Below are 115,343 nucleotides of genomic sequence, written 5' to 3'. Positions count from 1 at the left end.
CGTTCTGGCTGACAGTGAGTCGGCTACAGATGAAGACTTTTTTAATATTGAATCCGTAATCGCACACGAATATTTCCATAACTGGACCGGCAACCGAGTAACCTGTAGAGATTGGTTCCAGCTCAGTTTAAAAGAAGGGCTGACTGTTTTTCGAGACCAACAATTTAGTGCAGATATGAGCTCTAGAGTGGTTAACCGAATTAAAAATGTCAAAGTCATTAGAGAGCATCAATTCGCAGAAGACGCCAGCGCAATGTCGCATCCAATTCGTCCTGATGAAGTTATTGAAATGAATAATTTTTATACGGTAACGGTTTACGATAAAGGTGCTGAAGTCATTCGTATGTTGCACACCTTGTTAGGACAACAAGGGTTCAAAAATGGTATTGATTTGTATTTTAAGCGTCATGATGGTCAAGCGGTAACTTGCGATGATTTTGTCAGTGCAATGCAAGATGCCAATCAGGTTGATTTATCACAATTCAAACTCTGGTACAGCCAATCAGGCACGCCGGTGGTAAGCGTAAAAGAACGCTTTGACGATGCCACCGGGGAATATATATTGGAGTTCCAGCAAATTAACGCCCCAACTGCAGATCAACAACAAAAACAAAATTTACATATTCCTATTCGATTAGAGTTTATGTGTAACGGAGAAAAGCCAAGTGCTGAGTTGTTTGAACTCAAACAAGGTAGTCAAACGTTGACTAAAAGCGGGTTTACTGAAAAACCGACGGTAGCGTTATTAGCTGATTTTTCAGCACCGGTTAAACTAGAATTTGATTACACTGTAGATGCCTTGCTAAAGATTGCGCTGCAAAGTCAGGATGGCTTTTCACGCTGGGATGCGGGGCAAAAATTATTTAGTGAATATTTGCACGGTAAAACGCCTGCAGGTTCAACTTTCAAAGTTTCATTGCGTGATATCGATAATTTGATCAACGGCATTTTTAACGATAAGCAGGCGGACACTGACTGGGCATTGTTGGCAGAAATGTTAACGTTACCCAATATTGAAACTCTTGCTCAACAGGTTTCTCGCTACTATGTCGTTGAACTCAATAAAGCCCGAAAAGAATTAGAGTCGCACATTGCAAATACATTCTCAGCTAACTTCTTATTAATTTACAGTGAAAGCGCACAATCTGGATACAAATATACTGCTACTCAAGTGAACAAGCGTAAAATAAGAAATCTATGCTTACATTATTTAGCTAAAACTGACATTGGCGATAAATTGGTGAGTGAACAGTTTTCTGCTTCGAGTAATATGACTGATAGCCTTGGTGCTTTAAAAGCGGCACAGTCCGCTTTATTGCCTTGTTTTGAACGTCTAATGTCTGAATTCGAACAAAAATGGGCAGATGACCCATTGGTGCTGGATAAATGGTTTGCTTTACATGCCAGCAGTGAAATCCCTGATATACTTGCACGACTCGATTTGTTGCTTAGTCATAAACAGTTTAATCATGATAATCCAAATCGTGTGCGTTCTGTTATCGGGACGTTTGCATTTTACAATCCAACAGGATTTCATGCGATAGATGGATCTGGATATAAATATATTGCAGATTATTTATTAAAATTGGATGCAAGAAATCCGCAAGTTGCTGCTCGAATTGTTACACCACTTAGCCAATGGAAAAAAATGGATGAAGCTCGAGCTGAACTCATGAAACATCAACTAACCCGATTGTTGGCGCAACCAAATCTTAGTAAAGACTTGTATGAGAAAGTGAGTAAAAGTTTAAGTTATCAATGAGTTTATGCGGACCTATTATTTTAATTTAAATGCCTCTTATGAAATGTGTGAGAAGTTGTACACAGCCTCCACCAATTCGGTCATTCTTCATTCTGAAAGTGGAGAACGTATACAAATACCTACTTTAAATCTGCGACCTTTTGTTACTCGCGTTGGGTTAAAAGGTCGTTTTCGTCTTATAATTACCTCTGAAAATAAAGTCTTTTCGTTTGAAAAAATAACATAATTATTTGCATTAGTTGTTTGAACGTTTTTTAACCTGTTGAAAACGGTGGCATTTTACATTTTTTTAACTGGTACGATTTCTTCTTGCTATCAGGTCGAAATGATGTAATGATTTTGTGAATAATTTGCTACTAATAATCAGTCGTTTTGATTTTTAAGGCGACATGGGAGAACTAAAATATGAAGTGTGGACCTTTGAAGTTTAAAAAGTCACCGCTTGCACTTAGCATAGCTGCTGTTTCTGTTATGACTTCCGCAAACCTATTTGCTGCATCATGGGATAGTGGAGATTGGTCAGTTAATTTTGATTCCAATTTTTCGTTAGGAACCAGTATTCGCGTTGAAGAACGTGACTTTTCTTTAATTGGTAATAGTAACCATCCCAATTTTGATTGGAGTGGATACAATGCTGCTACCAATCCTATTTATACCTCAGCTGAAGTGTGGGCCAATGCCGATGGTGCATATTCAACTAACGGCGATCTTGGAAACTTAAACTTTGACAAAGGCGAAGCCTTTTCGACTGTGTTTAAAGGGACCCATGAATTAGATATTCGCTATGACAACATGGGCTTTTTCGCTCGTGGCTTCTATTTTTATGATTTTGCTTTAAAAGATGGCAGTAGAGATTGGACAAATCCAATTACCGGTCAAACACAAGATCCTTGTGCTGCCTCGCAAGCATCAGAGGAACTTTGTTCTGATGTCAGACTGTTAGATGCATTCTTTTATGCCGATTTTGATATAGGCAATGTACCAGTTACCTTGCGTATCGGTGATCAGGTCGTGAGTTGGGGTGAAAGTACGTTTATCCAACACGGTATTAATACAACAAATCCCGTTGATGTTACCAGAGCACAAGCACCTGGGGCAGAACTAAAAGAAGTTTTCATTCCTGTAGGGATGGTATTTGCGTCTTTTGGTTTAACTGAAAACCTCAGTTTGTCAGCATATTATCAATATGAATGGGAACGCAGCAGACTACCGCAAGCCGGGAGTTACTTTGCCACTAATGATTTTGCAGGTGAGGGCGGTCAAGCGCAAAATATTCAGTTAGGTTTCACAGGTAATCCCGACATTAATTTAGATTTTCTGATTGAAAGCTTAAATGGTTTGCGCTCAGCGCTGCTAGCGGGAGCTGATCCTGCACAAATTTCTGCTGCTTATTTAGCGTATCCAACTAAAGTTGCTGTAAGGGGCTATAGTGACGCTGCTCACACAGATGCTGATGATCAGGGGCAATATGGTATTAAAATGTCATATTACTCAGCAGATTTAAACGATACTGAATTTAGTTTGTATCACATTAACTATCATAGTCAGCGTCCACTAATTTCTGGTACAACATCAGATTTTACCACTGCAGGCATTGCGCAAGACATTGCATTTTTAGCTGCAAATGAAATTACACGTGACAATATCACTTCCTTGGATGCATTTACTGAAACTCAATTTATGTATCCTGAAGACATCAAATTATATGGTTTTAGTTTCAATACTAACGTTGGGGAAACGGCACTTGCAGGTGAAATTGCTTACCGAGCTGATGAACCTTTACAAATTGATGATGTCGAACTTCTTTATACCGCTATGCCTGAACAACTAGCAAATGTAGGATTACGTCCAGATTTAGCGGGTATTTCACAACTGGGTAATATTGGTCGCGATGTAGGACCAGGTGAAACAGCTGAAGGCTTCGTATTGTCTGACACCATTCAGGCACAAATGACAGCCACTCATGTTTTTGGCCCAGCGTTAGGTGCTGATAACCTTATTTTATTAGGGGAGGTTGGCTATATTAGCATTGAAGATATGCCTGATCCTAGCATTCTAAGATTAAATGGACCTGGAACATCTAGAACGGCATCATTAGAACCACTTCGCGATGAAAGTGGCAATATTATTTCTACTAGAGAAGGGTTGCACATTGGTTTATCAAATGGGCCAGAAACCAATCCATTCCCAACCGATTCTGCTTGGGGTTATCGTATCTTAGCTGTTGCTGACTTTAATAATGTATTTTCAGGCGTCAACCTGCGAACACGAGCGACATTCTCTCATGATGTAGACGGTACAACACCTGATCCTTTGTTCCTATTTACCGAAGATGTTAAATCTGCGAATTTGACTTTTGAGTTCGATTATTTAAGCAAATTTTCTGCATCTGTAGGTTATAGTAGCTTCTGGGGCGGGATAGGCACAACGAATGCCTTATCAGACCGTGACTTTGTATCAGTTAACTTTAAATACTCGATTTAAGAGAAAAACGAAATGATTAAGAATTTAGTAGTAACAACCTCTGCAATAGCATTGGCACTCACTGTTTCGTTTGCTCAAGCGAAAGTATCTCAAGAGCAAGCATCGAAACTAGGCAGCGAACTAACGCCACTTGGTGGTGAAAAAGCAGGAAATGCTGACGGTAGTATTCCTGCGTGGGACGGCGGTATTACAACGCCTCCAGCGGGATATAAAGCAGGGGACTTTCATCCAGATCCGTTCCCTGGTGACAAAGTACTTTTCACCATAACTGGTCAAAATTACAAAGAATACGCTGATTTTCTAAGTGCTGGTCAGGTCAAATTGTTCGAAACTTACCCTGACACTTATAAAATGCCGGTTTATCAAACTCGCCGTACCGCGTCGAATCCACAATTTGTTTACGACGCAACGAAAGCAAATGCTTCGCGAGCTGAACTAATTCAAGGTGGTAACGGTATTAAAAACGCAGCAATTGGCGTTCCGTTTCCTATTCCACAAAATGGTGTAGAAGCGATATGGAATCATATTTTACGATTCCGTGGTGAAGGCATTCAGCGTAACGGTGGTCAAGCAGCCCCTACATCTTCGGGTGATTATACTGTCATTGGATTTGATGAAATTTTATTTGTAAAATACTCTAGTCCGGATGCAACGCCAGAAGCGTTGTTAGAAGACAACATTTTAATGAAGTTTAAACAATCCATTACCTCTCCAGCTCGACTTGCAGGTACGGCTTTGTTAGTACATGAAACAATGGACCAAGTGCGAGAGCCGCGTCAAGCTTGGACATATAATACCGGTCAACGTCGAGTTAGACGTGCGCCTAATATTGCATATGACGCACCAGGTACTGCATCTGATGGTTTACGAACTACAGATGATTTCGATATGTTCAACGGTGCGCCGGACCGTTATACGTGGGAATTAAAAGGTAAAAAAGAAATGTACGTCGCTTACAATAACTATGCCTTGCATAGTGGTGATGTGAAGTACGACGAAATTCTAAAACCTGGCCATATTAATCCTGATTTAACACGTTATGAAAAGCACCGTGTATGGGTAGTTGAAGCGAATCTGAAAGATGGTTTCCGCCATGTTTATTCTAAACGTGTGTTTTTTATAGACGAGGATAGCTGGCAAGTTCAGGTAGCAGATATGTACGATAATCGTGGTGATTTATATAAAGTAGCGGTAGCTCATGGAATAAATTACTACGAAGTTCCTACACATTGGTCTACGCTTGATGTATATCATGATTTAAATTCTAGACGTTACCTTGCTTTAGGTCTTGATAATGAAGATAAAGTATATGACTTTTCGGTTAGACCTAACGAAAAAGAATTTACTGCTCAGGCCCTCAGGCGAGAAGGTATACGCTAACTATTAAAATCAACGGTTGGCTTTGCCAACCGTTTTTGTAAATGAAGATGAAAAGAAGAATATGAATCGAAGTAAAATTCTATCCGTTTTGTTTGTGAGTTCTTTGTGTGCATTCTCAGCGTCTTCTGAAGAATCTTATTTGGCTCCCTTAGCAAAAGAATCCTTGTTACTAGATGTAGCAAAAACAAATACACAAATTATTAGTGTTGGAGAAAGAGGCCATATTTTACTGTCTGAAGACGGCGAGAATTGGCAGCAACAAACCGTACCAACGCTATCAACGTTAACTGCTGTTACAGCAATAGACAATCAGATATGGGCAGTTGGACATGATGCAGTCATTCTGCATAAGTCTGCAGCTAGCCAACCTTGGCAATTACAAATGTTCGCCCCCGAATTACAAAAGCCACTTTTAGATGTTACCTTTTTAAATTCCCAAGAAGGGATCGCTATTGGTGCTTATGGTACTTTTTTACGCACTACTAATGGCGGTGCTGACTGGAAAAAAGAAGTACATAGAGAATTTCTACATCCAGATGATATTGATTATTTAGAAGAGATTAGAGCTGAAGATGAGGACTTTTATCAATCAGAGTTAGCGTCCATTTTGCCACACTTAAATAAAATATTAGTAGCCGGAGAGACAATTTATATCGCCGGTGAATCAGGGTTGTTAGCTAAAAGCGATGACAAAGGCTTCACTTGGCAACGTATGGACGTAAATTATTTTGGTTCATTCTTTGATATTCAACAGATAAACAATGGTGACATTGTTGCTGTTGGCTTACGCGGCAATATTTTTAAATTTTCATCAGAAAGTGCGCAATGGATACAAATACGTTCAGGCATGACTTCTTCCTTAAATACCATCATTCCATACTCTGAAAGTCAGTTTATTGCTATGGGAAATAGCGGCAATATCGTCTGTGTTAACGGCGATGATGTGCAAAAAGCGCATTTTGAAGATGGAAAGGCAATTAATGCTGCACTAAACGTGCAAAATCAAATTATCATTGCCTCTGCGATGGGAATGAAAAGTATTTTATATCGCGATGACATGACAGTATGTGAAGGAATTAATAGCGGACTATGACTAAATTGATTGATTTTTGCGTAAATGCAATTTTTCGTAATCGAATCATTGTAGTATTACTTTTTGTTTTAGCCACTGGATTCCTCGGGTATCAATCGTCGCAGCTTAAACTGGACGCCGGCTTTACCAAAAATATTCCTCTTAACCACGAATATATGGTTAATTACATGAAGCATGCCAAGGACTTTGGTGGTGCGAATAATATTTTGGTATCTGTATGTGATAAAGACAGTGATATTTATAATACGGAATTCTTTGATACCTTAAAAAATGTACATGACCAGTTATTTTTTATTAATGGTGTTGAACGTTCGTTAGTTAAATCTTTATTTTCCTCCTCTACACGCTTTACCGAAATTGTTGAAGGAGGTTTCGCTGGAGGTCCGGTAATACCTGCTGACTTCGATTCCACAAATCCAGATGCGCTTGCGTTGGTTTCGCAAAATGTAGACAAGGCCGGCGTTGTAGGTCAAATGGTATCGGATGATTTTAAATGTGCGATGGTTTCTGCACAGTTATTAAACATCGATCCAGGCACTGGGGAAAAGCTCGATACTCTTGTTCTTGCAGAACAATTAGAGACGCAACTTCGCGGAAAATTTGAGAACGAAAATACCAGCATTCATATTATTGGCTTTGCCAAAATGATTGGTGATGTAGCCGATGGCGCAAAAGATGTATTGTTATTCTTTGCCATTGCTTTAGCCATTACCGCAATAATGGTTTATTTCTTTTCGAAATCAATCATGCTTACCATTTTACCACTTTTATGTTCTGTGATAGCAGTTGTTTGGCAGCTGGGGTTGTTGACTATATTAGGATTTGGATTGGATCCTATGTCTATCTTAGTCCCTTTCTTAGTATTTGCTATTGGCGTAAGTCATGGTGTGCAAATGATAAACGCGGTTGGAAAGCGTATTGTGGAAGGTGGAACTGCGAGGTTTGCGGCGGAATCTGCATTCAGAACCCTGTTGATTCCAGGTGGAATAGCACTTCTTTCCGATACGGTTGGGTTTATGACCTTACTGGTGATCGATATTGGTATTATCAGAGAATTGGCCATTACGGCAAGTTTAGGGGTGGCGGTAATAATCCTAACCAATCTCATCTTATTGCCGGTGTTGATGTCTTATGTGAAATTTAGTGATTCATATAAGAATAAATTCAAGAACAAACAAAATCGTTCAGATGGATGGTGGAATGCGATATCTAAATGTTCTACTCCAAAATATGCATACATAATTTTAGCGATTACTGCCGTTCTTTTTGTTTTAGGATGGATGCAATCTTCTAAAATGAAAATCGGTGATCTGCATGCAGGTGCACCAGCTTTGCATGAAAGCAGTCGGTATAATCAAGATACCTTTTTGATAACCGATAAATATGCAATTAGCGTTGATTACATCTCAGTGCTGGTAGAAACAACGCCAGAAGCGTGTACATCCTTTGAGGTAATGAACGCAATTGATGAATTGCAGTGGAAAATGACCAATGTAGAGGGCGTGCAATCAGCGGTAAGCCTACCATCTGTAGCGAAACTGGTTAACGCGGGATATAACGAAGGAAATCCGAAATGGCGTGTATTACCGCGTAATCAACAAACGTTAGTTCAAGCAATATCACGTATACCTACATCTTCTGGATTACTCAATACAAACTGTTCAGTAATGCCGATCATTTTGTTTATGGAAGATCATAAAGCAGAAACTATCGACCGAGTGGTTGATGCGGTGAAATTATTTAGACAAGACTATGAAACCGATACACTCAAATTTAGTTTAGCTTCTGGTCCTGTTGGCGTAATGGCTGCTAAAAATGAAGCTGTTTCTGCAGCACAAGATCCTATGATGCTATATGTGTTTGGCGCTGTGATTTTATTGTGTTTAATGAGCTTTAGGTCATTGCGTGCGACCTTGTCGGTGGTAGTTCCGTTATATGTGGTGTCGGTGTTAGCACAAGCATTAATGACGTTTTTGCAAATTGGCCTAACAGTTTCAACCTTACCGGTGATTGCACTGGGGGTTGGTATTGGCGTCGATTACGGGATTTATATTTTATCTACGATGAATATCAAACTTAAATCTGGTATGCCCGTTAGACAGGCTTATTTTGAAGCACTGAAAGAAAGAGGTAGTGCAGTGCTATTTACCGGAATTACGTTAGCTGTTGGTGTGAGCACTTGGGTATTTTCATCGCTTAAGTTCCAAATGGATATGGGAATTTTGCTGACCTTCATGTTTGTGGTAAATATGTTAGGTGCAATTGTGGTTTTACCTGCTTTAGCTGCTGTATTCTGGCGCAAACAAAAATAATTTTTTGCATAATTATTAGCATTAAATACACATAAAGGGCCTAAGGGCCCTTTTTTAATTAGTTTCGATGCATAGTTATATTAATTGTAAAATTATAGTTAATTTAATCCTTTTAAAGGGACATATTTTTAGCGAAAATAGCACAACTAAATTATCAAAAACTGTATATATCTCAGCCTTTTGACTAATCTAAAAAGAATCCAGTTGTTGTGTTGATTAAAAATTAACACTTATTTCATTACAAGGTATGCAAATGACGGTTTCCAATAACCAACATTCAGTTCTGTTAGAAAATGTATTTAAACTCATTAATAAAAAGATAGATAAGTCTCACGCCGAATTAGTTGAGCAATTTTCACGTCTATTGTTTAAAAATATTTCAGTAGACGATTTAGAGAATCGCAACGATAGCGATCTGTACGGCGCCACCTTAAGTCTGTGGAATGAGTTTGCTAAATATGATGGCCAACAGCCAAAAATACGGGTATTTAACCCTGAAATTTCTAAACATGGTTGGCAGTCTTCGCACACCATAGTTGAAATTATTGTTAGAGATATGCCATTTCTGGTTGATTCTGTAAGAATGACCCTTAATCGCCTAAATATAACGTCGCATTTGTTATTGCATAGTCCGATTAACTTAAAGCGCAATGAAAAAGGCGAAGTAGAGGAATTTCTAAGCAGTAAATCTCGCGTTAAGGAAAAAGTAAAAGAAACGGTATTTTTAATCGAAGTTGATAGACAAGTATCAAAAGCAGCGTTAAATCAGTTGACGAGCGAATTGCTATCAGTAGTTGGTGAAGTATCTTTAGCGGTATCAGATTGGGAATCTATGCGTGATAAGCTCACTAATATTATTAAAGAGTTTCCCACATCTCATTGCCCAGCAAATGAAGAAGAACAGCAGCAAGCGATAGAGTTTTTAAGTTGGTTAAATGATCATAATTTTACCCTGATGGGCTACCGATATTATGATGTCAATGCCATTGAAGGGGATCATCGCTGGACACCAAAAAATGAAACTAGCTTAGGTTTAATGAAAAACTCTATTAGCGACCGCGATAGAATTTTATCAAATCTCCCACTTTCAGCACAAAAAGAAGCCTTAAGTAAACATCCTCTGATCCTTACCAAAACCAATAGTCGTGCGCGCGTCCACCGTCCAGCATATATGGATTATGTGGGAATTAAGTGCTTTGACGATGAAGGTAATGTCACGGGTGAACATCGTTTCTTAGGACTATATTCAGCTTCTTTTTATAATAGTAGCGCGACTCAATTGCCAGTCCTACAACGCAAAATTGAGCGTATTTGCAGACATTCTGGTTTTGATAAAAGCTCTCATGCTTATAAAGCGTTCGTCAATATTATCGAAACTTATCCTCGTGATGAATTACTACAGGGCGATGAAAAAGAGCTAGGCCAAATAATCCTCGGCATTTTTCAGATGCAAGAGCGCGGTATATCGAAATTATTTGTTCGTAAGGATGCGTTTGGGCGTTTTATTAGCTGTATGGTTTATGTTCCTCGTGAGCGCTATAACACGCAGTTGCGTAAAGAAACGCAAGAGTTATTACAGAAATCATTTAATAGTGAAGAGCAGGTAGAATTTACAACTTATTTTTCTGAATCTGTCTATGCACGCACCCACTATATCGCTCGAGTAAAAGACAACAATGCGGAATTCAATGTGAAGGATATCGAAAAGAATATTATCGAACTAACCAAAAGCTGGAACGATAGATTAGCAGCCTCAATTAGTGCAACTTATGGCGAAGCAGCAGGGAAAGCGCTTGAACAAAAATACGGCAATGCCTTTTCACGCAGCTACACAGAACAAAATTTGCCCAGCGTTGCATTGGTTGATATCAGCAAATTAGAGCAACTGACTGAATCGCACTCTTTAGATATGTTGTTTTATAGGCCGCAAGAAGAAGGACACGATTCCAAGGCTGTTAAATTAAAACTCTTCCACCGCAAAGAGCCCATTCATTTGTCTGCCGTGTTACCGATGTTAGAACATTTTGGGTTACGCGTAATCGACGAAAGTCCTTATAAAATCAACTGTCAGAACGGCGATGTGCATTGGATTATGGATTTTTCAATGCTACACAGTAATAGTCAGCAATTGGATATGGAGGCTGCACAAGCTTTATTTCAAGATTCATTTGCAAAGGTTTGGCACAACACTTTGGAAGATGACCCGTTTAATCGACTTGTGTTAGGAGCGGGATTAACTGGTCGTAATGTCACAATTTTACGTGCTTATGCTAAATATATGCGTCAAACAGGCAGCTCGTTTAGTATTACATATATGGCGAATACGCTGGCTAATTATCCAAATATTGCCAAACAACTTATTGAACTGTTTGCTAATCGCTTTGACCCAAGTAAGAAAAGAAGTGAGAAAAAAGCAGAAAGTATTTTAGGCGATATCAAAGAACGGCTTGACCAAGTTTCCAATTTAGATGATGACAGAATTATCCGTCGTTATTTAGATATGATTTTGGCGACTTTACGTACCAACTTCTATCAACCTGACGAACAAGGTAATGAAAAGCCTTACATGTCATTTAAGTTGTTACCAGAACTCATCCCTGATATGCCTCTGCCGCTGCCCAAATTTGAGATCTTTGTCTACTCTCCGCGCATTGAAGGTGTGCATTTACGAGGCGGTAAAGTTGCCAGAGGTGGATTGCGTTGGTCTGATCGCCGTGAAGATTTCAGAACTGAAGTGCTAGGTCTGGTTAAAGCACAACAAGTAAAAAATACCGTGATCGTGCCTGTAGGAGCTAAAGGTGGTTTTGTTTGTAAAAATCTGCCAATGGACCAAGGACGCGATGCAATTCAAAAAGAAGGGCAAGATTGCTATCGTATTTTCATCCGTAGTTTACTGGATATTACAGATAACATCGTCGATGGCGAAATAGTTCCTCCTAAAAATGTAGTACGTATAGACGAAGACGACCCTTACTTAGTCGTTGCAGCCGATAAAGGAACTGCGACCTTCTCCGATATTGCCAATGGCATTTCAGAAGAATTTAATTTCTGGCTTGGTGATGCGTTTGCATCGGGTGGAAGTATTGGATACGACCACAAAAAAATGGGGATTACTGCTCGTGGAGCATGGGAATCTGTTAAACGCCACTTCAGAGAAATTAATATTGATTGTCAAACGACCGATTTTACCTGCGTTGCGGTTGGTGATATGGCCGGTGATGTATTTGGGAACGGTATGTTGTTGTCGAAACATACTCGGCTTATTTGTGCGTTTAACCATTTGCATATTTTCTTTGATCCTAATCCAGATACCCAGAAAAGTTACGTTGAAAGACAGCGATTATTTGAAAATCCGTCATTATCTTGGGACGACTATGACAAATCATTAATCTCTAAAGGCGGCGGTATTTTCAGTCGTGCTTCGAAATCGATTAAATTAACCAATGAAATGAAAAAGTGGTTAGGAACAACGCAAAACGCGATGACACCAAACGAACTGATTCATAATGCATTAAAGATGCAAGTCGACCTCATTTGGAACGGCGGTATTGGAACCTATGTTAAAGGGACGAAAGAAACTCATAGTGAAGTAGGGGATCGTGCCAACGACGATACTCGTGTAAACGGTAAAGATGTACGTGCAAAAATTATTGGTGAAGGTGGAAACCTCGGATTAACCCAGCTAGGCCGTATTGAATATGCCGCCAAAGGTGGTCGAGTTAATACTGATTTTATTGATAATGTAGGTGGCGTTGATTGTTCAGATAATGAAGTTAACATAAAAATTCTACTAAATGCTTTAGTTAGTGCTGGGGATTTGACCAAAAAACAACGCAATGAATTGCTGTATTCAATGACAGATGATGTTGCAGAGTTAGTGATTCAAGATTGCTACCGTCAAACCCAATCAATTTCCATAACTGAATTTGGTGGACCGACCTTACTCAAAGAACAATTACGTTTTATCCATGGTTTAGAGCGTGAAGGTGCACTTAATAGAGAGCTAGAATTTATTCCATCAGATGACGAGCTTTCCGATCGTCAAGCCTCAGGTAAAGGACTTACCAGACCTGAGCTTTCAGTGATGATTGCCTATGGCAAAATGGTGCTAAAACAAAAGCTGAATATCGAACAAATCACGAATAACCCATACCATGAACAATTATTGGTCAGTGCGTTCCCACAAAAGCTGCAAGATAGATTTGTTCCGCAAATGGAGTTCCATCCACTTCGAGCTGAAATTATCGCCACTAAATTAACCAATAATATGGTTAATGATATGGGCTTAAATTTCGTATTTAGAATGCAAGAAGAAACCGGAGCTGCAGTGGATGAAGTGGCCACAGCTTATTCTGTGGTCAAGGCAGTATTTGGGATTGATGCTCTATGGCAAGAAATTGAAGATCTAGACAATAAAGTGTCGGCTAAAACACAACTTGAAATGCTAGATCGTATGCGCAGAACTATGCGCAGAGCGTCGCGTTGGTTCCTTAGACATGGTGAAAAACACATGTCTATTACCGACGCAGTTAATCTGTATGTTCCTACCTTTAATGATTTAAGTAAAAATTTGGAACGTTACTTAGTAGACAAAGAATATAGTCAACTAGAAAAGTTCACATCTGATTATGTCAGTAAAGGGGTTCCGCAAAAGATTGCGTATAAAGTGGCAAGTTTAAGTAATATGTTCTGTTGTTTAGACTTAGCGCAAATGACGCAATCGGAAAACCGTAAACTGGATGTAGCCGCAAGTTTATACTTTAATCTTGGAGCAAAGCTGCAATTACATTGGTTCCTTGATCAAATCAATAATCAAGCGGTAAGTAACCATTGGCAGGCCTTAGCTAGAGCATCATATCGAGAAGAGTTGGATTGGCAACAACGCTCGCTTACATCAGTCTTGCTAAATGGTGCTCCAGATAGTAATGATGCAGAAGAGATATTGAATAAATGGATGGAGAATAATACGATATTGCTAGACCGCTGGTATCATATGATGTCAGAATTCAAAACTAGTAATACCCATGAGTTTGCGAAATTTTCTGTTGCACTGCGTGAACTAATGTTACTCAGCATTAATGCGAGTAACTAAGTATCATTTAGCACATTTCCGCTTTATATAATTTATACCAAAAGCCCTGATATCAGGGCTTTTTATTTGAGGTTAACTATGTATCCAATCGTACAAAAAGCGTTGTTCCAATGTGATCCCGAATGGAGTCATGACTTTACATTAAATTTTTTAAAGCGCACGCAACACAACTTATTAAAATCTACCTACCAACAATCTGTAGCAGCTCATCCGGTAAATTGTTTTGGTTTGACGTTTAAAAACCCGTTGGGATTAGCCGCTGGCTTGGATAAAAATGGCGAATGTATTGATGCATTTGCAGCAATGGGATTCGGTTTTATTGAAATTGGGACAGTTACGCCGCTTGAGCAACCCGGAAATGAAAAACCCAGAATGTTTAGACTTCCGGATGCCAATGCACTGATAAATCGAATGGGGTTTAACAATAAAGGCGTAGATTATTTAGTTGAACAGGTTAAACAAGCGAATTACGACGGTATCTTGGGAATTAATATTGGTAAAAATAAACAAACAGAAGAACAAAATGCACTCGATGATTATCTAATTTGCTTAAAAAAAGTATATGCATACGCTGATTATGTAACAGTTAATATTTCTAGTCCCAATACCCCAGGGTTAAGATCGTTACAGTACGGAGAAGCGCTAGACAAATTACTCCTAGGCTTAAAAGCCGAACAAAAACAATTAGCACAAATACATGGTAAGTACGTGCCTTTGGTAGTGAAGATTGCACCGGATTTAACCGATAAAGAAATTAAAGACATTGCCAATTCATTATTAAAAACAGAAATCGATGGCGTAATTGCTACCAATACCACACTTGACCGCAGCTCTGTGGAAGGATTACGTTATGCTAAAGAGGCTGGCGGCTTAAGTGGTGAAGTGCTGACTGCAAAAAGTCTTCATGTCACAAAAGTGCTTGCTGAAGCATTGCAAGGTGCAATGCCTATCATTGGTGTGGGAGGAATTCATTCCAGTGCGACCGCAAATGACAGACTCAATGCGGGGGCTACTTTAGTGCAAATTTATTCTAGCTTTATCTATCAGGGGCCTCCTTTGATAAAACAAATTGTGAAAGGGTTAGTGTAAATTTAGATTTGTGCTACCTTTCTTAACGTTTATTTTAAATTAGATATTTCTATGCTGTTGCCTTCAGGACATTGGAAGTGGTATATCGATAAACAGTCACATTTTTTGATGATTGAGTTGAATGCTGGGCTGTCATTTCAAACTGCTTTTGTAGACTCACAATTGCAGGTAATCCCAGAAAACTTATATTTTGAAATTCTACATTCACAATGCTTCATCGAATCTTTAGAAGCGGTCAATCAATCTAATGTGCCGTTTGAGCAAAGTGTAAAGACGCAAATTGCTTTAAATGCAACCGCGGCTAAGTGTTTTCACAAACCTGTTATACATAAAAGTTGGTTATATGAAAAACACCCGAGTTGTTTAGTCGGTCCTGAACAACAACTAGCTTGGCTATCCTGTAATCAGGAAAGCTATCTAGTGCTAACTTTACAACAGCAAGGTAGTTTGGCTTTGTGCCTAAATTTATCTGAAGACTTTAAAACGGCAGATAATAAAATTCACAAACAATTTTCACTCATCAATGTGCATTCCGATCGTTTAGTGAGTTTAGAGCAAATAAATGACGATCCTATAGAACAATCCAACGAGCATATTAATTAACCCTTATACCGCCTGGTTTTATCCCGTATAATCCACGGGATTTTATTTATTGGTACCTACATGTTTGAAATTCTTGTAACAACTTCAAAAGGTCTTGATGGGCTATTGCTCGACGAACTTACTTCTCTGTTACCTCATTGCAGTTTGAAAATGCGTCCTGGTCAGGTTTACTTCAGCGGAGAACTAAGCGATGTTTATCAGGTTTGTTTGTGGTCTCGTTTAGCTAATCGAGTTCTAGTGCAGCTAGCCGAAGGCAAAATTGATAGTGCTGAAGAACTCTATGACATAGTTGCCACTGTACCTTGGCAAGACCACTTCTCTGTTTCCAATACGTTCGTCGTGGATTTTGTCGGTACAAATAGAACAATTAACAATACGCAATTCGGTGCCTTAAAAGTCAAAGATGCCATCGTTGATACCTTTTCTCATCATTTTGGCGAAAGACCATCGATCAGTAAGTCTATGCCAGATATACGCGTACAAGCACGTGTGCGTAGAGAAAACTTTGCTGTCTATTTGGATATTTCCGGTCGCAGTTTACATCAACGCCATTATCGACAACAGACAGGGCAAGCGCCACTAAAAGAGCATTTAGCGTGTGCGATGTTATTACGCAGCGGCTGGAATAATGATCGTTCTAAAGTGCTTTTTGATCCCATGTGTGGCTCAGGCACAATAGCTATCGAGGCAGCGTTAATGGCCTGCAATATTGCTCCGGGACTAGGTCGCCAGCAGTGGGGCTTTACCCACTGGAAATTGCATCAGAATGAAATTTGGCTTGAATTAATTGAAAAAGCCATTAGCCAACAACAAAAACCTACTGCCAAAATATTTGCGAATGATTTGGATAGACGCGTCTTAAATACTGCTAAACAAAATGCTGACGCTGCTAAGATGTTGGAGCATATTACCTTTTTTAATTCTGATGCGACCAAATTACAAGTTGATAGTGAAGCAGGGTATATTGTCTCCAATCCACCTTATGGTGAAAGATTAAATGAGTTAACTGAGCTTCTACCTGTTTTTCAAGCATGGGGAGACCATCTTAAACAGCATTTTCAGGGTTGGCGTGTCAGTTTATTAACCTCAAACCGAGACCTGTTTAAACAGTTAAAGTTGGTTGCAAATAAAGACTACAAACTGAATAACGGTGCAATTGAGTGTCAACTGGTTAATTATGTTTTAGACGCGAAAAATGTGGTTGTTAAAGAATCGACAATACCTCAATCAGATTTTGCTAACCGTTTAGCTAAAAACATCAAATCATTGAGTCGTTGGCTTAAAAAGCAAAACACCAATTGTTATCGATTATATGATGCCGATTTACCTGAATATAACGTTGCCATAGATCGCTATGCTGATTGGTTAGTTGTACAAGAATATGCAGCCCCTAAAGATATACCTGAACAAAAAACACGTAAACGATTGCACGACGTTTTACTTGCCTTGCCGGAGATTACAGGTGTCAATTCAGCGCAAATTATTGTTAAAACCCGGCAAAGACAAAAGGGGAGTGAGCAATACCAAAAGGTCGCCGAAAAGAAGGTGACGTTTAACGTATTTGAAAATGGGGCTAAATTTGAAGTTAATTTATCTGACTATTTAGATACAGGATTGTTTTTAGATCATAGAATTACCCGCCATTTAGTACAGCAGCGATCAAAAAACAAAGACGTGCTAAACCTATTTGCATACACCGGCAGTGTTTCCGTTCATGCTGGGCTTGGTGGTGCTAAATCAGTTACTACAGTTGATATGTCAAAAACCTATATAAATTGGGCAAAACAAAATGTGCAATTAAATAATATTGCCTGCGCAAACCAATTTATACAGGCTGATTGCCTAACATGGTTAAACGATCATCAACAAGATTATGATTTAATATTTATTGACCCTCCCTCGTTTTCCAACTCAAAACGTATGGATACGACTTGGGATGTTCAGCGTGATTATTTAGATCTTTTAGCCTCAGCCCATGCGCGCTTGAATGCAAATGGTGAGATTATTTTTTCTAATAATCTGCGTAGTTTTAAATTAGACGAATCCGCAGTTAAAGCCATTGGCTTAAGTGTTGAGAATATTACTCAACAAACTATTCCAGAAGATTTTAAACGTAATCCCAAAATACATCACTGTTGGGTATTAAGTAAACGAGTGAACTAATTAATGCAGTTATATTTCTACACTGGGAAACAATGTCATTTATGTGAATTAGCGCAGGCATTGTTAGATCAAGTTAAGTCGAGTTATGACCTCAATGTAACAAAAGTTGATGTGAAGTCAGATACCCAACTTTTTCATCTATATGGAGCAAGAATTCCGGTGCTTAAACGTATGGATACTCAAGCTGAACTAGGCTGGCCATTCGATTTAACCCAACTACAGGAGTTTTTAGATTGAGCTTGTTGCAGTTAAAAAATGCGCAACTTTCTTTTGGTCATCCTGCCATATTAGAAAAAGGCGAACTTGTTGTTCATCCTGGCGAACGTATTTGTTTGGTAGGTCGAAATGGTTGTGGCAAATCGACCTTGCTAAAAGTGTTGGAAGGAGAGCAAGTATTAGATGATGGTCAAAGAATCATTTCTGCGAATGTACGAATTTCACGCTTGCCACAAGATCCACCTGAAAGTGTTGAGTCATCTTTGTTTGATTATGTCGCTGAAGGAATGGCCGAAACGGGTGAATTACTAAAAGACTATTTTCATCAAATTAACTTGGTTTCGACTGACCCTAGTGATAAAAATTTACAGGTGTTGGAACAATTGCAACACAAACTCGAGCACCAAGACGCTTGGCAGTTTGAACAGCAAATTAGTCAAGTACTAACATTGTTAGAACTCGATGGTAACCAGCAATTATCTTCGTTATCGGGCGGCTGGCGTCGTAAAGCTGCGTTAGCAAGAGCATTAGTAGGCAACCCAGACATCTTACTTTTAGATGAGCCAACTAACCATTTAGATATACATATGATCAAATGGCTAGAGGGCATTATCAAAGAATATAAGGGGGCGGTCGTTTTTGTTAGTCATGACCGCGCTTTTATTCGTGCTGTGGCTTCACGTATCGTTGATTTAGATCGCAGTAAGCTCACAAGTTATCCCGGCAATTATCAAACATATTTAGATAAAAAAGCAGAAGATTTAAAAAACGAAGAAAACGCTAATGCTGAATTTGATAAAAAACTATCTCAAGAAGAAGTGTGGATTCGACAGGGGATTAAGGCTAGACGTACACGTAATGAAGGTCGTGTTCGAGCTCTAAAAGCGTTACGCCAAGAACATTCTCAAAGACGTAATTTACAAGGCAGAGCTAAAGCAACAGTAAGTACCGGAAATACGTCGGGTAAGATTGTATTTGAAGCAGTAGATCTACACTACGAAATCGATAATAAGGTGATTGTTGATAATCTTGAACTCAATGTCTTTAGAGGCGATAAACTTGCATTAATCGGTCCTAATGGCTGTGGTAAAAGTACCCTAATTCGCTTGTTATTAGGTAGTTTAGAACCGCAATCAGGATCAGTTAAACAAGGCGCAAATTTAGAGGTTGCCTATTTTGATCAGCATAGATTGGCACTTGACCTTGATAAAAGTGTAATCGATGTAGTAGCGGATGGTAAACGTGATTTGAACGTTAACGGCCAGTACAAACATGTTATGAGTTATCTTCAAGACTATCTATTTACTCCAGAACGAGTTAATGCGCCGGTGCGGTCACTCTCTGGTGGTGAAAAAAATAGATTGTTGCTAGCTAAGTTACTATTAAAGCCATCTAATATTTTAATTCTGGATGAGCCAACCAATGATTTGGATGTGGAAACACTGGAGTTGCTCGAGGATTTGATTTCGGGATATACAGGCACCGTAATTTTAGTCAGCCATGATAGAGAATTTGTAGATAATGTCGTAACATCTAGCCTGTTTTTTGAAGGTAATGGTGTACTGAAAGAGTTTGTTGGCGGTTATACCGACATTGAAACTTGGTATCAGGCAGAAAAAAAACACACAGAAGACGAAACTTCTGTAAAATCACCGAGTCCTAAATCTCAACCGATAGTGAAAAAGACAAAGAAACTGTCTTACAAGCATCAATTAGAGCTGGATACTTTGCCAAAAGAAATAGAAAAATTAGAAAATAAAGTCCAGGTTTTACAAAGTAAAATAAATGATCCGGAATTTTTTAAGCAATCCCAAGATGATTTTAATATAGCAATTAGTGATCTGGCTGATTGTGAAAGTTCGCTCGAAAAAGCGTATGAAAGATGGGATGAGCTAGAAGGTATGCAATCGCATTAAATATGCTCGCATTATCGAATTACCGAAATTAGCTAATTAAGTAGTAATTTACAGGATACGTAATGAAAATGAATCGGCTGGCCTTTGGGCTAACCCTTTGTGCGCTAACTGTTTGTTCAGCGCAAGCAGCAAAATATTCAGTTGTAGAATTACCTTTAAGAGATAAAGGTGTCAACAGCTATGCCAGAGCAATCAATGATAGAGGGGATGTTGCTGCGTCAATATTATCACCATTCAACCCGCCCATTGATGTAGATTTAATTAACTTTGAAAGCGAAGCATTAATTAATTTACTCACGGACCCTGATGGAGCCGCAGTTGGGAATATCAACGATGAAGACTTGCTAATTCTTTATAGCTTTATCACCTCAGATGCAACCACAGGAAGTATCTTTTTTACGCAAAGCAATGATTCAACGAATCCGTTTTATCAGCAAATTGCAAAAGTGCAAAGTTACGTGTTAGAAAACACGGAAGTTGAAGAAAAAATCGCTTTTGATGTAGTTGAACAAGATTTACAAGGTTTAACAAAAAGTGCTGATACCTTGGTGAGAGGAATTAATAATTTTTCTGCCACGGTTGGTTTTGCAGAAGCACCGTTTCGAAAAATCAACTATCGTAATGAAAATGGCGCAAATCTGGTATATCACGTACAAGATTTTTTAGTTCACGGCTTTTTAGATATTAACGGAACTACTATAGATATACCTCCCATCGAAGATCTGTTAGGTGGGATTAGCGTTGCAAACGACATTAACGACAGTTTTGAAGTAGCGGGTTACGGTTCAGTAGAAGCGGTTGAAGGTTTTGAAGAAGTTGTTGAACTTTGTGAAGATGAAAACGAAAGAGGCGATATTCCGCAGGAGTATTGCTTAAGACAACTTCGTGATCAATATCAAGGTAGAATAAGAGCTAGAATGACCGCTGCGCTGGGGTCTCGTTATCCATTGGATCAAACCTTCAAGCGCAGGGCAATGATTTGGGAGTTTACTTCTAGCGGTGAACTTTTGGACTCAAGAGAACTGGGCACAATCTTAGATCCGGAACCAGGGGATGAACGGTTTTATTCTAGCCAAGCCAACGCCATTAATAATAATGGTATCGCGGTTGGTATCTCAAATGATTACTTTCTAGATTCACAAACTATTGTTGTAAATAAAGCGGCTGTTTTTGATGGTGATGAAGTAGTTGGAATTATCAGCGATAACGATTATATAGAAAGTACTGCTCTGGATATAAATGACAACGATATCGTTGTTGGCTTCGCTTCCAAAGTTATTACAGCCTCTACCCGCAATAAGTTTTTTGTGCATGATTACCGTGGAAATGTGACTACTTTTCCTGATGACTTTTTCGAAAGTTCATCAAGTAAAGCAAGAGCTATAAATAATAACGGTTTAGTTGTGGGTGAAGGAGAAGTAGAAACCGATTTAATTGGTAGCCGACGTAGCGAAGGATTTATTTACGATATTAATACCGAAGAGTTTACCAATATAAATGATTTATTAAGTTGTGATACACCTTATACCATCATTCAAGGTAACGATATTAATGATAATGACGAAATCACTGCAACAGCAATCGTTTATCGTGAGCGTTCTAGTATCAATGGCGAGTTAGCTCTTGATGCACGCGGAAATACTATCTTTGAAAATATGACAGTAGCGGTTAAATTGGTGCCAATTCCGGGCGGTAGTATTGATGATTGCCGCTTGGTTCAAGATAAAGTTGAACGTAAAGGTGGAAGTATCTACTATCTTTTAGGATTAATTTTAATCGTCGCAGGTTTCAGAATTAAGCGAAAAAACTAGAAAGCATATTGAAAATTGCTGAATATTTATGCAGCAAAGACATGAGTTGATTTTTGGTTTAGCCCCATAGCAATATGGGGCTTTTTTGTGTCAATTTAGTGACGATCAGCCTGCAGCAGGCTAGCTACTTATCGTAACAAATGTGTAATATCAATTAGGTATTAAAAAAGTTAGCTATATTACAATTTAATTTAAGAATAAAAACTACATATAATCAATTATTTATTGCGTTTTCCAAAAATAAATTTGATCAACATATTGAACCCTTTGGCGATTAGGATAGTCTCAATTGTGTGGTTCAAATAATCACATGTATATTTTTCAATAAGAGGTCACTCAATGAAAAGACAAAAACGCGATAAACTTTCCAGAGCTCATTCAAAAGGCTATCAAGCAGGCATATCAGGACGTTCTAAAGAAAACTGTCCATTTCAAACAACGGAATCACGTTCCGAGTGGTTAGGAGGATGGCGAGAGGCTATCGAAGACCGCAATATAGGTTTAAATAGCCGTTAAAGAAATGAGCCCCGTTAGGGGCTTTTGTAGTTTTGGGGTAGAACTTAAATGTAGCTTTTTAAAAACTACTCGTATCTTGGAATAAGCCTACTTTTAAATTTTCTGCAGCATAAATTTCTCGGCCATCAACTTCAACGACACCGTCAGCCATTCCCATAAATAATTTACGTTTTATTACACGCTTCATATCAATTTTATAGGTTACCTTTTTAGCGGTAGGTAGGATTTGACCAGTAAATTTAACTTCACCCACTCCTAGCGCGCGTCCTTTACCAGGTCCACCACACCATCCAAGGAAAAAACCAACTAATTGCCACATGGCATCGAGACCTAAACAACCTGGCATTACCGGATCGCCAGGGAAGTGGCAATCGAAAAACCAAAGATCTGGGGTTATGTCCAATTCGGCTAAAATATAACCTTTGTCATATTTTCCGCCAGTTTCACTAATGGTTACAATCCGATCCATCATAAGCATGTTCGGAGCGGGTAACTGACTATTTCCTGGCCCAAAAAGCTCTCCTTGACTGCATGACAAGAGGTCTTCACGGCTAAAACTTGATTTAAAATTACTCATTTGGGCTTCTTCTAGTTTAAAAGGTCTAATTTAGCGAACAGTTGTAAGCTAAACAACTCTGAACAGTGAAATAATCAAGACAAACTGCTATTTTGTACCTATTGTAACCTTAAATAATTTAGATATTGTATAAAATGGACAAAAACCCTAAGAAAATAGCTAACGCTGAAAAACAAAAACGATATCGTCAACGTCAAAAAGAACTCGGTCATAAACACATAAGAGGATATGTTTCAAAAGACGCCATGAGCTGTTACGAAGAAATTCGTGAAAAAACGAATTGGACTGATAATGAAGTATTATCTAATGCATTAAGGATAACCTATGCGGCTTATAAGTGTGGCCAAATAAAATTATTGAACGAATGGTTGAAAGATCATAAGAGGTGATTGTTGTAATGTTAAAATGGGGTTTTGTATTGAAAGAGTATTTCGGTAAACGATTACAACTACACTTTTTAATTGTATTTTGTTCATCCGTCTTGGTGAGTGTTTGTTACGCTAAAGATACATTACAATCTTCTGTTTCTCCTGAGTTCCCCAGTGGTTTACACGCAAAATATTTAAACTATATTGCATCCAAGCTTGATGTGGAATTAGTCATTACACCTTTAACCTTTGCACGCCGTATTGTGGAACTTCAAAACGGAAATCTAGATATAGTGGTAGGTCTTAGTCCGGTTTACACAAAAGAAACGGGATTTATTCTATTAAAGCCTAGTTACGAATCTTTGCAAAATACCATCTTCATCAAAAACACCGACCATCAAAAAATTTCCACTTTAGAATCCTTTAAACAGTCAACCTTAGCAGTAACAATTGGCGGAACCTACTTTGAGCATATTGATAACAATGATTGGCCTGCACTGGTAAAGGTATCCTCTTTGGAACAAAAAATTGGGTTGCTTGAAAAAGATCGTGTTGATGGTTTTATACACTTCGCCCCCAGTACAATTAAGGTATTAGATACAAACAATCGCATCATTATTCCAGCAAAATTCCAAACAGATTCGCCGCAGGGGTACTATTTTGCTTTAAGCAAAAAATCGAAGTTAATGTCCAGAGTTGCGGAGTTAGAAGGAATCATTGCCCGAGGTAAATTAAACGGGGATTTTAAAAACATCAGGGAGCAACATTATTTACCTAATAAAGGCAATCCCCAACGGAGCTTTAAATAATGTAGATATTACAATCATTGAAAAATTTATAGGTAATTGAGACTTGTAACTACCTATAAACCTTCAATTACTAAAGCTTTCGGTGTTGGCTAAGTTATTGCTTCAATAATATGAATACACATATAAATTGTATCGTTAATTAGCTTAAAACAGTTTTATGGAACGATTTGAGAGAATTATACCTCTTACAGTTATCAGGTTGTTTTCTTAGAAGAGATTTAAACTAAAACACAACGTAAAAGGAAGCCTCATGGGATCAAGTTCAAAATATCAAACTACTCTTTCTGTTGGCGACAAAAACTATCGCTACTACAGCATCAACAAAGCAGGCTCACCTGAATCGATTGAACGCCTTCCTCTTACAGCCAAATTATTGCTCGAAAATTTATTACGTCATAACGAAGACATTTTTGTGCAACAAGAAGACATCGATGCGCTGGTAGAGTGGGACAATAGCGCGGCATCTGCAACTGAAATAGCATTTGTACCTTCGCGAGTAATTCTTCAAGACTTTACAGGCGTACCTGCGGTAGTTGATTTAGCAGCTATGCGTGATGCTATGAATCAATTAGGCGGAGATCCAACGAAAATAAATCCTCTGAAACCTGTTGATTTAGTAATTGATCACTCAATTATGGTTGATGAATATGGCAGTGAAGATGCTTTTAGAAATAACACTGCAATAGAAGTTAAGCGAAATAAAGAGAGATATCAATTTCTTAAGTGGGGACAAAAAGCCTTCAACAATTTTAAAGTTGTACCTCCTGGAAAAGGAATTGTGCATCAGGTTAATCTGGAATATTTAGCGAGAGTAACGTTTGCGGAAGAAAGCGAAAATGAAACACTATTATTCCCCGATACACTAGTTGGAACCGATTCGCATACGACTATGATCAATGGTCTTGGTGTAATGGGGTGGGGCGTAGGCGGCATTGAAGCTGAAGCAGCCATGCTTGGACAGCCCGTCACTATGCTTATTCCGGAAGTCGTTGCCATGGAGTTGACCGGCCAACTTGCACCAGGAGTGACAGCCACTGATATGGTTTTAGCGGTTACTCAGCAATTACGAGAATTTGGGGTAGTGGGTAAATTTGTCGAGTTTATTGGTGACGGAATAAAACACTTGTCGGTAGCTGACCGCGCCACTATTGCGAACATGTCCCCAGAGTACGGTGCAACTTGCGGACTTTTTCCAATAGATGAACAAACAATAACGTATCTTCGGTTGACGGGACGCAGCGAAGAACAAATTGACTACATTACTGTCTATAGCAAAGCACAAAATATGTGGGGGGCAGATTCTCTCAATAGCGCACAATATCACGACAAGTTAAAACTTGATTTAGGTACTATTGTTCCTGCTATTGCTGGTCCAAAACGACCACAAGATCGCATTGCACTTAGCGATGCGGCCAATAGTTTTAAAAAGTGGGTGTCAGATCAATCTGAATTAAAGATTGCTCCTGAAGATACTTCTGAAGGACGTTACGAAAGTGAAGGGGGGCAGGGACAGGAGGAAATCACTAAATCGATTAAGTGTGAGTATAATGGGCAAACTTTTAAGCTTGATGACGGTGCTGTAGTCATTGCTGCTATAACAAGCTGTACCAACACCTCAAATCCATCTGTATTAGTTGCTGCTGGATTGCTTGCAAAAAATGCTAATAAACTCGGACTGAACGTTCACCCTTGGGTTAAAACCAGTTTTGCGCCAGGCTCACAAGTCGTCACCGAATATTTGAATAAAGCTGAACTTTCCGAAGAACTTAACCAATTAGGGTTTAACCTTGTGGGTTATGGATGTACTACCTGTATAGGAAATTCAGGTCCATTACCTGATCCCATATCCCAAGCAATTAATACGGGTGATTTAACGGTATCTTCTGTGCTTTCTGGCAACCGCAATTTTGAAGGTCGCATACATCCGGAAGTTAAAACAAATTATCTTGCTTCACCTCCATTGGTGGTCGCTTATGCCTTAGCTGGAAATATGAATATTGACTTAACAAAGGAGCCTATCGGGACAAGTAATGAAGGTAAACCAGTTTATTTACGTGATATTTGGCCTAGTAACGAAGACATTCAGGCAATTGTAAACGATGTTGTCGACAAGGAAATGTTTACTGAAAAATATGGTGCTATTTATGATGGTGGTGAAATTTGGAATGAACTGGAAGCAGTTGATTCTGACATTTACGATTGGCCTGATTCTACCTATGTAAAACGTCCGCCATTCTTCGAAGATATGGCATCAACAGCTGACGATATAAAGTCAATCAAAGATGCTAGGTGTTTGTTAAAGTTAGGTGATAGTGTGACGACTGATCACATTTCACCCGCAGGTGCAATTGGTTTAGATACGCCTGCTGCAAAATACCTGCAAGATGAGCATGTTAAAAAGACGGATTTTAACTCCTATGGTTCAAGACGCGGAAACCATGAAGTTATGATGCGTGGAACTTTCGCAAATGTACGTCTTAAAAACCAACTCGCCCCCGGTACCGAAGGAGGATGGACTCGTTTGCAGCCTGATGCAAACGAAATGACAGTTTTCGACGCCGCAGAAATCTACAAAAGTAGACAAATACCCACCGTTGTTATTGCAGGTAGAGAATACGGAACGGGGAGCTCCAGAGATTGGGCGGCTAAAGGACCACTTATGTTGGGTATTAAAGCCGTTATCGCGCAAAGTTACGAACGAATTCACCGCTCAAACTTAATTGGAATGGGAATTTTACCATTGCAATTTTTATCTGGGCAAAGTGCAGAAACCTTCAAATTAGACGGCACAGAAGTATTCAATATAGATGCTATTCAACCAAATCAAAAAAGAGTTGTTGTGAATGTTAGAAGAGCAAACCAGCAACCATTTAGTTTTGATGCCGATATTCGAATAGACACACCAAACGAGTTTGAGTATTTCAAACATGGTGGCATCCTACAATTTGTCATTAGAAAGCTCTTATAACATCTAAATCCAAGTGCAACGCCTGTTGCACTTGGATCTGATTACCTCAATTTACGCCTCATACTACTTTACCTAAATGTTTCTACATTTCGTACTAGTCAAACTTTTCTTAAACGTTTAATATGTTATAAAAAAGTAAAAGGTTCGTAAGTATGGCCATTTCTCGTCGCAACATTATAAAAGGTGCGCTACTGACCAGTGCTGCACTAGCCACTCAGAATGCTATGGGTAGACAACAGCATTCGGAAGATAAGTCCAAAACATTGCTAAAAGGTAATATCAATCACTCCGTAAGTCGTTGGACCTACGGGCATTTGAGTATCGAAGAACTTTGTCAGTTAGTTAAAACTTTAGGCTTCAACGCAATTGATTTGGTTGGACCAAAAGATTGGCCAATACTCAAACAATATAATATCGATTCGTCTATGTGTAATGGTGCTGAACTAAATTTAGTAGACGGATGGATCCACCCTCAGTTTCATGCTGAGCTCACTCAACGTTATTTAAAGCATATAGATCTGGTAGCAGACGCAGGATATAAAAACTTAGTTTGCTTTAGTGGTAATGCGCGTGGAATGAGCCCAGAGCAAGGTTTAAAAAATGCCACTGTTGGATTGCAAAAGGTTATTCCTCATGCCGAAAAAAGAGGGGTAATTTTGCAAATGGAATTATTCAACAGCAAAGTCAATCATCCCGATTATATGGCTGACAACTCTAAATGGGGAATTGAACTATGCAAACGCTTAAATAGTCAACATTTTAAGTTGTTATATGACATTTATCATATGCAAGTTAATGAAGGAGATGTGATACGGACAATTACCGATAACCATCAGTATTTTGGTCATTATCATACAGCTGGCGTGCCCGGAAGAAATGAAATTGATGAAACTCAAGAGTTATATTATCCAGCTATAGCAAAAGCAATATTGAAAACGGGATTTAACGGTTATCTCGCACAGGAATTTATTCCAACTCCCAAATCAAATGAAGGCAAGGCTGAGTCATTGCAACAAGCGATCGCTATTTGTGACGTGTAAGTTTACGGTTTTAGATTAGTTGAAACTGGCGGCGCTTAACTTAATTGCTTAGGCGCAGCAAAGTTAGAAAGGGTTAAATATGAAGACAAATGAATATGATGCAATTGTAGTTGGATCTGGCATTAGTGGTGGTTGGGCCGCTAAGGAGTTGTGTGAAAAAGGCTTAAAAGTGTTGATGTTAGAGCGTGGTAAAAACATTGAACACATTAAAGATTACAAAAATGCTCATAAAGAAGTATGGGACTATCCTCACCGAGATCTTGCAACTCAAGATATGAAGCAAGACTACCCCGTACTTCGACGTGACTATCCTCTAAATGAATCAACTTTTGGTATGTGGGCAAATGAAAAAGAATCGCCATATACAGAAGATAAACGGTTTGATTGGTTTCGGGGTTATCATGTTGGTGGACGATCTTTGTTATGGGGCAGACAAAGTTACCGACTAAATAAGGAAGACTTTGAAGCGAACCAAAAAGAAGGCATCGCAGTTGATTGGCCAATTCGTTACGAAGACGTTGCTCCTTGGTACGATTACGTTGAAAAGTTTGCAGGAATAAGTGGTAACCGCGACGGTTTGGATGTTTTACCAGATGGTATTTACCAACCCGCTATGGAGCTAAATTGCGTAGAAAAGGAAGTAGCTAAACGAATAAAAACGGCATTTAAAGGTGCACGTCATCTAATACCCGGTAGAACGGCAAATATGACAGAAGCCAAACCAGCGGAGGGCAGGGCTGGATGTCAATATCGTAACAAATGTTGGTACGGCTGCCCTTTTGGGGCCTATTTTAGTACTCAATCTTCAACGTTACCCGCTGCAATGAAAACAGGAAATTTAACCCTACGTCCGTTTTCAATCGTTAAAGAAATTATTTACGACAAAGATAAACGTCGCGCCTCAGGTGTAATGATAATTGATGCTGAAACAAATCAAACCATTGAGTACAAAAGTAAAATCGTATTTGTAAACGCTTCAGCACTTAACTCAGCATGGTTGCTCATGAATTCTGCAACTGATGTTTGGGAAGGTGGTCTTGGAAGCAGTAGTGGTGAACTAGGCCACAATGTTATGGATCATCATTTCAGAACTGGTGCTTCAGCAGAAGTTGAGGGCTTTGATGACAAATATTATTACGGCAGACGGCCCAGTGGTTTTTACGTGCCTCGTTTTAGAAATTGGGGAGCAGATAAGCGTGATTATGTAAGAGGCTTTGGCTATCAAGGTGGCGCTAGCAGACAAGGCTGGGGACGTGACGTCGCTGAAATGGGAATAGGCGCTGCATTAAAAGATCAGATAAGTGAACCTGGCATTTGGCGAATTGGCATGACGGCGTTTGGCGAAATGTTACCCGACCATAGCAATCGAATTTACTTGAATCATGAAGTAAAAGATAAGTGGGGTTTACCGGTTTTAGCAATGGATGTCGAAATGAAAGAAAATGAGTATCGTATGCGTAAAGATATGCAGCAAGATGCAATGGATTTTTTTGACGCCGCTAAACTGAAAAATGTACAGGGTTTTGATTCCGGATACGCGCCAGGAATGGGCATTCATGAGATGGGGACTGCGCGAATGGGCAGGGATCCAAAAACATCTGTCTTGAACAGCCACAATCAAGTTTGGGATGCACTAAATGTCTTCGTTACTGATGGTGCCTGTATGACTTCAGCGTCTTGTGTTAACCCTTCTCTAACTTATATGGCATTAACTGCAAGAGCAGCTGATTTTGCCGTCGAAGAATTGAAAAAGGGGAACCTCTAATGGAACGCAGAGAATTACTAAAGATGATCGTTGCCGCTACGGGTAGCGCTTTTATTGGTAGTCAGGTACTCGCATACGATATGCGTCCCAACGTTACTTTATCAGACACCATATTTGATAAAGATGACGTAACATTTTTAAATCAATTAGGCGAAACAATTATACCTAAAACAGATACGCCGGGAGCTAAACAAGCAAACGTTGGATTGATGATCGCGATTATCATTTCTGATTGTTATACAACTGATGAACAAAAAATATTTAAACAAGGTTTGCTTGTTATCGATAATAAGGCGCAATCAACCTACAATAATCCATTTTTATTGCTATCAAATGTACAACAAACAGAATTGCTTACTGCAAAAGACGCCGAAGCGAATCAATATAATAAAAAATTTAGACAAGAACTTAAAAACAAAACAGTTCCTGTGCACTATTTTACTATGCTCAAACAACTTGTGCTTTTCACGTTTTTTAGTTCTGAGATAGGCGCTACGCAAGTATTAAGGCATGTTGCCATTCCGGGTTCATACAACGGTGATTTAGCTTATAAAAAAGGAGACAAAGCATGGGCAAGATAACACCCATTTCAGTTCGTTATAATCGTGGGCGCATTGGACGTTTAATATTGCTCTCTGTAGCCGGAACCTTTTTGACTGGTAACGCCGTCAATGCAAAAAAATCAGAGTTAGAACCTTGGCAAGAAGCAGAAAAAACGGAAGTTTGGGAGCCAGTACCCACGGTTGTATCGGCACCGCCCCTTCAACCGCCTTCGGATGCAATAATATTGTTCGATGGCAATGACCTATCTCAGTGGCTGTCTTTGGATGGGAGCGAAGCATCTTGGCCGATTTCTGGTAACGTTTTAACCGTTAAGCCTGGGGCAGGGGATATTAAAACAAAAGATGGTTTTTGTGATATTCAGCTCCATTTAGAATGGAAAACACCTACCGAAGTTGACGGTATGGAAGGACAACAACGAAATAATAGTGGCGTATTTTTACAACAGCGCTACGAAGTTCAGATTTTAGATTCATTTGATAACCTAACCTATCCCAATGGTCAGGCCGGTAGTGTATATAAACAAACAATTCCATTGGTTAATGCAATGCGTCCGCCAGGAGAGTGGCAAGTTTACGATATTATTTTTAAAGCCCCTAGGTTTGATAAGGACGCGCTAACATCACCTGGTTATGTAACTGTGATCCACAATGGTGTCGTCGTTCAAAATCATACTGAAATTCAGGGTAAAACAGAATGGATTGGAGCACCTAGTTACCAAGCACACGGTTGTGAACCTATTCAATTGCAAGATCATGGCAATCTAGTCAGTTTCCGAAACATATGGTTAAGAAAATTAAAAGACAAACCTTAAATTATCATCAACACTATGATTGAGCTTACGGATGAGCTCAAAGTCTAGACGTTAAAACCCACTCAAATAAAGCAATAACCGATTAATCAACGATTATATATATTTCAATATTTTTATTTATTTCGTCGGTTTGCTAGACCCTATTTATACAGTATTAGACTTTCGTTAATTGCCAATCAATTTCTTGACAACAAAATAATCTCGTTCATTCTATCGCACTTTTAAAATCCTTTTACATGAGGATAACCGTGAGCAACGAAATAATGTACGATAAAAATAGCATCTTAATAGCCATAGGCTTGTTTTTAAGTATGCTCGCCGTAAATCAGCTTTGTTATTTAATCGGCCGTCGTTTCCAAACGTCAGATGAAAATAACGAAGTTAAAGGTCAAACTGCCGCTATCCAAGCTGGTATTGTGGGTTTATTAGCCTTATTACTCGGTTTTACATTCAATATGTCTCTGCAACGATACGATGCGAGAAGTAATATTGTAATTGAAGAAGCCGGCACAATTGCCAAAGCAGCAATGCAAGCAAGTCTTTTAACAAACAGCGTCAAGACTGAAACGCTCACTCTATTAGAACAGTACCTTGAATTACGCATTTCACTCAGTGAAATTGATCTTTCTGATGAAATAAGCAGAAGAGCGCTAAACGTTAAAATAAGTGAATTGCAATCTCAATTGACGATGGTTGCTCAAAATGTCATTGAAAACTCAGAGAAACCGGCTGTTGCCAATGCATTTTTCCAATCCATCTCAAATATTATATACGTAGAAAATAAGCGAACTGCCATGTTAAGGCTGCATGTTCCTGAACCAGTTCTGTTTCTTTTATTCTTCGTATTTGTTACCGCAGGTGGAATGTTGGGTTATACCAGTGGACTTCATAAAAAGAGACCTGCTTTTCCGACACTTTTGATGTCTGGATTAATCGTGTTAGTGGTATTCATCGTAGTCGACTTAGACCGTCCAAGACGAGGAATTATTCAGGTTAACCAAGACTCTCTAGCCGATACTCTAGTGCAAATTAAACAGTATCAATCCGCATAATTAATACCAAGCGTGATGAGTCAAACATCACGCTTTTTCTCAAGGCTATTATTTATCACAACTGTCCCATTATTAATGATATCTCTTACAGCCAAGTAAACATCCTAATTGCATAATCTAAGTCCCAAAATAATTAGGGTAGGGGACGTAATAGTCTCACGCATATATTTTACCAACTAAAATTGATTTGTTTTTGAAGGTGGCGTAGTATTTTTACCACAAACCTAGTGTTTGATAAGGAACATTGCATTTAACTTAAGGAGTATACAAGTTTGGGCTTTTTATTTAAAAGTAAGGCACTAGTAGAAAACACACCTACCCCTCAACAACTTGCGGAAAATAAGTCACATCATATTTTGGAGAGCTTAAAAAACTCTGTTGCATTTATAGAGTTTTCAACCGACGGTGAAATTTTAGATGCAAATACTAATTTTTTAAACACGATTGGTTATTCACTTGATGAAATACAGGGAAAACACCATAGAATTTTTTGTGATCCCACTTACACGCAAACCAGCCAGTACAAATCATTTTGGAGTCAATTGGCCGCTGGTCAATCCATCAGCGACCGATTTCTTCGGTATACTAAGTCTGGTCAACCCATATGGTTAGAGGCAAGTTACAATGCCATTTTAGACGATTCTGGCAAAGTAATTTCAGTAGTTAAATTAGCAAGAGACATCACAGAATATGTAGAAAGTTCCAACGTTCAAAAGGGAACTTTAGAAGCGTTAAATCGATCCTCAGCGATTATATCATTTAATTTAGATGGCACTATTTTAGAAGCAAACGAAAACTTTTTGGCCGCGACCGGCTATAAACTTAATGATATTCAAGGTAAACATCACAAAATATTTTGTACCTCAGAGCTATCTTCAAGCTACGGATACAAACAATTTTGGGAGAAATTAAACAAAGGGCAGTTTATCCAAGGTTTATTTGAACGTATAGATTCTAATGGAAATGTTTTGTGGTTAGAGGCCAGCTACAACCCAATAGTAAACGAACAAGGCAAATTAATACGAATCGTTAAATTCGCAACAGATGTAACACAACGAATTACCAATATTAGTAATGCATCGGAAGCAGTTAATTCAACAATGATAGAGACAGAACAAGTCTCTGAACAAGGAAAGGACGTGTTGATGAAAACCGTTTCTATAATGGATGAAATAACTGAAAACGTTGAAATTGTCGCCAACGATATTACTGCGATCAATCAACAATCAGATAAAATTAGTAATATTGTGGATACCATTTCCGCTATTGCCGATCAAACTAACTTACTCGCTTTGAATGCAGCCATAGAAGCAGCTAGAGCAGGTGAACAAGGTAGAGGTTTTGCTGTTGTTGCTGATGAGGTGAGACAACTGGCTGCAAGAACAAGTAAATCAACGTCTGAAATATTTGAGGTAGTGAAAAACAATACCGCACTATCAACAGCACTCTCCAAGAATATTCAACAAACTCAAGGTATTGCCAAAACGGGCGTCGATCTTATTTCTCAGGTAGATGGTATATTTAAAGAGATAAATCAAGGCATGGAATCCGTTAGCATCGCTGTAAATAAACTCCAATAATTAGTATTCCCATTCTTTAACCGTGGTGAGATCATTGATTTCACGGTAACGCATAACCTAGGAGCAACTTTGCGTACAATGACTAACTCTGCAAATTCGTCATATAACCCGTGTAATTATTTCAATTAGTTAAGCAAGAATTCCTACTCGTTGAAACCGAATTATGCAAGGAAGCCATTTGGTGGAAAAAAATACTCCTTTAAAATCAACTATGTTTGCTTCTTATTGAAAGTTAAATGTATAAGTTAATGCTTATTGGTCCGTTCTTTGCGTTTATAGAGATGCAACATGCAATGCAGAATTATATTTTTCAATCCTAAACAACTGGAGAAATATTATGAACGATGACCAAATTAAAGGTAACTGGAAGCAGCTTAAAGGCAAGATTCAAAAAAACTGGGGTAAATTAACCGATGACGAATTGGACCAAATGGAAGGTAGCCGTAAGGAATTAGTTGGTAAAATCCAAAAATCTTATGGTAAAAGCAAAGAAGAAGCTGAAAAACAAGTCGATGATTTTTTCAACAGTTAAAACGAACATGATGTGGCCGACAAAAGCTCGGCCACATTAATTTTAATTTATCACTGAACATCAAACCAATTCTACATACACCAGTAACAGCTTTATTCAAACTTGCCATTATGGTTCTCAAAGAACCCGCACAATTTAAAATCTAAAAACCTGCAAATAAATATGTTTGGCACAAAGACACAAGCAAGTGTTTTGTGGAGTAAAGAAAATAGAAAGTAACGTCGCCGTACGCAAATTCTGAGACTGTAGATACGCAATATTCATAAAATAAACGCACACAAACGCGTTTGAAAGCCAATTTATTATCAATAGCGCCCAATAAGGCTCCTGTCCACCTCAATAATAAAATTCGTATAATGTATATTATGTTAAATTAAGTAAATTGTAATAATATGCCATTGTCATGTGGCTGTTGTTGCAAACTCTTCCGATTATTTAAATTGTTTTGTAGCTTAATAGAAATTGAACTAAAGACTGACATGCCCTATTTTTACGATTAAAAATTAATGTGCGATTAAATTACATAATGTTTTAAAAAAGAGGTTTTTAGTTTGTATAGGACTAATTGGAAATTAACTTAAAAAGAAATTGAGTCCTAGTTGTATAAAAAAGAATTACAACTAAAGAAAACAAAACTGAACCTTACAGAAAAACAAATTAAGAAATGATGTTAATTTGTACAAAATAACATCAGTTAGTGTACTTTATGATATCCTTTTTATTCAATGAGCTAACAACTTACTAGCCAAACTGCATGGAGTGTCAACTTGGCAGATCTATTCATTTCCTATGCTAGGCGTGATCAACCGGCAATTAAGGTTTTGTCAGAAGCGCTTGAAGCTCAAGGGTTTTCGGTATGGTGGGATCGAGAATTACTCGGTGGAGATAACTTTGCTGATGATATTGAGCGCGAGTTGATATCTGCTAAGGCGGTAATCGTTAGTTGGTCAGAAGCAGGTGCAAAGTCGCGTTGGGTAAGAGATGAGGCTGCTATTGCGGCTGATTCGGGCTCGTTAATTTCACTATCTTTAGATGGCTCTCGCCCCCCTATTGGATTCCGTCAGTTTCATTGTGTCGATTTAACTAATTGGCAGGGTCAACAAAATGAGGCGATATTTAAAGAACTTATAAAAGCAATATCTACCCGTTTACAGCGTTCTTCACCTGCAGATGAAACTCCCGAGCAAAAGCAGTCACCTTTAACATCAAAAACTATGACCCAAAATGTGCATGGGTGGCAGGATGAATCAGTTTTCAAAGATACTCAATTACAAGATATAAACACCAACAAAATCGTGGCTGTTTTGCCTTTTACCAACCGTAGCCCACAAGCGGATGATGCCTTTTTTGCAGATGGTGTTCATGATGAACTATTAACCCAGATTTCAAAATTAGCATCCATTCAGGTCATTTCTAGAACGTCAGTAATGGGCTATAAGAATGCCACTCTGAGTATTCCTGAAATTGCCACTCAGTTAGGAGCGGCAGTTATTTTGGAGGGAGCGGTTCAACGTGCAGGTCAAAGAGTTAGAATTAATGTCCAATTAATTGATGGTAAATCGGATATTCATATTTGGGCTGACACCTATGATTGTGAACTAACGCCGGAAAATATCTTCGATATACAGAGTGATATTACGCGTGAAATTGCAGAGTCATTGCACGCTGCCCTTTCGCCTGAAGATGAAAAGTTACTCAGTGCAAACGCACCAACCAATAACCTTACTGCCTATGATGCATATTTGCGTGGAAAACAAAAAATGCGCTCTGAAGCCGCAGGAAAACAGGATTTTCATGCTGCCATTATTGAATTTGATAAAGCGATTGCTGAAGATCCTGACTTTGCTGAACCACATGCAAATAAAGCGCGCGCTTATTTAACGTTATTTTGGTTTTTTGGATGGGATTATAAGTGGGTAGAAAAAGCGAAGTTGTCCGTTGAAAGAGCTAATATTTTAGCACCTGATTCTATTGAAAGTTTGTTGGCACAAGCATATTACTATTATTGGGGAAAGCTGGATTTACTCAAAGCCGAATCCGTACTCAATAAAATATTGAAATTAGCTCCACAAAATACTGAAGCTTTAGCATGCAAAAGCTACGTTATACGTCGTAACGGACGATTTAGAGAGTCGATTACGGCATTAAATAATGCGATTAGGCTCGATCCGATGCTGATAGATCTCCCCATGGAGCTTGCAGAAACGTATGCAGCTATTGGAAAATTTAAGCAAGCTTACGAAATGTTACAACATGTACAAAGATTAGCGCCTGCAGCTAATTTCACCGCGATTGTATTAGGCGATGTTTATCATCTTGCCGGGCAAGCAAATAAAGCATTTGATGGTGCTTGTATCGAAGTTAACGATGAAGACTTTGTGTATTTTTATCGACGCGCATTTCATGCCTTTAATACAGGTGATGCTCAAAAGATAAATTACGCGCTTTCCACTTGGCCAGAAGCTCATCAAGCCACGCCTATGTTCCCTGAGACTTATCAACTATACCAGGCAATTGCTTGCAAATTAACTGGTGAAAATGAAAAAGCCCAACGATTATTGCAGGAGATAAAGCAACGGATAGACGCGACTGAAATTGCATACCCCGGCGGCTGGATCGGTGAAACCCCCTACTACCCCGTAACGCTTCCAGGACTGTTAGGAGATATTCAGGGAGTGCGTGATGCGGTTGAACAATTCATGCTAAATGCAAAACCTGATAAATTTGGTGCGCTGTACCATTATCATGCAATCGCAACAGCCTTTGTAGATTGCCAAGAGTTGGATGGCGCATTGACTTATCTTGAAAAATTAACAGATATTTACGGGCCTTGCTGCTATTCGGCTATCTCTATTATGCCGCAATACAAGGTGTTAGAAAGTGAAGAACGTTTTCAAACTCTCAAGAGAAATTATGAAAAGTGGCTCATTGCAAACCCCACCTCAGTGTAAATTATGTAACATAAGGAATTAAGCTTACACAGCGTTGTCCATGTTAATATTCAAGCATTAAAAAAGTACCTACTAAATATGAACGATATAAATGTTCTTTTTGACTAATTCAGGATTGTCATGCCGGCGATTTTAAAAAAGCCCTTTTTCTACATCTTTACACGGACACTAATTGTACTTTGTACAATGTTAGGTTTTATTACGCTTTTATTGTTTTTGTTTAGAAATTCAGTGGTTTTGTGGGCGAGTGATTTTTGGCTACCTGAAAATACTGCGATTGAATGCTTAGATTTTGATATTGGAAAATCACCGTTCATTGTCATTAATTCAATTTGTTTCCGTTCTAATGATCTTGAAATTGAGATTACTGATGCAGAGTATGATGTAGGCAGCGGCTCTATAGATAAAAGTTATTTTCTCGCACAAGCTAGTGTCAATATTGAGCGAATCTTTGTTCATCATTTTGAGAGTAATGATTCAAATATTGGTAATGAGAAACCTACAAATTCATCTGTAGACTTATGGTCACTTCCAGATTTATTGCCTCTTATCCAAGTTAAACATCTGAAAATTGATTCTTATCTTATGCAACAGCCTGTTAATTTGACTCTTTCTCAACCTAACCGTTCTGAACTTGTGGTCACGGGTGATATTGAAGCAAAATTTGCGGTGGGAAAAGGGAAGGTTTCAGGAGATCTTATTTGGTCCGGTCAGTTATTAACTACGAATAGTCAGCTTTTAGATACAACCACTGAACCTTACCAAAATTTCGTAGAAGATTGGCAAGGATTAATGAATATGCCAATACATACGTCTTTCCAATATACCGGCTCAACTTTACAAAGCAACCACACTATTAATTTAGAAAATAAGATCACTTATAACGATTGTGGTATTCCTGTGAATTTGCGCGGCGATCTTGTTACTGAGTTAACTTTGAGCTCCTGGCAAATTGAGATTAATACTCAGGGATTGGACATTAATATTGATGTTGATAAATGCATTGAAAAAACACTAAATATCGAAGATCTTCAATTGGGTATGCTTGCCCTATCCTTTCCGTCGTCTATATCAGTTTCCAATTCAGGCATTAACATTCCCATACTCAGTCTTACTTCCACGTCAAAAGGTAACCCACTTTTATTTAAACTTAGTCAGGTTAATATCAATCAACAAAATGATGTACGGCTAGATTATCAACTTAACTTGAGCTCAACCTTCAACGAGTTTTATGACAACCCCAAAATTAGATATGAACACTTGAGTCTCCAGTCTCATGGTACGCTCTACAAAAACCAACATGAATTCCAAATAAATGGTGATAGAAATATCATCTCTATGACAAACCTATCAATTGAACAAAACCATATAAAAGATATCAATGGCAATATCAGCTTAAACTTAGTGAAACAATCTAATCAAGATTGGAAACCAAGTGGAAAAGGAAGCGTCACTGTTAAAAATTTTTCCGCCGGTGAAATTCATATTAATGCGCTACAAAATCAATTTACGCTTAGCGGGGAAACCCTTGACCAAACAGAAATCGAGTTTTCTAATTCGATTCAAAGCATAAAGTATCAAGACACAAACGTCGTAAAAAATATAAATTCGCAAGTTACTTTAAAGTTTGATCAAAACCAATATTTTAGTGCTGTGGGCAAGTCTAAATTAGCTAGTATCTCTAGCGCTGCTATTAAATTAGGTTCGATAGATATTATCCATCACATCAATGGTGATTTAACCGCAAATAATTATACCGGTAATCATGAATTTACCTTACCCGCCGGTTTGTTGGGTAATCTATTCCATGAAAATAAAAACATTAATGTGTTGGTTCCCGAACAACCTGTGACCTATCTAAATCCACTTTTAAAACAAGTGTTACCGGATGCCAACTTAGTCATGGGAAAGCTTGAATTCGCATTAAATAATAAAAATCCAAGCAAAAATTTAAGCGCGAATATTAAGCTTGATAGTGTGAGTTTAGAATATCAGGATTATCAAATTGTTAATGCGCACATGGATGAGTCATTTAGCATTGATTCATCTGGAATTCAGTTAAACAATGGCAAGATAACCATTGAGGAGATTAATGTAGGAATACCTTTGACTGAGGTGAACGCATCACTCAGTATATTAAATAATGTCCCTAAACTTGATTTCGCGCGGGCACAAATAATAGGGGGAGAAGTTGCGCTAACTGACTTTTGGTTAGACAACCGCAAACAAATACTAAAGCTAGATATAGAAGATGTGGACTTAAAAAAATTAGTAGAATTACAAAACCAGGATGGTATTGAAGTTACCGGAGAAATATCAGGAAATTTACCTATTTCATGGTCTTCTGGATTCAACAATATTGATAAAGGAACCTTGATCAACGATGGTCCAGGAAAACTGAAAATTAGTAATAACGAAGCCTTCAATGCAATCAAAAAACAACAGAAAGAGTTGGCTTTTCTGGAAAACGTAGAGTTTAGTAAACTTTCGAGCGAGGTATCGCTCACGGACGATGGTTGGTTAGATTTGAAAATTGGTATCAATGGCGTTAATCCTGAAAAAAATCAGGAAATAAATTTCAACTATACTCATAAAGAGAATATTTTCACTTTATTCAAATCTATGAGAATTACCAATTCCGTGCAAAACTCGATTGAAAAACGCCTTAAACAAAAATTATCAAATAAGGATAATAACCTGTGAAAAACGTACTCATTTTGGTTTCTGTTGTTTATGTTGCAGCTTGTACCCATACTGTACAAGTTGAAACTAAAGAGCCAATTACCATTAATATTAATGTAAAAGTTGACCACGAAATACGCGTTAAAGTTGATAAAGAGCTTGATGATATTTTTAGTGATGACAGTGAATTATTTTAAGGATTAACAATGAAATTTTTACGTATAACCATGTTAAGTGCCCTTCTCTTTTGCCACACTGCTTTTGCTCTTGAATTAGATGATGCGAAACAAAACGGCTTGGTTGGAGAACAAGAAAATGGCTACTTAGGCGCAGTGGTAGATCGTGCTGATGTGATGGCTTTAATTGGCGAAATTAATGTTAAGCGAAAAGCAAAATACATCGAACTAGCCAACAAAAACAATATTACTTTGGAGCAGGTCGAAAAATTAGCCGCCAAGAAAGCATTTGAAAAAACGGCATCTGGACACTACCTAAAACACGATGGCGAGTGGGTGAAAAAATAGCATTTTACAACGCTAGTTAATAATAGATTTTATAATATCGTGACTAGGACAGCTTAGTCCCAATGCTTGCAAATGCGCAATTGCATCTGCTAATTTTGCAAAGCGTTGGGGCTTGAATGAACAATTATCGAAGAAGACCATTAGTTCTTCACCTTGTGTAGTCGACTTGGTTATCCAGCTTTCTCCAATTTGATTTCTACGCTTTAAGGCTATCTTGCTCTTAAATGGAGAATCAAAAACTTCTTTGGGAAATGTCCAATTTGTCATGTCAACACAGATACCCCAATCTCGTGTCCTACGTTTTTCCAAAATCTCGAATAGTTCGCTTATATAAGCTAAATCAATTTGAACCGTCCACACACCTTCCAACACAATGAAGAAGATATCTCCAATTGGGGTGATTTTATACGAAGGGGAATTCCTACTCATTAACCTACCTAGTTTTGAATAATATACCCATGCGTAAATCATTCTGGAATAATTGAACGCGTATTATATCTTGAATAGATAGTGATGACTTTAGTTTTCAGTTAAATTTCGATAAATTCCTAGTTTCCCACGCAAAGGCTTTTATGCTCTAATAACCTTGATTACTCACATATTAACGAAACCATGTTTGAAAAAATAAAAATAGAAAAAATCGAACTGGTCAAACGGGTTATTCGTCAGAATAACTACGAGCAGTATGAAAAAACGTATAAGCAATGTATTGAGCTTGGATTAAGTATTAATCGCCAGGCTCTAAGCCGATTTGCGTCCAAATTAGAATTGATTGACAAAGCGCACTTGTCTAAACGTCAATTTGAGCTGCATAAACTAGAACAAGCTCAAAGAAATAATAAACAAATCATACGACAGGCTGCTAACAATAAGACAAATAATGCTATTTTAGAAAGCGGAAACGAAGTTGCTTCATCAAAGCAGAGCAGCTATTTATCTTCAAGTCATAATGAAAAAACAATTGAGCCCCCTTCTTATAAAAAGTTAGCGCAAGATCAGGCTGCAACCCGTCCAGTTACAATGAAGCCGGGTGAAATGAGTTATGAACAAGTGAAACAAAGAGAAACAGAAATTACATTTGCACTAGGTGAACTTAAAATTAAAGAGAATGAACTGTTGCAAGAACTCATTAATTTATCTGACATGTTAGATAAACGCCAAAAAAACTAACTCTTAAGTGCAATTATTATTCAATTAAATTAGGATTAAGTGAGTCAAACAGTAACATTCGTATTTTACGAATTACTAGTAAAATAGTTCATTCAGTAACGATCAAACGGCCAAATCATCGCCTATATAAAAACCAAGTTAGTTAAACTGCCTTTTAAGTTAGTTTGATTGGGTAATTCAGTCTATTACAAAATTGTTTTCGGAGTTTTATGGAATTCGCTTTTATTCTAGTTGCATTTTTATGCGGTTTAATTATGAAAATAGCTGGCCTGCCGCCATTGATAGGATTTTTGATTGCAGGCTTTAGTTTGAATTTTATGGGATATGAACCTGATGCTTCAATAGATACATTGGCTGATCTAGGCATCACCTTAATGCTATTTACGATTGGTCTAAAACTCAATATTCGAGACTTAATGAAACCCGAGGTCTGGGTTGGAAGTAGCTTACATATGCTGCTTTGGGTATTAATTGTTGCATCCAGCTTTGTTTTTCTAAGTGCGTTAAGCCTAGGTTATTTTGCTGACATAAACATACTTACCGGTGCTCTTATTGCATTTTCTCTTAGTTTTAGCAGTACTGTTTGCATCGTTAAAATATTAGAAGAAAGCGGAGAAATTCGCACTCGGCATGGTAAAGTCGCCATCGGTATTTTAGTTATGCAAGATATCTTTGCAGTCATCTTTTTAGTATTTGCTACAGGGAAAATACCATCTATTTGGGCGGTTTTGTTATTGTTGCTTTTGTTGGCAAAACCCATATGGTCGATACTTTTAGAAAAAGCAGGGCATGGTGAATTATTGCCTTTAATGGGTTTTCTGATCGCCATAGGTGGATACGAACTATTTGAACTTGTGGGAATTAAAGGAGATTTAGGTGCTTTAATACTCGGAATGCTGTTAGCCAATCAAACGAAAGCAGCTGAATTGTCTAAATCATTGATGAGCTTTAAAGATTTGTTTTTAATTGGCTTTTTCTTATCCATCGGGTTTACTGCACTACCTACCCTGGAAATGCTTCTCACAGCGCTTTTATTATGTTGTTTAATTCCGCTTAAATTTGGTTTGTTTTTCAGTATATTTACGCGTTTACGCTTGCGCGCCAGAACTTCATACTTGGCCAGTTTAGTATTAGGCAATTACAGCGAGTTCGGGCTGATAGTTGTGGCGTTATTAGTCAATGAAAATCTCGTAGAGAAACACTGGTTAGTCGTACTGGCTTTAGCCGTTTCAATTTCATTCCTGTTTACCGGGTTTGGTTATCGTTCTTCTCACCAACAATATAATCGTATTAAAAATCGTCTTAAGAACTACGAGCATCCAGTTAGATTAAAAGAAGATGTTTACAACTTGCCTAACAATGCTCGCGTACTGATTATTGGTATGGGACGTGTAGGGAAAGGTGCATATCGAGCACTCGAAAATGTCTTAAAGGAACAAGTATGGGGAATGGATGCAGATCCTAACCGCATCAGAAAAATGAAAAAGCTTGATATGCAAGTATTTGTAGGTGACGGTGAAGACGTTGATTTTTGGGAAAACTTTGACTTAAGACAAACCGATATCATTATGCTTGCAGTTCCTGCCGTAGAAGATATTAGTAATATTACTCAACAACTTAGAAATGCAAATTATCAAGGTACAGTTGCTTCGATTGCTCGTTATGAAGATGAAATTGAATTGCTACAAAAAGCGGGGGCTGACAAAGTATTTAACTTTTTCACAGAAGCAGGTACAGGTTTTGCTGAAGAAAGCTTACAAATGTTGTCGCTTTCAACGAAGTAATAACAGAGTCAAAAATGATAACCATTTGCATTACCTATCCATTTGTTTTTAAAGGGTTTTATTGATTTTTCACTGCAATAAACTATACTGTAACGATACGGTTAATCAGGAGAACTAAACTATGAAAGGCCAAGCCAACATAGTCGCGGCATTAAATGAGGTGTTAACTATCGAGTTAACATCCATTAATCAGTATTTTTTACATGCAAGAATGTACAAGAATTGGGGGTTAAATAAACTTAATTCCGTTTGTTATAAAAAATCCATCAAGGATATGAAACAAGCTGACGAGCTTATTGAGCGTATTTTGTTTTTAGAGGGGCTGCCTAACCTACAAATGTTAGGGAAACTCTATATTGGAGAAGAAACCGTTGAAATGTTGCAATGTGACTCGAAGTTTCAACTTGAACAAATTCCAAAACTCAAAAACGTGATCGCTTTGTGTGAGTCTGAACAAGATTATGTCTCTCGAGATCTTCTTGAAGAAATTTTGGAATATGAAGAAGAGCACCTCGATTGGTTAGAAACGCAGGAATATCAAATATCTGCATTGGGTTTAGAAAATTACTTACAAACTCAAGTCGGTTCAGGAGATTAAATTATGAAAGGTAACCAAAATATAATCGATTCTCTAAATGGATTGTTAGCCTACGAATTAGCTGCAATGGATCAATACTTTATTCATTCTCAAATGTACGCAGATTGGGGTTTGACTAAACTTTATGAGCGAATTGCCCACGAATTTGAAGATGAAAAAGGCCATGCAACCAAGTTGATTGAACGTATGTTGTTTCTAGAAGGGACACCTGATATGACGGTACGTACAGGATTCAAAGTGGGGACTGACGTTCAGGAAATGTTGGAAAGCGATTTGCGTGTCGAATACAAGGTTACTGAAGAATTGAAAAAAACCGTTGCGCTTTGCGAAACTGAAAAAGATTTTGTAACGCGCGATATGTTAATGGTGTTATTAGACGATACTGAAATGGACCATGCATATTGGTTAGAACAACAATTAGGCTTAATTAAACGATTAGGACTACCTAATTACTTACAATCGCAAATGTAAATTATTGGGTACTTTGAGTTTGGAAGAATACATAGACAGTCTGTAATTGACCACTTTGTAAATCTTCCAACTCAATACTTAGTTTCCATCGCATATTGGGTTCACTGCAAGCACCAATAAATAATTCAGTTTCTTGCGTGACTTGTTTGTTCACCTCTTGAATATGGTTTTCTTTAAAAACCAATGGCGTTTTCCCCATAAACATATTTGTGCCTTCTAACCACCCTCGCCTAGCGACATATTGAATATCGTAAGTCAACGTAATGTTAAGCATTTCCTCTAATAAAACAGGATATTCAGATATGTGAAATTCGATTGAGGAGTCACCCAACATGATTTGGCACGTTGACGCATCCAAATAACAAAGGTTTTTATCTAATATCGTTTTATTTTGATTATTTAGTGAATAAACCACGGAAAGAATCAAAATCACAACTATAATTGGAAAGGTTCGTTTAATCAGCGTGTTGTACCTAATTTAATTACAGCGAAAAATCGCAAATATGCTTAAAGTTTGAATGATCACTAAGATAAAAACAACAAATGCTAAAAATCTATTGATTAAGATCAAGGTATCGATGTTTAGGCTATCTTTTTTGAGGTAAAAACTTTATGATCGCGACTGAAAAATCTGGGTTTCGAAGTTAATTCAGTCACTTAGGTTAATAAAATGTAAAAACCGTGACATCAGCGTCACATACACACAACTAAACAAAATAAATCAATCGTTTTGTTATAAATAATGATGTGGAAGATCCATTGATATGAGCGTAGCCAGCCAAGTACATCCGGAATACAATTATAAAGTCGTTAGGCAATTTGCCATAATGACAGTCGTATGGGGAATTGTTGGAATGACAGTAGGTGTGTTTATTGCAGCACAACTCTACTGGCCAGCCTTAAATTTTGATATCCCCTACCTTACTTTTTCACGTTTACGTCCGCTCCACACTAATGCTGTTATTTTTGCATTTGGTGGATGTGCACTGTTTGCCACTTCATATTATGTAGTACAGCGAACATCTCAGGCTCGTATCTTTAGTGATAAATTAGCTGCGTTTACGTTTTGGGGTTGGCAAGCAGTCATTGTTTCTGCCGCTATCACTTTGCCTTTGGGTTTAACCAGTACTAAAGAATATGCAGAATTAGAGTGGCCAATTGATATTTTGATTGCGCTTGTATGGGTTGCATACATTATTACCTTCTTTGGTACGATTGTTGTCCGAAAAGTGTCTCATATTTATGTCGCCAACTGGTTCTTCGGTGCGTTTATGTTAACCGTTGCTGTACTTCATATCGGTAACAGTATGGCTATTCCGGTTTCGTTCTTTAAGTCCTATTCAATTTATGCAGGTGCTGTTGATGCAATGATGCAGTGGTGGTACGGGCATAATGCGGTTGGCTTTTTCTTAACCGCAGGCTTCTTGGGTATGATGTACTATTTTGTACCTAAACAAGCGGGTCGACCAGTCTATTCTTATCGTCTTTCTGTTGTGCATTTTTGGGCGTTGTCAGCTTTATATATTTGGGCTGGACCTCACCACTTGCATTACACTGCCCTACCAGACTGGACGCAATCTCTGGGTATGGTTATGTCAGTGATTTTATTCGTACCGTCTTGGGGTGGAATGATAAACGGTATCATGACCTTGTCTGGTGCATGGCACAAACTACGAACTGACCCAATATTACGTTTCCTAATTGTGTCACTTTCATTCTACGGCATGTCAACGTTTGAAGGCCCGATGATGGCAATCAAAACCGTAAATGCTCTATCTCACTATACTGATTGGACGATTGGTCATGTTCATTCTGGTGCTTTAGGTTGGGTGGCGATGGTATCCATTGGATCAATTTATCACCTCATACCAGTGTTATTTAATAAACCTGCAATGTATAGCATCAAATGGATTAACGTTCATTTCTGGTTAGCTACGATAGGCGTTGTTTTGTACATAGTTGCCATGTGGATGTCGGGTGTATTACAAGGTTTAATGTGGCGTGCGGTAAACCCTGACGGTACGTTAACCTATAGTTTTGTTGAATCATTGCAAGCGTCTATGCCCTTCTACTTTGTGCGTTTTGTAGGTGGTTTATTCGTAGTAGCTGGCATGTTGCTAATGGCTTACAACGTTTACAAAACAATTCGTACACCAAATGAAGAGTTTTCTAATGCACCTGAAAACTCACCTCAACCTCAAGCAGCTTAAGGAGAATTGAGATGAAAAATATTCATGAGGTAGTAGAAAAGAATGTAGGCCTATTGGCGATATTTATTCTTATTGCAATTAGTTTCGGTGCAATGGTTGAGATAACGCCACTGATGTTCCAACAACAAACAATGGAAAAAGTAGACGGTTTAGAACCCTATACCGCCCTAGAAATGGAAGGACGTGATATTTATATTCGCGAAGGTTGTGTAGGTTGTCACAGTCAGATGATCCGTCCATTTAGAGCTGAAACAGAAAGATATGGTCATTATTCAGTGGCTGGTGAATCGGTATGGGAACATCCATTTCTATGGGGTTCAAAACGTACTGGTCCCGACCTAGCAAGAGTAGGTGGCCGTTATAGTGATGAATGGCATCGAGTACATTTATTAAATCCTCGAGATGTTGTTCCTGAATCAAATATGCCTGGTTTTCCTTGGTTAGCTGAAAACACGCTTGATGGCGAATTGATTGAGAAAAAGCTTCGCGTGTTTAAAGACTTTGGTGTGCCCTATACCGAGGAAGAAATTTTAGGTGCCAAAGATGCAGTTAAAGGAAAAACCGAGATGGAAGCGTTGATAGCTTACCTTCAATCTCTTGGAACGGCGCTCAAGTAATATGAATTACGGTGTAGCGGGTAGCATATTTACAGTTGTGGTTTTTGTGTGCTTTATTGGCATTGTGATCTGGGCATTTAGCCGTCGCGCCAAAAAGAGATTTGATGAAGCACAAAATTTGGTTTTTGATGATGAACCAACCCAACAAACAGATAAAAAAGAGCGGGAGTCTTCGATAAATGAGTAGCTTTTGGAGTATTTGGATCTCAGTAATCTCATTGGGAACAATTCTAGGGTGTTATCTAATTTTACGCTGGTGTCTGTTAAACAAAACAGGCGTTGAAGAAGGTGACGATATGCATCATTCATTTGATGGCATAATCGAGATAAACAATCCGTTGCCTAAATGGTGGACCATCATGTTCTACATGACCATTATTTGGGGAATTTTATATCTTATCCTCTACCCTGGCTTAGGGAATTGGAAAGGATTGTTGGGTTGGAAAAGTTCTAACCAAAACGTGCAATCGCTTCAGGAATCAAAAGACGCGGTACTGCAATCCAGAGAAGAAGCTAAAACGGCTCTTTTCGGTTTAGGCGGTGTTGGTGTTGAATATGATCGTGAACTGCAAAAAGCAGAAGAACGTTTCGCACCCATCTTTAACAAATATGCTGAACAACCCATTGAAGTATTAGCGAATGATGAAGAAGCGCTCAAAATTGGACAGCGTTTATTTATGCAAAACTGTTCTCAATGTCATGGTTCGGATGCTCGAGGTCAACGCGGATTCCCTAACCTAACTGATAATGATTGGTTATACGGTGGAACCCCTGAGAAAATTGTTGAAACGCTGGTTAATGGACGAACTGCAAATATGGCAGCTTGGTTACCTTCTTTTGGCGAAAAAGGTGTCGAAGAAGTTGTGGCATATACTTTAAGCTTAAGCGGTAGACAAGTTGATGAAGATCTAAAACAGGCTGGTAAGGCTAGATTTGCTGTGTGTTCAGCGTGTCATGGACCAGACGGAAAAGGAAACCAAGCGCTTGGCGCACCAAACCTAACAGACAATATTTGGTTGTACGGGGGCAGCAGAGATGTTGTAACAGAGACGGTTAATTATGGTCGTGCTGGTGTTATGCCCTCTTTCAAGAATACCTTGGGAGAGAAAAAAATACATTTAGTTGCCACATATGTTTACAGTTTGTCTAAAGACAAATAAACAAAAAGTCGGTAGTAAACAAAGCCTCGTTTATCGAGGCTTTGTTTTCTTAAAATAGAAGTAACAATAATGAATCTCTCTGATACAACACCTTGGTACAAGCAGTTTTGGCCTTGGTTCTTAATTACTATCCCGGTTATATCCATATGTCTTAGCATAACGATGCTAAACCTTGCCTTAAATACGGAAGATAGTCTTGTAATCGATGACTATTATAAAGAAGGTAAAGGTATAAATTTAGAATTAACTAAAATTCAAGAAGCCAAAGCAAATGGTATTTCTACGAATTTATTTATTGATGGTAGCCGTATACAACTTGAATTCGTTTCCGGTAAACCCAGCTCGGGCGAAGCGTTAAATCTCCATTTTTATCACGCAACCTTGCAAAAAAATGACTTTTCTTTGTTATTGACTCAAGATGCAAACGGATTTTATCGAGGGAATGCTGAACAACCTATCGTCGGAAAATGGACAATTACTTTATCTCCATTAAACGAACAATGGAAAGTTATGCAGGATGTCGGTTTACCTCAAAAAGAAGCGTTTAGCTTTAATCCCTAATGGACGCCGCAAATTTGCATACGTGCTATCACTGTGGGCTTCCAATCAAGGATGGTGAAAGCTTCACAGTCACAGTTCTAAATGAAACTAGAAATATGTGCTGTCCAGGTTGCCAAGCCGTAGCAGAGGCCATCGTCAACAATGGATTAGAAGATTATTATCGTTTTAGAACCCAGTTCGCAGACAAGGGCGATGAGAAACTAACCGAAACATTAGACTCACTTCAAGCCTATGATCATGCAGAGATTCAACAAGAGTTTGTCGTAGATGATGGCACTCAAAAACAAATACAACTTACTATCGAAGGAATAAGTTGTGCTGCGTGCGGTTGGCTAATTGAAAAGCAGCTTTTAAAAACACCAGGCATCAAACGAATAGCAGTAAATGTTTCAGCTCGCAGAGCCACGGTTAATTGGAACGACTCTGAGCTAAAATTGAGTGAAATAATCCGTAAGTTAGAGTTTATTGGATACCATGCACTCCCCTTCCAAGCCGATGAGCATGAAGCCTCATTTTTACGTGAATCACGTAGCTTTCTAAAACGAATCGGTCTATCAGGCTTAATGACCATGCAGGTTATGATGTTAGCAATCGGCCTGTATTTCGGAATTTTTGGATCTATAGATGATGTTACTAAGCGATTCTTCCATTGGGTTAGTTTACTTCTAACTACGCCTGTCGTGCTTTATTCCGGTTTTACTTTCTACAGAAGTGCGGTTAACTCCTTAAAATTGCGTACCCTAAATATGGATATATCGGTATCCATAGCCATTTGGGGAACCTATTTGGCGAGCGCCTGGGGCACGATTTCAAATAGTGGTGAAATCTATTTTGAATCAGTTTGTATGTTTATATTTTTGCTGCTAATTAGTCGTTTTTTAGAGCACAGAGCTAGGCATCAAGCTAGTCTGATTTCAGCAAATATGTTTAAGTATATTCCTCTTACTGCAACACAAGTTGATGAAAATAATAAGCAGACATCAGTTTTAGCGAAGCACTTGCTTCCTGGACAAACAATTCTGGTAAAGCCTGGTGAAACATTTCCGGTAGACGGTGTTGTAAAATCAGGCAGCGGCAATGTAGATGAATCAATGCTTACCGGCGAATCTGAACCGATTCAAAAAAATATACATTCACAAGTTTACGGTGGAACCATAAATGTTAATGGTTCTTTTGTGATTGAGGTGATGAATGAGCTCAAATTGTCCTTAGTAAATAAAATTCTAAGACTTCAAGAGCTCGCATTATCAGACAAACCCAAAGCCGCTGTTTATGCTGACACAGCGTCACGTTATTTTATTATTATTGTCCTGATAATCACGTTGTTAAGCTACATTGCATGGTGGATGTATCAACCGGATAGAGCGTTTTGGGTAGCTATCTCTATACTCGTGGCAACCTGCCCTTGTGCTCTTAGTTTGGCGACACCTTCAGCATTAACCAGTGCAATTGCTAAATTAAATCAATACGGGCTTTTAGTAAAAAGAGCCAATGTAATCGATGTGATTCCAGAAATTACAACGGTAATTTTTGATAAAACCGGTACGCTTACCCAAGGTCACTTTAGTATTAGCAATATTGAGATATTTAATGGGTATTCCGAATCCTTTGCGATTGAATTGGCTGCTGGTATTGAACAATATTCACAACACCCTATCGCAAAGGCATTTAGCCAAAATTCAGCAGCATCTGTAGAACAGGTCAGCACCGTCCCCGGAAAAGGGTTACAAGGCTTATATCAGGAAAAAGCAGTAAGAATTGGTAACTTGGACATACTATCCGTCCAACTGCCCTCTTGCGTAGATCTAGATGATGCTAGGATTTACCTACAATGGGGGAATGATTTAGTTGCGGCTTTCACTGTTAAAGATGTGATTAAAACGGATGCCAAACAACTTGTTAGCAAACTAAGTAATAAAAACCTCGTGATGTTAAGTGGTGATGCAGAAAAAAATGCGACTTCGGTCGCTGCTTCACTGGGCATAACAAATGTTCTATTTCGGAAAAGTCCTGAGCAGAAGCTTGCATATATACAAGGTTTACAATCTCAGGGAACCAAAGTCTTAATGGTTGGTGATGGCATTAATGACGCACCAGTTTTAGCCGGCGCAGACGTGTCGATTGCGGTTGGCGATGCAAGTGATATGGCTAAACGTTCAGCTGATATTATTATGCTAACACCTAAATTAGAGAATATTGATGTCGCCATTAGCATGGCCATAAAGGTTCGCGCTAAAATAAAACAAAATATGGCTTGGGCCATTGGCTATAACGCGCTTATTCTTCCTTTAGCAGTCGCGGGTTACCTAACTCCATGGATGGCGGTGGTGGGAATGTCATTGAGTTCAATCGTAGTGGTTGTCAATTCTGTTCGACTATTACGCTAATTAAACTGAGAGCTAAGGCTCTATTGGAGATCATCTTGAGTATTATTTATGTACTGATACCAATCGCCATTATTTTGGTTTTATTAGCTATAGGTATCTTTTTTTGGGCAGTGAAAACCAATCAATTTGAAGATCTCGAACGTCAAGGTTTTAGCATTTTGTTTGATGACGATGTTGAAAAAAAGCCGCAAGCTAAACCACCCAAAAGCGACAATGATGAATGAATTAAGCTGGTTTTCTGCTATATTAATCGGACTGGCAGGCAGTGTTCACTGCGCAGGAATGTGCGGCGGCATAGTTACCTCATTTACATTCGCCCTTCCTAAATCACAATCCCAATGGCCTTATCTGCTCGCTTATAATTTTGGGCGAATTGTGTCTTATACCATCGCAGGCGCATTCGCGGGCTTACTGGGACAAATTATAACCACCAAATCATTTATCAATCCTCAAGCGCTTGTTTTATTTGGCGGAATTTTCATGTTGCTATTGGGACTATATGTTGGACAGTGGTCAAATTGGTTACTAAAAATCGAAAAAATGGGTGGCTTTTTCTGGCGTAAAATCAGTCCATTTTCCAAACGTTTCATTCCCTTTAAACACCCAATTTACGCCGTTCCATATGGCATAATTTGGGGATGGCTACCTTGTGGCTTGGTATATTCAAGTTTAACTTGGAGTGTTTCGACAGGTAATTCATTGCAAGGTGCCGTAACCATGTTTTGTTTTGGTTTAGGTACTTTGCCAATCATGTTAGCAATGGGAGCCAGCGCTGCACAAATTAGGAACTGGTTAACACAACCCTTAGTTAAAAAACTTGTAGCGGCACTATTGTGCGCTTTTGGCTTGCTTTTATGTTATCAGGCCGTTCATAATTGGTAACTTAAACGGTAATCGGGGAAATTAATGTCTAAACCAAATGATTTTAGCATTCGCTGTCAAAATTGCAGTTTCAATCATTTGTGCATTCCGGTCGCATTAAATCAAACCGAAATGCAAAGTTTAGATGAGATTATCGAACGTAAACGTCCGTTGCATAAGAACGATCAATTAACCATTCCTGGACAAAAGTTCACCTCTTTATTTGCGGTAAGAACGGGCTCGTTTAAATCCTATATAACCTCTCCTGATGGCGAACAACAAATCACTGGTTTTCATTTTCCAGGGGATGTAGTTGGATTCGACGGACTTTACTCAGAAAAGTATCAAAGCTATACACAAGCAATGGAAACGTCAATGGTGTGTGAACTCCCGTATGACAAATTAGATACGATGAGTGCGCAACTCCCTACGTTGCGTAAAGAAATGTTGAAAATTATGAGTACTGAAATAAATCAGGACCATAGCTTGATGATGTTATTAAATAAACGTACAGCCGAAGAACGTTTAGCGCATTTTTTGATAAACCTTTCCGACAGATTTAAAAGCCGCGGCTTTTCACCAGCCGAGTTCAATTTAACTATGACTCGCAACGAAATTGGCAATCATTTAGGATTAACTGTTGAAACCGTAAGCCGATTATTAACCCGCTTTCAAAAAGAACAGATAATTAAAGTCGATGGTAAAAATATACAAATTCAAAGTATTGAAATACTAAGGGAAAAGCTTGGTGAGCATGTTGCTAACAAAAAGGCTTGCGGCTAACACTTTCTAAAAAAATCACATTATTCACTTGATTTACATCAAATTTTCCCGCTGTAAATTGGCAAACTATTAAGACTACCCTTACACTTAAATGTATATGTGCTGAAATATTTAGGGAGTTATCTGATGTCTGTATTTAATAAAATACTAGCTGTTGTAGACCCAAGCAAAGATGAACAAAAGGGGTTTCAAAGAGCACTTTTGTTAGCCCGAAAAACCGGCGCTAGTGTCACCGCGTTTCTTTCTATCTATGATTTTTCTTATGAAATGACAACCATGCTCACGATTGATGAACGTGAAACTATGCGCCAAGCTGTGGTTGATGATAAAACTGATTGGTTAGCGAATATTGTAGAGCCCTTAGCGGCTAATTCAGCGATATCAATCGATATAAAAGTGGTTTGGCACAATCGACCTTATGAAAGCGTTTTATATGAAGTTATTGATCATAGTTATGACCTAATTGTTAAAGGTACTCAAGAACACGATACTTTAAAATCAGTTATTTTCACCCCTACTGACTGGCATATATTACGAAAGTCCCCTGTACCTGTATTGTTAGTGAAAGAGCATGACTGGCCAATTAAAGGCAATATCCTTGCTGCTGTAGATGTCGGTAGTGAAGACGAAGAACACCGTAATTTAAATAAATGTATTACAAACATGGCTGGGCTAATGGCTGACTTGTTAGATGGGCATGTAAATTTAGTCAATTCATATCCAGGTACTCCGGTCAATATTGCCATCGAAATTCCCGAATTTGATCCGATCGAGTACACCGATTCCGTCAAAAAACATCATAAAAACTGTATGCTTGAACATGCGAGAGAATTTAATATTCCAGAAAGTAACCAATATTTAAGTGAAGGTTTACCCGAAGATGTTATTCCTGCTATTGCCAAAGAAATTGATGCCGAATTGGTAGTGATAGGCACGGTCGGACGTACGGGTATAACAGCCGCATTAATTGGAAACACCGCAGAACATACAATTGATGCGTTGAATTGTGATGTGTTGGCAATTAAACCTGACGGGTTTGAATGTCCACTTAAACGTTAAACCTACATTTTCATCGGGGTATTTATGTCCTTCGCTAGGACAGGTATAATCTGCGCCGAAAATTAAGACCTTGTAGGAATGAAATGAGTAAGCTTGAATCACTGCCCCAGAACAAACGATACAGTTTTAATAAGCTGCAGAAGCGCTTACGAAGAAACGTAGGTAAAGCGATCGCCGATTTTAACATGATCGAGGACGGTGATAAGGTCATGGTGTGTTTATCTGGTGGAAAAGATAGCTATACCATGTTGGATATTCTCATTTACCTCAAAAATATCGCGCCTATCAACTTCGAAATTATTGCAGTCAATTTAGATCAAAAACAACCGGGATTTCCAGCAGATGTTTTACCTACTTATTTAGACAGTCTACAGGTCCCCTATGAAATAGTGACAGAAGACACTTACTCCATAGTAAAAGAAAAAGTTCCTGAAGGTAAAACAACCTGTTCATTGTGCTCGCGGTTACGCCGCGGAATTTTATACAAAACCGCTACACGTTTAGGAGCGACAAAAATCGCATTGGGACATCATCGAGATGATATGCTAGAAACCCTGTTTTTGAATATGTTCTATGGTGGTCGCTTAAAATCAATGCCGCCTAAACTCGTTAGTGACGATGGCAAGCAAGTGGTGATCCGTCCTTTAGCATATTGTGCAGAACAGGAAATTAGCCAATATTCTGACCTGCTTGAATTTCCAATTATTCCCTGCAACTTATGTGGTTCACAGGAAAACTTGCAACGCAAAGTCATCAAAAATATGTTGACCGACTGGAACAAACGTTTTCCAGGCAGAATAGAGAGCATGTTTAGAGCCATGCAAAATGTAGTTCCTTCTCATTTGGCAGACAATGAACTATTTGATTTTAATAATCTAAAAACACAAGATGAGCCGTTTTTAAACGGCGATATTGGATTTGATCAAGAAGACTTTTCAGTTTCCAAAGTGACTACTGACAACAGTGTTAAAATAATTAATATTAGTTAAGGATCATTTCAATATATGAAAATCGGATTAGCGCTTGGTAGCGGTGCCGCCAGAGGCTGGGCACATATCGGAATCATTCAAGCTTTAGAAGAACTCGGGATAAAAATTGATGTGGTTGCTGGCTGTTCAATTGGTGCTTACGTGGGAGCAGCATATGCAAGCAATAAATTAGATCCGCTAGCAGTTTGGGCGAGTTCACTAACCGAATGGCAAGTATTAGGGTTAATGGGCGTGGGTTTTCGAAAAGGTGGATTGGCCAGCGGAATCAAAGTTTTTAAAGCCCTTGAAGATAATTTTTGTGAAAAAGATTTTGAACACCTGTCTAAATCATTTGGTGCTGTCGCCACCGATTTATATAGTGGTAAAGAAGTATCCTTTACTCAAGGCCCCATTGCCGAAGCGGTAAGAGCCTCATGCGCTATTCCCGCACTATTCCCCCCTATCGCCCATAATGGTCGTTGGCTTGTAGATGGCGCTGTGGTTAATCCGGTGCCGGTTAATTTATGTCGTCAATTAGGTGCAGATTTTGTATTTGCGGTTAATCTAAGTGCTGACTTTCGGCCCGAAGTGCAAGCAAGTAGCCAAATGGAGCACGAGAATAATCAAAAGCGAACCAATGAATTTTTTAATAAAAGTCAGTCTTTTATGCAGCGCATATTCAGTGGTCGTTTCAAAAAAGACGATATTGAGCAAAGTGAACTTGAGTCCTTAGAAGATATTGATAATCTAGAAACACCTGCGAATGAAATACCCAATGAGTCTGCCAACAGTAGTGAAAATGTTGATGAAAGCATGACTAAAATTGAAGAAATTGTTGAACAAGCGGTTGTCGAAAAAGAAATAAATCATGTGAAGTTAACAGATTCAACGCCCAGTATGTTGGGCGTCATGTCTAGTTCATTAGACATTTTACAAGCAAGAGTGACGCGTTCTCGATTAGCGGGCGATCCTCCCGATATTTTAATCGAGCCGCAGTTACGCGACTTCGGTATTATGGAGTTTCATCGCGCTGCAGAGCTTATTGAAGAGGGGCGTCAAAGTGTGAATAGAGTTGCGGCGCAAATTAAATATCAATTGCGCCTAGATTAAACTCAAAAACCTCACCAAAGACCAACTTTTCTCTAGTTAGTCGTCGCGGTAATTCGATATGGGGCTTCAGAAAAATCTATCTGTTTGCCCTGCTCTATCCATGTTTCTGTTAACACCACATGCTGCTTATCTATGTATAGTTCTGATGGCACAGAATCTCTTTCTAACGCTTCAAAATAGAATTTCAATCCAGTTACCGAAGGCATCATAAACGACAAAAAGCCTCCCATATCATCAAAAAACACATTGTATTGATGATATATATCTTGTATTTCATGATGACTATAGTGATTCTTCAGATATTCACTTTTGGTTTCTAATTGTACTGACATATCACATTGGTTAGTCGGTTGTTTGATGTCTAACTCAACTGTTGCTCGAGCTTGTTTTAAGGCTTTTTCAGTCGGCAATAAAAAACGATTTTCGGTTGTAACTGTAACGGGTAAAGTCACTTTTTGGGTCACAATCTTCGCCGCGGTAATTTCGCATAAACTACCATCTGTTATATTCTTAAAACCAAATGCAAATTGCAATGCTGGCGTATCGTCATTATCTATTTTGGCAAGGTGACTATAAAAGCTGGCGTAATCCACCGATAAAGTTTCAGCGACTACAAAATGGCTAAGACTCCACACAAAAACACCGGTTAAAATCTTTTTCATAACGACATAAATTTCCTATTAAAGCGGATCATACTTATTAGTTCTTCAATGTAATCTTCTCCCCGCTCAGAGTAACTTTTTAGACCCTTGGCTAGCTTTTCAGCTGTAATCTTACTGTCACTGTTTCGCAGGTTAAGCCTAATTTGACGTAATTCAGCATAGGCATAATGACGATTTATATTGCGAAAATATGTTCCAACCGCATGATCTAAACTTCTGAATTTTGCCACTTCGTGAGCAGCGTCGTCGTTACGGCGTTTAGGCACAAAACCACAACCTTTTTTAAAACACCAAAGCCCAAAAAAATTATAACCTTTCTGAGCAAATCGAGATGTCCCCCAAGCAGATTCATTAGCAGCTTGCATTAATACTAATTCAACCGGAATAATATCTACACGACGCATTAATCGCGCAATCATCGCAACTAAATCTTCATCAGGATCAATACGGTACTCTTCAATAAGCGCGTCTAACCTTTTTTGCTGTAAGGAAGAAAATGGTTGGTCTTGGTTAATCACATCACGGATTTCATTTAGAAACTCGCGTTTTTGTAAGATAACTTTATTGTGATGATTAATTGCTGGTAATAGATAATCAAAAAATGCCTTCTTTCTATCCACGATGGATTCAATTTCAGCAAAGTTAGGCATTTCCTGCTCTATATAAGGTGCAATATTTGCCTCATCAAAAAGGTCGATCTCTTTGGGGGGGAATAAAAATGGGTAACTTAATACCACAGCTCCAAAAATCCAAATTATAGCTAAGTAAACAATGCGCTTGGGTGTTGGAAAGTCTACATTATGCATCAAAAGTACTATCTCCAGCAGAATCCGGTTGTAGTGTCTCATCAGCACTGCCGTAACCAAAAAGTTCACTGTATAACATACCATTTACATTATAATAGAAGGGTATGAGGAGTAGCAAACCTATCCCAAACGAAACAATTGATAAGATCAATAAAATTAAGAACAAGAAATATAAAATGGTAAAAGGAAACAAATATCGATTAACCATTTTTACAGACAAAATTATGGCATCTATTGGCGTAAGTCGTTTATCAGCAACCAACAATACAGCAAAGCTGGTAGCGATCATTAAATACAATCCAGGTAAAATAAATAAAGTCATTCCGATTTTTGTGAGTAATAGTATAAAGCCAGTTACGACACAAATAGGTAACGCCTGCGGTAAGGTTGAAAATAGAAACCTAACATTGGCTAATCGTTTAATATGTGAATTAGCACCTTGTAACATCATGGCAGCTGTGAACGGAGCAATAACCAATTGAATGACTAAGTCTAACGTCATCAAATGGCTTTGCGTAAACTGTTCCATCGTCTGAATGCCCTGAAATTTAATATAAATCGTCGCAATTACTAAACTTATTCCAAACACCACAAATATCATTTGAAAGAAGATCCAAATGCTTGAAGTTGTGTTTTCAAATCCCTTCGCCAAAATGACTTTTAGATCAAAATTATATTCGCCCGCTAAATTTTTCTGAATAAGATCAGAATAAGGTTTTTTTATTGGTTTCAACATGAATAATTCGTTCGTTAATTTAGGTATTAAAAATAAGGTTGGCAGCTAATAAAATCAAAATCACTCCCATGATGCGATCGAAGATATAGCCGTGACGTTGCAGCAGTGAGCGCAATTTAGTGCCGCCCATTAAATACGACAAAAAACAGAACCATAATCCGGTAGCTATCGCTAAGTAAATTCCGTATATCAATTTGACTTGAATTGGTGTTTGTGGCGATACGGCAACTGCAAACACGGTCAAGAAAAACAAAGTCGCTTTAGGATTTAGCCCATTAGTGACAAACCCAATTAAAAACGACTTTTTATTAGTTATCGCAGCGTCAGGTGATCTGTTAGTTTTTTCTACTTCGTCTATATTAATCGGCTGTGGTTTACTTCGAATGGCTCCCCACCCTAAATATGCTAAGTATGCTGCAGCGGCGTAAGCAAAAACCTGAAACAACCAAGGTGTTGTTTTAATCAAAATTCCAATTCCCAGCAGAGAATATGCGACATGCACAAGTATCCCCGCCCCCACGCCAACACTTGTGTACATGGCTGAACGTCTGCCGTAACTGATACTTTGTTTCAAAACAACAGCGAAATCAGGCCCAGGACTGGCAACTGCAAAAAAGTGTAGTGTTGCAATTGCAGCAAATTCGATCCAATAGGAGGTTAAATCTGGGAAATACATTATTTGATTAGTGACTCTATAAAATTAGGGATGACCTGCGTTGCGGGTCCATAATGACTTTCTGAAAAAGCACTAAACCCTTGGCTCGGTTCTAAGTTAAGCTCCACACAATGTGCGCCATACAATCCGGCTTGTTGCACAAAACCTGCTGCAGGATACACGTTTCCTGAAGTACCCGCAGAAATAAATATATCTGCATTGGCAAGTGCTTCACTAATTTCATCCATAAACATCGGCATTTCGCCAAACCATACAATATTAGGTCTTATCATGCTGGGATTATCACAACAATCACAATGGCTTTTTTCGTCATAATCTTCTGTTGTTGATTTAACAATCTGACTACTCAGGCAGCGATGACTTAATAATTCTCCGTGCATATGTAAAACTCGTTTTGAACCTGCACGCTCATGCAAATTATCCACGTTTTGAGTAATTAATAAAAAGTTATCTTCTAAATATTCTTCCAATTTCGCCAGCGCATAATGTCCTGCGTTCGGTTTCACGTCTGGTGATTGTAGTTGTGCTCTACGTTGATTATAGAAACGATAAACCACATCTGGATTGCGTTCGAAAGCCTCTGGAGTCGCGACATCCTCAACACGATGGTTTTCCCATAAGCCGTTATTATCTCTGAATGTTTTCAATCCTGATTCAGCCGAGATCCCTGCCCCAGTTAATACGACAACTTTGCTAGACTTGTTAAATCCACTAAGCATATATAATTTGATTATCCATCATTTAAATTGTTTAGACTTTGTAGAATACGCGCTTTTCGTTACACTAACTAAGGACACTCTCAATATTGTGGAACTTACGGTTTGCCAAAATCTAAATTTGTAACGTTGATTACCCAATCTTACCAGCAGCTTTCTCCAAATGGGCGGAAAATTGCAAATTATCTTCAACAAAATCCTGCGGATGTGTTAAATCTTTCAGTCGCCGAAATTGCTGAAATTACACTAACCTCTAAAGCGACTGTAAGCCGTTTCTTCAGACAGTTAGGTTATAAAAATCTTCAACAAGTTAAAGATCAAATGCGTGCAGCACGAAGTGCAGGCATGCCTTTAGCGGTAACACATAAAAATAATGATTACATTACTCAAGAGTTAGAACGTATTCGGCAAACCTGGGAGAATGTCAAACCAGATGATATAACCCAATTGGTCGAATCCATCTCACAGGCCTCTCGCATAACCTTAATTGGTTTTCGAAACAGCTACCCTGTAGCCTTACATTTTCGTCAGCAACTATTACAAGTGAGAGGTAAAGTCAGGTTATTACCGCTTCCAGGGCAAACATTAGCAGAGGAAGTTGAAGATATTTCAGCAGATGAATTAGTTATTATCATTGCTTTTCGTCGGAGACCAAAAATTGTCGAGAAGTTAATAAAATTGATACCGAAAGAGCAGCTAGTACTAATGGCTGATCCATCGGCGCAAATATATAAAGATGAAGTCAATCAGTTGTTTATTTGTCAATTAGGCCAAGAATTACCTCTTGATAGTTATTCAGCGCCCATGAGTGTCATCTCTGTTATTTGTAACCAAATTCTTAATTCAGAAAAATATTCTAAACTAAATCGTATTGATGCCATATCAAATATGTACAAAGAGTTGGATGAATTAGAATAAAAAATGCTTTATTCAACTGTTTCTCTTGACTATTGAGTGAAACAGTTGTTTCATAATAAAATGATTAATAAAGTTTGGTTACATGAATTCTTCATTTAACTCGCCATTCGTTTTACCCGTTAATTTAAATATAAACAACGTATCCAACACCAAAGCTCCACAGCCTCTTAAAGGTTGGACTTTGGCAGTGAAAGATTTGTTTCATATTGACGGCATTGTCACATCAGCAGGAAATCCAGATTGGGCTGACAGCCATCCGCTGCCGACAAAGACATCCGAGACAGTTAGTCGTTTACTAGATGCTGGTGTTCAATACGTGGGTAAAACCATAACGGATGAATTGGCATATAGCCTTAACGGGCAAAATATCCATTACCCAGCATTAGTTAATTGTCTGGATAATGAACGTATTTGTGGTGGTTCTTCTAGCGGTTCCGCTGTGGCTGTTGGGCGTAAATTAGCCAGAATCGGCTTAGGAACTGATACCGGTGGTTCGATAAGAATACCCGCTAGTTACAACGGTTTAGTTGGTTTTAGACCAAGTCATGGATTGATTTCACTAAAAGATGTTGTGCCATTAGCCCCCTCTTTCGATACCGCCGGTTGGATAACAAATAACATAGAAGATGCGGTTGAAATTGGGAAATTTTTACTTCCAAAGTCAGTTGAAAAACATTTTATGGCTGCGCAACCACTCGTATTAAACAATTTGGTTGAATCATGCGAATTTAAGAATGAATTGTATACTTGGTTAGATTCTAAATTTGATAAAAATTGGCAAAGTAGCCTGGCTGTTACGTCTGAATTATTAAAAGACGCATCTGATGCATTTAGAGTGTTGCAAGGCCGAGAAATCTGGCAAACTCATGGTGACTGGATAAAAAACACTCAACCTAGGTTCGCTGATGACATTCAACAGCGCTTTCAGTGGTGTTCGACATTGTCAGCAAACGACGAATTAGCGGCTATTGAACAACAGCAACGTTTAATCAAAACAGTGTCATTAATTTTGAATCAGCAGCACTACATAGTAATACCTACGACACCGGGACCCGCGCCAAGACGAGATACCTCGGCACGTGAGATTGCTGAATATAGAAAAAAACTAATGCAATTCACCTGCATTGCAGGTTTAACTGGGTGCCCTCAACTGCATATGCCGTTGTTCCAACAGAAAAATACGGCGTATGGTGTATCGATTATAGGCCCTAAAAATAGCGATTTAGAATTATTATTTTTAGGCAAGCAGCTTATGGAAAATATTGAATGAAACATAAAGTACAAAGTCTTGAACATCATTCCACAACAACGGGATTTACTGCACCACATTACGCTGCTGCGCAAGCAGGACAACATATTTTAGACACCGGTGGTACGGCTATAGAGGCAATGGTTGCAGCAGCTGCTTCTATTGCTGTCGTTTATCCTCATATGAATGGTTTAGGTGGGGATGGATTTTGGTTGATAAGCGAACCGGGTAAAGATCCCATAGCGATTGACGCCAGTGGTAGCGCAGCTAAATTGGCCACTTCGGACTTTTATCAGGGTTTAACTGACATTCCCTCTCGAGGAGGTAAAGCCGCATTAACAATGGCTGGCGCGGTTTCCGGTTGGCAGAAAGCTTTAGAAGTCAGTCAACAATGGCAACCAAACAAATCATTGCAAGAGTTATTGTCTACTGCAATTGGGCAAGCAGAATGGGGTTTAGAAGTAACCCAAAGTCTTACTGATGCCAGCTTTAAAACGTTTGATGAATTGCATAATAATTCTGGGTTTGAACAGTTTTTAATAAAAGGCAAAGCCCTTAAAAAAGGAAAAATCGTTAAACTTCCTAAACTCGCAGCAACCCTGACTAAGCTTGCAGAAAACGGTTTAGATGATTTTTATCGTGGCGAAATAGGAAACGATTTAGCAGCCGATTTGGCGCAAGCTGGTTCTCCTATTCGATCAAATGACTTTATCGATTATCAAGCGAAATTCGTAGACCCGTTACAAGTAGATATTTCAGTAGGCAAGCTATACAACTTGGGTGCACCTACACAAGGTGTCGCTTCACTATTGATATTGGCTTTGTTCGATAAAGTCAAACATCTTGCCGTAAATGAACACGACTTCGTACATTTACTCGTCGAATGCACCAAACAAGCTTTTATTCTGCGAAATCAATATGTGACGGATGAATCAAGATTAACGAAATCGTTGGATTCTCTGCTAAATGAATCCGAAATAGACAAATTGCTAAGTAACATCGATATCAATAAAGCAATGCAATGGCCTCATGCAGCGAAGTCAGGTGACACTGTCTGGATGGGTGCATGTGATAGCTCAGGAAGAATGGTTAGTTACATTCAAAGTTTATATTGGGAATTTGGTAGTGGCGTAGTGTCAAATTCGACAGGCATTGTTTGGAACAACAGAGGCACATCATTTAGTTTAGATCCGCAATCAAACCAATTTTTAAAACCGGGACTGAAGCCGTTCCATACGTTGAACCCTGCGTTTGCAGAATTACATGATGGCAGACGCATTAGTTACGGCACTATGGGAGGCGAAGGCCAACCGCAAACCCAAGCGGCTATCTTTAGTCGCCATGTATTTCAAAACTTATCATTAGAACATGCTATCGAAGAGCCGCGTTGGCTGTTAGGTCGAACCTGGGGTGATCAATCCCATAACTTAAAAATTGAAGAAGATATCGATCCTTCAATTGTAGATTCATTACAAAGCAAAGGACACGATGTAGCCATAGTTGCACCTAACAACGAAATGATGGGCCATGCCGGTATGATCGTGCGATCACCAAGTGGCAAAGTAACCGCTGCAACGGATCCGCGTAGTGACGGCAAAGCTTTCCCATACTAATTAGGAGACGATTTTTCAGATGGATTTACTCATTGAACACTACCCTACCATTTTGGCATTAATGGCAACCGGTATTTTTGCCGGTATTTTAGCCGGTTTATTGGGTGTTGGTGGCGGTATTGTCATAGTACCAGTGTTGTATTTTTTGTTTCAACACTTCGGCGTAGAGCCTAGTTCAGCGATGTTAATAGCAACCGCTACGTCTCTGGCGACAATAGTGCCAACGTCAATAAGCTCTATCCGTTCACATCGGAAAAAAGGTAATGTCGATTTGGAATTGCTGCGGTTTTGGTGGATATTCGTATTACTAGGCGTTCTAGTTGGTAGTTTATTGGTTACTGTGGTTAATGGTTATTGGCTCACCCTAATGTTCGCAGTTATAGCCACGTTAGCTGCGCTAAATATGTTATTTCGAGCATCAAAACCCCCTATTTTTGAGCAACTACCTAAACGTCCAGGTCAAAGTGTCATTGCCGGTATAATAGGCATGTTAAGTTCAATGGTAGGTATTGGTGGCGGCACCTTATCTGTGCCTATATTAACCACGTTCAATTACCCAGCACATAAAGCCGTCGGTACGGCTGCAGCAATAGGCTTAATTATTTCATTACCCGGCGCTTTAACGATGTTGATACTAGGACAAACTCCGGCTGATGCGCCCATTTTCACTTATGGCTTAGTTAACTTAGCTGGTTTCATTTGCATTGTTCCTCTCACCGTTTTATTCGCGCCGGTGGGCGCAGCTATCGGTAGTAAACTAGATCCGAATCTTCTCAAACGGGTGTTTGCTATCGCATTATTAATCACTGGTGGGCGCATGCTTGTTCAGGTTTTACTTTAAGGAGAATCATGTCTTTACTTAATCCCCCACCTCGACTCTTAATGGGGCCAGGACCGATAAATTGTTATCCCCGCGTACTGAGTGCAATGTCGACTCAACTCGTTGGACAGTACGACCCGATAATGACCGGTTATATGAATGAGGTTATGTCACTATATCGTTATGTGTTTAATACTAATAACGATGCCACATTACTTATCGATGGAACTTCCCGAGCAGGTATCGAAGCAGTTTTGGTTTCATGTATCGAACCAGGTGATGATGTGCTCGTGCCGGTTTTTGGACGCTTTGGTCATCTTTTGGCCGAAATAAGTCAGCGTGCGGGTGCAAACGTGCATACAATTGAAGCGCCTTGGGGAGAGGTGTTTAAGCCTGAGCAAATTGAAGCTGCTATTCAGAAAATTCGTCCAAAAGTGTTGGCCTTAGTACAAGGTGATACGTCAACAACCATGTTGCAACCACTAGAGGATATTGGTGAGATTTGTACTCGATATGACGTACTATTTTATAGTGATGCTACCGCTTCAATTGGCGGAAACCCCTTTGAAGCTGATAAATGGAAACTCGATGCGGTTTCAGTAGGTTTACAAAAATGTTTGGGTGGACCTTCAGGTAGCGCACCAATTACCTTAAGTGATAAATACGTACAGACAGTCAGAAAACGTCAACATGTAGAAGCAGGAATTCGCAACGAAAATCATATGGATGGATTAGGTTTACGGATACGTTCTAACTATTTCGATATCCCTATGATTTTGGATTACTGGGGAACAGAAAGACTTAATCATCACACAGAAGCCACATCTATGCTTTATGCAGCAAGAGAATGTGCATTGCAGTTGCGTGAAGAAAGTTTGGAAAACAGCATCAACAGACACAAATTACATGGTGATGCTATGTTGGCAGGTGTACAAGGATTGAACCTCAAACCATTCGGTGATCTCAAGCATAAAATGAACAATGTGGTTGGAGTTCATATACCAGAAGATATTAATGGTGAAGATATTCGCCATACAATGCTACACCAATACAACATCGAAATTGGTACTTCGTTTGGTCCATTACACGGCAAAATTTGGCGTATTGGAACTATGGGGTATAACGCCAGAAAAGACGCTGTTTTACACACGTTACAAGCACTTGAAAACACTCTAAGACGCGCCGGTCATAAACTACAATCAGGTTTAGCGACAGATATGGCGTTTGATGTTTACACAAATGAGGAGAACTAAAGATGTTTACTTCCTATGTTCACACTGTCCTCAAACGATGTGATGAGCTGGCTTTGATCAGTCAAAGTCCTGAATATATAGATCGTCGTTATTTGACGAACGAACATAAATTCGCAAACCGTTTAGTCGCAAGTTGGATGGAACAAGCCAATATGCAAACTTGGCAAGATGAAGCTGGAAACCAATGGGGATGTTATAAAAGTCCCGTTGAAAACGCACAAACCTTAATCATTGGAAGCCATTTAGACACCGTTCCAAACAGTGGTCAATATGACGGCATATTAGGCGTTTTGTTGCCATTGAGCTTAATCCAGTGGTTCGCAGATAAATCTATTACGTTACCGTTTAATGTGGAAATAGTCGGTTTTGCTGATGAAGAAGGTACGCGTTTCGGTACGACGTTATTAGGCAGTCGCGCCGTTGCTGGCACATGGCAAGACCGTTGGGCAAGTTTATCAGATAAACAAGGTCTAACTGTTGCAACTGCAATGCGCGATTTTGGCTTAAATATTAATAATATTCATAATGCAGGCCGCGACAAAAATAGTATTCTGGGATTTGTTGAAGTACACATAGAGCAAGGTCCTGTGCTTGAATCTCAAAATCTACCGGTTGGGATAGTGAGTGGGATCGCAGGCGCAAAACGCTTTTCTATTGAAATTGTAGGACACGCTGGACATGCCGGAACTGTTCCTATGGCCCTGCGCCAAGACGCAATTGCTGGCGCAGCAGAAATCATATTAGCAATTGAACAAGCCGCAATAGAACACGATGTTGTGGCTACAGTTGGTCAAATAAACTCTCTCACCAATGCTGTAAATGTAATTAGTGGTAAAGTTGATATTAGCTTAGATGTACGCAGTTTAGATAACAGTAAACGCGATTTATGTATCGAACAGATAAAACAAAAAACACAGCAAATAGCACAATTGAGAGGATTACATGTTAATGAAACCTTAACCCACGATGCTGATGCGACTTTGTGCCACCCTAGTATCATGTCGCAACTTGAGTTGGCGTGTGAAATAAACGCAATTAAACCCTTCGTACTAAGTTCCGGTGCAGGTCACGACGCTATGGCAATGGCTGAATTGTGTCCTACCGGTATGTTGTTTGTTAGATGTGCAAAAGGTATCAGTCATCATCCAGCTGAATCGGTTAATTTTGAAGATGTAAACGCTACAATGTTAGTCTTAAAATCTTATGTACAGCAATTAGCAAAACAATATGGAGAAAACAGCGAACTGGTCGCTTAAGGATTTATCTACTCAATTGGATAATCCGTATCAGCGCCCCACTCGCTCCAAGAACCATCATAAACTGCCCAATTGTCGACTCCTATTTCATGGGCTGCTAGAGCAAGAATACAAGCAGTAACGCCAGAGCCACAAGTAAAACTAAGCGGTTTATTCTGGTGTTGCAGCGCGGGTGCAAACAACGTTTTAATCTTTGTTTTATCAACAAACTTTCCATCTTCTAGCAGCTTCGCGTAATGTAAATTAAGAGAGTTGGGTATATGCCCACTTCTTACGCCAGGTCTAGGCTCTGGTTCAATACCGTTAAATCTAGCAGTGCTACGCGCATCAACAACCACACGTTCGTGATTAAACAACGTGCGTTTTATGTCCTCTTTAGTTACCTGTAGGTTAGGATTAAAACGGCATTGATAGTGAGTATTAGTGACATCCTTTTTGAGTTCAGTTTCGACGGCAAAGCCTGCGTCTATCCACGCTTGGATTCCCCCATCAAGCACATAAACGTTTTTATGGCCCATAATGGTTAACATCCACCACACTCTGGGCGCACTAAAACTTCCCTGATCATCGTAAATGATCAGCGTAGCTTCATTAGAAATACCCAATTTAGACATCTCGGCTGCGAACTTTTCAGGTGTTGGTAAGGTATGAGGAAGACCACTATTTTTATCGACAAACACGTTATCAAAATCGAAAAACAGAGAATCAGGAATAAATGCCGGTTTATCCAACTTACTCACGTAACTAACAGGAAACGCTACATGAGTGAACAAAACTTGCACAGATTCATTTTTTATCAGTTGTGCCATCTGTATTGGATTGATAAGTGCTGAACGACTATTTTTATTAAAATTCATACTGTTTCTCGACTTTTGCAATTCGTACCGAATAGCGTTGATACCACTTTTGCTTACCATGTTTTTGTGCAATCAAATGCTCTTGTTGATTTTTCCAATGTTTTATTGCTGCTAAGTCACGCCAATAAGACACTGTGATACCGATGTTTTCGCGAGCTGATTCTACCCCCAAATAACCGTCAATTTGTTGAGCAAGTGCCAGCATGTTTTCGAACGTAATAGCGTGATGGGGTGCTAGCTCCATCTTACCATTTTGTAACTTCAGTGGTTTTATTTAGCAAAATTCATCAAAACAAAGTTAAAAACAACAGAGAGTTTAAATTTTTAAGAAATAAAAAAACACGTTGGTGAGCGTTTTTTGCTGTGACTGGCCGATGTGTTTGCCACATGTTTCGTAATGAAACACCTTAGATGGTGATCTATTACGTATAATTCTATTTGTTGATGGCGCAATATTTTGTTGCTCCTAGAACACGAAAAAGCCGCTTTCGCGGCTTTCTGTAATCAGTTAAATTAACAGTTACAGCTGCAGACCACATGATCCATGTTGGCGACAGCAAAGAAACAAGAGCAACTTGTTAGTTACATTAAGCGTAGCGTACTTGGCACTAAATTGTTAGTGATTGATGAAATTGGTTATCTGCCGTTTGGGCGCGAAGAAGCCAACCTTCTCTTTTTCTAGTTTTTGCTTATGCGATAACCTAAGATGTCATGTACTTTTTCCCTCTAATTTCTACTCGCGAATTTGACTATCAAACTCGTTAAACTAAGTAAACGAAAATCGTTTCCGATTCACAAATATCGAAACACACTTAACCAAGGATATAAAAAACACTTTTATAGTTCAAATACTTAAGACAAGGTTTCACAAAAGTCTATAATCAAAATCTGGTTGGAAATTGCGTTTTCACTTCCACATTAGAAAACGGTTGGTTGGAAAATGAATTTTAATTGGCGGTAAATCTTGCAAATCTGCATATCCGGATGGCCCTGAACGGCTTTTTCCATCTCACAGGCCTTAACTTTTTTCTAGGTGATCAAATAAGTCACTGTATCTATTGATCAAGCAATATCTGACATTAGCGTTCTCAATGTTTAATCTCCTCTTCTCGTTTAGCGTGTTGATTACCTTTAATGCTTGCGCAAAACCAACTGTAAGTGCTCCATTACTAAATTTACCACCAGTGAGTTTAGAAGCACTCCCGCTAACTACAGCAGCAACTTTTTGAAGTCTGGCACCTTTAGTAGCGGTACATATCTTTTTATTAGTGTTTAGAACTTTCGTTAGACCTGCGCTAAAGAAACAATATCCAAATTTGCCTCCAGATAAAACAAAAATTATTCCACCTGCTACTGAATGTATCCCAATATTGCTAAAGACTCCGGCTTCCTAAAACCATCTGCATCTGTAAATGCATCACCACTTAGCGCATTAATAAGTATGCGACAATAAAGATATAGATGCTCTGACTAGAAAATCTCAGAAAGCATCAGATGACCATCTCATACTTTCTGACGTTTAAAGTAAGCGTTACTAAAAATGCAGCTCAATACCGATGGAAGGAAAAATTTCAAGACCTTTCTCTGCCTCAATAGGGATATTGGTTAAACTTTCAGTACCATCTGGCAAGTAGTAGTAACCAGACACATTGTCACTTCCTAATGCATTTAAAAGAGCAAATGTTATTGAGCCATTTAGGTCAAAAGGCAGGCGAGAGTATTTTGCCTGTAAGTCCAAGCGAACATAATTCGGTAGGTTTTCGCTGTTTAGTTCGCCATAATTTGGTAGGAAATTATCTGGGAAATTGGGGTCAACTCTAAGGCTTACTATCGGCGTGTATCTCGCACCTGCCCTTGCCGTAAAACGCGCTCCGAATTCCCAATCGGCAGAGTACTCATAATTGGCAACCATATTCAATACCCAAGGTGTGTCGAGCCAATAACGAGTCGTTTGTTTACTTAACTCATCAGTGCGATCACTCTTAGAATAACTAAAGCTTGCCCACGCATACCATCCGTTCTGCTTTTGTCGTTCTATTAGTAATTCGGCACCATAGGATTCGCCGCTAACATCATTCGTATAGTTAAGGCTAGGGTCAGGACTCAGATCATCAGTCGCGCGAGGTAAATCTTCTAGTTGTTTATAATAGATTTCAAACTTGCTCGACCATAATGAATTCCAATCATTTTCGATACCCGCCGAGTAATGATTGGCTAAAAAGGGTTTTAAGTCGGGGTTGCCTAAAGTAGGCAGAGCTTGCTCTCCGTCAGGAAAACGCGAATAAACGCCGCCTTTTGCAAACACGGTACTTGTGCTATTCAACATCCAAGCCAGGCTAATTCGTGGGTGAACAAAAGATTCGTCTGTATAGCTATCTGTTTCAAACCTCGTGCCGATTTCGACCTTAAAAGCGTCTGTTACGTAAAAGCTATCAATGAGGTATGCACCAATAACGTCAATTTCAATTTCATCGTTTCCTTGGACTCTATCCCCTCTTTGACTTTCGCAATCAGGGGTAATTTCGGTACAATTATAGTCAATGATATCAAACGCATAATCAAAGCGATTGCGCTGGGCGTCGAAACCAAACGTTATTGAGTGGTAAGGCACAATATTGGTCGTCACGCTCGTTCGCAAATTATTCTGTGTGTTTTTGCCGTCGGTAAATTGTCCGGCCCCAAAACTGCTGCGGTCTTCTGTTACAAGTTGGTTTAAACCGATTGAAGAGTAGATCTTATTGCCAAAATATTCGTAAAAGATAGATTGCGAATTTGCAGATGTTACGATGCGAGCATCACCGATAAGATCAGGCTGTATTCTCCCCTCTTCCGATAAGCTTGATATGTTAGCGCCCGCGTCATCACTTGCTCCTAATGCAGATATAGTTAACTTTTGGTTTTTACTGATTTGCCACTGATATTTAGTTTGATAGTCATCACTAATTGGAGCGTTAGTAATAGTGATACCATCAGAGTCTGAGCCCTCCCTTAAAAACAAATGAATTAGTGAGCGTCTATAGCTAGCATAAAAGGCGTGATCTTCAGCTATACTCCCCTCCACAAAAATCCCCGTTTTTATAAGACTGGCATCTAGGGTGAATTTTATATCTTGCCGTCTGGGATCGCGTAACTTCACATCGAAGATGCCGCCTGTTGCTTCGCCATATTGAGCCCCAAAAGATGACGCTTGAAAGTTAAAATCTTGCACGATGTTTTTATTAAAAACGCTGTCTCCAAATAAATGATATATGTACCCCGCGGGCATACTATCAATAAAAAAAGCATTGTCTTGTGGAGAAGAACCGCGCACAGCCGGGCCTCCACCGGTATCACCGCCAGCATATAGTACGCCAGGTAAGGAGAATACAGCCGTAAGTGGATCACCATCAATACCCGCAATATTTAGAAGTTTGACCGTTTCTTCGGTTGGTTCTGTGTTAAGTATGTTTCTCTGCCCCTCTATAGTGAGTACTTCAAGTTCACTTTCGTCCGTGTCATTGGTAACCGCAAACGACTTGCTTGAAACAAGTAATGACATACACATCGACGCCTTAGCGACAATGGTTATAGTTTTATTCATTGTGTTATCCTAGATAATTGTATTAATTGACGGACTAGGATCCTAACAACCCTCGTTTTGGGTCTCTGTTGCAGAATTGTTGGTTTTTCGCGTTACTTTCTTACACTTTTTAATCAAATCAATACAGTGTTATTCGCGCTTAGTGCCTGAATGAACACTAGTGGGTCGTATCAATGCAAGCATCTAAATCTTATTTCAACCATTCTAAACCGCGTCTCCTTCTGTTCGTGTAAACCCCATTTTGCTCTTGGAACTTACCCGTTAAATTCCTCGCTAGTTTAGGCATGGTGTCGCCATGCCAAAGACCAGAAATGCAAATCGATAATAAATAAGAGGTTTAAAATGCACACACATAGGAAAATAACAAAGGCAGTTAAAATTGCGCTTATGTCATCTATTGCCAGCGTGGCAATATCTGGACAAGCATTAGCACAGGAGATAGAGTCAGATAAGAGCTTTGAACGCATTGCAGTGACAGGCTCCAGTATTGTCAGAACCGATATAGAAGGAGCGTTACCCGTTACCACGCTGACCCAGGCAGATATAGTAAGAACAGGTGTTACTTCTGTCCCTGATTTGATTCAGCAACTACCTTCAATGCAAGGTTTCACAGCGCCTTCACAGAGTGTTGGTGGCGGTGGTGGAGGTGTTGCAACAGCCTCACTGCGCGGTATTGGTAGCGAATACACACTCGTACTATTAAATGGTCGCCGTCTGGCAGCTTCAGGTTCTGGTAGTTCCATCGATGTAAACACCATACCTCTTGCAGCTATAGAGCGCGTTGAGATTCTAACTGATGGTGCTTCTGCACTTTACGGCGCTGACGCGATCGCTGGTGTAATTAACTTTATCCTGAAAAAAGATGTACAGGAAACGACAATTCAGGTGCGTTACGACAAACCACAAGACACCGGCGGTGAAAATTTTAGTTTTAACATTACCACGGGTTTTGGAGATTTAAGCAAAGACGGGTTCAACATCTCTTTGTCTGCATCTCGTGAAGACCAAACACAACTGCGAAGCTTTGATCGCGATTTTTCAAAAACGGGATTTATTCCGTTCAATCATAATGGTAACGATCTGATGTTCGTTGCTGCGTCAGCAAACGCAATTCCGGGAAATGCGCGCGTTCGTTTCTGGCATCCAGATGGGGTAGACAGCAATGGAGATGGAACGCCTGACCGCCTGACCGCCACTTTTAACCCTTACCGTTTTGCCAACGGCCAGTGTGGTCCGAATAGCGCCCCTTCGAACAGCTCCACAGCTACGTCGCAGGTCGAAACTTGTGTATTCGATTTTACGTCTACTCTGGAAATTTTACCTGAGTTTGTTCGCGACAATATCATTTTAAACGGCACTGTAGAGCTGGGTGACTCAGCAGAAGCATACGGTACGATTAACTACTCAAACTTCGATACGATTACTCGAATCGCCCCCTATCCTACTGGTAACTTCCTAATCCCAACTGATTCTGCGTTGGTACAAAACGAAGTACTCCCTAATCTGCCCAGCAATGTGCTTGGTTTCACTCCACAGCAAATCATTGACAACATTGCCGATGTGGCGGCTGCGTGGCGTGTGCTTCCTGGTGGCAATCGTACCAATGAGTTTTCTACTAATTCTCTATGGACGAACTTTGGTGTACGCGGTGAATTCGGCGACATATCATACGATTTGTCTTTTACTCACGCAGGTAACGAACGTAGCGATAATATTCTTACTGGATATCCCATTACTTCTGAGTTTGTACCTCTGGTATCTTCAGGTGCCGTGAACGTATTTGCGTCTCCAGACGAACTCAGCGATGAAGAGCGAGCCGCAGTTCAGGCGACAATGTACAGCGGGCCGCGCCAGAAAACCGATACAGGTTTAACCATGTTTGAAGGTTCATTCTCTACGCCAGTGTTTGAGTTACCGGGTGGTGAAGTCTACTTAGGTGGTGGCTTTGATTATCGCGAAATGACGTTTGAGCAAACGGCATCCGAGGCTTATCAGCAAGCTACCATCTTGTTTACGCGCCCACTGCCTGAATTTGACCTTGAGCGAACGTCCTACGGTGCCTTTATAGAAATGGTTGCGCCTATTACTCACAATTTAGAACTGACCGGTTCTTTGCGTTACGACGACATCAGTGACATCGATGCTGCTGACACGCTTTGGAGTGATCTTGACGGTGACGGTATTAACGATCCTACCCGAAGCGCAGAGACTCGCGGTGTAGAAATGGACGATACCACCTACAAATTAAGTTTGGCTTATCGTCCAGTTGACGAGTGGTTAATCCGCGCTTCTATGGGGACTGGCTTTAAGGCTCCGACCATGTTGCAAGTGGCGCGCCCCAGAACCCCCTTTGGTGTAACTGGCAATGTGTATGATTGTCCATTTTCCGGTAGCGATCCGCTAGCACAGTTTTGTTTGGATCCACAGTCACAATACTCAGTAGTTAGTCAGGGTAATCAAACCTTGCAACCAGAAGAATCAGAGCAGTACTCATTGGGTGTTGTATACGGTGGAAACGACTTTGAATTCAGTGTTGATTACTTCAACATTAAGCTGACCAACCAAGTATTACCAGCGACTGAAGGTCAAATCTTCGGTAACCCTCAACAATTCCGTGATTTATTTACTACAACGGTTAACCCGGGTACTGGAGAGCAAGTACTGACGATGATTTCGGCAAGTGCTAACGTAGGTGAAGCTAATATTGAAGGTATTGACTACAGTGTGTCGTTCTCTAATGAATTTGGTACTGCAGAACTTACCACCAATATTGCAGGTACTTACATGATTGAAAATAATTACCTGCGCACCGGTACCGGAACAGGTGATGTTGCTGCAATTTTTGATACTAGTCTTGGTCAGAAAGGTCCTGACAATAATGTAGTATTCAGAAATCGAATTCGTATTGTTAATACTCTTGTGCACGGTAATTTTGCCCACTCTGTCAACATCAACTATCAGAGCGGTTGGACTGATGAAAACTTCCCCGGCGGAGACTCAAGCATCCGTTTGGCATCTGATCTTAGTCAAGTTTATGATGGCGGTGTACAACTAGATATTCCTTCCTATACAACCGTTGATTACCTAACAACGTATAACTTAGATGAGCTGGTAAAAAATCTGGATGTTACCTTTGGTATCAATAACGTGTTTGATAAAGCACCACCTCGTGCACTCGGTAATAGCGGCGGGCACCAGGAAGGTTTCGATCCTCGTTATTATGATGTGTTCGGTCGTATGTTCTACTTGAACGCAACGTACACTTTTTAGGTCGTTGTTGAAGCTGTACTAATAACTTGAAACGGATTTCAGGCTTAGTGCTTGAATACAAAAGCCGATGAGCAACGTTCATCGGCTTTTTTGTATTCGAACCTTATCTCTCTTTAAGGTTTATTTAGTGAAAAACAAACCCTAGATAACTAACCCAAACATTCCACTTTTCGAAGCAGCAGTATCAACGCAATTAGGTTGATTTATCAATTACCTACAATCTTTTACACGGCGCATTTTTCAGAAAAATGCTGCTTAAAAAAAGAACCTGTAATTCACATCACCGATCATTCATATCGTACCAATGGGGGGGCATTCTGTATGCATAGAAATTATATTAGTCGTGCAGGCCTAGTGAACCTGTACAGCACAATGTGCTGTCTCCCTGGAAAGGTGGGGAGAACATGCTCCACCTTTCCTAATCCTGCCAATCAATAAGTAAAACGGATTTTGTCGACGTCTGCGGTTTATTGTTTTGGTAATACGGATCGTAGGAATGAAAGTTCTTCTGTAAATGCAGTAATAATTGTTTTTACACTTCAAGCGACCATTGCGGTTTGCTGTGTTGTGGTAATGTATTTAATGGTTGTAGAGGAGCTTTATTGTATATACTGACGCTTACCGAAAATAGCTGAGTATTTCGGCTTTAAACTGTCTAGAGACCGGTAATTCGGTACCGTTTTTCAACTTTACGGTGTAGTCTCCGCGCTTACTGGTCATCAGCTCTGAAATAGCGCTAAATCGCACAATAGAAGAGCGATGAATACGGATAAACTCTTGGTGATCAAGTTTGTCTTCCATGGTAGACATTTTTTCCCGATGTAATACCATTTGTCCGCTCTTCAGAAAGATCTCAACATAGTTCCCACTACCAGACAGATATTCAATATCTTCAATACTAATTACGCGTATTTTACCGACTTCTTTAATTGGCACTATTTTGTGCGTAGTTTTGCTTTTGTGCTGGTTTAAGTTATCTAGTGCATGCTTAATGGAGCTCAATTGATGCTCTTTAAAAAAAATATCGACTGCTTTTAATGGCGTATCAGAGGCAATAACCTCGCAGTCAGGGTAATGCTCCTGTACTAGCGACGTAAGATTGTCGATTGCAAGTTGTTCGTTATCTAAAATTAATACTTTCATCCATAAACCACTTTTAAATTAGAGGGGGTTGTTATTTGTTAGTCTTGAACTTCTCGCAATGAAATCTTGAAGATTTCCCGTTATATCGCCAAGAAACTCCAACAAAATCTACACGCCCAGATAAAGAAAATATGTTTGCAAATTGTAATTTATTGTTAGTTGTTGCCGAGAAAGCGGAACGGAAATGTTTTAGGCTGTTGCGCCGTGTAAAATAATAAATAATTCAAAATGGAACACCAATCACATCGACATTTAGTTGGCATAAGAGCTATTGAAGTAATTTGGCCTCAAACCGAAATTTAAAATCTGGATTGGCAATCCCCTCCTTACAATTGTTATTTACTTTCTAACATTTTAAGCACCATCAAATGTTTAAACTATTGCAGTCGTTTAATTAAATATCGAAGGTGAAAAAATGTATTTTTATAATCGCAATTATCTAAGACTCAAGGTTTTTATGTCAGCCCTCATATTGTTCGGTTGTGGGAACAATGACAAAGTACTACCGAATCCTGTGCCTGTAAAGATCCCCGATGGAGTTTGGGAGCAGATTGGTTTTGGAAGAGCAATCAATGTCACGGGTGATACCATAAATATGTATGACTTTACGCGTCAAACGTGTTTGCTGGTGAGTAATACTACTCAAGAGGAATTTGCTAATTCGCTAACAATAGACTCAATTGATGCGGAAGATTTCGTCGCAACCGAAGATGGAGCAAAACTTGTATACTCTGTACGAGATTCCATTCCGGCGGCTTGTCTTGACGATAGATTGATCACTGATAACGGCCCCGTATCAACCCTTGAGCATACATTACACAACTTCAATGACTATTATCCATTTTTTGAGAAACGAGGAATAGTCGACTGGGAAGAGCGTATGGAAAATGCAAGATCTCAAGTGAATAGCCAAACAACAAATGAAGAGTTGTTAGCTACGCTTATCGAGCTTATTGGCGACTTAGACGACGGTCATGTGAGTTTAACTGCAGGCGATGATTTCGAATTTATTCCCCTTAATCCAGAAGGCAAAATAGCAGACGTTTTGGCGCAAGGTTTTCAAAATCAATCAGAAACAGCTGATTTTAATACTTATGTAGATGATCAATTTGAACGAATGTTTGAAATTCTTGATAGCTATTTTGACTCTGGAAGTTTTGCGAAGGCTGGTGGTGAAAGGCAGGATGTTATTCAGTGGGCCACGATTGGGAACGGTATTGCTGGCTATATTGAAATCAATAGTATGGGCGGTATCTCTACAAATTCAGCGGTTAGTGACCTTACAGCAACTGAAGAGCTTATGGACCGAGTTCTTACTGATCTAGCGCATACAGAAGCATTAATTATTAATGTTGCAGTAAACGGTGGTGGTGACTTAGCTATCGCTGATGCAATTGCAAGTCGATTCTCTACAGAAACAGTAACGGTTAGCGCGTATGAGGCCTTTGGTTATGATGATTCTAATACACCACAACAAAGTCCTCGGGTTCAGCGTGAACTAGCGCCAACAGATCGCGTTTCGTATAGCCGTCCAATTGCCACAATTTCCGGACCGAATACCTATAGTGCTGCTGAGCATTTTTTACTATCAATGCGAGCGCTAAAGCATCCAGTCTGTTTTATTGGTGAGCGATCAGACGGGATTCTATCAGCACCATTGGATAAACAACTGCCGGTAGAAGGTGCAAGGTTAGGCTTATCTAACATGGTTATCTACGATCACACCGGTCAGGCTTTTGAGGTGGTTGGTGTACCTGTTGATATTGAATCGACTACTTTTGAAGTTGTTGATGAGAACTCTGATAGGAATCAAGCTATTGATGAGGCGCTGACAGCGCTTGGTTTTGGACATCTTGTAAATCGTGACACTCCTGCTGCCGATTGCGCGTTCAAGAATGCCAGAATGAGATTTGAAACTAACGCGCAATAGAGTCAAAAGCTGACAGACTAAAAGAATATTAACACGGCAATATCGAGCTTGATCTTGAGCTCTGCCGTGTGCTCAATCGCCAATGCTTACAAATTAAGCTCATTTTCTTACAATTAAAAACAATCACATTGTACGTGATTCTATATCCTTGTTGGAAATCAGATGCAACAAGGCTTACAAAATGAATAACTTAAAAATTTTTCAAGGCGCTACAATTGGCTCTCTAATTGCATTTTCCATTTGTAATGGTGCATCAGGCATCGTTGTTCGCCATGACAAGCCCGCTGAAAACTACTTAGCGGATTTAAATGATTTCCCGCCCTTAGCTACCTTTTACAATATAGGTGTTCATGGAACGCTAATCGAACCTGAATGGTTATTGACAGCCACGCATACTGTTTTTTGTTTGAATACAGGTCAACCTATCAAGGTCGGCAATGAATTGGTAGAGGTTGAGTCTACATATAGTTATCCATCCTACGAGTTAGGTGGAGAAAACGATTTGTCACTCGTTAAACTAAGCAAACCAATCATAAGCGTCCAACCAGCTCAGTTGTATCGTTCGAAGGATGAGGTTAATAAAAGTGTATGGTTTATTGGTAGTGGTGGCACGGGAACAGGATCAACAGGGCAAACTATAAGTAACGTAGAGAATAATGGAGTATTGCGTAAAGCTCAAAACCAAGTGGTATCAGTAACCGAATCTGACCTAAGGTTTGTTTTTGAATCAGGAATCAATGGGTTAGAACTTGAGGGTGTATCTGGAAATGGCGACAGTGGTGGCCCAGCCTTTATTAAAGATGGAGACGACTACTTCCTAATGGGTATCAGCTCTAGAGCTGATTCAGAAGGTAAAGACGTCGGTGAATATGGCGTTGAAGAACTATATACCAGAGTCTCGACGCATATCGAATGGATTGAACAAGTAATATCTTCTAATGAATCGGAAAGAACGAAAATAAGTTCATTAGACTCATTCTTGCACCCGGGCATGACAGACGAAAATATTGCAGAAATCTGCCAGTCAATCTCTATTAAATCTGAAGATTAAAATTGGAGGGAATGTTTGTAGGAATATTCCCGCTATTTACTGTATTTAATGCCCTATTCCATGCAAAAACACCAAATATAGATGTGCGACGATTTCTGGCTTACCCAACATTGGCAAATGACCACATTCGCATAGAACTTTCCGACTGGAGTTAGGTAATTTTGCATCTAAAATATCTGCACCAGAAACGTGAAAAATACGGTCCTCTTTACACCAGATTATTAATGTAGGCATTTCCAATTGAGGCGCTAACGATGATAATGTAGGGGTATCGATAAAGCTGTTATCCGCATGCCAGATTTTCTCATTATGATCAGGAGTACTAGTCTCTTTCTGCATCCACGTTTTTAAAATAGGCGATGGTAGTGTTGGCGTGATTGGAAATAACCACGCATTGCGTTTGTTGAACTCGCTTTCTGAACGAGCCAGAAGTGGTAGATGTCCATTTTCTATGGCGATTTCCATGTCACTTTTGACTTTCCCTTTGACGCCAAGTGGGCTGCCAATAAAAGCGAGAGACTGGAATAGTTCGGGTTGCTCAACTGCGACTAAGCCCGCTATTTGTGCTCCCATTGAATTAGCACCAAAATGCGCTTTTGATACACCTAGTGACGTTAAGACACTACGTAGATTTTTCGCTTGATTTTGCAACAGGTAATGCTCTTGACTCAATTGGTCATTATCACCAAAACCTGGTAAGTCCAAAGCGATTACGTGAAAATGTGGTGTGAGCTCTCTCGCCAAATCAACCCAGTGTTCTTTTCGCGCAAAAACACCATGTAATAATATTACTGTTTCAGCTTTATTGCGTGCACGCCCGCCTTCTAAGTAATGCACTCGACCAAATGGTAAATCAATCGATTTTGTTATTAACCCCGCCGACATATTGTTTATAGTCAATAAAAGCGTGTGCACTTTGTGTGGCAGTGCAAACCAAGAAATAATAACTATTAAGAGAATAAATATACAGATCGCCACCATTTTGCATTTTATAATACTTCGCTGTCTTGGCACTTTCATTATTCTAAAAAAGCGGTTATCGGCTTAAAAATATAATCGACACCGCTCACTGAAGGTTGAGTTAAATTACATTAAGTCTAGTAACCGTCTTTAATCGCAACAAGCTCTCTATTCCTTATATACACAGATTCTCCATCCGTTTCGATTGGTATAAAGGTTAAGTAAGATACCTCTCCACCTATTTCTGCAAAGAACGTATCATCACCAAAGTGCTGAAGCTCTCTTTCATAAGGAATAGGTTCGGGCATAGAATCTAGCTCAGGGATAGCTATAGTTAAATTGTTTCCTTCTGCTTCGATAATAAACGTGAAGTTCTCGGTTGTATAAATGCCCTCGTGCTTAACATATTTAGTTGGGTCGTTCGGTATAAGTGGTAACGCCTCGGGTGCCGGCAGTGTGCTCACTGCATCAAGCGCTGCTAAAAGGGTTGGCGCTAAATCGTTAAAAGCTCCGCTGCTCATAATTGAAATTGCGATATCACTGTCAGGAAAGACATAAAAAACGCTGGTGTATGAGAGAGTATTTCCGCCATGGTTCCAATTTCTTACTGGGTACCATGCACCATCGTTTTGAAAGCCTTCATCAACATAAATACCGTAACCATAATTCATTGGTAAACCACCAAGGTCCTCGCTGACATGGGCAGTTGTTAATTGCTCCCTTAATGAACTATCTAAGATACTCTCGTTACCGTTTAACAAGAACTCTGCCATCTTGAGCTGCTCTGTAGGCGTTGACCAGGTTTCGGTACCCGCAGGGTGGCCAGCAATTGTCTCAGGTATTTGGTTAATATCAGTGACAAACGTACCATCTTCGCTTGGATCTAAAGCCTGATAGCCGAGCGCATAATTTCCATCAACCTCTGCACCTGAACGTCCAACAGCGCTTCTAGTCATACCTAAATCATCAAAAACATTCATTTTAATGTACTCGTCAAAACCTAGTCCTGACAGTTCTTCTATTATCGCCCCAAGATATGACCAGTTTGGGTTGCTATAGTTGTGAAATTGGCCAGGTGGGTTCATTAAACCAGACTGCTGCGGATATACTGCTTTCATGTAGGTTTGTAGTTCTTCATTAGATTGCAAACCTGAATCACGCAAACCCGACTGATGCGTCAAAAGATGTTGTATTTCAATACCTTGCCAATCTAGCGTTTGATTGCTAGTGTATTGAATTTGTGGCAAAACACTAACTAATTTGTCATCCAGCGCGATACTGCCCAGCTCTATTAACTGCAGTGTTGAAACAGCTGTGAACATCTTAGTAGTAGAGCCCAATTGAAATAGTGTATCTGTGGTTACAGGTTCACCAGAACCTTTAACTTTTTCTCCAATCGCTTCGGCAAATACCACATCACCTCCTTTGTATATTGCAATCGAAATTGCCGCAGTATTATTGTTAGATAACCCCTGCTCAATAGTCGATCTCAATTGCGCGAATTGATCAGGTGATGGATTGGGATTTGGAGAAGGCTCGTTTGAGTTTGAGCCTCCACACGCTGTAAGAATAGCGGTGAGAAATATTGTTCCTATTAACTTGTACATTTGACATACCCGTAAACTATTAAAGTTTAGCAAGTATATCTTTGGGGTTTAACTAATCCTGTTTGGAACTGTAGGGAAATTGTAAGCTAATTGTAAGGTTTGCTATATATCGCCAATACTCACACATTTAGACGATGAAATTAATTTAGATTGGCGTCCACGGGCATGGTTAACTTAACGACTGCGCCCAAACGCTCAAGTTCACAGTGTTGCGCAACCTCGCGTAACTCAAATTTGAGATCATCCTTGGAAAGGAAGGCAATTTGAAAGCCATGCCAATCAACAACGCGTTGCACTATCGCCAACCCCAACCCGAAGTTTTCACCGTTTCTTTTTCTACTCGAATCAAGCCGCACAAAGGCTTGAAAGACTTTATTTAAGTCTTGTTCAGGGATACCTGGCCCATCATCGCAAATTACGCAAATGATTTTGATCTTAGCCGACGATTGTTCAGCTCTATTGAATAAATTTACAGTGACATCACTTTTAGCGTACGAAATCGCATTGGTAATTAAGTTTATGTACACGCGATACATCCACGAATTATCAAATGTGGAATATCTATCAGAAATGACTGAATTGAACTGTAGGTTGATTCCTTTATCTTTTGCTATTGGTTTTAAATCATTGACGATAGCTTCAAGAAAATCGTGAACATCCGTAGCACGATAATCTAAATGCATTCCTTTTCTTTCCATACTGGCGTAATCCAGAAAAGCGTTGAGCATCCCTTCGATGTTATCAACATCTTGCTCCAAGCGTCGCAAGTAGCCGTTCTTTTTATCAATGTCAGGTTCACTGATGCTTGCGTCTAACGCAAACCTGAAGCAAGCAACTGGCGTTCTTAAATCGTGTGACAGACTATTGGCAAGCAACCGGTTTTCTTCGATCAGATGCTCAATTTGAGAGGCCATTTTATTAAAGCTATTCTCAAGCACATTTATCTGTGAATACTTTGCCGGTTTAACACGCACACTTAAATTTCCTTTGCCAAACTCATTAGCGAAGTTTGTTAATTTTTTAAGCCGTTGGATTAAAGGGGACATCCACAAAACTACAGCTATACTAACGCCAAAATAAAGAAATAACGTTAAAAATAGTTCTAACTGTCGACCCTGCTCTACGCTATTGTTCACAGTAAGTTTGAGTAAGTAATCTGAGTGATTTGTTAGTCGCTTTAGTAGAAAAAACTCATTCTCTGATGCCAGCTGAATGCCAGTGGTTGCGAGTTCTGTGAATATATCGTCATCGAATGCAAAATCATCAATACTAACTAACACTAGGTCAGCATCAAATTGCTGGCTTAATTTGGCTACAGTCGACTTTAGTTGCTCATTTGGCACTTCGTTAAGGTGATTGATGAATCCATCTAAAAGTACGTTTTCGGAACTGTTTTGTTCATTATTCTGGCTCGTTGAATGGTAGACAAACTCATCGATAAGCCAACCAAAACCGAACAATGACAACGTAACCGTGAGAACAATGTGGATGATGAGTTTATTCATGATTTAAATTGCACGGTACGTGCCAATACTCGTGCATTACCATGCATCAGGTACAAACAAATACCCCTTTCCCCAAACGGTTTTAATGCGTTCATTATCTTCGATGTTATCACCGAATAATTTCCGCAAATTTGATACCATCACGTCGAAGCGTCGATCTAATCCATCGTACTCTCGAGACTTCAACTCTTGAAACACCTGTTCTCGACTTACTACGGTCCCGGCGTTCTCAGCTAGTAAACAAAGGAAGTCGAATAATCCAGTCGTTAAGTCTATACTCTTGCCATTTAAAACGACCCTTTTTGACGCTTTGTTTATCTCCAAACCACCAAAAGTAAGTGCATTTCTATCAGAGCTCTCAACAATTGTTACATTTCGCAATGCAGACTTGATCCGAGCTAATAGAACTCGGGGTTTCACCGGTTTTGTGATGTAGTCATTTGCCCCTACTTCCAAGCCAATAATTTCATCTATTTCATCAGCTCTAGCTGTCAACATAATGATAGGAATTTGACTAGATTCTCTGACACGTTTACAAACATCAATCCCATTAAGTCCTGGCAACATTAAGTCTAGAAGTATTATGTCAAAATTAGCGTCATCAAGTGTGTCTTGTACTGCCAACCCATCGACAAGATGAGTAACTGCAAAGCCTTCATTTTGCAAAAAATCCTTTACCCACTGTGCAAGTGCAACATCATCTTCCACTAACAAAACATTGGCGTAACTAGACATGTGTTGCTCCTGCTATTTGGCTGAGTTTAAAACAAACGCCAGCGGCGTCTTTTTTGTGATTCTTTATAGACCCATGTCACTACAATTGAATCAGTGAACAACACTTCTTTGCTCTCTACATCGAGCAATAAATAACTACTGGTCTTCGATAACACAAATGAACCACTAAAATCGCCCGTTTCGCGTTTTGACCAGCAAAAAATGGGGCGATCCTTATTTTCTTGATAAAGACAAACATTTCTCGGGATTTGTAACGTCCAAGAAAGAACTAGGTCACCGTAGCAATCTTTACCTTTTGCAATAACAACGCAACTGGTTGGCTTAAGTTCAAAGTGACCATAATGTGGAGTGTCGGCAGCAACGGGTAACACGGAAAAAAGCACTGAAAGTATCAGTACGCAATGATAAAGATGTCTACCTTTACCAAACATACATCACACCCAAACTAAACAGCACGTGCTGGTTACGTTGGTAAAGAGGACTGTCGCTGAATGCATCTGAATAATACTTATAGGTAAATCCCGATACAAAAACCCAGTCCTGACTTAGGGGATATTGCGCCGATAAATCCAGCGACAAACGAGCCCCGAACCCTGCTTCGTAGACTGGCCGGTTAGTTGTCGCTTCTTCAAGAGACACTCCAGCATGGTAATCGACGACCTCTTCGGTGAATAGTGTCGCACCAATCCCCGCATGCAATTCCCAGTTATAAATTTGGTAGGCGCGTGCATAGTACCCATCAACTATCCACCCACCATGGGTGATGTTGAATGGATCACCTGCAATGTCTATCCACCATGCCTGATTGTCACTATATCTCGTAAAGCGAAAACCCTGATTGATTTCACCGTCTCTATCCCTTATTCCTCGGAGCTCTTCAGACGGTTCATCTCTCAATAGATTACCCATATCTTCGGATAAGCCATCTAAATATGATTGGCCTAAAAGAAAATCAATCTGATAGTGTACATCGTTGACCAATCGATAACCGATTGATGAGCCTCGATTGCTACGGTTAGCCTGATTATTTGCTTCAATAAAAAACCGATCATAATAAACATCGATACCCAAAGAAACATCAATGAAATCTATAAATTCTTCTTGCCCAGGATCGATAAATAGTTTGTTTTTAAAAAGGGCATCTATTCGCAAATAGAGAGTAAAATCCAATTCAGGTTTATTCTCAATTGAGGCCTGTTGTGCACCATTGTTGATGGCAACATCATCGTCATTCGCAAACACGGTATGATGCGTTTGTAATGCGACCAAGCACAAAAGAACAATGATACTTCGATTGATAAGCTTTATCACATTGTAACCCAAGTTGCTCTCGTGTCGCTTTGGGCATCAATTAACAGTAACTTCTTTATGAACAAACCTTACTCCTTACGTAAAACTTATCTTATCTAGAAGAAACGTTCAAGCTAGTCTAGACGCTATGCTTAACTTTGCATATTAAAACTTTAATTGGTTGGACAAAAATAAACATTGCCGCTTAAGGTGACATTCGTTTGTACTGATGAGCCACCAAATTCTTGATGGAAACTACCGGTTTGACCCGCTCGTTGTGTCAGTATAAACACAACATTTCCGCCCATATTATGCGCTTGATTCTTTAGATCGTTTCTGGCACCTGTTTCTAAATCCTCATTAGAGGTAAATTCACCGGTCAAAAAATCACCTTGATTACCTGTAATATCACCTAAAAACTGACATTCGCTTCCCGGCTCTACCGTGGTCAATCTAACTAATCTAGCTTTAGGATCTAAGGGTTTAGACGCACAAGCAGCCATCACACACACTGCACCAATAATCATTAAATGTTTCATTTTTAAGTTCTCCCAAAAGACACTGGAGCAAGGTACACGTATTGGTAAAAAAAATATGTTTGCAAATTGTAATCTATTGTTAGATTAATTATTTCATACGGAACACTGTTTTGTAATAGTTCTGTTTTTATCAAGCCGCTTGCAATTGTGCGCGAAACTCACTTGGCGTTTGACCGGTAGTCTTTTTAAACAATGTGTTAAACGCTGCCTTGCTATCTAACCACGCGCTTTCAAATATCCTTTTGATGCTTTTATCCTTGCTAGCCTGAGCGCAAAGCTGTGCTTTAGCGTCAATAATGCGGTAATGATTTTCAAAGTCATAAAAATTTTGATTGAAATGTTTGTTAAGTACGTTTGATAAACTCCGCGTTGAAATTTCCATGCCTTTTGCTTTGCATGGGTTAGTTTTGCATTATTCCAATTATTAGCAGCGTTTACGTCAAATACGCGTCATTATCAGAATTTTGCAAGCTGTCGATTTTTAAAGCGTGAACTCCGTTCCAAATCCCCCAGCTCAACGAATGTGATATATTTGAAGAGAATAAGAATAGATTGAAGTCCTTTTGTGCTAAAGGAATTAGTGTACTCCCAATAGTATACTTCTTCAGCCTCAATCGATTTAAGGTATTTCGCGACGACTGAACGCTTCTCAATCGGAAGTAAATCCTCAAAACTTTTTCTCAGCTCTTCATCTGAACGTGACTCAACATCAAATAGGTCTAGAGCCTCCACGGCTTTGACAATAAGCTCAGCATACTTTCTCGTTCGCGGAGTATGCGGTTTTTCACTTTCTCTTTTGCAGATGAATGTATTTTTCGGTAATGATGATCGAACGCATTGACAAAAATATATCGGTGATATCTTTAAACCGTCGAAAAATAAATCACGAACAATAAAGATAAAAATTGAGCTTGTCTGTTCCTTTAAGCTCCCAGTTGTCATAATGAGTAAGCAACGACGCATAGTACTCAATATTGGCCTTGGAAAATAAAAGGATGTCCACCATAGCATTGACATTCCCATAAATCGGGTTTAGGAGCATTATATGCTTTTTCTTCTTTTCTTATTTGGGAAGGCCTGAAGTCAGTCGCTTGGTATTTGGTTGCATCAAAAACCTATTTTGAATTTTCATCAACCACTAAATTAGACAAACTTCTTGAGTTTTTGTACTGAGATTCTAATTGAGTAAATGTTTTATTCGTTTTTCTTCAGCGGTCACAACCGCTGATATTACTCTACTTAAAATTCGATACGAGGGTCTCTCAATACTTCGATGATCAAGCCAATCGAATGCTTGGTCAAATAATTCGCGATGATCTAATTTCGTTCGAATTTCTTGACTCAAATAGCGCTTTAACTTGTCCTCAATAGGTTTTTAAAAGGCTTAATATTGAATGCGGTAAATATTTTGCTGTAAATTTTTGAAATTTGTTGCCGCGTGAGTGATGAGAGTAAGTTTTGTAAACGCGGAGCATATTTTACCTTCATATATTTTAGGTCTCGCTCATAACGAACTGGATCAAATTTATTCGAATTCGCTTGGGGCGAAAATTCAATTACTTTTGGCAAAGCAATTTATTTTGAATTTGGTGATGTTTGTTCTTGTTTAACCGAAAGCTTTTGGAGATTGAGGTTCGAAAATTTCGTGTGGCAAAGTGCTAGGATGTGGCTAGCCCCCCGTAATCATCATCAATGTCTGTACGTAATGAAGTAAATATAACTGCGTAGTATGGAGGTTTTGGTGTAGTAGCAAAATCAGACATTTAAATCCCTACTTAATTGATTTGGTGGCATTCACTTATTGACCTTTATTGGTATGATAGAGTCAATCTAAAATATATTAACGACTTGTATTTCAATGAATAAAAACAGCACTCTAATTTCGTCGTGTCTCTTAATCTTATGTTTAAATGCATGCTCTACACAACATCAAGTGGAATTGAAATCGATGCAATCAACACAATCCCCCTCAGTAACTCAGTTAGTCGACAAGTTAGGATTAGAACCTCATGTTGAAGGTGGGTATTTCAAACAAACGTTTAAAGCCAATGCAGACCCCGTTATCCATACCGCAAAGGGACCAAGGGTTACATTAACCTCGATTTATTATTTGCTTACTGCCCAAAGTCCAATCGGTCATTTCCACCGAAACACGTCTGACATCATGCACTACTTTCATGGTGGCGATCCAATAACCTACTATCTCATATACCCTGATGGCAGGCTTGAAACAAAAACATTAGGATCGGATGTATTGTCTGGCCATGAATTTCAATTCGTTGTCGAAGGGGGTGTTTGGAAAGCCTCAACTATTGAGACAAACCAAGCAAATGGCTATGGATTAATTGGCGAAGCCGTTGCTCCAGGCTTTGAGTATGAAGACATGCAATTAGCCGTGCGCGAAGAACTAATTAACACGTTCCCGCAACATAAAGATATAATTAAACACTTAACCCGTGAAGACTAAAGTTAAGGTAAAATAAGATTTTCAACTTTGTCGATTTCCTGCAACCAATATTGCTTGTCTTTGGCTGGTAGGAAACTGCCAGTAAATCCATTTTTAACTATGGCAATTAATTGATCTTGAGTTAATCCTAATGCTTCATGTAAAGCGAGATAGTTTTCATTCAGGTATCCACCAAAATAACTCGGATCATCCGAATTAACTGTGACCAAAACATCCTGGTTAAGCAAATCGAGAATGTTGTGCTGTTTCATATCATCAAAAACGCATAATTTAGTGTTTGATAATGGACATACTGTTAACGGCATCTTCAGCTTAACCAGCGTTTCTATGAGCTTTGGATCTTCGCTACTTCTAACCCCATGATCAATTCGATCTACATGCAACAAATTTAACGCTTGCCATATATATTCTGCGGGGCCTTCTTCACCAGCATGGGCTACACAAAGTAAACCCAAATCTTTAGCTTGTTTAAAAACCGTTGCAAACTTTTCAGGTGGATTACCCAATTCTGAACTATCTAAGCCGACAATCTTAATATGTTTTAAAAATGGTTTTGCCGCGTTCAATGTATCGATGGCTTCTTGTTCACTTAAATGTCTAAGAAACGACATAATCAGTAAACTAGACTGGCCCCATTGTTGTTTAGCATCCTCAATCGCACGCGTAAAACCTGTCATAAAAGTTTCGAATGTGATACCGCGTAACGTATGGGTTTGAGGATCAAACATGATTTCTGTGTGTACAATATTTTGCTCTTTACACTTTAATAAGTATTGCCACATCAATTGATAAAAATCGTCTTCATCAACCAGTACAGATGCACCTAAATAATATAAATCTAAGAAGCTTTGTAAATCCTCGAAATTATACGCTTTTTGGATTTCTTCAACATTAGTGTAAGGCAGGTTGACCTTATGCTTTCGACTTAACTCGAGCATCAGTGAGGGTTCTAGCGTGCCTTCTATATGCAAATGCAATTCAGTTTTAGGTAAGGCTTGAATTAGTTTTTCCATAAATAAGACACTCTATTTTTTACTATCGAACTTTTGATGGGAAATTAGCCAACCAATGTTGGGCTATTTTTTCTCGAGTACATAACCAAACATGTTCGAAACTTTGGATATATTCTATGAAACGACGTAATGCAGCCAATCGTGCTGGACGACCAATAATACGGCAATGCAAACCAATAGAGAGCATTTTAGGGCTATACTCACCTTCAAGATACAATGTATCGAATGCATCCTTTAAATATTGGTAAAACATGTCGCCATTGTTAAATCCTTGCGCAGTAGCAAAACGCATATCATTGGTATCCAAAGTATACGGCACCATCAATAGCGGCTTGTTATAGTGATAGTCGTAATAGGGTAAATCGTCTGCATAACTATCTGCACAATATAAGATATCTTCGCGCTCTGAAATCAGACTTAAGGTGTTGGGACTCGTCCTGCCGGTATACCAACCGTTGGGTTTACTGCCGGTGATTTTTTCATGTAATTGAATCGATTCATCAATCAATTTACGCTCTGTATCGATAGGCATATTTTGATAATCAATCCAGCGTAAGCCGTGACTGGCAATTTCCCATCTAGCCGCTAGCATAGCTTCTACCGCCTCAGGATTGCGTTGCATTGCCATAGTTACGCCAAATACGGTAACCGGAATTTGATTATCATTGAGTAATTTATAAATTCGCCAAAAGCCAACCCTACTTCCGTATTCATATAGCGTCTCCATACTCTGATGTCGATCAGCATACGCTTTTGCGCCGATAATTTCAGATAGAAAAACTTCTGAAAACTCATCGCCATGCAATACGTTATTTTCGCCACCTTCTTCGTAATTAAGTACAAATTGAATGGCAACTTTAGCGTTGTTTGGCCATTTAGGGTTAGGTGGATTTTGCCCATAACCTTTGAGATCACGAGGATAAGATTGCATTATACGGCCCTTAATCTAACGATATTTTTCTGGAATTTCTAAACTACAACCTTTCAGTACTAAACTGATAATTGCCTTAGTCGCTTCTTCAAATTCGCTTTCTCCCATCTGCTTTCCTTGTAAGTGGGTTATTTGCGCCGAGAAATCAGCATAGTGTTGGCAGCAGGCCCAAATATGGTAAAGCAAATAGTATGCATTAGGCGTCTGAATTTTACCGGTTTCAATCCAATATTGAACAACCTCAACTCGCCCTTCCATCCAAGCAACATTGTTCTCTTTATAGAATCCTTTTAAATTCGGAGCGCCATTGATAATCTCCAATGCAAAAATGCGAGAAGCATCGGGACGAGTAAGCGAAAACTCCATTTTTTCAGCGATATATTTGGCTAAAACTTCTGCGGGATCATCTTCTTTTGTAGCGTGATCAAATACAGAATTCCATTCATCTAAAATTTGTTGGAGAACCGCTAAATATAAATTCTCTTTGCTCTTAAAGTAATACAGTACATTGGTTTTTGGTAAACATGCCCGATCAGCAACCTGTTGAATTCGGGTCCCTTTAAATCCATGTTTAGCAAATTCAAATTCAGCGGCGTTTAGAATTAATTGTTTGTTTGCAGCGCCAATTCGGCCTTCTTTATTGATTTTATTATCAGTCATGGTCCATTATTTCTACTATTGAAGGTTGAAGCCCTACTCGGCATGGGTCTATCATTCTTTCTAACAATGTATCACTAGTTCTTGGCATTTCTAAGTCGCTAAGCAAACTATTTTAAATAAAAATATCAATTAGTTTCAATATTAGTTGACCATCTGGTCAGGTTTTATATTATAGGTACTTTCAAATTTAAGCAAAACAATCAATGGCGATATCAATTTGTAGCCGCGTTTAACTACAATGATATAACTCTAACTAATTAGTTTATCGGCACTCGGGATACTTCATGATTCAATTTTTACTCAACAATGTGTCGACTGAAATTGACTCAGTGGAGACGGATCTAACAGTTTTAGATTACCTTCGTGAGCACAAAGGTTTGTGCGGCAGTAAAGAAGGTTGCGCATCTGGAGACTGTGGGGCTTGTACAGTTGTACTTGCTCAATTAAATAAGCAAAAAGATGGTATCGATTACAAAGCCGTAAATAGTTGTGTCACTTTTACTAGTGCTTTACATGGTAAGCAGTTAATTACGGTTGAACATTTGTCTGAAAACCAACAGTTACATCCAGTACAAGCCGCCATGGAAACACACCACGCTTCGCAGTGTGGCTTTTGTACTCCAGGTTTTGTCATGTCTCTTTTTGCCTTTTACCATCAAGATTCAGACTGTAACCGTCATAATGTTGAATTAGCCTTATCAGGTAATCTCTGCAGATGTACAGGCTATCGCCCCATCATTGATGCCGCATTGGACAGTTGTCAGACTAAACAAAAAGATAAATTCGATACAAACGAACAATCTATTATTCAATTGTTGAAATCAATAGGTCACAATAATGCCGGGCTCTCTGGATTGCATATCCCCACTTCCAGAGCAGCACTTGCAAATCTATTAAAAGAAAACCCCAATGCAAAATTATTCGCTGGCAGCACAGACTTAGCCTTAGAGGTGACCCAACAATTAAAAACCTTAGATTGTTTAATCGATTTAAAGTGTGTGCCTGAATTAAATAATCTAAGTTTATCAAACTCTCATTTAAGCGTTGGTGCTGCAATACCATTTAATGAGTTAGAACCCCTCTTACTTAAACATTTTCCGTCTTTGAGCGAACTATTGTGGCGATTTGCTTCAGTGCCCATACGGAATCAAGCAACTTTAGGTGGAAATATTGCCAATGCGTCGCCAATTGGGGATATGCCTCCAGTCATGTTAGCTATTAATGCAGAAATTGTCGCAGACGACGGCAATACCACAAGGTCCATACCAGCTAGAGAGTTCTTTTTAGATTATCGGAAAACTGCATTGCAAACAGGAGAATGGATAGATTCAATTAAACTTCCGCTTCTCCCCCCTGACGCAATGCTAAAAGCCTATAAAGTATCAAAGCGGATGGAGGATGATATCTCTGCGGTGTGCGCAGTATTTTATGTCATTGTTGAACAAAACAAAATCAAGGAAATATATACAGGATTCGGTGGTGTGGCAGCTACGCCTGTTAGTGCTAAATCATTTGAACAAAATATGTTAGGTGCAAAATGGCATTCAACTGACACTCTAGAACGTGGTAAAGCGCTACTACGTGATGCATTCACGCCAATGGATGACGTAAGAGCGTCGGCAAACTATCGTTCAGATTTAGTCGTAAATTTGTGGCATCGTTTTTGGATAGAGAATACACAAACAAGTAACGCTATTGAAACCAGGGTAGTAACACATGCGTAAGCTTATTGATTTGAAAAACGACGAAAAAGCAAGTGGAAAAATTGGTAGCTACATTAAACACGAAAGCGCTAAGCGGCATGTTACTGGCCAGGCAGTTTACGTTGATGATAAAGACTTACCTAGCAACACCCTTTTTGCAGCCATTGGCGTAAGTACTATAGCGAACGGAAAAATTAGCTCTTTGGATCTATCCAAGGTTAAGTCCAGCCCCGGAGTGATTGATATCATTACCGTTGAAGATGTACCTGGTCATACAGATATAGGCCCCGTTTTCAAGGGCGATCCTATAATGAGCAGTGTTGATATAGCATTTCATGGGCAAGCGATATTTGCTGTACTGGCCACTTCAACACGATTAGCCAGACAAGCGGTTACTCATGCCAAGCTTGAATTTTCAAGTAATAAACCAGTATTAACGACTGATGAAGCTCATCAACAACAAAGTTTCGTCAGACCCTTGCATCGCATGCATCAAGAAACCGAGAATAACCTTCAATCACAAGACTTACATCAAATAGAATCGTGTTTGGATGTGGGTGGTCAAGAACATTTATATCTTGAAGGACAAGTCTCTGTTGCGATACCTCAAGAAGAAGATCGCATGCTCATTTATACCTCTAGTCAACACCCCAGTGAAGTCCAAAAACTGGTAGCTGAAGTACTCGACACATCTATCAACAAAGTTACTGTAGATATGCGCCGAATGGGTGGCGGTTTTGGAGGTAAAGAAACGCAGGCTGCCCAATGGGCCTGTATCGCGGCAATTTTTGCTTTTCGCCAAAAACGTCCAGTCAAACTGCGATTACCCAGAATGCTAGATATGCAGGTAACTGGTAAGCGTCATCCGTTTACTAACAAATACGCTGTACAGTTTAATGATGCTGGGATAATTCAAACAAGCAAATTCGAAATAAATGGCGATTGTGGACACTCCCCTGACCTTTCTGATGCGATAGTTGATCGTGCTATGTTTCACGTTGACAATGGCTATCATATTGGTAACACAGATGTGGTGGGTCACAGATGTAAAACAAATAAAGTCTCCCATACCGCTTTTCGCGGATTTGGTGGCCCGCAAGGCATGATAGTCGCCGAAGACATGCTAGATAAAATAGCACGACATAGAGGTCTCGACCCTTTGACCGCGCGAATCCGTAATTTATATGAAAGTAAAAACGCCACAAACACACATTATGGTATGCCCATCGGACAAAGTGTTTTACCAGATTTAATCAGTAGGTTAGAAAGCACAAGTGATTATTGGCAGCGAAGAAAACGCATTCAAACCTATAATCAAACGAGTCCCATAATTAAAAAGGGCTTAGCACTAACGCCGGTTAAGTTTGGCATCTCATTTACTGCAAAACATTTAAATCAAGCAGGCGCTTTATTACATGTTTATACCGATGGCAGTATGCAAATAAACCACGGCGGCACTGAGATGGGGCAAGGATTGCACACTAAAATCGCGCAAATTGTCGCAAATGAATTTGGTGTCCCCATTGAAAAAGTGGATGTGACTTCTACACGCACCGACAAAGTGCCAAATACGTCTCCGACAGCTGCGTCTAGCGGTACCGATATCAACGGCAAAGCGGCGCAAAATGCGTGTATAGAAATAAAGAGTCGATTAGCTAATTTAATGGTCGATCTCTATCACAAGAATAAGCAGTCAGAAAACAATCAACAAGAAAAATTAGCATCGATAAGCGCAGAAACAGTCAAATTTACTGACCAAAAAGTATGTTTAGAGGATTTTGAAATTGGTTTTGCCGAACTAGTTCAAACAGCCTATTTTGAACGAATATCCCTCTCTACAACGGGTTATTATCGCACTCCAAAAATTCACTATGACCGCGAAACAGGCAAAGGACGACCGTTTTTCTATTTTGCCTATGGCGCAGCATGTAGCGAAGTCTTGATTGATACACTCACTGGGGAAACGCGTGTTGATCGCGTCGATATCCTTCATGACGTGGGAAATAGTATCAATCCGGCCATTGATATCGGCCAAATTGAAGGCGGGTTTATCCAAGGAATGGGATGGTTAACGACAGAAGAATTACTTTGGGATAAAAAGGGAAAATTGATCAGTAATAACCCTGCCACCTATAAAATTCCTGCCATAGGTGATACTCCGAGCATTTTTAATGTGGATTTATATCCCCATGCGAATACCGAAAACACGATTTATAATTCCAAAGCCGTTGGCGAACCGCCATTAATGTTAGCGATATCGGTATGGTGTGCTATCAAAGATGCCATTTCTAGTTTATCTGGCTACAAATTGGATCCTCAATTAAATACTCCTGCTACTCCGGAGAAAATACTTAAAGCTTGTCAGAGTATGCGCGCATCTGAGGAATATCAGGCATGATCGGTAATCGATGGTTTGATGGCATCCACCACTGCCAGAATACGGCAAAAGAATATGTGGTGTTAACGGTCATGGGGTCGGTCGGCTCTACACCACGCGCTCAAGGTACAAAAATGGTGGTCACTGAAGATCGCATATTTGATACCATTGGAGGCGGTCATTTAGAACACATGTCAATTCAAAAAGCACGCTCATTACTCGCGGATAAAAAGACAAACCAGCATGTCGAATATTTTCCATTGGGCGCGAAATTAGCGCAATGTTGTGGCGGAGCAACGCATGTGTTATTCGAGGTATTTTGGCAGCATGCGAATCAATTACTCATCTTTGGCGCAGGTCATGTTGCTCAGGCGTTAATACCAATAGTATCGCAACTTCCGGTTAGTACTACTTGGGTAGATTCAAGACAGCACATTTTTGATGATTTAGCGGTCCCTGACAATATTCACACAGTGATATCTCAAGACTGCATTGATGTTTTTAATGATAAGCAAATCAACTATGTGTTAGTAATGACCCATGATCATCAACTCGACTATGACATAGTTAAACAAGCCTTAACGATAGACTCTATTCAATACCTTGGATTAATTGGTTCAGAAACAAAAGCAAAACGATTTAAAACCAGACTAAAAAATCACAATATCTCTGAGCATCAATTGCAAAAATTGATTTGCCCGGTTGGATTAGACTCAGTAACCGGAAAGCGCCCCATTGAAGTGGCAATATCAATTGCTGGTCAGTTGATCCAACATTTAAATTCAGGCGACTCAGCTGATCCACAAAACACTCAAACAGCTTGGGTACAAACCAAAGAAATTGCGAAAATATTATGACCATAGATGAACTAAATGCACTCACCGTTTCCCAAGCGACAGATTGGTTTATACGCTGTTGCGCGTCTCGTGCGTGGGCAGAAAATATGCAGCGCTCACGACCTTATACTTCAATTGATGATGTGATAAACACAGCGTGTAAAATCTGGTCATGCTTATCTAATTCAGATTTTTTAGAGGCGTTTAAAGCTCATCCCATGATAGGTGATATTAATACACTAGAAGCAAAGTTCGCGAATACGTCTGCATTGGCAGAGCAAGAACAAGCAAGTGCGATTGGAGCAGATTCTAATGTGTTGCAAGAGTTACATAGACTCAATCATTTATATCTGGCACAAAACGGTTTCATTTTCATTATATGTGCAACAGGTCAAAGCGCTGAAAATATGCTGGCTTCGATAGAACAGCGAATTCACAATGATACAGAAACTGAAATAAAGATTGCTGCAGAGCAACAACTAAAAATTACTATATTACGAATTCAAAAAGGTTTAACCGCCTAATTTTTCAATAAGAACTTTAAAGAAGAGACTAAATGAATACTTTATCCAGTCACGTTCTTGATACGGCAGCGGGAAAACCTGTAGCTAGTTTAAAATTACAGTTAACAACGCCGCAAGGCGAACAAATCATTACTCAGACCGATAGCGATGGTCGATGTAATCAGTGGGACGAAGTAAAATTTACCGCTGGACAATACCAACTTCGTTTTTATGTAGAAGACTATCTGGTCGAAAAACACGGTGAAAGTTTCTATCCTTTTGTCGATGTAAATTTTAAATTATCGACTAATGGAGGTCATTATCATGTACCTTTATTAATCTCTCCTTTTGGTTTTAGTAGTTACCGAGGCAGTTAATTAATAATGGATTCTCACTGCCACGTTTTTCGAAGTAGCATATTGCACTTCCCAGAGGAAACAAGCTCTCCAGAGCAGAACTTCAATTTTTTTAAAGATGGCTTTCTAGTTACGCGTAACGGAAAAATAGCTGCCATTGGCCATTTTTCTGATTTACCAGAAGAATTTAAGTCATATTCGGTAGTCGATTATAGTGGAAAATTATTAGTCCCTGGTTTTATAGATTGTCACCTACATTTTCCACAAACAGAAATGATAGCTAGCTACGGTGAACAACTTTTACAATGGCTGCAAAATTTTACTTTCCCAACGGAAACTAAATTTCAGGATCATGATTACGCCAAAGCAATGGCAAATTTATTTTTAGCGCAGTTGTTTAGTAATGGCACCACATCAGCAATGGTGTACTCCAGTGTACACAAGCAAGCGACGGATGCTTTGTTTGCAGCTGCTACAGAACAGCAAATGGCGTTAATTGCCGGTAAGGTTTGTATGGACAGAAATTGTCCAGATGACTTACGCGACTGCCCTACTTCTGCCCAAAAGGACAGCGTAGAACTGATCGAAAAGTGGCACAACAAAGGGCGAACAAAATATGCGTTAACACCGCGTTTCGCGCCCACTAGTTCAGAAAACCAATTAGCTGCTTTAGGCGAATTAGCGCAACAGTACAAAGATGTGTTTATCCAAACCCATTTGTCCGAAAACACTCACGAAATTGCTTGGGTTAAAGAGTTGTTTCCACAACATCAGCATTATTTAGACGTGTATGACCATCATCATTTAGTTCGCAAAGGTAGTGTTTTTGGCCACTGTATTCATCTTCACCAAGATGAATGGGACTTACTTGCCGCAACTCAAGCCACGATTGCGTTTTGTCCTTCATCAAACCTATTTCTAGGTAGTGGTTTGTTTAATCTTGATAAAGCTAAACAATCGAATGTAAATGTCGCCTTAGCCACCGACGTCGGGGCCGGAACTTCATTTAATATGTTAAGAACCATGGGCGATGCATACAAAATTTGTCAATTAAATCACTGTAAATTATCTGCATTAAGTGGTCTTTACATGATGACGCAAGGCACGGCTAAAGCGTTGGATTTAGATGACAGCATCGGCAACTTAAACCCGGGCAGTCACGCGGACTTTGTCGTTTTAGATCCCAAATTTAGTAATCTTAGTGAGATTAGAACCGCTTCGTTAATGACAGACAACACTATTAACCTACCTTCCGACGTATTGTTCGCATTAAGTATGTTGGCAGATGAAAGAACAACAGAAGCTACGTATATCGCTGGAAAAGCGGTATTTAAACAACCCGCAAGGAGTCATTAAATGGTTTGGATAGATTGGGTATCGTTATTTATTCGTTGGTTTCACGTCATTGCCGGTGTAGCTTGGATTGGTGCTTCATTTTATTTTATCTGGCTAGATAATAATTTGGAGTCCCCCCCAGAGTGGAAAAAACAAAAAGGGATTAAAGGAGACCTATGGGCAGTGCATGGAGGCGGGTTTTATGAGGTAGCAAAATACCAATATGGTCCAGAAAACATGCCCGATACCCTCCATTGGTTCAAATGGGAGGCCTATACTACTTGGATCAGCGGCATTTGTTTGTTGGTTTTAGTCTATTACTTCGGCGCATCCGCTTTTTTAATCGACCCTAATGTAATGCAATTGTCAGAAACTCAAGCAATTGTTATGGGCTTGGGACTGATTTTTGGCGGTATGCTCGTCTATGAAATCGCATGTCGCAGTCCATTAGCCAAAAAGCCCATTCTGTTTGCAATATTTTTGCTTCTTCTATTAACCGTTGCTGCATGGCTGGCAACACATTGGTTTAGCGGTCGCGGCGCTTACATTCATATAGGTGCATTAATTGGCACTATCATGGTCGCCAATGTATTTTTACAGATCATGCCGTCTCAAAGAGCCATGGTTGACGCAGTCAAAAACCAACAAGAGATTGATCCTAGTTGGGGAGAAAAGGCGAAATTACGTTCTGTTCATAATAACTACCTTACGCTGCCCATCTTATTTATTATGATCAGTAATCACTATCCCATGACGTATTTACATCCACAAAATTGGTTGGTATTGATAGCTCTTTGTGTAGTATCTGCTTGGATAAGACACTTTTTCAATTTACGCCATGTAGGTATTGTAAAACCTTCTATTTTAATTACCGGCGCCTTGGCTATGCTAGCGATCGCGGTTTGGGTATCTGCACCTAATCTTTTTAATGGGACGAGTGATGCATCAAATTCCGAACCAGTAAAACAGGAAGAATTGGTGAGTCAATCTCAAGTTAAACAGGTATTGGATACACATTGTTTATCTTGTCACTCAAAAACACCAACAGATAACATGTTTCCATCACCACCATTAGGTTTAGTAATGGATGATTGGCAAGATATCGAAAATAAAGCGAGCGTGATCTATCAACGGGTATTTGTGACTCGTGATATGCCGTTTTTAAACAAAACCAAGATGACCAACGAAGAGCGCAAACTTGTTGCTGATTGGTATCTGCAAAATTTAAATTAGAATCAAGACTAACGCATTCTTAAGCTACTAATTTTTGCTTTCAACCTTTGCGTGCACGGCTTCAAACACCAAACGAGCCGCTAACTTAGCGGTTCGTGAATCAACGTCAAATAGCGGATTCATTTCAGCAATATCCATTAGTCGCCAAGCATAGCCTAAACTAGATTGCTGCTGACTCAACCAGCGAATAATAGAGACAACAAAAGGCAAAGAAATCCCCAGCGAACTAGGCGCGCTTACCCCCGGTGCTATCGCACTAGAAAATGCATCCAAACAAATAGTGACGTACAATTCATCCACTTCTTGCAACATCGGTGTTAATAATGATTTGGCGGCTTCTATGTTGCAGTCTTCATCCAGCAAATACCCTACCCTCAATGCATCAGCTCTTTCAAACAAAGCCGGTGTATTGGCAGGTTTTGCCACTCCTAAACAGGTATAGTGAAATGATTCAGAGTTCTGTTTGCAATATTCTGCGATTTGATAAAAAGGTGTACCTGAACTCGGTTGTGGATTAGGTAAGCGAAGATCAAAATGGGCATCAAAATTAATAATGCCAATTTTTGGTTTCGGTTTGCTTTGCGTATTTTTATGCAGTCCTAAGAAACTCGGTAACGCAATTTCGTGGCCTCCACCTAACCCGATAACAAACTGACTGGAAAGCAATGCAGCATAAACTTGTTGTGCGTAGGCTTGTTGAGCGGCTTCTAAGGTTTTTGTTGCCTCTACATTACCCAAGTCTTTTATTGTGATCTGCTGTAAATGCCATGCAAGACTACAAAGGCTTGCTCTAATCGAATTTGGACCATTCTTGGCGCCCACTCTACCTTTATTTGCAGCGACGCCTAAGTCGCAATTAAATCCCAAAATAGATAAATCAGTTTTATCCGTAGTCTGTTGCACAAGTTGATGCCAGCGATGGCCCTTAACACCGTCTTCACTGTCAATCCGCCCATGCCAATTAAAAAACGTATTTTTACTAAACAAGCTTACCTCCAAACCACTTTTTGACCGGTTTGTGTTGATTAACGGCATATATCAGTTGTGCTGGATGGGCAATGTTCCACAAACACAAGTCAGCTCTCATTCCGGTTTGGATTTGACCTCGATCATTTAGGCCCAAAGCGGAAGCCGCATTTATCGTAATTCCTTTTAACGCCTCTTCTGGCGTCAAATCAAACAATACACACGCCATGTTTGCGCAGGTGAGGATCGAAGCAATCGGTGAACTCCCCGGATTTAAATCAGTGGCCACTGCCATAGGTATGCTATTCTGTCGCAGAGCATTAACGGGAGGCTTCTGTGTTTCTTTTAAAAAATAAAACGCGCCTGGTAAAAGTACTGCAACCGTATTTGATTGTTTCAGTGCGAAAGCATCCTCTGGCTCGAGGTATTCAATGTGATCGACTGATATCGCGTTATAGGAAGCAGCCAATTTTGCGCCTTTTAAGTCGCTTAATTGCTCTACATGTGCTTTGATATTTAAACCAAATTGCTTAGCGGATTTAAACACACGTTCACATTGAGCTGTGTTAAAACCAATGGTTTCGCAAAATACGTCCACACTATCAGCTAATTTTAATTCATATATTTTAGGCAAGACGGTATCACACACAAAGTCAATATAACCGTCCGCATCATCTTTATATTCTAGCGGTAATGCATGTGCACCTAAATAGGTGGTACTTACGTTTACTGGTAAATCCTTTGCAATCTGTTTCGCTACCTCAAGCATTTTGATTTCATTTTGCAGGTCCAAGCCATACCCAGATTTAATTTCTAAGGTCATCACTCCTTCATCTAACAATGCTTGGGCTCTAGAGCTCGCAGACGCTAATAACGATTCAAAACTAGCTTCACGGGTTGCTTTTACAGTGCTTTTAATTCCACCACCTTGTTGCGCTATCGTTTGGTAGGACACACCATTGAGACGCATTTCAAATTCATTAGCTCTATCACCTCCGTATACGATATGCGTATGGCAATCTACAAATCCAGGTAAAAGCCATTGTCCCTCTCCATCCACATAGGTATCGACTTCACCATCAAAATCGTGTTGATTACCAATAAACTCAATGTTGCCGTTTTTAATTGCTACACAGGCGTCTTTAATCTCTCCATACGCTTCAGAGTTGGCAGCCATGCTGGCTATTTGCACGTTATGTATTAGAAAATCAAATTGGCTTTGCATTCGTTCTCATCATGTCGATCAATTTAGAAATAGTGTACTTGCACACACTTGTATATACAAGTAACATGCGTACAAATTTACAATTTGTTAACCCAATAATTCATGACGACACATTTTGATAGAATAAAAACGGATCTTCTAACCAAGATTGATCAGGGAAATATGCGACCAGGAGATAAAGTTCCTTCTGAAAATCAACTCGCAGAACAATTTAGCGTCAGTAGAATGACAGCGCGCCGAGCCTTGACAGATTTAGTCAATGAGGGAATTTTATTACGCTCACAAGGATTAGGGACCTTTGTGTCTGATCATCGACCTATGAGCTCAATGTTAGAAATTACCAGTATAGACGATGAAATAATGAAACGCGGACATCAATATTCCAACCGCGTATTGACTCAAAAACAACTGTTAGCAAGTGCTCCACAAGCCAGAATGCTTGGCGTTGAAGTTAATGAACTCATTTACAGTACTAAAATAGTTCATCTAGAAAACAATGTACCTATTCAATTAGAAAACCGCTTAGTTAATCCCAGTTACGCCCCGCAATATATTGACCAAGACTTTTCTTCAATTACCGCTAATCGATATTTAAATAAAGTTGCCCCCCTGACTGAAGCTGATCATGTAGTAGAAGCGATTGTACCTACTCAAGAAATTTCAGACGCATTAGAAGTCACGTTACAACAACCTTGTTTACTCGTTTCAAGACGAACATTTTCAGCGAAAGGTATCGTGAGTTTTGCAAACCTTTATCACCCAGGAAATCGCTACCGCTTAGGTGGTCATTTAGATTTCCATTCATCAAATTAGGAGAAATAACAACATGAACCAACGTTACTCAGAACGTGTTGTAAAAGCACCGACCGGTACAACGTTAACCGCAAAAAGCTGGTTAACTGAAGCTCCATTAAGGATGTTAATGAATAACCTAGATCCTGAGGTTGCTGAACATCCTCACGAATTGGTGGTATATGGAGGAATTGGTCGCGCAGCAAGAGACTGGGACTGTTTTGATAAGATTGTTGAGGTTTTAAAACGGCTCAATGATGACGAAACGCTGTTGGTACAAAGTGGTAAACCTGTTGGCGTATTTCCTACCCATAAGAATGCCCCAAGAGTTCTAATCGCAAACTCAAACTTAGTACCACATTGGGCGACATGGGAGCATTTCAACCAATTAGATAAACAAGGTTTGATGATGTACGGCCAGATGACTGCCGGATCATGGATCTACATTGGCTCTCAAGGCATTGTGCAAGGAACATACGAAACCTTTGTGAGTGTCGCTAAAACACATTTTAACGGTACTGCAGACGGTAAATGGATATTAACAGGCGGACTTGGTGGCATGGGTGGTGCGCAACCATTGGCGGCGACTATGGCAGGGTTTTCAATGCTGGCTGTTGAAGTAGATGAAAGTCGCATTAACTTTAGACTTAAAACCGGTTACTTAGATAAAAAAGCCAACAGCCTAAGCCATGCATTTGAGCTATTAGAACAAGCGAAAGAACAAGGCAAAGCAATCTCTATTGGTTTATTGGGAAATGCAGCAGATGTATTTAGTCAAATAGCAGCATCTGACATGCTGCCAGATGTAGTAACTGATCAAACTAGCGCCCATGATCCACTTAACGGCTACTTACCGCAAAACTGGACACTTGAACAAGCTGCAAAATTGCGCACGCAAGATGAATCTAAAGTAGTGTTGGCTGCCAAAAAATCTATGGCTGTGCAGGTAGAAGCAATGCTTACGCTTCAAGCAAAAGGCGCAGCAACACTTGATTATGGCAATAATATTCGCCAGATGGCATTTGAAACCGGTGTTAAAAACGCATTTGATTTTCCCGGTTTTGTTCCCGCTTACATACGTCCATTATTTTGTCAGGGTATTGGGCCATTTCGATGGGTAGCGCTGTCGGGAGATCCAGAAGACATCTATAAAACCGATGCTAAAGTAAAAGAATTAATCAGTGATGATCCGCACTTACACAATTGGCTAGATATGGCGAAAGAACGTATCCAGTTCCAAGGACTACCTGCAAGGATCTGTTGGGTAGGCTTAGGACAAAGACAAAAGCTTGGACTCGCCTTTAATGAAATGGTGAGAAATGGCGAATTGTCTGCGCCTATTGTTATTGGCCGCGATCACCTGGATTCCGGTTCGGTTGCATCCCCTAACCGTGAAACCGAAAGCATGTTGGACGGATCTGATGCCGTTTCTGATTGGCCACTTCTCAACGCATTACTCAATACCGCTGGTGGTGCAACATGGGTGAGCTTACATCACGGTGGTGGTGTGGGTATGGGCTTCAGTCAACATTCAGGTGTTGTGATTGTGTGTGACGGCTCTGAAGATGCGGATGAACGTATCAGTCGCGTATTGCACAACGATCCTGCTACAGGAGTCATGCGTCATGCAGACGCTGGTTATGACATTGCCAAAGAGTGTGCACAAGAGAAAGGATTAGATTTACCCATGTTAGAAGGGAATAAAAATGCATAAAATCACCTTAATCCCTGGACAGGTTACCTTACAACAACTTGAACTTATTCATCGTCAACATGTACCTATCGAGTTAGACGAATCTGCTGTGGACAATATTCATGCTGCAGAACAAAGCGTTTTAGATGTTATTGCGCAAGGAAAAACTGTTTACGGCATTAATACCGGTTTTGGATTATTAGCCAATACTAAAATTCCGAAAGAAGAGTTGGATGTATTACAACGCAGCATTGTACTGTCTCACGCTGCTGGAATTGGCAACTTTATGCCTGAGAACACCGTGCGACTAATGATGTTTCTAAAAATCAATTCGCTTGCTAGGGGTTACTCAGGTATTCGTTTAAAGGTGATCAATGCGCTCATTCGTCTTTACAATGCGCAAGTTTATCCCGCGATCCCTGAAAAAGGATCTGTTGGTGCATCAGGAGATCTTGCACCACTAGCACATATGAGTGCAGTCTTATTAGGCGAAGGTGAAGCTTTTTATCAAGGTGAAAAAGTCACTGCAAAAGACGCTTTAGTGATAGCCGAAATGGATAAAATATCTTTAGCACCAAAAGAAGGCCTTGCACTTTTAAATGGTACCCAAGCATCTACGGCCTTTGCTTTACAAGGTTTATTCTATGCGCAAAATGCATTAAATTGCGCAATAGCAATAGGTAGTTTATCGGTAGAGGCCGCGCTGGGATCTAGAGTACCATTTGATGAACGTATTCATGCAGTACGTGGGCATCAAAGTCAAAGCGATGTTGCCGAAGCCTATCGCGAACTATTGGCGACATCCGAAATCGGAAGTTCTCATGAAGGTTGTCATAAAGTGCAAGACCCCTACTCTTTACGTTGCCAACCGCAAGTCATGGGTGCTTGTTTAACGCAAATACGATTTGCAGCACAAACGCTTATAGTTGAAGCCAATGGCGTTTCAGACAATCCTTTAGTGTTTGCCGATAGCGGTGACATTTTATCAGGTGGTAATTTTCATGCAGAAACTGTAGCGATGACCGCAGATATGTTGGCTATTGCTCTATGTGAAATAGGATCTTTATCCGAACGCAGAATGGCACTTCTGATCGATAGTAATCTAAGTGGTCTCCCGCCCTTCTTAGTAGAAAACGGCGGTGTTAATTCTGGTTTTATGATCGCGCAAGTCACTTGTGCTGCATTGGCAAGTGAAAACAAAACATACGCACATCCCGCTTCTATAGATTCTTTGCCCACCTCAGCAAACCAAGAAGATCATGTTTCAATGGCAACTTTTGCAGCTCGCCGTCTACGAGACATTTTTGATAATGTGGCTGGAATATTAGCCATTGAATGGTTGTCTGCATGCCAGGGAATAGATTTTAGAGCCCCACTAAATACCAGCGAAAAGTTATCGGAGTTAAAGCAACTGTTACGTGACCACGTACCGTTTTACGATAAAGACAGGTATTTTTCGCCAGATATTGAGAATGCTAAAAAATTAATTATAAACAACGCGTTATCAGATTTAACTAAATTGAATTTAGTTGATTAAATGAATAACTAGCAAACAAAAAAAGACCAGAATAACTTCTGGTCTTTTTATATTTTTACTCTATGAGATTTTGTAAACTACATGCGTTTTAGAGCGCAGATCTTATTCCCTGATGGATCACGTAAATAAGCTAAGTAAAGTTTTCCTGATGGCGTTTCACGTACTCCTGGCGGATCTTCACAATCAGTACCGCCATTAGCTAAACCTGCCGCATGCCAAGCATTCCCCTGTTCGGGATCGGTTACAGTAAATCCAATTGTACTGCCATTACCGTGACAAGCAGGCTCACCATTGATCGGTTTTGTAATTGCAAACACACCATTATCCGTGTAATAAAAACACCGACCTTTTGGATCAATTACACCCGGCTTGTAACCCAATTCTGCAAACGTTGCATCATAAAACGCTTTTGACTTTTCAATGTCATTTGCACCTAACATTATGTGACTAAACATATATCTACTCCAACGCTCAATAAATTAAACAATCAGGTTATCGCAATTTTTGGTTTATTCGCAATACTTTCTGTTTCAATCTCACTCGTTTTCGACTCCGCTTTTTCAATCGAAGATTCTCGTAAGGTTAATAACAATTGTATAGCTGATACAATAAATGCCGTTGTTTCCTGAGGGGAAATTGTATAAAAGTACTCCCAAGCCTGACTTTTATATTCGTTATAATTGTCAGCACGATCAGGATGTAAATCGAGGTATGCCAAATTCACAGCATGTCCAATTACAACATCAACAACAATTGGCTCATCAATTTTTAAGCTCGCATTTTGCTCACAGAAACTCGCCATGGCTTCCAATGCCTCTATGGTTAATTGACGATATTCAGCGGCCTGAATATTATTTAGCATATGCTCAGTCATTAACGCGAAAGCTGTTTCACCGGGAGTCATATCACTTAACACTACCCCGCTATCAATGCGGTTACGGCGATCCATTTTATTACCAATAACCAATCCTTGTGTGTGATGCAAAATGCGCCAAATCTGCTGATTAAAGGCATCAGAACGACGATCAATAATGCCTTGATGCTGACGCCATGCTAACCACCCATCATTAGGCGTCGTTAACGTTTCTAATCCTAAATTTTGTTCCCAATTTAACTTTCCTGAATATCCTTTAGCATGTAATTTTTCGAGTTTTTGTGGTAAATCAGATAACGATTGGTAATCTTCTAGCACGGCTTCCAAACGCTCTTGAATCACTGAAGGTGCCATCGCCATCAAATATTCATACGCCTCATCAGAAGCGAGATTTTGAGTTCGAGCAATTTGACTGGTTAATAAAATGATTAAATGACTCACGCGAATTGTTAGTAATTCTCTAAACAGTTCGGGTCTGGCTTTAATTAATAATCCAAGGCATAACAATACTTCTTGCGTCAAAATTTGTTCACGAACATCGTCGCGACCATAATTGTGGATTTTAGCTAACAATTCTTCGTCAGGTATAGGTCTAGAAATTAGCGATTCATCAGTATAGGCGCGACCGACTTGAATAATTTTTTGAGCGACAAGCATGGCACTAACAACAAGGCCAAGGTCACTGTCTACCTTTTTAAGTAGGCCTGAAGCATGGCGTAAAACCGACCATAATTGTAATCGGCCTGCTTCACTATAAACTTCTTCAATAGCATCCGTTAATCGATAACAGCTATCACTAAAAGTAATGGTTGAATCCAACCCTTGCTCTTTGACTAGTACTGAAAGTAGCGCCACTTGTTCAAAGAGGTTGTCTGACGACGCTAATCTGCTGGTCAACTCGTCGCAATCAGTCAGAAGTGAAATCTCCATTTCCTGGGTCTGATTCAATTCTATGTTTGTGCCACTGGAAATTAACGTTCCTCGCAAAGGAGTCACTTTAGAGACTATTTTTTCTGGTAACGCATAACCATTTAAATCATCAAAGCGTTCAATTGCAGCTGTGGGCGTTAGTTGTGACATGGTTCCGGGTTTTACCGGGATACCATCAACAGAACCTGAATCAATCTGTTTAATTAATTCAAAAAATGAGGTTCTATCGGCATCTAACAATTGCTTGGTAAGCATGACGGTGACCGTCGGTCGGCCAGTTTCTGTCCAATTTCTGTGTAAATAACTTAACTCGCTTTTAAAGCGGCGAACTAGAAAGTCGATGTCATAGCTTAAAAAGAACGACTGTTGAATAAAAGAAGGGGTTAAACACACAAAACGTGACTTACCCAGCACATAAACCCGGCTGGTGGTTAAGCTTTTAGGCACTCTAAAGGAGCGCCCGGTAAGTCCTAGTCCTTCGCACGCGCCAACTTGCGAATACATAGTGGCAATATCTTCTGGTAGACATACTTTAACAGGCGCAATTTCCTTCGTTGTTTCTGTCATTAACCCGCTAGCAGCTAATTCGGCTTGAAGTTCTTCATCTTCGGCCAAGAATACAATTTGCACTACAGGCTGTTTTAACGCTTTGACATGGCGTCTTCCCAATGGGTCTAAATCCCCAGGACGTAACAAACCATCTTCCAACATCGCACCTAACAAGAATAGACTTTGTGCCCATACAAGTGGAATATTTTCGTTCGGTAAACGATCTTGTGAGTGTGGATTTTCACGCTCAGTTTCAATGGATTCAAGAGGCACGTAATATAACTCGGGAAGCAATAAATGACCGTCTTGTTCAACCATGACACTATCTAAACGTTGACGGTAATGATTAATTTGCTCTCGATCGTCACGGAAAATCGCATCCAAATATAAATAAGCAAAAAATAATGGCCACTCTGATTCAATATTTTCAAACTGTTTCAGCTCTTGCTCTTCGTAATGAAGTCGCCCTTCATCTTCTAGTACAGTTTGATGCCCATCTCGTAGGAAACGCTTTAAACCATAGCGGCCTTCCAACTTACTGATAATGTCATTGCGAACCTTATTAGACAATGTGTGGTCTGGTACCGCAAAAGCGGGAAATCCAACCACACTTAATAAAGCAGCATCAATTTCTTTGGTTATCGACTCTCTAGGTAACATTGCACTTAAGGTAATATTAGCTTGCGCAATATTGTCAGGCACAACATGAATTACAGAACTTTGTGAACCTTTAGCGCCATATAGGTTAAAACCAGATAATGCTTCAAGAGCGGCTTTGGCCATGCCTAGAGAACTGGCATTTAATTCAACGTGCCCACTGTTTGATTTAGCCCCTCTTTCCCAAATTCCGAAGTCAGGTGTGCGATAAGCTCGCTCAATATAAAACACAAGGTTTTGAATAAAGCTAACTTCTTCGTCACTCCAAATTAGATCGAGTCCGGAAGAGATCATTTGCGTTAACGTTAATAAAAACACTGAAGTTGCGTCTATTTGTAAATGACCCCACTCATGATCTGCGACCACGTTATCACCTGTCGCGGTATCGTACTTAGCATGTAATGAATCCATCGGACTGCGGCTTTTCTTAAACGCCTCGACTTTAGCCGATTGACTCATCATAGATCGCAAAAGACCGCGCATTAGTTTGACAGTACGTTGTTGCAGTTCAAACCCACGCCCACCGTCATCATCAAGTTGACGGTATGCTAATGCTAATCCCCACACAGCCAAAATACTGTATACATTGTCACGTACCCATGCATCTTGGTAATTACCATGGTTGGTAATTGCTGTACTGGCCGGCAACAAGCCTGAAATGGGATGTTGTTTATCGACTATTACTGCCTTAATTTGCTGATAATATTTATCAAGGCTACTTCTTAATTCAATATCTTGCATGATCAGTCCTACCTACACTGAAAAATGATGCTGACTATGCGCATCGGGAAAAAAGTAAATCAAAATATATGGTTAGTATTTTGAATAAATAAGTATTTCTAATAAGTTACTACGCTGACCCAATAAATTTATCTGCATGGCTATCAATTATACAGAAATCCCTTGAATTACTAATAAATTCAGCAAAGTTTACGCCAATTATATTTATACCACCTGACTCCATCGTTTATTAACTAAAAAAATCGATATTTATCAGGCTCACAACACCTCTTTTTGAGCAGAAATATTATGTCACACTAAAACAGCATCTAAAACGATTAAGTTAAAGATCTACATCAACCCTGTTACTTTGATATCGAGCACTGGACGCACAACATGTGTGCAATATTGCAAGGGGGTGAGTTTTACAGCGTTTGATTTGATTGAGAAAAACCTTGAAGAGAACACATTCTATCAAGGTTTTATGCTTTACTTTGAAGCGTTATGACATCTAAAGTATCAATTGTTTATCAACTCGCACAGCAGTATTACGCGGGATTATCGGCTTTCCTCTTGCGGTTAAATGAACGCGAGTAAAAGCAGCACCAAACAATAGAATAAGCGACGAGTAATATACCCAAAGCAAAATGATGACCACAGAGCCTGCGGCTCCATACGCCGATGCAGTTGCGGTATAGGCCAGATAAGCTGCAATGCCGTAGCGTCCAAGAGAGAATAACACTGCCGTTACCAATGCACCGGCCATTACATCTTTCCAACTCAGTTTTACATCAGGAAGCACTTTAAAAATAGTTGCAAACAACAGTGCAATCATAGCAAGAGACACAATAAACTCTGCGCTTCCCATCAACAGTTCAACAAACGGTAGAAACTCTGCTGTATAATTTAGCACCGCCCGCAATGCGACTCCAAAGAGCAAAGAAACGAGCAACACAAAGCCAATAGACAATACAACCATTAACGAAAACAATCTTTTTTTAGCCAGCAAAAATAAACCGTTTCGATCAGGACTTGCAGTAACGCCCCAAATGGAGTTTAAAGAATACTGCATTTGACCAAATACCGTAGTGGCACCTAGCAACAATGCACCGACACCTAATAACGTTGGAAGTATCCCCGATGCTTCAATCCTAGATTGACTCACCGTACGTTCAACGGCCGCTGCAGCCTCCTTCCCCATTACGTCAGCAAATTGAGAAACGATTTCCCCCTGAGCGGCTTCCTCACCCAACACTAAGCCTATGACAGTCACGGCGATAATGACAATGGGAGCTAATGAAAACAGTGTATAAAAGGCTAACGCACCCGCATAGCTAAAAGCGTTTTCCTCCAACCACAATTTGCCTGTATCACGTACAATATTTTTCCAATAGTGCACCAAATCCATCAACATTATTCTCCGATACAAGGGTAAAACAGGTAAATTGTGCACCTGTCATTTTTGACTTTGAACGATTAAAACAGAGTAAAACACATCCCAAATCTAATCAACTTACATTGATTTAAGGCATTGGCAAAATTAGCAGGTTATTAATAGAAAGTACCATTAGGAAAACATGACTTCCACAACAAGCTGTAGCATGATCTTTAGACCATGGATTTCAAATTAGTATCACGGGGCTAAAGCCACCGCCTACAAAGATGTTTTGAAATCTAACCTAATTTGTAACATGGTCTTTAGACCATGGATTTCAAATTAATATCACGGGGCTAAAGCCACCACCTACAAAGACGTTTTGAAATCTAACCTAATTTGTAGCATGGTCTTTAGGCCATGGATTAAAGATAGTTTTGAAAATTACAGAATAAGAGTGATGACCCATTGTGGGTGGAATGGTGTTATCAATCGAGTAAGGTGAATGCTGATCCCCCGTTTACAGGGCAGAGCCCCCATTGTGGGTGGAATGGTGTTATCAATCGAGTAAGGTGAATGCTGATCCCCCGTTTACAGGGTAGAGCCGAGCCCGTAAGACTAAGAAATGGTGCCCGGGGCCGGACTTGAACCGGCACGTCCTTTCGAACGAGGGATTTTAAATTATTTACAAGTTTTTTGGATACAGTTTGACCAAGTATTACATACCTATAAAAATCAGTTAGTTAATTGGTTTATGCTAATGAATGACTTGGATATGACTTGCTATAGCAGGTCAGTTTTTGACACAATACGTCTACTATATGTCTACAATCTAAGCTAAAGGAATCAATTAGCATTATCTATTGTTTCCCCCCTTTTTAATTATGTAGATGCCTTATTAAGTCAAAAGGAACTGTATATGCGCTTATCAAAATCAACAATTGATAAGATTAGTCCACCTCAGCTAAAAAATGGCAAGCCAACTCAAGCTTTTTACCGCGATACTATCCTAGCAGGCTTTGGTTTGCGAGTTAGCAGTGGAGGTAAAAAGTCGTTCATCATAGAAAAACGAATCAAAGGTAAAGTGAAACGGATTACCATTGGTGCTTATGGTGCCATCACACCAGAACAAGCGAGGGCTAAAGCAACTGAATTAATTGGAAGTATCACACTTGGAAATGATCCTATTGCAGATAAAAAAGCTAAGGAGTCTAAAAGTGTCACCTTACAAGGTGCACTTGATAGCTATCTAATTTCACGGAAAAGCCTAAAACCCGCAACTATAGACAATTATAAAGTGTGTATTGATCGATACCTAGCCGACTGGAAGCATAAACAGTTAATCGATATAAGCAAAGACATGGTTGAAACAAGACATAGGGAAATAGGACAGAAAACAGAATCTAAAGCTAACAATACTATGCGTGTGCTAAGGGCATTGTATAACCACGCTATGGAAAAGTTTGAAGATGCTAATGGTGATCCGGTAATTTTAATTAACCCTGTTTCACGTTTGAGCCGAAATAGAGCTTGGTATAAAGACAAGCGCAGAACAGGTCATTTAAAGTCTCACGAACTTAAAACTTGGTTTCAGGCAACAAAGCAATTAAATAGCAGTATAAGTAGAAACTATTTACAATTTGTATTATTTACTGGGCTAAGAAAAAATGAAGCATTATCTTTAAGATGGTCTGATATTGATTTCAAATCTCAAACGCTAACGGTAACAGATACAAAAAATAGTGACCCACATACCCTCCCTTTAACTAACTTTTTATTAGCACTACTTAACGAATTAAAAACGTCAAGCAATTCTGAATGGGTATTTCCAGGACCTAATCCTGAATTTCATCTGAAAGAACCACGAACAGCCGTTGATAGAGTGGCTGAAATTAGTAATATAAGCTTTACTCTACATGACTTACGTCGCACTTTTATCACCATTGCGGACGGATTAGATTTACCCGCTTTCGCACTAAAACGACTTGCGAATCATCGAACAACGGATATAACCGCTAGTTACATAATTTCTGATGTAGAACGTCTAAGAATTCCTATGAATCGAATTTCAGATTTTATCGTTAGCCAAATCAATCAAAAGGACGAGACGTAAATGATTCAACACACAGATCATTTAAGCGTATGGGAACTAGCTCATAGATGGCACGAAGTCGATCCAAACCTAACAAACCCAGAATCTTTGCCACTTAATATTCAGGATACAATTAGATTTCTCTGTAAAGCTTGTATCAGATGTGAAATATCTGTGTCTAATGAAACCGGAATTGTACAAAAGAACCCAAATAACGTTGTCGATTTTGAATTGTATTTAGACATGAACCTTGATGAGGATTACGAGTCATTATCAGTTGAAGAGCAAGAAAAGCTAGAGATTAATTATGAAGGATATATACATAGTTATGGTCTTAGACATAGAAAATTAGTTGAAGAATTTGATAAAACTTATCTAACTCGGAAATACGACAGAACGGTCCTAGAAAAAGTACATATTGATCGGCTTATTCTACTTAAATTTTGTTCTATTAATGGAGTTACACCCCCAAATTTTTGGTTTTCCCAAAAGGAACTGGAGCAGTTTCAAGAAGGTGGTATTGATGAAGTAACTAAAGGCTCTAGAACACAGTCAGATATTGATTCATTTTGGAGCTCATTAAACCATAAACAACAAGCTAGAATAATGACTCGAGAAGTAGCCAAAATATTGTGGAAAGACGATCCGATGTTGTCAATTGTAGCGTTGGAAAAACATGCAGATATTCAAAAATATGGTATGTCAGCACCATATGGGGGTAAACATACAATCAGAAATTGGATCAAGGATTTAAAACCATCTAAATCCTAATCTATTCATTTATCAACTAAACCGGTTCAAAGGATGAACAAATAATGAGTGGAATAACTTTAATACCCTTTGGTTTATACACTAAAACTGGCGAATTAATTGATGTCGGTAACGTTAGTCAAGGTTCAAAATGTAATTGTATCTGTCCGTCTTGCAAAACACCTTTGGTCGCGAGACAAGGAGAACATAAAGAATGGCATTTCGCTCATAGTCCACGCAAAGAGCAGAAAAAGACTGAAAAGCCATGTGAATTTTCTTTTGCTGTATCAATTAGATTAATGATAAAACAGCTATCTGAACAAGGATTAGTATTTCTACTGCCAGCTTTTACAGGTAAACACACGGAATTTGACGCACCATCAGGTAGATCTTTTGAAGTGACTTACCCAATAGCTAATGAAACGCAGGTTACTCTACAATATATCGAAGTCGAAACAAAGTATGAAAATTCTGTAGTTGATATTTTAGCAAAAATTGGTTCTTTTGAACTTGTCATTTACATTACGTATAAAGATCGTGTTGTTCCCGACTCTTTGTATAGGCCTACGAATTCAAACTGTGGTGTCGTCGAGCTTGATGCGCGTTTCCTTGCTAAAGAATTTCAAGAAGTACCAACTGGTCAATACACCAAAGCATTACAAAGTTATCTATCAGAAAATTATCTTGGTAAAAAGTGGATTTATCACCCTCGAAAACAAAAAACTTTGAATCAACTAAAAAAACATATCAAAGACAATAAAAATGCTTATTACGATAAATATTTACCGACAAGAGACCCCTTTCCACTAATAAAAAGTAGACTTAATGAATCCTCAGGATTTCCACCTTCAACCAGACACAGTTGCGTAATGTGCGGCTCGTTTTGGACTGGCCCATCAGCTTATTGTGAAGATTGTGAAACCCACCTCTATACAAATTCAAATCAATGAAATGTTTAGGTACTGGTTTTCTTTTTAGTATTAACTCTTAACTGATTGGCTTCAAGGCCTATCTTACCTATAAAATTCAGAGAATTTAATGAGTTAAGAAAATTTAGATTAAGTTCGTTATTGGGAATTAAAGGCCTTTTACCATAATCCGCAATTTGGGAGTAAGGTTCGTTAAAATGACTTATAGAATTCATTACATTTTTCTCTGACCACCGACAGGCTACTTCTGTTAGAATTTTAATAGTTAAGTCATCTCTACCTTTTGAAAGCAATATTTTTATATAGTCCTCCCCTAATTCTTCATCGTCAGTATCTAGTATTATTCTTTCCATAATTTCGATATTTTGTGCCGCCTCACTCAATTTAAGATAATAGGGGCCAATTAATTTAATCAATTCAGGGGATTCTAGTAATCGATCTTCATTTAAAATACCAACTATTTTAACTTTAAAATCATCCGAAAAATCACAACTATTTAATAATTCATAGCCTACAGAGTCAGATATAAAATCCCTATACTCTTCCAATTTCTCATAAATTTTATTAGAGGAAGATTTAAACAATTGAACTATTAATTCCAATTCTCCATTAGCGCGTTCAAATGATTCTAAACACGGTGAGATACGTCCAATTTTAATCAAAATCAATTTTTTACTTTTAGATACATCAGGAAAGCCTTTAGAACTTATAGAAAATCCAGCATTTAACCTTTCATAATTCTCGTCATCTATCTCATCCAATGTTTGGATAAATAAGTTGAACTTAAATATGTCTTCTGATTTTTCTTCAATCTCTGAATGTTGAGAACCTTCTACATATTCAACATTTGATAGTTGTTTTAAAAAATCGACTAAAGAATTATTGCTGACGTTATCGGACATATAACAATCAAAAACTATTTTCCATGTTGGTATGACTTTATTATTCGAAAGGATAGTCTCCCAGAGCCCTTGATCAAATAAATGGATATCAGAGCAAATAAAGCTTTGATGTTTAATTACATTTTCTCTAATTTCAATTGATAACGATAAATTATTTACAATTTCTATTATTGAACCTTCAGATTCCTTAGTATTTTCCTTAGCTACAAGCATTACGTTCTGAATATACTTTTCTAAGTTCTGATTTACATACCTGAAAGTTTTTCCACCAATTTTAGCTAGGCAATCAAAAGTTTGTATTTTAAGAGAAGTCTTGTCCATTCCGTTAATGGACAAAATTAGGTGTATGTTATTAATATTAATATTG

At 39.3% G+C, this 115,343-nt stretch carries 96 protein-coding genes and 1 pseudogene (1 of these 97 running past the window's edge); 68 read left to right on the top strand and 29 right to left on the bottom strand.

Annotated features, from left to right (window positions below):
• From pepN to rmf, 14 genes are all read left to right on the top strand, one after another.
• On the top strand, positions 1-1,762 hold the 3' portion of the coding sequence (gene pepN / locus GLIP_RS10610) for an aminopeptidase N (RefSeq protein WP_008844628.1). It extends 830 nt beyond the left edge of the window; the window shows 1,762 of its 2,592 coding nt (coding positions 831-2,592); the start codon falls outside the window, past its left edge; it ends in the stop codon at positions 1,760-1,762.
• Between the two features lie 4 nt (positions 1,763-1,766).
• Positions 1,767-1,988, top strand: coding sequence for a DUF2835 family protein (locus tag GLIP_RS21695; RefSeq protein WP_083880105.1), 222 nt, complete (start codon positions 1,767-1,769; stop codon positions 1,986-1,988).
• A gap of 179 nt (positions 1,989-2,167) precedes the next feature.
• Positions 2,168-4,246 carry a DUF1302 domain-containing protein gene (locus GLIP_RS10605; RefSeq protein ID WP_008844627.1) on the top strand — a complete coding sequence of 693 codons (2,079 nt, stop codon included), beginning with the start codon at positions 2,168-2,170 and terminating at the stop codon, positions 4,244-4,246.
• 12 nt (positions 4,247-4,258) lie between these two features.
• Positions 4,259-5,626, top strand: a complete 1,368-nt coding sequence (locus tag GLIP_RS10600; RefSeq protein ID WP_008844626.1) for a DUF1329 domain-containing protein — start codon at positions 4,259-4,261, stop codon at positions 5,624-5,626.
• A gap of 61 nt (positions 5,627-5,687) precedes the next feature.
• Positions 5,688-6,719 (top strand): WD40/YVTN/BNR-like repeat-containing protein, encoded by a 1,032-nt coding sequence (locus tag GLIP_RS10595; RefSeq protein WP_008844625.1) that lies wholly within the window; start codon positions 5,688-5,690, stop codon positions 6,717-6,719.
• On the top strand, positions 6,716-9,031 hold the full coding sequence (locus tag GLIP_RS10590) for an efflux RND transporter permease subunit (protein WP_008844624.1): 2,316 nt from the start codon (positions 6,716-6,718) through the stop codon (positions 9,029-9,031). The genes GLIP_RS10595 and GLIP_RS10590 overlap by 4 nt, the downstream gene beginning before the upstream one ends.
• Before the next feature lie 253 nt (positions 9,032-9,284).
• Positions 9,285-14,123, top strand: a complete 4,839-nt coding sequence (locus GLIP_RS10585; protein ID WP_008844623.1) for an NAD-glutamate dehydrogenase — start codon at positions 9,285-9,287, stop codon at positions 14,121-14,123.
• Between the two features lie 78 nt (positions 14,124-14,201).
• Entirely contained in the window at positions 14,202-15,212 is a 1,011-nt protein-coding gene (gene pyrD, locus GLIP_RS10580) for a quinone-dependent dihydroorotate dehydrogenase (RefSeq protein WP_008844622.1), read from the top strand.
• Positions 15,213-15,263: 51 nt separating this feature from the next.
• Positions 15,264-15,815, top strand: coding sequence for a cell division protein ZapC domain-containing protein (locus tag GLIP_RS10575; RefSeq protein WP_008844621.1), 552 nt, complete (start codon positions 15,264-15,266; stop codon positions 15,813-15,815).
• 60 nt (positions 15,816-15,875) lie between these two features.
• A complete protein-coding gene (gene rlmKL / locus GLIP_RS10570) occupies positions 15,876-17,978 on the top strand; it encodes a bifunctional 23S rRNA (guanine(2069)-N(7))-methyltransferase RlmK/23S rRNA (guanine(2445)-N(2))-methyltransferase RlmL (protein ID WP_008844620.1) in 2,103 nt (700 codons plus the stop codon).
• 3 nt (positions 17,979-17,981) lie between these two features.
• On the top strand, positions 17,982-18,215 hold the full coding sequence (locus GLIP_RS10565; RefSeq protein ID WP_008844619.1) for a glutaredoxin family protein: 234 nt from the start codon (positions 17,982-17,984) through the stop codon (positions 18,213-18,215).
• Positions 18,212-20,110, top strand: coding sequence for an ATP-binding cassette ATPase Uup (gene uup, locus GLIP_RS10560; RefSeq protein ID WP_008844618.1), 1,899 nt, complete (start codon positions 18,212-18,214; stop codon positions 20,108-20,110). Before GLIP_RS10565 ends, uup begins: the two co-directional genes overlap by 4 nt.
• 62 nt (positions 20,111-20,172) lie before the next feature.
• Positions 20,173-21,921: a DUF3466 family protein gene (locus GLIP_RS10555; protein WP_008844617.1), complete on the top strand. Its 1,749-nt coding sequence runs from the start codon at positions 20,173-20,175 to the stop codon at positions 21,919-21,921.
• A gap of 339 nt (positions 21,922-22,260) precedes the next feature.
• Positions 22,261-22,437 carry a ribosome modulation factor gene (rmf, locus tag GLIP_RS10550; protein WP_008844616.1) on the top strand — a complete coding sequence of 59 codons (177 nt, stop codon included), beginning with the start codon at positions 22,261-22,263 and terminating at the stop codon, positions 22,435-22,437.
• Between the two features lie 58 nt (positions 22,438-22,495).
• Here rmf and fabA read toward each other — a convergent pair whose 3' ends face one another.
• Positions 22,496-23,014, bottom strand: a complete 519-nt coding sequence (fabA, locus tag GLIP_RS10545) for a 3-hydroxyacyl-[acyl-carrier-protein] dehydratase FabA (protein ID WP_008844615.1) — start codon at positions 23,012-23,014, stop codon at positions 22,496-22,498.
• A 134-nt stretch (positions 23,015-23,148) separates the two neighbouring features.
• Between fabA and GLIP_RS10540 the strand changes: the two genes are divergently transcribed.
• From GLIP_RS10540 to GLIP_RS10475, 14 genes are all read left to right on the top strand, one after another.
• The gene (locus GLIP_RS10540; protein WP_008844614.1) at positions 23,149-23,403 is read left to right on the top strand and encodes a hypothetical protein; all 255 of its coding nucleotides are present in this window, start codon (positions 23,149-23,151) and stop codon (positions 23,401-23,403) included.
• 8 nt (positions 23,404-23,411) lie between these two features.
• Positions 23,412-24,191 carry a substrate-binding periplasmic protein gene (locus GLIP_RS10535; protein WP_008844613.1) on the top strand — a complete coding sequence of 260 codons (780 nt, stop codon included), beginning with the start codon at positions 23,412-23,414 and terminating at the stop codon, positions 24,189-24,191.
• Between the two features lie 250 nt (positions 24,192-24,441).
• On the top strand, positions 24,442-27,159 hold the full coding sequence (gene acnA, locus GLIP_RS10530; RefSeq protein ID WP_008844612.1) for an aconitate hydratase AcnA: 2,718 nt from the start codon (positions 24,442-24,444) through the stop codon (positions 27,157-27,159).
• 152 nt (positions 27,160-27,311) lie between these two features.
• Positions 27,312-28,199, top strand: coding sequence for a hydroxypyruvate isomerase family protein (locus tag GLIP_RS10525; RefSeq protein WP_008844611.1), 888 nt, complete (start codon positions 27,312-27,314; stop codon positions 28,197-28,199).
• A gap of 79 nt (positions 28,200-28,278) precedes the next feature.
• Positions 28,279-29,964: a GMC oxidoreductase gene (locus GLIP_RS10520; RefSeq protein WP_008844610.1), complete on the top strand. Its 1,686-nt coding sequence runs from the start codon at positions 28,279-28,281 to the stop codon at positions 29,962-29,964.
• Positions 29,964-30,545, top strand: coding sequence for a gluconate 2-dehydrogenase subunit 3 family protein (locus GLIP_RS10515; RefSeq protein ID WP_008844609.1), 582 nt, complete (start codon positions 29,964-29,966; stop codon positions 30,543-30,545). The genes GLIP_RS10520 and GLIP_RS10515 overlap by 1 nt, the downstream gene beginning before the upstream one ends.
• Complete coding sequence (locus GLIP_RS10510) at positions 30,533-31,339, top strand: 3-keto-disaccharide hydrolase (RefSeq protein WP_008844608.1); 807 nt, start codon at positions 30,533-30,535, stop codon at positions 31,337-31,339. The genes GLIP_RS10515 and GLIP_RS10510 overlap by 13 nt, the downstream gene beginning before the upstream one ends.
• A 248-nt stretch (positions 31,340-31,587) precedes the next feature.
• Positions 31,588-32,391, top strand: coding sequence for a bestrophin-like domain (locus GLIP_RS10505; RefSeq protein ID WP_008844607.1), 804 nt, complete (start codon positions 31,588-31,590; stop codon positions 32,389-32,391).
• Positions 32,392-32,663: 272 nt separating this feature from the next.
• The gene (locus tag GLIP_RS22440) at positions 32,664-33,971 is read left to right on the top strand and encodes a methyl-accepting chemotaxis protein (RefSeq protein ID WP_008844606.1); all 1,308 of its coding nucleotides are present in this window, start codon (positions 32,664-32,666) and stop codon (positions 33,969-33,971) included.
• 337 nt (positions 33,972-34,308) lie between these two features.
• Positions 34,309-34,503 (top strand): CsbD family protein, encoded by a 195-nt coding sequence (locus GLIP_RS10495; protein ID WP_008844605.1) that lies wholly within the window; start codon positions 34,309-34,311, stop codon positions 34,501-34,503.
• 767 nt (positions 34,504-35,270) lie between these two features.
• Positions 35,271-37,454 (top strand): TIR domain-containing protein, encoded by a 2,184-nt coding sequence (locus tag GLIP_RS21445; protein ID WP_008844603.1) that lies wholly within the window; start codon positions 35,271-35,273, stop codon positions 37,452-37,454.
• Between the two features lie 186 nt (positions 37,455-37,640).
• Positions 37,641-40,157 (top strand): YdbH domain-containing protein, encoded by a 2,517-nt coding sequence (locus tag GLIP_RS10485; RefSeq protein WP_008844602.1) that lies wholly within the window; start codon positions 37,641-37,643, stop codon positions 40,155-40,157.
• Entirely contained in the window at positions 40,154-40,333 is a 180-nt protein-coding gene (locus GLIP_RS10480) for a YnbE family lipoprotein (RefSeq protein WP_008844601.1), read from the top strand. Before GLIP_RS10485 ends, GLIP_RS10480 begins: the two co-directional genes overlap by 4 nt.
• Before the next feature lie 9 nt (positions 40,334-40,342).
• Positions 40,343-40,660: a YdbL family protein gene (locus GLIP_RS10475; protein ID WP_008844600.1), complete on the top strand. Its 318-nt coding sequence runs from the start codon at positions 40,343-40,345 to the stop codon at positions 40,658-40,660.
• 12 nt (positions 40,661-40,672) lie between these two features.
• Here GLIP_RS10475 and GLIP_RS21440 read toward each other — a convergent pair whose 3' ends face one another.
• Complete coding sequence (locus GLIP_RS21440; RefSeq protein ID WP_052154972.1) at positions 40,673-41,089, bottom strand: hypothetical protein; 417 nt, start codon at positions 41,087-41,089, stop codon at positions 40,673-40,675.
• 183 nt (positions 41,090-41,272) lie between these two features.
• Between GLIP_RS21440 and GLIP_RS22310 the strand changes: the two genes are divergently transcribed.
• The 4 genes from GLIP_RS22310 (at position 41,273) to bfr (GLIP_RS10450) (ending at position 44,683) form a co-directional block, all read left to right on the top strand.
• Positions 41,273-41,830, top strand: coding sequence for a hypothetical protein (locus tag GLIP_RS22310; RefSeq protein WP_008844598.1), 558 nt, complete (start codon positions 41,273-41,275; stop codon positions 41,828-41,830).
• Between the two features lie 209 nt (positions 41,831-42,039).
• Complete coding sequence (locus GLIP_RS10460; protein WP_008844597.1) at positions 42,040-43,614, top strand: cation:proton antiporter family protein; 1,575 nt, start codon at positions 42,040-42,042, stop codon at positions 43,612-43,614.
• A 121-nt stretch (positions 43,615-43,735) separates the two neighbouring features.
• Positions 43,736-44,212: a bacterioferritin gene (gene bfr / locus GLIP_RS10455; protein ID WP_008844596.1), complete on the top strand. Its 477-nt coding sequence runs from the start codon at positions 43,736-43,738 to the stop codon at positions 44,210-44,212.
• A 3-nt stretch (positions 44,213-44,215) separates the two neighbouring features.
• Positions 44,216-44,683 (top strand): bacterioferritin, encoded by a 468-nt coding sequence (gene bfr / locus GLIP_RS10450; RefSeq protein ID WP_008844595.1) that lies wholly within the window; start codon positions 44,216-44,218, stop codon positions 44,681-44,683.
• Between the two features lies 1 nt (position 44,684).
• Here bfr (GLIP_RS10450) and GLIP_RS10445 read toward each other — a convergent pair whose 3' ends face one another.
• Entirely contained in the window at positions 44,685-45,017 is a 333-nt protein-coding gene (locus tag GLIP_RS10445) for a hypothetical protein (protein WP_008844594.1), read from the bottom strand.
• A 430-nt stretch (positions 45,018-45,447) separates the two neighbouring features.
• On the opposite strand from GLIP_RS10445, the gene ccoN reads away from it, so the two are divergent.
• From ccoN to GLIP_RS10385, 12 genes are all read left to right on the top strand, one after another.
• Positions 45,448-46,893, top strand: coding sequence for a cytochrome-c oxidase, cbb3-type subunit I (gene ccoN / locus GLIP_RS10440; protein WP_008844593.1), 1,446 nt, complete (start codon positions 45,448-45,450; stop codon positions 46,891-46,893).
• A gap of 11 nt (positions 46,894-46,904) precedes the next feature.
• Positions 46,905-47,510, top strand: a complete 606-nt coding sequence (gene ccoO / locus GLIP_RS10435; RefSeq protein WP_008844592.1) for a cytochrome-c oxidase, cbb3-type subunit II — start codon at positions 46,905-46,907, stop codon at positions 47,508-47,510.
• Between the two features lies 1 nt (position 47,511).
• The gene (locus GLIP_RS10430) at positions 47,512-47,697 is read left to right on the top strand and encodes a cbb3-type cytochrome oxidase subunit 3 (RefSeq protein ID WP_008844591.1); all 186 of its coding nucleotides are present in this window, start codon (positions 47,512-47,514) and stop codon (positions 47,695-47,697) included.
• Complete coding sequence (gene ccoP / locus GLIP_RS10425; protein WP_008844590.1) at positions 47,690-48,670, top strand: cytochrome-c oxidase, cbb3-type subunit III; 981 nt, start codon at positions 47,690-47,692, stop codon at positions 48,668-48,670. The genes GLIP_RS10430 and ccoP overlap by 8 nt, the downstream gene beginning before the upstream one ends.
• A 69-nt stretch (positions 48,671-48,739) precedes the next feature.
• Positions 48,740-49,231, top strand: coding sequence for a FixH family protein (locus GLIP_RS10420; protein ID WP_052154971.1), 492 nt, complete (start codon positions 48,740-48,742; stop codon positions 49,229-49,231).
• Complete coding sequence (locus GLIP_RS10415; RefSeq protein ID WP_040522636.1) at positions 49,231-51,618, top strand: heavy metal translocating P-type ATPase; 2,388 nt, start codon at positions 49,231-49,233, stop codon at positions 51,616-51,618. Before GLIP_RS10420 ends, GLIP_RS10415 begins: the two co-directional genes overlap by 1 nt.
• A 35-nt stretch (positions 51,619-51,653) precedes the next feature.
• Positions 51,654-51,842: a cbb3-type cytochrome oxidase assembly protein CcoS gene (gene ccoS, locus GLIP_RS10410; RefSeq protein ID WP_008844587.1), complete on the top strand. Its 189-nt coding sequence runs from the start codon at positions 51,654-51,656 to the stop codon at positions 51,840-51,842.
• Positions 51,832-52,500 carry a sulfite exporter TauE/SafE family protein gene (locus GLIP_RS10405; RefSeq protein WP_226992209.1) on the top strand — a complete coding sequence of 223 codons (669 nt, stop codon included), beginning with the start codon at positions 51,832-51,834 and terminating at the stop codon, positions 52,498-52,500. Before ccoS ends, GLIP_RS10405 begins: the two co-directional genes overlap by 11 nt.
• 24 nt (positions 52,501-52,524) lie before the next feature.
• Positions 52,525-53,262, top strand: a complete 738-nt coding sequence (gene fnr / locus GLIP_RS10400; RefSeq protein ID WP_008844585.1) for a fumarate/nitrate reduction transcriptional regulator Fnr — start codon at positions 52,525-52,527, stop codon at positions 53,260-53,262.
• 126 nt (positions 53,263-53,388) lie between these two features.
• Positions 53,389-54,321 carry a universal stress protein UspE gene (gene uspE / locus GLIP_RS10395; protein ID WP_008844584.1) on the top strand — a complete coding sequence of 311 codons (933 nt, stop codon included), beginning with the start codon at positions 53,389-53,391 and terminating at the stop codon, positions 54,319-54,321.
• Between the two features lie 83 nt (positions 54,322-54,404).
• Entirely contained in the window at positions 54,405-55,310 is a 906-nt protein-coding gene (gene ttcA / locus GLIP_RS10390) for a tRNA 2-thiocytidine(32) synthetase TtcA (RefSeq protein WP_008844583.1), read from the top strand.
• Between the two features lie 15 nt (positions 55,311-55,325).
• Positions 55,326-56,399, top strand: a complete 1,074-nt coding sequence (locus tag GLIP_RS10385) for a patatin-like phospholipase family protein (protein ID WP_008844582.1) — start codon at positions 55,326-55,328, stop codon at positions 56,397-56,399.
• Between the two features lie 32 nt (positions 56,400-56,431).
• Here GLIP_RS10385 and GLIP_RS10380 read toward each other — a convergent pair whose 3' ends face one another.
• Genes GLIP_RS10380 through cobB form a run of 5 tightly spaced genes read right to left on the bottom strand, consistent with a single transcriptional unit; the run spans position 56,432 to position 59,998 of the window.
• Positions 56,432-57,061 carry a DUF2987 domain-containing protein gene (locus GLIP_RS10380; protein WP_008844581.1) on the bottom strand — a complete coding sequence of 210 codons (630 nt, stop codon included), beginning with the start codon at positions 57,059-57,061 and terminating at the stop codon, positions 56,432-56,434.
• Entirely contained in the window at positions 57,058-57,867 is an 810-nt protein-coding gene (locus GLIP_RS10375; protein ID WP_008844580.1) for a glucosaminidase domain-containing protein, read from the bottom strand. Before GLIP_RS10375 ends, GLIP_RS10380 begins: the two co-directional genes overlap by 4 nt.
• Positions 57,860-58,603 (bottom strand): hypothetical protein, encoded by a 744-nt coding sequence (locus GLIP_RS21435; protein WP_008844579.1) that lies wholly within the window; start codon positions 58,601-58,603, stop codon positions 57,860-57,862. Before GLIP_RS21435 ends, GLIP_RS10375 begins: the two co-directional genes overlap by 8 nt.
• Positions 58,604-58,622: 19 nt before the next feature.
• The gene (locus GLIP_RS10365) at positions 58,623-59,279 is read right to left on the bottom strand and encodes a LysE family translocator (RefSeq protein ID WP_008844578.1); all 657 of its coding nucleotides are present in this window, start codon (positions 59,277-59,279) and stop codon (positions 58,623-58,625) included.
• On the bottom strand, positions 59,279-59,998 hold the full coding sequence (gene cobB / locus GLIP_RS10360; RefSeq protein ID WP_008844577.1) for a Sir2 family NAD+-dependent deacetylase: 720 nt from the start codon (positions 59,996-59,998) through the stop codon (positions 59,279-59,281). Before cobB ends, GLIP_RS10365 begins: the two co-directional genes overlap by 1 nt.
• Before the next feature lie 102 nt (positions 59,999-60,100).
• Here cobB and GLIP_RS10355 point away from each other — a divergent pair, with 102 nt between their 5' ends.
• From GLIP_RS10355 to GLIP_RS10330, 6 genes are all read left to right on the top strand, one after another.
• Positions 60,101-60,913 carry a MurR/RpiR family transcriptional regulator gene (locus GLIP_RS10355; protein ID WP_008844576.1) on the top strand — a complete coding sequence of 271 codons (813 nt, stop codon included), beginning with the start codon at positions 60,101-60,103 and terminating at the stop codon, positions 60,911-60,913.
• An 82-nt stretch (positions 60,914-60,995) separates the two neighbouring features.
• Positions 60,996-62,183, top strand: a complete 1,188-nt coding sequence (locus tag GLIP_RS10350; protein WP_008844575.1) for an amidase — start codon at positions 60,996-60,998, stop codon at positions 62,181-62,183.
• On the top strand, positions 62,180-63,775 hold the full coding sequence (locus GLIP_RS10345; RefSeq protein WP_008844574.1) for a gamma-glutamyltransferase family protein: 1,596 nt from the start codon (positions 62,180-62,182) through the stop codon (positions 63,773-63,775). The genes GLIP_RS10350 and GLIP_RS10345 overlap by 4 nt, the downstream gene beginning before the upstream one ends.
• Positions 63,776-63,794: 19 nt before the next feature.
• Positions 63,795-64,616, top strand: a complete 822-nt coding sequence (locus GLIP_RS10340; RefSeq protein ID WP_008844573.1) for a sulfite exporter TauE/SafE family protein — start codon at positions 63,795-63,797, stop codon at positions 64,614-64,616.
• An 8-nt stretch (positions 64,617-64,624) separates the two neighbouring features.
• Positions 64,625-65,848, top strand: coding sequence for a pyridoxal-phosphate-dependent aminotransferase family protein (locus GLIP_RS10335; protein WP_008844572.1), 1,224 nt, complete (start codon positions 64,625-64,627; stop codon positions 65,846-65,848).
• A 2-nt stretch (positions 65,849-65,850) separates the two neighbouring features.
• Positions 65,851-67,104 carry an allantoate amidohydrolase gene (locus GLIP_RS10330; RefSeq protein WP_008844571.1) on the top strand — a complete coding sequence of 418 codons (1,254 nt, stop codon included), beginning with the start codon at positions 65,851-65,853 and terminating at the stop codon, positions 67,102-67,104.
• An 8-nt stretch (positions 67,105-67,112) separates the two neighbouring features.
• Here the strand turns inward: GLIP_RS10330 and GLIP_RS10325 are convergent, their stop codons facing one another.
• Together GLIP_RS10325 and GLIP_RS10320 are read right to left on the bottom strand one after the other, a co-directional pair.
• Positions 67,113-67,961 (bottom strand): sulfurtransferase, encoded by an 849-nt coding sequence (locus GLIP_RS10325; RefSeq protein WP_008844570.1) that lies wholly within the window; start codon positions 67,959-67,961, stop codon positions 67,113-67,115.
• Positions 67,951-68,205 (bottom strand): antibiotic biosynthesis monooxygenase family protein, encoded by a 255-nt coding sequence (locus GLIP_RS10320; RefSeq protein WP_008844569.1) that lies wholly within the window; start codon positions 68,203-68,205, stop codon positions 67,951-67,953. The genes GLIP_RS10325 and GLIP_RS10320 overlap by 11 nt, the downstream gene beginning before the upstream one ends.
• Before the next feature lie 303 nt (positions 68,206-68,508).
• Between GLIP_RS10320 and GLIP_RS21690 the strand changes: the two are divergent.
• Positions 68,509-68,637 (top strand): annotated as a pseudogene (locus GLIP_RS21690) (ATP-binding protein); the annotation flags it as partial.
• A gap of 858 nt (positions 68,638-69,495) precedes the next feature.
• Here GLIP_RS21690 and GLIP_RS10315 read toward each other — a convergent pair.
• A complete protein-coding gene (locus GLIP_RS10315; RefSeq protein WP_008844567.1) occupies positions 69,496-71,541 on the bottom strand; it encodes a TonB-dependent receptor plug domain-containing protein in 2,046 nt (681 codons plus the stop codon).
• A gap of 342 nt (positions 71,542-71,883) precedes the next feature.
• On the opposite strand from GLIP_RS10315, the gene GLIP_RS10310 reads away from it, so the two are divergent.
• The gene (locus GLIP_RS10310) at positions 71,884-74,811 is read left to right on the top strand and encodes a TonB-dependent receptor domain-containing protein (RefSeq protein WP_008844566.1); all 2,928 of its coding nucleotides are present in this window, start codon (positions 71,884-71,886) and stop codon (positions 74,809-74,811) included.
• A 618-nt stretch (positions 74,812-75,429) separates the two neighbouring features.
• Here GLIP_RS10310 and GLIP_RS10305 read toward each other — a convergent pair.
• On the bottom strand, positions 75,430-75,954 hold the full coding sequence (locus GLIP_RS10305) for a LytR/AlgR family response regulator transcription factor (protein WP_008844565.1): 525 nt from the start codon (positions 75,952-75,954) through the stop codon (positions 75,430-75,432).
• A gap of 415 nt (positions 75,955-76,369) precedes the next feature.
• Between GLIP_RS10305 and GLIP_RS10300 the strand changes: the two genes are divergently transcribed.
• Complete coding sequence (locus GLIP_RS10300; protein WP_008844564.1) at positions 76,370-77,884, top strand: S41 family peptidase; 1,515 nt, start codon at positions 76,370-76,372, stop codon at positions 77,882-77,884.
• Positions 77,885-78,065: 181 nt separating this feature from the next.
• Positions 78,066-78,935, top strand: a complete 870-nt coding sequence (locus GLIP_RS10295) for a S1 family peptidase (protein ID WP_008844563.1) — start codon at positions 78,066-78,068, stop codon at positions 78,933-78,935.
• 45 nt (positions 78,936-78,980) lie between these two features.
• Here the strand turns inward: GLIP_RS10295 and GLIP_RS10290 are convergent, their stop codons facing one another.
• The 8 genes from GLIP_RS10290 to GLIP_RS10255 all read right to left on the bottom strand — a co-directional run bounded on the left by GLIP_RS10290 (position 78,981) and on the right by GLIP_RS10255 (position 85,953).
• The gene (locus GLIP_RS10290) at positions 78,981-79,820 is read right to left on the bottom strand and encodes an alpha/beta fold hydrolase (RefSeq protein WP_008844562.1); all 840 of its coding nucleotides are present in this window, start codon (positions 79,818-79,820) and stop codon (positions 78,981-78,983) included.
• Between the two features lie 212 nt (positions 79,821-80,032).
• Positions 80,033-81,502 (bottom strand): serine hydrolase domain-containing protein, encoded by a 1,470-nt coding sequence (locus GLIP_RS10285; protein ID WP_008844560.1) that lies wholly within the window; start codon positions 81,500-81,502, stop codon positions 80,033-80,035.
• Between the two features lie 140 nt (positions 81,503-81,642).
• Entirely contained in the window at positions 81,643-83,007 is a 1,365-nt protein-coding gene (locus GLIP_RS10280) for a HAMP domain-containing sensor histidine kinase (RefSeq protein WP_008844559.1), read from the bottom strand.
• Positions 83,008-83,043: 36 nt separating this feature from the next.
• On the bottom strand, positions 83,044-83,742 hold the full coding sequence (locus GLIP_RS10275; protein ID WP_008844558.1) for a response regulator: 699 nt from the start codon (positions 83,740-83,742) through the stop codon (positions 83,044-83,046).
• A gap of 26 nt (positions 83,743-83,768) precedes the next feature.
• On the bottom strand, positions 83,769-84,173 hold the full coding sequence (locus tag GLIP_RS10270) for a DUF3019 domain-containing protein (RefSeq protein ID WP_008844557.1): 405 nt from the start codon (positions 84,171-84,173) through the stop codon (positions 83,769-83,771).
• Positions 84,163-85,053 (bottom strand): MipA/OmpV family protein, encoded by an 891-nt coding sequence (locus GLIP_RS10265; protein WP_153886318.1) that lies wholly within the window; start codon positions 85,051-85,053, stop codon positions 84,163-84,165. Before GLIP_RS10265 ends, GLIP_RS10270 begins: the two co-directional genes overlap by 11 nt.
• A 152-nt stretch (positions 85,054-85,205) precedes the next feature.
• A complete protein-coding gene (locus GLIP_RS10260) occupies positions 85,206-85,571 on the bottom strand; it encodes a DUF4156 domain-containing protein (RefSeq protein WP_008844555.1) in 366 nt (121 codons plus the stop codon).
• Between the two features lie 130 nt (positions 85,572-85,701).
• Positions 85,702-85,953 (bottom strand): helix-turn-helix domain-containing protein, encoded by a 252-nt coding sequence (locus GLIP_RS10255; protein ID WP_008844554.1) that lies wholly within the window; start codon positions 85,951-85,953, stop codon positions 85,702-85,704.
• A gap of 1,566 nt (positions 85,954-87,519) precedes the next feature.
• Here GLIP_RS10255 and GLIP_RS10245 point away from each other — a divergent pair.
• Entirely contained in the window at positions 87,520-88,038 is a 519-nt protein-coding gene (locus tag GLIP_RS10245) for a cupin domain-containing protein (RefSeq protein WP_008844549.1), read from the top strand.
• Between the two features lie 2 nt (positions 88,039-88,040).
• On the opposite strand, the gene GLIP_RS10240 is transcribed toward GLIP_RS10245, so the two are convergent.
• From GLIP_RS10240 to GLIP_RS10230, 3 genes are read right to left on the bottom strand one after another with little or no spacing between them, the layout of a single operon-like run.
• Positions 88,041-89,051 (bottom strand): adenosine deaminase, encoded by a 1,011-nt coding sequence (locus tag GLIP_RS10240; RefSeq protein WP_008844548.1) that lies wholly within the window; start codon positions 89,049-89,051, stop codon positions 88,041-88,043.
• Positions 89,052-89,073: 22 nt separating this feature from the next.
• Positions 89,074-89,982: an allantoinase PuuE gene (puuE, locus tag GLIP_RS10235; protein WP_008844547.1), complete on the bottom strand. Its 909-nt coding sequence runs from the start codon at positions 89,980-89,982 to the stop codon at positions 89,074-89,076.
• A gap of 15 nt (positions 89,983-89,997) precedes the next feature.
• Positions 89,998-90,642: a TetR family transcriptional regulator C-terminal domain-containing protein gene (locus GLIP_RS10230; protein WP_008844546.1), complete on the bottom strand. Its 645-nt coding sequence runs from the start codon at positions 90,640-90,642 to the stop codon at positions 89,998-90,000.
• Between the two features lie 284 nt (positions 90,643-90,926).
• Here GLIP_RS10230 and xdhA point away from each other — a divergent pair, with 284 nt between their 5' ends.
• From xdhA to GLIP_RS10195, 7 genes are read left to right on the top strand one after another with little or no spacing between them, the layout of a single operon-like run.
• Entirely contained in the window at positions 90,927-92,366 is a 1,440-nt protein-coding gene (gene xdhA / locus GLIP_RS10225) for a xanthine dehydrogenase small subunit (protein WP_008844545.1), read from the top strand.
• A complete protein-coding gene (gene xdhB, locus GLIP_RS10220) occupies positions 92,359-94,743 on the top strand; it encodes a xanthine dehydrogenase molybdopterin binding subunit (RefSeq protein WP_008844544.1) in 2,385 nt (794 codons plus the stop codon). Before xdhA ends, xdhB begins: the two co-directional genes overlap by 8 nt.
• Positions 94,740-95,579, top strand: coding sequence for a xanthine dehydrogenase accessory protein XdhC (gene xdhC, locus GLIP_RS10215; RefSeq protein ID WP_008844543.1), 840 nt, complete (start codon positions 94,740-94,742; stop codon positions 95,577-95,579). The genes xdhB and xdhC overlap by 4 nt, the downstream gene beginning before the upstream one ends.
• On the top strand, positions 95,576-96,082 hold the full coding sequence (gene uraD, locus GLIP_RS10210) for a 2-oxo-4-hydroxy-4-carboxy-5-ureidoimidazoline decarboxylase (RefSeq protein WP_008844542.1): 507 nt from the start codon (positions 95,576-95,578) through the stop codon (positions 96,080-96,082). Before xdhC ends, uraD begins: the two co-directional genes overlap by 4 nt.
• Positions 96,083-96,114: 32 nt before the next feature.
• Entirely contained in the window at positions 96,115-96,438 is a 324-nt protein-coding gene (gene uraH / locus GLIP_RS10205; protein WP_008844541.1) for a hydroxyisourate hydrolase, read from the top strand.
• Positions 96,439-96,444: 6 nt separating this feature from the next.
• The gene (guaD, locus tag GLIP_RS10200) at positions 96,445-97,773 is read left to right on the top strand and encodes a guanine deaminase (RefSeq protein WP_008844540.1); all 1,329 of its coding nucleotides are present in this window, start codon (positions 96,445-96,447) and stop codon (positions 97,771-97,773) included.
• On the top strand, positions 97,774-98,985 hold the full coding sequence (locus GLIP_RS10195) for a urate hydroxylase PuuD (protein ID WP_008844539.1): 1,212 nt from the start codon (positions 97,774-97,776) through the stop codon (positions 98,983-98,985).
• Positions 98,986-99,012: 27 nt separating this feature from the next.
• On the opposite strand, the gene hutG is transcribed toward GLIP_RS10195, so the two are convergent.
• Positions 99,013-99,972, bottom strand: a complete 960-nt coding sequence (hutG, locus tag GLIP_RS10190) for a formimidoylglutamase (RefSeq protein WP_008844538.1) — start codon at positions 99,970-99,972, stop codon at positions 99,013-99,015.
• Entirely contained in the window at positions 99,965-101,176 is a 1,212-nt protein-coding gene (hutI, locus tag GLIP_RS10185) for an imidazolonepropionase (RefSeq protein WP_008844537.1), read from the bottom strand. The genes hutG and hutI overlap by 8 nt, the downstream gene beginning before the upstream one ends.
• Before the next feature lie 102 nt (positions 101,177-101,278).
• Between hutI and hutC the strand changes: the two genes are divergently transcribed.
• From hutC to hutH, 3 genes are read left to right on the top strand one after another with little or no spacing between them, the layout of a single operon-like run.
• On the top strand, positions 101,279-101,989 hold the full coding sequence (gene hutC, locus GLIP_RS10180; RefSeq protein WP_040522630.1) for a histidine utilization repressor: 711 nt from the start codon (positions 101,279-101,281) through the stop codon (positions 101,987-101,989).
• Between the two features lie 13 nt (positions 101,990-102,002).
• Positions 102,003-103,682, top strand: a complete 1,680-nt coding sequence (gene hutU, locus GLIP_RS10175) for a urocanate hydratase (RefSeq protein WP_008844535.1) — start codon at positions 102,003-102,005, stop codon at positions 103,680-103,682.
• The gene (gene hutH / locus GLIP_RS10170; RefSeq protein ID WP_008844534.1) at positions 103,675-105,198 is read left to right on the top strand and encodes a histidine ammonia-lyase; all 1,524 of its coding nucleotides are present in this window, start codon (positions 103,675-103,677) and stop codon (positions 105,196-105,198) included. Before hutU ends, hutH begins: the two co-directional genes overlap by 8 nt.
• A 77-nt stretch (positions 105,199-105,275) precedes the next feature.
• Here hutH and GLIP_RS10165 read toward each other — a convergent pair whose 3' ends face one another.
• The 3 genes from GLIP_RS10165 to GLIP_RS10155 all read right to left on the bottom strand — a co-directional run bounded on the left by GLIP_RS10165 (position 105,276) and on the right by GLIP_RS10155 (position 110,342).
• The gene (locus tag GLIP_RS10165) at positions 105,276-105,653 is read right to left on the bottom strand and encodes a VOC family protein (protein ID WP_008844533.1); all 378 of its coding nucleotides are present in this window, start codon (positions 105,651-105,653) and stop codon (positions 105,276-105,278) included.
• Positions 105,654-105,685: 32 nt separating this feature from the next.
• Positions 105,686-108,949, bottom strand: coding sequence for a glycoside hydrolase family 15 protein (locus tag GLIP_RS10160; protein WP_008844532.1), 3,264 nt, complete (start codon positions 108,947-108,949; stop codon positions 105,686-105,688).
• 490 nt (positions 108,950-109,439) lie between these two features.
• Positions 109,440-110,342 (bottom strand): YihY/virulence factor BrkB family protein, encoded by a 903-nt coding sequence (locus tag GLIP_RS10155; protein WP_008844530.1) that lies wholly within the window; start codon positions 110,340-110,342, stop codon positions 109,440-109,442.
• Between the two features lie 880 nt (positions 110,343-111,222).
• Here GLIP_RS10155 and GLIP_RS10150 point away from each other — a divergent pair.
• From GLIP_RS10150 to GLIP_RS10140, 3 genes are read left to right on the top strand one after another with little or no spacing between them, the layout of a single operon-like run.
• The gene (locus tag GLIP_RS10150; protein WP_008844529.1) at positions 111,223-112,416 is read left to right on the top strand and encodes a tyrosine-type recombinase/integrase; all 1,194 of its coding nucleotides are present in this window, start codon (positions 111,223-111,225) and stop codon (positions 112,414-112,416) included.
• Positions 112,417-113,166 (top strand): hypothetical protein, encoded by a 750-nt coding sequence (locus GLIP_RS10145; protein WP_008844528.1) that lies wholly within the window; start codon positions 112,417-112,419, stop codon positions 113,164-113,166.
• Between the two features lie 44 nt (positions 113,167-113,210).
• Positions 113,211-114,095 carry a competence protein CoiA family protein gene (locus tag GLIP_RS10140; protein WP_008844527.1) on the top strand — a complete coding sequence of 295 codons (885 nt, stop codon included), beginning with the start codon at positions 113,211-113,213 and terminating at the stop codon, positions 114,093-114,095.
• 5 nt (positions 114,096-114,100) lie between these two features.
• Here GLIP_RS10140 and GLIP_RS10135 read toward each other — a convergent pair.
• The coding region (locus GLIP_RS10135; RefSeq protein WP_040522627.1) for a hypothetical protein at positions 114,101-115,343 on the bottom strand (1,243 nt) is incomplete at its 5' end.

The sequence above is a fragment of the Aliiglaciecola lipolytica E3 genome (assembly GCF_000314975.1).
GTDB lineage: Bacteria > Pseudomonadota > Gammaproteobacteria > Enterobacterales > Alteromonadaceae > Aliiglaciecola > Aliiglaciecola lipolytica.
Note: the sequence above shows the minus strand (reverse complement) of the source record. Positions and strands in the feature narration are given on the sequence as shown.

Bases quoted from the DNA above. Each gene is read 5' to 3' on its own strand.
- GLIP_RS10275 (WP_008844558.1), bottom strand. From the start codon at position 83,742: ATGTCTAGTTACGCCAATGTTTTGTTAGTGGAAGATGATGTTGCACTT.
- GLIP_RS10310 (WP_008844566.1), top strand. From the start codon at position 71,884: ATGCACACACATAGGAAAATAACAAAGGCAGTTAAAATTGCGCTTATG.
- cobB (WP_008844577.1), bottom strand. From the start codon at position 59,998: ATGCTTAGTGGATTTAACAAGTCTAGCAAAGTTGTCGTATTAACTGGG.
- GLIP_RS10280 (WP_008844559.1), bottom strand. From the start codon at position 83,007: ATGAATAAACTCATCATCCACATTGTTCTCACGGTTACGTTGTCATTG.
- GLIP_RS10340 (WP_008844573.1), top strand. From the start codon at position 63,795: ATGGATTTACTCATTGAACACTACCCTACCATTTTGGCATTAATGGCA.
- GLIP_RS10330 (WP_008844571.1), top strand. From the start codon at position 65,851: ATGTTTACTTCCTATGTTCACACTGTCCTCAAACGATGTGATGAGCTG.
- GLIP_RS10145 (WP_008844528.1), top strand. From the start codon at position 112,417: ATGATTCAACACACAGATCATTTAAGCGTATGGGAACTAGCTCATAGA.
- GLIP_RS10350 (WP_008844575.1), top strand. From the start codon at position 60,996: ATGAATTCTTCATTTAACTCGCCATTCGTTTTACCCGTTAATTTAAAT.
- GLIP_RS10495 (WP_008844605.1), top strand. From the start codon at position 34,309: ATGAACGATGACCAAATTAAAGGTAACTGGAAGCAGCTTAAAGGCAAG.
- GLIP_RS10320 (WP_008844569.1), bottom strand. From the start codon at position 68,205: ATGGAGCTAGCACCCCATCACGCTATTACGTTCGAAAACATGCTGGCA.
- GLIP_RS10230 (WP_008844546.1), bottom strand. From the start codon at position 90,642: ATGACTGATAATAAAATCAATAAAGAAGGCCGAATTGGCGCTGCAAAC.
- GLIP_RS10305 (WP_008844565.1), bottom strand. From the start codon at position 75,954: ATGAAAGTATTAATTTTAGATAACGAACAACTTGCAATCGACAATCTT.
- guaD (WP_008844540.1), top strand. From the start codon at position 96,445: ATGGATTCTCACTGCCACGTTTTTCGAAGTAGCATATTGCACTTCCCA.
- GLIP_RS10240 (WP_008844548.1), bottom strand. From the start codon at position 89,051: ATGGAAAAACTAATTCAAGCCTTACCTAAAACTGAATTGCATTTGCAT.
- GLIP_RS10375 (WP_008844580.1), bottom strand. From the start codon at position 57,867: ATGCATAATGTAGACTTTCCAACACCCAAGCGCATTGTTTACTTAGCT.
- GLIP_RS10245 (WP_008844549.1), top strand. From the start codon at position 87,520: ATGCAATCAACACAATCCCCCTCAGTAACTCAGTTAGTCGACAAGTTA.
- puuE (WP_008844547.1), bottom strand. From the start codon at position 89,982: ATGCAATCTTATCCTCGTGATCTCAAAGGTTATGGGCAAAATCCACCT.
- GLIP_RS10460 (WP_008844597.1), top strand. From the start codon at position 42,040: ATGGAATTCGCTTTTATTCTAGTTGCATTTTTATGCGGTTTAATTATG.
- GLIP_RS10290 (WP_008844562.1), bottom strand. From the start codon at position 79,820: ATGTCGGCGGGGTTAATAACAAAATCGATTGATTTACCATTTGGTCGA.
- fnr (WP_008844585.1), top strand. From the start codon at position 52,525: ATGTCTAAACCAAATGATTTTAGCATTCGCTGTCAAAATTGCAGTTTC.
- uraH (WP_008844541.1), top strand. From the start codon at position 96,115: ATGAATACTTTATCCAGTCACGTTCTTGATACGGCAGCGGGAAAACCT.
- ccoP (WP_008844590.1), top strand. From the start codon at position 47,690: ATGAGTAGCTTTTGGAGTATTTGGATCTCAGTAATCTCATTGGGAACA.
- GLIP_RS10285 (WP_008844560.1), bottom strand. From the start codon at position 81,502: ATGTACAAGTTAATAGGAACAATATTTCTCACCGCTATTCTTACAGCG.
- GLIP_RS10315 (WP_008844567.1), bottom strand. From the start codon at position 71,541: ATGAATAAAACTATAACCATTGTCGCTAAGGCGTCGATGTGTATGTCA.
- GLIP_RS10300 (WP_008844564.1), top strand. From the start codon at position 76,370: ATGTATTTTTATAATCGCAATTATCTAAGACTCAAGGTTTTTATGTCA.
- GLIP_RS21435 (WP_008844579.1), bottom strand. From the start codon at position 58,603: ATGTTGAAACCAATAAAAAAACCTTATTCTGATCTTATTCAGAAAAAT.
- GLIP_RS10150 (WP_008844529.1), top strand. From the start codon at position 111,223: ATGCGCTTATCAAAATCAACAATTGATAAGATTAGTCCACCTCAGCTA.
- GLIP_RS10165 (WP_008844533.1), bottom strand. From the start codon at position 105,653: ATGTTTAGTCACATAATGTTAGGTGCAAATGACATTGAAAAGTCAAAA.
- GLIP_RS10335 (WP_008844572.1), top strand. From the start codon at position 64,625: ATGTCTTTACTTAATCCCCCACCTCGACTCTTAATGGGGCCAGGACCG.
- GLIP_RS10420 (WP_052154971.1), top strand. From the start codon at position 48,740: ATGAATCTCTCTGATACAACACCTTGGTACAAGCAGTTTTGGCCTTGG.
- xdhB (WP_008844544.1), top strand. From the start codon at position 92,359: ATGCGTAAGCTTATTGATTTGAAAAACGACGAAAAAGCAAGTGGAAAA.
- rlmKL (WP_008844620.1), top strand. From the start codon at position 15,876: ATGTTTGAAATTCTTGTAACAACTTCAAAAGGTCTTGATGGGCTATTG.
- GLIP_RS10345 (WP_008844574.1), top strand. From the start codon at position 62,180: ATGAAACATAAAGTACAAAGTCTTGAACATCATTCCACAACAACGGGA.
- GLIP_RS10555 (WP_008844617.1), top strand. From the start codon at position 20,173: ATGAAAATGAATCGGCTGGCCTTTGGGCTAACCCTTTGTGCGCTAACT.
- GLIP_RS10160 (WP_008844532.1), bottom strand. From the start codon at position 108,949: ATGCAAGATATTGAATTAAGAAGTAGCCTTGATAAATATTATCAGCAA.
- GLIP_RS10525 (WP_008844611.1), top strand. From the start codon at position 27,312: ATGGCCATTTCTCGTCGCAACATTATAAAAGGTGCGCTACTGACCAGT.
- hutI (WP_008844537.1), bottom strand. From the start codon at position 101,176: ATGCAAAGCCAATTTGATTTTCTAATACATAACGTGCAAATAGCCAGC.
- GLIP_RS10535 (WP_008844613.1), top strand. From the start codon at position 23,412: ATGTTAAAATGGGGTTTTGTATTGAAAGAGTATTTCGGTAAACGATTA.
- GLIP_RS10380 (WP_008844581.1), bottom strand. From the start codon at position 57,061: ATGAAAAAGATTTTAACCGGTGTTTTTGTGTGGAGTCTTAGCCATTTT.
- rmf (WP_008844616.1), top strand. From the start codon at position 22,261: ATGAAAAGACAAAAACGCGATAAACTTTCCAGAGCTCATTCAAAAGGC.
- GLIP_RS10475 (WP_008844600.1), top strand. From the start codon at position 40,343: ATGAAATTTTTACGTATAACCATGTTAAGTGCCCTTCTCTTTTGCCAC.
- GLIP_RS21695 (WP_083880105.1), top strand. From the start codon at position 1,767: ATGCGGACCTATTATTTTAATTTAAATGCCTCTTATGAAATGTGTGAG.
- GLIP_RS10590 (WP_008844624.1), top strand. From the start codon at position 6,716: ATGACTAAATTGATTGATTTTTGCGTAAATGCAATTTTTCGTAATCGA.
- GLIP_RS10595 (WP_008844625.1), top strand. From the start codon at position 5,688: ATGAATCGAAGTAAAATTCTATCCGTTTTGTTTGTGAGTTCTTTGTGT.
- GLIP_RS10270 (WP_008844557.1), bottom strand. From the start codon at position 84,173: ATGTTTGGTAAAGGTAGACATCTTTATCATTGCGTACTGATACTTTCA.
- GLIP_RS10385 (WP_008844582.1), top strand. From the start codon at position 55,326: ATGAAAATCGGATTAGCGCTTGGTAGCGGTGCCGCCAGAGGCTGGGCA.
- GLIP_RS10510 (WP_008844608.1), top strand. From the start codon at position 30,533: ATGGGCAAGATAACACCCATTTCAGTTCGTTATAATCGTGGGCGCATT.
- ccoN (WP_008844593.1), top strand. From the start codon at position 45,448: ATGAGCGTAGCCAGCCAAGTACATCCGGAATACAATTATAAAGTCGTT.
- ccoO (WP_008844592.1), top strand. From the start codon at position 46,905: ATGAAAAATATTCATGAGGTAGTAGAAAAGAATGTAGGCCTATTGGCG.
- pyrD (WP_008844622.1), top strand. From the start codon at position 14,202: ATGTATCCAATCGTACAAAAAGCGTTGTTCCAATGTGATCCCGAATGG.
- uraD (WP_008844542.1), top strand. From the start codon at position 95,576: ATGACCATAGATGAACTAAATGCACTCACCGTTTCCCAAGCGACAGAT.
- GLIP_RS10520 (WP_008844610.1), top strand. From the start codon at position 28,279: ATGAAGACAAATGAATATGATGCAATTGTAGTTGGATCTGGCATTAGT.
- hutH (WP_008844534.1), top strand. From the start codon at position 103,675: ATGCATAAAATCACCTTAATCCCTGGACAGGTTACCTTACAACAACTT.
- acnA (WP_008844612.1), top strand. From the start codon at position 24,442: ATGGGATCAAGTTCAAAATATCAAACTACTCTTTCTGTTGGCGACAAA.
- GLIP_RS10565 (WP_008844619.1), top strand. From the start codon at position 17,982: ATGCAGTTATATTTCTACACTGGGAAACAATGTCATTTATGTGAATTA.
- GLIP_RS10365 (WP_008844578.1), bottom strand. From the start codon at position 59,279: ATGTATTTCCCAGATTTAACCTCCTATTGGATCGAATTTGCTGCAATT.
- bfr (WP_008844595.1), top strand. From the start codon at position 44,216: ATGAAAGGTAACCAAAATATAATCGATTCTCTAAATGGATTGTTAGCC.
- GLIP_RS10325 (WP_008844570.1), bottom strand. From the start codon at position 67,961: ATGAATTTTAATAAAAATAGTCGTTCAGCACTTATCAATCCAATACAG.
- GLIP_RS22310 (WP_008844598.1), top strand. From the start codon at position 41,273: ATGTTTGAAAAAATAAAAATAGAAAAAATCGAACTGGTCAAACGGGTT.
- GLIP_RS10405 (WP_226992209.1), top strand. From the start codon at position 51,832: ATGATGAATGAATTAAGCTGGTTTTCTGCTATATTAATCGGACTGGCA.
- GLIP_RS10255 (WP_008844554.1), bottom strand. From the start codon at position 85,953: ATGGAAATTTCAACGCGGAGTTTATCAAACGTACTTAACAAACATTTC.
- GLIP_RS10260 (WP_008844555.1), bottom strand. From the start codon at position 85,571: ATGAAACATTTAATGATTATTGGTGCAGTGTGTGTGATGGCTGCTTGT.
- GLIP_RS10585 (WP_008844623.1), top strand. From the start codon at position 9,285: ATGACGGTTTCCAATAACCAACATTCAGTTCTGTTAGAAAATGTATTT.
- GLIP_RS21440 (WP_052154972.1), bottom strand. From the start codon at position 41,089: ATGAGTAGGAATTCCCCTTCGTATAAAATCACCCCAATTGGAGATATC.
- hutC (WP_040522630.1), top strand. From the start codon at position 101,279: ATGACGACACATTTTGATAGAATAAAAACGGATCTTCTAACCAAGATT.
- fabA (WP_008844615.1), bottom strand. From the start codon at position 23,014: ATGAGTAATTTTAAATCAAGTTTTAGCCGTGAAGACCTCTTGTCATGC.
- uspE (WP_008844584.1), top strand. From the start codon at position 53,389: ATGTCTGTATTTAATAAAATACTAGCTGTTGTAGACCCAAGCAAAGAT.
- GLIP_RS10515 (WP_008844609.1), top strand. From the start codon at position 29,964: ATGGAACGCAGAGAATTACTAAAGATGATCGTTGCCGCTACGGGTAGC.
- ttcA (WP_008844583.1), top strand. From the start codon at position 54,405: ATGAGTAAGCTTGAATCACTGCCCCAGAACAAACGATACAGTTTTAAT.
- GLIP_RS10575 (WP_008844621.1), top strand. From the start codon at position 15,264: ATGCTGTTGCCTTCAGGACATTGGAAGTGGTATATCGATAAACAGTCA.
- GLIP_RS10195 (WP_008844539.1), top strand. From the start codon at position 97,774: ATGGTTTGGATAGATTGGGTATCGTTATTTATTCGTTGGTTTCACGTC.
- GLIP_RS10485 (WP_008844602.1), top strand. From the start codon at position 37,641: ATGTTAGGTTTTATTACGCTTTTATTGTTTTTGTTTAGAAATTCAGTG.
- GLIP_RS10140 (WP_008844527.1), top strand. From the start codon at position 113,211: ATGAGTGGAATAACTTTAATACCCTTTGGTTTATACACTAAAACTGGC.
- GLIP_RS10540 (WP_008844614.1), top strand. From the start codon at position 23,149: ATGGACAAAAACCCTAAGAAAATAGCTAACGCTGAAAAACAAAAACGA.
- GLIP_RS10415 (WP_040522636.1), top strand. From the start codon at position 49,231: ATGGACGCCGCAAATTTGCATACGTGCTATCACTGTGGGCTTCCAATC.
- GLIP_RS10295 (WP_008844563.1), top strand. From the start codon at position 78,066: ATGAATAACTTAAAAATTTTTCAAGGCGCTACAATTGGCTCTCTAATT.
- GLIP_RS10600 (WP_008844626.1), top strand. From the start codon at position 4,259: ATGATTAAGAATTTAGTAGTAACAACCTCTGCAATAGCATTGGCACTC.
- bfr (WP_008844596.1), top strand. From the start codon at position 43,736: ATGAAAGGCCAAGCCAACATAGTCGCGGCATTAAATGAGGTGTTAACT.
- hutU (WP_008844535.1), top strand. From the start codon at position 102,003: ATGAACCAACGTTACTCAGAACGTGTTGTAAAAGCACCGACCGGTACA.
- GLIP_RS10605 (WP_008844627.1), top strand. From the start codon at position 2,168: ATGAAGTGTGGACCTTTGAAGTTTAAAAAGTCACCGCTTGCACTTAGC.
- GLIP_RS10445 (WP_008844594.1), bottom strand. From the start codon at position 45,017: ATGTTGGGTGACTCCTCAATCGAATTTCACATATCTGAATATCCTGTT.
- xdhC (WP_008844543.1), top strand. From the start codon at position 94,740: ATGATCGGTAATCGATGGTTTGATGGCATCCACCACTGCCAGAATACG.
- GLIP_RS10155 (WP_008844530.1), bottom strand. From the start codon at position 110,342: ATGTTGATGGATTTGGTGCACTATTGGAAAAATATTGTACGTGATACA.
- xdhA (WP_008844545.1), top strand. From the start codon at position 90,927: ATGATTCAATTTTTACTCAACAATGTGTCGACTGAAATTGACTCAGTG.
- GLIP_RS10430 (WP_008844591.1), top strand. From the start codon at position 47,512: ATGAATTACGGTGTAGCGGGTAGCATATTTACAGTTGTGGTTTTTGTG.